Raw genomic sequence first — 111,941 nt, forward strand, 5'->3', positions numbered from 1 at the left:
GCCCAGGCGCGAGATCACTTCCAGCGCAAGCCGTTCCATTTGCTCTCGATCTTCGGCGACGTCCGCGCCGACGGGATTGAGCAGCAGCATCTGTGCGCCCGCGTACATCACCTCTGACAGACCTCGGGCCACCTGCGCCGGGGTGCCGGTGACCGCGACATCCTCCAACCCGGACCGGCTCCCGTAGATGCGTTGCAGACCGGTCTGCGCGCGCTCGCGGGCCCGGTCGGCGTCGTCGTCGACCATCACGTACACCCGCTTGGCGATGGTGAACCCGGCGGCGTCTCGGCGCTGCTCGGCGAGTTCGCCGCGCACGATGCGCACGGCCTCGGTGAAGGCGGCCGTGGTGGAGGACCCGGCCCCGATGAAGGCGTCGCCGAGGCGCGCCGCCCGCACCAGTGCCGCCGGTGCGCGCCCGCCGAACCAGATCGGGGGATGTGGGCGTTGCACGGGTTTGGGCTGGATCGGCAAATCGTCGACGTCACGGAACCGGCCGTGGAAGTTCACCCGTGGCTCATCGGACCAGGCGGCCCGCATCAGTTCCAGGCCTTCGGTGAAATACCTTACGTGCGTTGACTTCTCGACCCCGAACGCGCCGAACCGGCGCGAACCCCCGCCGGCCACCACACCGAGGTCCAGACGTCCCTGGCTGAGCCGGTCGACGGCGGTCACGGCCGACGCGAGCTGCAGCGGATCGTGCAGCGAGGTCACCAGCACGGCGACCCCCAGCCGCAGTCGTTGCGTGCACGCCGCGGCGTAGGCCAACAGTTCCAGCGGTGCCAGTAGGGGGGACTCGCCGACGGCCTGCTCGAGCGTCCACCCGCCTTCGAATCCGAGTTCCTCGGCACGCGCGAGATAGGCGCGTAACTGAGCAGTCTCCAAATCCGCTGAGCCGAGTTGGGGAATCGAGATGGAGAACCTCACCCGGTCCACCGTACGGGTGGCGCGTCGGTGCGGATCGGTAGGCTTCAAAGATGTTCGCCTTCATGCCAACCCTGCCAGGAATCGATGACGTGCGGGCCCTGGTCAACCGGGTAGACACCGCCCGTCACCACGGCGTACCCAACGGTTGCGTGCTGGAGTTCAACCTGAGCAGCATGCCGCCGGAGAGCACCGGGTTCGACCCGATCACGATCATCACCGGCGGCGGGCGGCAACTGTCGCTGCGCGAGGCGGTCGCGGCCATTCACCGTGCCACGGAGGACCCACGGGTGGCCGGGCTGATCGCGCGGGTGCAGCTGCCGCCGTCGCCGATCGGTGCGGTCCAGGAACTGCGGGACGCCATCGAGGCGTTCAGCGCCGTCAAGCCGTCGCTGGCCTGGGCGGAGACCTTTCCGGGCACGCTGTCCTACTACCTGGCCTCGGCGTTCCGTGAGGTCTGGATGCAGCCGTCGGGCGAGGTCGGGCTGATCGGCTTCGCGTCCCAGGCGTTGTTCCTGCGCGATGCACTGGACAAGGCCGGCATCGAAGCGCAGTTCATCGCGCGGGGCGAATACAAGTCGGCGGCAAACCTTTTCACCGAAGGGGGCTTCACCGAAGCGCACCGGGAGGCCGTGACCCGCATGCTGGAAAGCCTGCAGTCCCAGGTCTGGCAGGCCGTCGCCCACTCCCGCGACATCGACGCCGGCGCGCTGGACGAACTGGCCGACCGCGCCCCGCTGCTGCGGGACGACGCGCTTGCCTCCGGCCTGGTGGACCGGATCGGATTCCGTGACGAGGCCTACGGCCGAATGGCGGAACTGGCTCTCGGAGAACATGATTCGTCGGCTGCGGAAGAAATCGACCCGGACGAGAAGCCGCCCCGGATGTATCTGGCGCGTTACGCCGGTACGGCCCGGTCGCGGTTGGCGCCGCCGGTGCCGTCCATCCCGGGTCGCCGGCCCAAGCCGGTCATCGCCGTGGTCAACGTGGAGGGTGCCATCGTCAACGGACGCGGTGGGCCACAGGGTCTTCCGTTCGGCCCGTCGAACGCCGGCGGCGACACCATTGCGGCAGCGCTGCGGGAGGCGGCGGCCGACGACGCAATCTCGGCGATCGTCCTGCGGGTGGACAGCCCCGGTGGTTCGGTGACTGCATCGGAGACGATCTGGCGTGAGGTGAAGCGCGCCCGCGAGCGCGGTAAGCCGGTGGTCGCCTCGATGGGTTCGGTGGCCGCGTCCGGTGGTTACTACGTCTCGATGGGCGCCGACGCCATCGTGGCGAACCCGGGGACCATCACCGGTTCGATCGGTGTGATCACCGGCAAGCTGGTGGTCCGGGATCTCAAGGACCGGCTCGGCGTGGGCTCGGACACGGTGCGCACCAACGCCAACGCCGACGCCTGGTCGGTCGACGCGCCGTTCACCCCGGAGCAGCAGGCGCATCGGGAAGCCGAGGCGGATCTGTTCTACACCGACTTCGTCGAGCGGGCCGCGCACGGCCGTAACCTGACCACTCAGGACGTGGATGCCGTTGCGCGCGGCCGGGTTTGGACCGGATCCGATGCCCTCGAGCGCGGTCTGGTCGACGAGTTGGGTGGCCTGCGGACCGCGGTGCGCCGCGCCAAGGTGCTGGCCGGACTGGATCCCGACGTCGAGGCGCGGGTGGTCAGTTACCCGGGGTCGTCGCTGCTGGACATGCTGCGGCCACGAGCGTCGTCGCAGCCGGCCGCGGCGTCGCTGCCCGAAGCCGTCGGGGCGTTACTCACCCGCTCGGTCCTGGGGATCGTCGGCCAGGTCGAGCAGACGATGAGCGGTGCCAGCGTGCTGTGGTTGGGACAGTCGCGGTTTTAGAGGGCTAACCGGCCAGGCGGGCGCTGATGAAGATGATCTCGCCCAGCGGGTCGTCCTCGCTGGGGTCGGGGACACGCAACCCGTGGCGTCGGAACAGTTCGGTGCGGGTCACTCCGTCGGCCTCCCAGCCCTTGGCGCGCAGATAGTCGACCACGTGGTTGCGTTCACCGGCGTAGACCAGGGATGCCATGTCGATGTCCACGCCGTGGTCGCGTAACGACGGAGACATGTCCCGGACCTTGTCGGCGTCGAAATCCACGATGCCAGGCACGAATTCGGTGGCGATGGTGCTGCCCGGGACGCTGAGCGCGGCGATGTTGTCGAACAGCCGGTCCTGGGCGTCGGGCGGCAGATAGATCAGCAGACCCTCGGCCAGCCATGCCGTCGGCTGGCTCGGGTCCAGGCCGGCTTCGCGCAGCGCCGTCGGCCAGTCTCCGCGCAGATCGATGGCGACGGTGCGCCGGACAGCGGTGGGCTCGGCGCCGAGGTCGGCCAGCGTGGTCGTCTTGAACTCGATCACCTGCGGTTGGTCGATCTCGTAGACCACCGTCCCGTCCGGCCACGGCAACCGGTAGGCGCGGGCGTCCAACCCCGAGGCCAGGATCACCACCTGACGGACCCCGGCGCCGGTGGCTTCGGCGAAGTACTCGTCAAAGTACTTGGTGCGCACGCCCATTCCGTCGATCATCGCCTGTACCCGCTCCGGGGTGATGTTCTCGAACGCGTCGGGGTCGAGTTCACCGTCGAGCATCTTGGTGAAGAAATCCACCCCGACCGCGCGTACGAGTGGTTCGGCGAACGGGTCGTCGATCAGGCCGTCGGGGGACTTGGTCACCATCGCGCGCCCGGCCGCGACCATGGTCGCGGTGGCGCCGACGCTGGACGCCAGATCCCAGTTGTCGTCGTGAGCGCGTGGCATGCCTACAGGGTCCCACTGACGTAAAGCATCTCGACCACCGGTGCATCCTCCTCCACCACGGCCGGCGGAAGACCGTTGGCCGCCCGCAACTCGGGAAGCGGGATAGCGGTCATGCGCCAGCCGCGCTCGGACAGATACGCCGAAGCTTCGTTGCGCTCGCCGAGGTAGATGAGATTGCCCATGTCGATGTCGAAACCGTTTGATCGCCAACGCTCGGAAACCTTGTGCATGTGCTGTTCGAGTTGGCTGTCGTCGACGGGCTCGGTTCTGTTCATGCCCTCGGTGGCCAACCGGCTGCCCGGTGCGCTGAGTTCGGTGATCGTGTCCAGCAGCCGGTCCTGGGCTTCTGGCGGTAGGTAACCCAACAGCCCCTCCGCGCTCCACGCGGTGGCCTGGGTGGCGTCGAATCCGGCTTCGCGCAATGCCGTTGGCCAGTCGTCCCGCAGGTCGACGGCCACGGTGCGCCGGTCCGCACTGGGTGCGGCACCCAGCTCGGCCAGGGTGCGGGACTTGAACTCGATGACCTGCGGCTGGTCGATCTCGTAGACCACGGTCCCGTCCGGCCACGGCAGCCGGTAGGCCCGCGCATCCAGCCCGGAGGCCAGGATCACGGCCTGTTTGATGCCCGCCGCCGTCGCCTCCAGGAAGAACTCGTCGAAGAACTTGGTGCGGACCGCCATGTTCTCCGCGACGTTGGCGACGCCGCTGAACGGGCGCTGCGGATCGTTGTCGAGCTCGGCGACGGTGGTCTCCCCGGACGCCAGCCGAGTGAGGAGGTCCACGCCGACGGCGCGCACCAGCGGCTCGGCGAACGGGTCGTTGATCAGCGGGTTCTCGGCGCGCGTCGCCATCGCGCGGCCGGCGGCCACCATGGTCGCGGTCACCCCGACACTGGAGGCAAGATCCCAGGTGTCGCCGTCGTATCGTGCTCCGCTGGAAGTCATGGGATGCCTCATTCGCTCGTGACCAATTGATACTTAGCCAACATAACAAATCTTTCGCACCGAAACCGGTCCCCAAGCCTTCGCTGCACGGCAACCTGGAGCCATGACTGACCCGAGTTCGTTTCGGTTGGCAGGCAAACGGGTGCTCATCACGGGTGCCTCTTCGGGCGTGGGTGCGGCCCTGGCCAGGATGGCGGCTGGCCAAGGGGCGGTGGTGGGGCTGATCGCCCGCCGGAAGGACCGGCTGACCGAGGTACTGGCCGACTGCCGCGCCACCTCGCCGGATTCGGTGATGTGGACGGCCGACCTCGCCGACGCCATCACCGCCAGCCGGTTGGCGCTGCAGGCCTGGCATGCGATGGGTGGGATCGACGTGCTGGTCAACAACGCCGCCATCCCCAAACGGCGGGCCGTGACCGCACTCAAGCCCGACGAGGTCGAGGCCGTCCTGCAGGTCAACTTCGTCGCCGCGATGCGGCTGACGCTGGCCCTGCTGCCGCGGATGCTGGCGCGGCGGTCGGGGCTGATCGTCAATGTGGCCAGTATCGCCGGGCGCCTCGGCATCAAAGGTGAATCCGCTTACTGCGCAAGCAAGTTCGCGTTGTGCGGCTGGAGCGAAGCGATGGCGATCGATTTGGTGAACACCGGCGTCGCGGTGAAGTTGATCCAGCTCGGCCCCGTCGACACCGAGATCTGGGACCAGCCCGACAACGACGAACCCTTCTACCGCGGGCCCAAGGTCGCGGCCGACGAAGCCGCCCGGGGCATCATCGCAGCCCTCGGGACCGATCGATTCGAGCATTACGTGCCCGACCTGAAAGCGGTGGTCGACGCCAAGAACGCCGACCTCGACGCATTCATCGCCGGTGCCGCGGCCATGGGACGGCAGTGAAAGCGCTCGTCTACGGTGTGGCGCCGGAGCCGGTCCAGGTTCCCGACGACGCCGGCCCACTGGTGCGCAACCTCGCCCATACCCCGACGGCTTTGCGGCAAGTGCCCGATCCGGCTCTGCTGCGCCCGGATTGGGTGATCACCCGGCCGCGGTTGACCGGCATCTGCGGATCGGATTCCAAGCAGATCCTGATGGACTTCGGCGAGGACGACGCGGACAACGCGATGGCGGCGTTCTGTTCCTTCCCGCAGGTCATGGGCCACGAGGTGGTTGCCGACGTGATCGAGTTGGGACCCGGCGCCCGGGGACTCGAGGTCGGCCAACGCGTGGTGCTCAATCCCTGGCTGTCCTGCGTGCCGCGCGGCATCGAAAAGCTCTGCCGCGCTTGTGAAAACGGCGACTACAGCCTGTGCTGGAGCTTCACCGACGGGGACATCAAGGCCGGCATCCACACCGGTGTCTCGGCTGAGGTCACCGGCGGCTACGCCGAGTTGATGCCCGCCCACGACAGCATGCTTTTTCCGGTGCCGGACTCGCTGCCCGACGACGCGGCCGTGTTCGCCGACCCGTTCTCGGTGTCCCTGCACGCGATCACCAGACATCCGCCACCTGCCTCGGGACGCGCGCTGGTCTACGGCGCCGGGTCGCTGGGGCTGTGCGCGGTCGCGATACTTCGGGCGCTCTATCCGGACGTGGCGGTGGCGGTGGTGGCTCGTTTCGACGCCCAGGCCGAGCTGGCCCGCGGGTTCGGGGCCGCCAAAGTTGTTGCGCACGAACCGCGTCTGGCCGTCATCGAGGAATTGGCGGCCTGGGGCGGGGGCCGGTTACGGCAGCCGCTGCTGGGGTTGCCGATGGCCCATCCCGGCGCGGTCGACGTCGTCTACGACACCGTCGGCAAGCCGGAGACCTTCGAAGTCGGGGTGCGGGTGCTGACCGCGCGGGGAACGCTGGTCAAGGCGGGGGTGCACGCGCCCGGGCGGTGGGAGTGGAGCCCGCTGTACTTCAAGGAGATCAGCTGGGTCGGGTCCAACGCGTTCGGCGTCGAGGAGGTCGACGGGCAGCGCAAGCACGCCATCGAGCACTACCTCGACCTCGTGACTGCCGGCCGAATCGACCTGCGCCCCATGCTCACTCACACCTTCCGTTTGGAGCAATGGCGCGAGGCCTTTCTGGCGATCGCCGATCAGGGCCGTAGCGGCGCGGTGAAGGTGGCGATCGATCAGCGCTGATCGTGAGCCATCGTCTGCGCGTTACGGCGATCACCGCATTCGAGCTGCCGTCGGCGCCGGCTACCTGCAGCGTCGAGACGATATTCTCCGACTATTGAGTTCCGGTACATTTCCCGCTCGATCGCGGAAGTGCGCTTCGGGCAGGCGAAGTGGCGGCCGCTGATGTCGCGACCGGCTAGGCCGGGCGGGTGGCGCGGTAATACACCAACTGTCCGAGTAGGCGATGCGGCTGCACGCCGACCTGCGTGCACTCGAATCCGGCCGCCCGCAACAGGTCCGGGATGGGGCAGGCGGCATGGTGGTGTTGGTGCCGCAGCAGTCGTGTCAACAATCCACTGTGGGTATGGGCTTCACCACCGATATCGACCAGGTGCAGGCTGCCGCCCGGACGCAGCACCCGCAGAACCTCGGCCGCTGCAGCCGGTTTCGCATCGTCGGGAAGATGATGCAGCATCATCGACGAGAGCACCCGGTCGAATTCGCCGTCGGCATAGGGCAATCGCTCGGCATACGCCTGGTCGAACCGAATCCCGCTCAAGCCGGTCGCCTTGCGTCGCGCCCGGTCCAAGATCTGCGGGTCGGGATCGGACCCGACGGCATCGATTCCGGGCCGGGAGCGCTTGGCCGCGATGATGACATTGCCGGTGCCGCAACCGATTTCCAGGACACGCTGGCCGTCGGCGAGTTCGGCCTGAGCGACGAGCCGGGGATAGACGCGGGTGAGTCCCATCAGCGGGGCGATCAGGTCATACGCGGGCAGCAGGGCAGGATGAGCCGTGGCCGGAAGATAGTCATGTGAATGATGTTTGGTCACGGCATCCATTCTGTCGCGCTGTAGCGCCGAACAATTGGGTGATTGTCGTCCAAATAGGGACTATCTTTGGTTTCATGTCCACCCGCCTCAGCCGGCACCGCGGTGGTGTGCCCGTCTATCGGTACCGAAGTGATCCGGACACGCCTCCCGTCTCGGTAGCCCGTCGCGACGAACTCGTCGAGCCGCACGCGCATATCCACGATTTTCCCGCCCTGTGGTACACCCCGGTTGCGGGCGTGGTTCGGGTGGTCGCGCCCGGCAAGGTGCTCGAGCCACAACAGATAGTTGCGGCTGAGGACGGGTTCGCGGTGTTCTTCGATCCGGCGGCTCTCGGCGGTGATGCGGGGTCGCCGTGGCCGGCCTGGCAGACACATCCGCTGCTGTTCCCGTTCCTGCACGGTGAGGCCGGCGGGGTGCTGTGTCTGGAGGTGCCCGCCGACCGGCGATCGGTGTGGGATGCCGCAATCCGCGCGATCGCCACCGAGTTGAGCGAGCGTCAGGAGGGTTACCGCCAGGCCGCCCTGGCGCACCTGACGCTGCTGCTGATCGAACTCGCCCGCCTGGCCCACGACGTGGTGGCCGATCTTCGTCGTAACGGCGAACCGCTGCTGGCCGAAGTGTTCGCGGTGATCGACGAGCGCCGCGGTGAGCCGCTGTCGCTGCGGGACGTGGCAGCCGAGGTCGGACTGACACCCGGGCACCTGACGACCGTGGTACGCCGTCGCACCGGGCGCACCGTGCAGGAGTGGATCATCGAGCGCCGGATGGCGGCGGCACGCGACCTGCTCGCCGAGACGGATCTCCCCGTCGGCGAGGTCGCCCGGCGGGTCGGCATATCCGATCCCGGGTACTTCAGCAGACTCTTCAGCCGTACACACGGCGGCACCCCTCGGCAGTGGCGCGCCGGCCAGGGCGCCCATCGAGTGTGAATCGCCCGACGCGCCCCCGGCGTGTCGGGTCGTAGAAGTCCCGCTCGGCGGCGGTATCCGTTGACAGCCCGACTCGAACACTGTTCTAATCAGAACGTTGTTCGGAAGAAACAACGCGGGAGGCGGCGTGGCGGCACCGGTGCTGCGATACGGAGCCCTGGACCGCGCGCATCTGACAAGGCATCTGTGGCAGTTGGCCAAACGAGTCGGCGTCAACCGGGTCACCATGCGCGCGTTGGCCGCTTGAAGCCGGAACCAGGCCGTCGTCGGTGTACTACCACGTGCGCGACAAGTCCGAACTGCTCGACCTGCTGATCGAATCGGTACTCGCGCAGATCGAGGTGCCGCCCCACGGCGATTGGGAGTCGCGTCTGGTCGCGCTCTACACCAGTGCCTGGACCGTGCTCATCGAGGTGCCGGGCATCGCGGCCCTGCTGTTGGACCATCCGCACACCGCCGCGGCGACCGAGATGGACCGGGCATCGCGGGCCATCCTGCACGAATCCGGTTTGCCTACTCCGCAATTCGAAGCGGCCCACACTGCGCTGTACATCCACCTGCTGGGGTCGGTGCAGCTCGCCCACCTGAATGCGGTGGACCAGCAGACCTTCACTTATGGGCTGCGGCTGATTATCAACGGGCTGCGCGAGGAGATCCGATGACCGACACCACAATCGACCTCGCCCATCCGGCGATCTGGGCGTCGCAGTTCCCCGAAGACTTGTTCGCCCAATTGCGCGCCCGCACCCCGGTGTTTCACCAGCAGCTCACCGAGGACGTCAAATCCGCTGTCGGACGCGAATTCTGGGTGTGCACCAGGCATACCGACGTGGCGCGAGTGCACCGCGATTACGAGTCGTTCACCGCAACTCGCGGCCCGCTGATCCAGGACATGCCGCTGTTCGACATCTATCCCGCGATCGTGAGCCTGGACCCCCCCGACCACACCGTCCGCCGCAGGGTGATCACCCGGGCGTTCACGCCACGCGCGGTGGCCAAGCTGGAAGACGGGATCCGGGCCCGGGCCAAGGCGATGGCGGGCGCGCTGCTGGACGCCGGCGGTGGCGAATTCGTCGATCTGGCAGCGGGATTGCCGATATCGGTGATCGGTGACATCGTCGGCATCCCCGAGCAGGACCGGTCCCATGTCTTCGGTCTGATCGATACGGTGCTCAAGACCGCGGGCGGGCAGCTGTCGATCCCGGGGGGCGACGACCTGATGCCCTTCATGGAACTGTTTCAATACGCCAGCGATCTGACCGCCCGCAAGCGCGCCGATCCCGTCGACGACATCTGGAGCGCACTGTGCACCACCGAGATCACCGCGGAGACGGGGGAGACGTTCTTACTGCCGGCCAACGAGTTGGAGATCTTCTTCTTCATCCTGGGGTTGGCGGGCGCCGACACCACACGAAATGCATTGTGCGACGGCATCAGAGCGTTCATCGCCAATCCCGAACAGATCGCGATCTACCGGTCGGATCCCGACGCGCGTCGCACCGCGGTCGAGGAAGTGATCCGATATTCCACACCCATCATGTTCTGGGTGCGTGGGGCGACCAAGGACGTCATCCTCGGTGACACGCCGGTCCCGGCGGGCGCACGCGTGGTGACCATGTTGCGCTCGGCCAACCGCGACGAAGACGTCTTCGTCGATCCCTATCGCTTCGACATCCGTCGTGATCCCAATCCACATCAATCCTTTGGCGGCGGCGGTGCCCATCACTGCCTGGGTGCCATGCTGGCCCGGGCTGAGGTCAGGGCCGCCCTCGACGAAATACTGTTGAACACCAACGAGATTGAGCTCGAGCAGCCGAGGCTGCTGCTGCCGAACATGGCCAACAACATGACCGTCTACGAGTCACTGCCGGTCAGCCTCAATTAGAGCGGTCCGATGTCCAGCCACTGGTCGACGTCGAACCGGTCCTCGACGGTGCGCAGGGTAGCCCCGCCACGACCCGGATAGTGCGCCGGCACGACAGCGGCGCCGGCCGCGATCGCCTCGGTGAAGATCCGGCGCCGGGTGACCGCGGCGGCGTCGGCGTCCACGTCGAACGCGCACGCATCATCGGGTCGACGTATTTGCAGCGGACTGTGCGTGAGGTCGCCGACGAAGACCGTCGGCCGGCCCGCATCCAGCCACAGCACCGACGAACCCGGCGTGTGCCCGGGGGCGGGGAGCAGTCGCAGCGACGGGCTGATCTGATAGTCGTCGGACCACTGGACGATCTGGTGGTCGACGGGCAGGACGCTGTCCTCGAAGACGAGGCGGTGACTCAACTGTTCTTCTTCGGTCAGTGCCGCGGTCGCGTCGGGGTGGAAGTAACGGTAGTCGGCTTGGGGTACCAGGTAGCGGGCGTTGGGAAACGTCGGCACCCAGGAATCGTTGTCGCGCATGGTGTTCCATCCGACATGGTCGGAATGGAGATGGGTGTTGACCACGACGTCGACGTCGTTGCGGTCGACCCCGGCCGACTCCAGTGCGGTCAGGAACGGAGTGTCCAGGTGATCCAGCGGCGGCAGCTGCGGGCGGGCGCGGTCGTTGCCGACGCCGGTGTCCACCACGACGGTCAAACCGTCGACCTCGACGATCCAGCTCTGGACCGCGATATGCCACCGATCGGTGCCAGGGTCGAAGAAGTGCGGCACCAGCAGGTCGGCGTTGTCGTCCCATCCCTGCGCCGGCGTGTGCGCGAAGGCACCGGTGGGCAGGTCGAACCGCAGTTCCACCACTCGCGTCAGGCGGGCGCGGCCGAGCTGTACCGGGATCATCTCCCTCCTCGCGGTGAGCGTGAATTACGCGACGCAAGTGCCGCGTGTCGCGTCGCAGAATTCACGGTGGGCGCGTAAAACAACGCGGTTCAGGAGTTCGCTCGCAGGTAGCTGTACACCCCGGCGAAATTGCGGTTGACTTCCTCCGGTACCGGCACCGGCCCGCCGAGCGCCCTTGCACCCCAGGCTATTTGCGCGGTGCGCTCGACCAGGGCGGTGATGTGCAGCACCTTGTCGGGCCGCGGGCCCACCGCCACCAGACCATGGTTGGCGATCAGCGCGGCCCCGCGGCCCTCCAAAGCCTTGACCGCATTGGCACCGACATCTGGCGTGCCCGACGCGGCGTACTCGGCGCAGCGGACATCGCCACCGCAGTAGACCGCGAATTCGTCGATGCAGGCCGGAATCGGCTGGTGCGCAACGGCGAACATGGTCGCCCACACCGGATGGCTGTGGATGACGCTGCCGATGTCGTCGAAGGCGTGGAAACACGCCAGGTGCAGCGCCATCTCGGTGGACGGCATGCGGCCTTCCTTCGCGTGCAGCACGGCGCCGTCGGGGTCGACCAGCACCAGGTCGTCGAGCGCCATGTCCGCGTAGTCGACCGACGACGGCGTGATCACCAGGTTGCCGTCGGGGCGGCGCGCCGAGATGTTGCCGGCCGTCCCTTCGACCAGGCCCCGGCGCAGCATGTCCTTGGCCGCGGCCAACACCGCGGCTTCGGTGTCCTCCACGAACTTCATGAGCCCAGCACCTCCGGGTTGACGATATGGGCGGGTCTCGCGCCGGACAGCAGTGCCTCCAGATCGTCGGCAACCATCTGCGCCTGCCGGGCCTCAGTGTTCCACGTGGCCCCACCGATGTGCGGGGTCAGCACGACGTTGGGCATGGCCGTCAGCGGGTGATCGGTGGGCAGCCATTCGCCGGCGAAATGATCCAGGCCGGCGGCGGCCACCTTGCCGCTGCGCAACGCCTCGACCAATGCGTCGGTGTCGTGCAGCTGGGCGCGCGCGGTGTTGAGGAAGACGACACCGTCGCGCATAGCGGCGAACTCGCGGGCGCCGATCATCCCGGCGGTGTCCTCGGTGACCGGCGCGTGCAGCGAGACGACGTCGGATTCGGCCAGCAGCTCGTCGAGGCTGTGCTGAGCCTCATCGCTGTACGGGTCGTAGGCGATGACCCGCAGGCCCAGCCCGGCCAGCCGCCAGCGGGTGGCCCGGCCGACGGCGCCCAAACCCACCAGTCCGGCGGTCAGTCCCGAGATCTCGGGGCCGCGGAACCGCTGATACGGGATAGTGCCGTCGCGAAACATGTTGCCGCTGCGCACATCCGCGTCCGCGGTCAGCAACCCGCGGGTGGCGGCCAGCAGCAACGCCACCGTCAGCTCGGCGACGGCGTCGGCGTTGCGCCCGGGGGTGTACAACACCGGGACGCCGGCGGCGGAGGCGGCGGGCACATCCACGTTGTTGGGGTCGCCGCGGGTGGACGCCACCGCCCGCAGACCCAGCTGCAGCACCGGTCCCTTGACCGAATCACCTTCCACCACAATGATATCGGCAGCTTCAGCAGTGATCCGCTCGGCCAGTTGTTCGGCGCTGTAGATGCGGAGCGGCTCGAGCTCACGTATCCATGGGTCGTACACCACGTCGACCAGCCGGCGCAGTTTGTCGAACCCCGGTCCGCGCAGCGGGGCGGTTACCAGGGCACGCGGTCGAGGGGTCACGTCTGCCAATGCTGGCGTACCGTGACGCCCGTGTCACGCGAAGACGTCACGATCGGCATCGACGTCGGCACCACGGCGGCCAAAGCGGTCGCGGCCGACGAGAACGGCCGCGTGCTGGCGCGGGTGCGGATCCCGCATCAGCTGAGGGTGCCCGAGCCCGACCAACTCGAACACGACGCCGACGAGGCGTGGCGCCAGGGTCCGGTGGTGGCGTTGCACCGACTGGCCGAACCCGCGACGCGCAGGGTGCAGGCGGTGGCGGTGTCGTCGATGGTGCCGTCGATGACGGCCGTCGACACCGCGGGCCGTCCCGTCACACCGGGCCTGCTGTACGGCGACAGCCGCGGCCGGGTGCTCGACGCGCCCGAGCAACCGGTCCCGGCGGTGGGCGAGGCGGCCGAGTTCCTGCGCTGGACGGCGGCGCAAGCGCCGGAAGCCGCCGGGTACTGGCCCGCGCCGGCGGTGGCCAACCACGCGCTGGCCGGCGAGGCGGTGGTCGACTTCGCCACCGCCATCACCACGCTTCCGTTGTTCGACGGAACGGGATGGAACCCCGCGGCGTGCGCCGACTGCGGCGCCCGCGTCGAGCAGATGCCGCGGGTCGAGACCTTCGGTGCGCCGGTGGGGCAGGTGCATGCCGCCTCGAAGGATTCGGCCGTGCTGGCCACCGGGGCGATCGACGCGTTGTGCGAGCAGATCGTCGCCGGCGCCGATCACGACGGCGACGTGCTGGTGCTGTGCGGCACCACGCTGATCGTCTGGATCACGGTTCCCGAAGCCAGGCAGGTGCCCGGGTTGTGGACCATCCCGCACACGGCGCCGGGCAAAAGCATGATCGGCGGGGCCAGCAATGCCGGCGGGTTGTTCCTTGGATGGGTGGATCGTGTTCTGGCGCAAGGTGATCCGACGACGGGCGACCCGCGGCGGGTTCCGGTCTGGCTGCCCTACATCCGCGGCGAACGCACCCCGTTCCATGACCCGGACCGGCGCGCGCTGCTGGACGGGGTGGATCTCACGCACGACTCCGCAGCGCTGCGGCGCGCGGCCTACGAGGCCTCGGGATTCGTCGTCCGGCAGATCCTGGAATTGAGCGGCGCTCGGGTGCGGCGCATCGTCGCTTCGGGCGGCGGCACCCGGGTGCAGCCTTGGATGCAAGCCCTCGCGGACGTGACCGGTCGCCCGGTCGAAATCTCCGCGGTCCCGGAGGGAGCCGCGCTGGGTGCGGCGTTCCTGGCCCGGCTGGCCGTCGGCCTGGAATCGGTGATCACCGACGCCGCCCGCTGGGCACGCGTCGGGCACGTCGTCGAACCCCGCCCGGAGTGGATCGGGCCGACCAAGGACCGGTATCGGCGGTTCCTGGAACTCAGTGGATCGCGATTGAGCCACAGCTAGTGGTCAGTGCGGATGAGTTCAATCGCTCCCGAGACCTGTTGAACGCCTTCATATATCACCATGGCACCGATGAGAAAGATATGGGATACTGCTATGCGTCTCGGGTTCTCGCTGGTGCGCTAACGTGTCACGCAGAGCAGTCGACCGCGACCTCGAGAGCCGTGCAAATGGCGCGCATCCGCGTGTCGGCGAGCCTGCCAAGCCGATTCACCAACACCCCGACCGACACACTTTCGACCGAGTCCAAATTCACCGCGGAACGGCGTGGGATCGGATCCAGACCCGGTTCAAGAACAACCTCGCTGGCCAGCCCACGGATGTTTGTGGTGCAGGGAGCGACGAGTGCCCGTCGAAGCCGCGGGATCGCCGCATCGCGCGACAGCACAACTACTGGACGTCGGCCGATTCCGGCCATTTCGCACCACCACACCTCTCCGCGCGCCGGAAGTGCGCTCACGAGTCCCCAGCCGCCCGGCGCCACGACGCTAGATCGCCCCACTCGTCGGGCTTATCAATGGGGTGCTTGTCGTAGGCCGCATAGCTCGCATCCACCTCAGCCGATCGATGACGAGCAAGTAATGCCCCAAGGGCCTCGTCGATCAGCGCTGCGTCAGTGATCCCGCTCCGCACGCTGCGTGCACTGCTCAACAGCAGGGAATCGACAGTAGTGCTCAGGCGTATGCGATTCATGCCATTATTATGCTACGACTGCGGTGCAAACTCCGCTGCAAGTTTGTTGGCGATCAACCTGGTGAAGCGCGCGGCGACCTCCGGGCTCAGGGCCTCCTCAGCGGCGGAAGGCACCGTGCCGTGGCCGGCCTTCGCGAAGCGCGAATTGAGGCCGAAGCCACGAAATGTCAAGAACCGGTACCGAAGGATCGGTGGCGCGCATCCGCGCGTGGCGTTCTAGGCTTATGCAATGACCGACCACGACCAGACCGCCGTTCGTCGAGAGATCGCAGACGCCTTGCTGGCCGCGCTGGAACGCCGGCATGAGGTCGCCGATGCCATCGTGGAAGCCAAGAACAAGTCCGCCGCGGTCGAGGCGATCGTTAAGTTGCTGGGCACCTCGCATCTCGCCGCCGAAGCCGTGATGAGTATGTCGTTCGACCAGCTCACCCAGGATGCGCGGGCGAAGATCCTGGCCGAGCTCGACGACCTGAACAAGCAGCTCAGCTTCGCTCTCCAGGAGCGGCCGGCCAGCTCGGGGGAGACTCTGGAGCTGCGGGCGTTCTCGGCCGCCGAAGACCGTGACATCTTCACCACCCGCACCGAAGAGATCAAGTTCGCCGGTGACGGATCCGGTGCGCCCGCCGGCAGCATCGACGACGAGATCAGCAAGGCGCTCAAACGGCTGCACGACGAAGAGGCCGTGTGGTTCGTGGCCGAGGATTCCGGGGAGAAAGTCGGGATGGTGTTCGGCGAACTCCTGCATGGCGAGGTGAACGTCCGGATCTGGATTCACCCCGAGCACCGCAAGAAGGGTTTCGGCACCGCGGCGCTGCGCAAGTCACGCTCGGAGATGGCCTGGGCCTTCCCGGCCGTCCCGATGGTGGTGCGCGCGCCCGCCGCTAACCCCGAGTAGCGCAACGCGTTTCGCGGTCAGCCCCGGGTCGCGGTGACCGTGACGATGTTGCGCAGTTGAGCCAACTCGGAGTCGTCGGGGAAGGTGCGACCGAATTCGGCGAACAGCTCCCGCCGGGGCCGGGTGTTGACCTGCCACCCGAGTCCGGTCAGGTAGTCGACCACGTTGCTGCGCTTACCGTCGTAGAACAGTCCCGCCAGGTCGATGTCGCAGCCGAAACTGGCCCACCGCCGGTTGAACTGCTGTGCGCGTTCGGCCATCGCCACGCCCGAGTCGGGGTGGTATTCGGTGGCCAGCCGGCTGCCCGGCCCGCTCAGCGCGGTGATGTTGTCGAACAGTTGGTCCTGCGCTTGCGGCGGGAGGTACATCAACAGACCCTCGGCAATCCAGGCCGTGGCCAGATTCGGGTCGAAACCGTTGCCGCGCAACGCCGTCGGCCAGTCGTCGCGTAGGTCCACGCCGACCCACTTGCGGTGCGCCGACGGGGTGGCGCCCAGCGCCGACATCGCGGTGTTCTTGAACTCGATGACCTCGGGCTGGTCGATTTCGTACACGACGACGCCCCGCGGCCATTTCAACCGGTAGCTGCGCGCGTCCAGACCGGCGGCCAGGATGACCACTTGCGCAACCCCGGCACGGGCGGCGTCGAGGAGGAATTCGTCGAAGAAGCGGGTGCGGACGGCAATGGAGTCGATCTCCAACGCGAAGTCGTGCTCGGGAGCGTCGTCCGCCAGGTTGCCGTCGAGCAGGCGGACGAAGAAGTCGACGCCGACGGCTCGCACCAGCGGCGCCGCGAACGGATCGGTGATGACGGGGTTGTCCTGCTCGCTGGCCACGGCTCGGGCGGCGGCGACCATTGTCGCGGTGGCTCCCACGCTGGAGGCCAGATCCCAGCTGTCGCCGCTGGCTCGCTGTGACTGGGTAGGCATCGTCACTGCCGCTCCGCGCTGAGGAAGACCACCTCGCCGAACGGGGCGTCGTCACCTTCGGCCGCTTGCAGCCCGTGCTCGGCGAACAGTTCGGCGTTGGCCGCCGTGGCCGTCTGCCAGCCGTGGGCCGTGAGGTAGGTGTCCGCGTCGGTGCGGTCGTCGAAATACACCAGCGCGGCCATGTCGAAGTCCAGCCCGTGCCGGCTCCAGCGCTCGTTCTGGCGACGCATCCGGCGCCGCAGTTCGTCCTCGTTGAGCTCGTTGATGTCGAGCAGTCCTTCGGTGGCGAAGCGGCTGCCCGGCACGCTCAGCGCCGTGATCTGATCGAGCAGCCGGTCCTGGGCTTCGCCCGGCAGATACCCCAGTAACCCCTCGGCTATCCAGGCCGTGCGCTGGGTGGCGTCGAAACCGGCTTCGCGCAGGGCGGCAGGCCAGTCTTCGCGTAGGTCGACGGCCACCGTCCGGCGGTCGGCGGTGGGTTGGGCGCCCAGGCCGGACAGCGTCGCGGTCTTGAACTCGATCACCGCGGGCTGGTCGACCTCGAACACCGTCGTGCCCGACGGCCATGGCAGCCGGTAGGCGCGCGAGTCCAGACCCGCGGCCAAGATGACGGCCTGCCGGATCCCGGCACCGGTGGCAGAGCTGAAGAAGTCGTCGAAGAACCTGGTCCGGACGGCCATTGCGTTGGCGAAATGCACCGTGCCGGTTGCCGTTTCCTCGTCGAGGTCGGTCAGATCGAGTTCACCGGTGGCGAGCCGGGTGAAGAAGTCGACACCGACGGCGCGCACCAGCGGCTCGGCGAACTGGTCGGTGGCCACCGCCCCCGCGCCCTCGGCGTCCCGTGCGGCCACGGCCCGAGCTGCGGCGACCATGGTTGCCGTCAACCCCACACTGGACGCCAGGTCCCACGTGTCACCTTCGAACCGCGCGCTGCCCATCTGGGTCATCGAACAAACTCCCCACATACATTTCTGTTATTTAGCAAATATAACGAGCAACCCAGACTGTACGCCGCGCTCGGGGCCGGCACGGTGCCGTTACAGGACCAGCGGTGAAAGGCTGTTAGTCTCGTACACGGTTTGACGCGCCTGTATCGTGGCAGGCCGTACGTCCTGGCCTGCTGGTATCGGGCACGTGCACGCGGAATAACCCAGGAATGATCAGGAACAGGACCCAGCCGGCCAATCCCGGTTGGCATGCCGCGACCACAGTTCGGCTGCGCAGGAGGAAGAGTGCTTTCGGCTTTCATCTCATCGCTGCGAACAGTCGACCTGAGACGGAAGATCCTCTTCACGCTGGCGATCGTCGTGCTGTACCGGGTCGGCGCCGCGTTGCCGTCGCCCGGGGTGAACTTCCCCAACGTCCAGCAGTGCATCAAAGAGGCCAGCGGCGGCCAGGCCGGACAGATCTACTCGCTGATCAACCTGTTCTCCGGCGGTGCGCTGCTGAAGCTGACGGTGTTCGCGGTCGGAGTGATGCCCTACATCACCGCCAGCATCATCGTGCAGCTGCTCACCGTGGTCATTCCGCGGTTCGAAGAGCTGCGTAAGGAAGGTCAGTCCGGTCAGGCGAAGATGACGCAGTACACGCGTTATCTGGCGATCGCGTTGGCCGTCCTGCAAGCCACCAGCATCGTGGCGCTGGCTGCCAACGGCGGCCTGCTGCAGGGTTGCTCGCTGGACATTCTCGCCGATCAGAGCATCTTCGCCGAGATCGTGATCGTGCTGGTGATGACCGCCGGCGCCGCCCTGGTGATGTGGATGGGCGAACTGATCACCGAACGCGGTATCGGCAACGGCATGTCGTTGCTGATCTTCGTCGGCATCGCCGCACGCATCCCGGCCGAGGGCAACCAGATCCTGCAGAGCCGCGGCGGCATGATCTTCGCCGCGGTGCTCGCGGCGGCGCTGCTCATCATCGTCGGTGTGGTGTTCGTCGAGCAGGGGCAGCGACGGATCCCGGTGCAGTACGCCAAGCGCATGGTGGGCCGCCGGATGTACGGCGGAACGTCGACATATCTGCCGCTGAAGGTCAACCAGGCCGGCGTCATCCCGGTCATCTTCGCGTCCTCGTTGATCTACATCCCCAACCTGATCACCCAGCTGGTGAACAGCGGCAGCGGCGGTGCCGGTCACGGTTGGTGGTCCAAATTCGTCTCGACCTACCTGTCGGACCCCAGCAACGCGGTATACATCGGCATCTACTTCGGCTTGATCATCTTCTTCACGTACTTCTACGTGTCGATCACGTTCAATCCCGACGAACGTGCCGACGAGATGAAGAAATTCGGCGGCTTCATTCCCGGTATCCGGCCCGGCCGTCCCACGGCGGATTATCTGCGTCATGTGCTGAGCCGAATCACCCTGCCGGGCTCTATCTACCTCGGCTTGATCTCCGTGCTACCCAACGTGTTCCTGCAGATGGGCAACAGCGGCGGGATACAGAATCTACCCTTCGGGGGTACCGCGGTTCTGATCATGATCGGCGTCGGGTTGGATACGGTCAAACAGATCGAGAGTCAGCTCATGCAGCGCAACTACGAAGGGTTCCTCAAGTGAGAGTGGTATTGCTTGGACCGCCCGGGGCGGGCAAGGGGACGCAAGCGCAGAAGCTGGCCGAAAAACTCGACATTCCGCACATCTCCACCGGTGACCTGTTTCGATCCAACATCAAAGAGGGCACCAAGCTGGGCCTGGAAGCCAAGGGATACCTGGACGCCGGCGATCTGGTGCCGTCCGAACTGACCAACCAACTCGTCGACGACCGGCTCGACAATTCCGATGCGGCGAACGGTTTCATCCTGGACGGGTATCCGCGCTCGGTCGAGCAGGCCAAGGCGTTGCACGACATGCTGCAACGACGCGGCACCGACATCGACGCGGTGGTGGAGTTCCGGGTGTCCGAAGACGAGCTGCTGGAACGCCTCAAGGGCCGAGGCCGGGACGACGACACCGAGGAAGTCATCCGCAACCGGATGAAGGTCTATCAGGGTGAGACCGCGCCGTTGCTGGACTACTACCGCGACGAGTTGAAGACGGTGGACGCCGTCGGCAGCATGGATGAGGTGTTTGCCCGCGCACTGCAAGCCCTCGGCAAATAGCTGATGGGTGCCCTGGCACGGCTGCGGGGCCGCAGGACCGTACCCCAGCGCACCGCCGCTGAACTCGATGCCATGGCCGCGGCCGGCGGCGTCGTCGCAGCCGCGTTACGCGCGGTGCAGGCGGCCGCAGTCGCCGGGGTGTCCACCCTGAGCCTGGACGAGGTCGCCGAATCGGTGATTCGCGAAGCCGGTGCCGTCCCGTCCTTCCTGGGCTATCACGGGTATCCGGCATCGATCTGCGCTTCGGTCAATGACCGTGTCGTGCACGGCATCCCGTCGGCCGCCGAGGTGTTGATGCCCGGAGATCTGGTGTCCATCGACTGCGGCGCGGTGCTGGACGGCTGGCACGGCGATGCGGCTGTCACTTTCGGGATCGGCGCTTTGATCCCCGCCGACGAGGCGTTGTCGCAGGCGACGAAGGAGTCGCTGGAGGCCGGCATCGCGGCGATGGTCGTCGGCAATCGGCTGACCGACGTCTCCCATGCCATCGAGACCGGTACGCACGCCGCCGCGGCTCGCTACGACCGGGCGTTCGGGATCGTCGAAGGTTACGGCGGCCACGGCATCGGCCGGCAGATGCACCTGGACCCGTTCCTGCCCAACGAGGGCAGTCCGGGCCGGGGACCCCTGCTGGCGACGGGTTCGGTGCTGGCTATCGAACCGATGCTGACGCTGGGCACCGGTAAGACCACCGTCCTGGACGACAAGTGGACGGTCACCACCGTCGACGGGTCGCGAGCGGCGCACTGGGAGCACACGGTCGCCGTGACCGAAGAAGGTCCGCGCATCCTGACCGTTTGAACCTGCGGGTCCTCCGCCTCGTGTCAGTAGGCGGGAGGTGATCGAGTGGCTCGTGTGGCCGGCGCTCGGAGTGCGTCCGTGGGTGCCGAAGCCGCTTTGATGAAAGCGCTCTACGATGAGCATGCCGCGGTGCTGTGGCGCTACGCGCTGCGGCTGACAGCCGACGCCAATCAGGCCGAGGACGTGGTGCAGGAGACGCTTTTGCGGGCGTGGCAGCATCCGGAAGTCGTCGGCGACAGCACGCGGTCCGCGCGGGCGTGGCTGTTCACCGTCGCCCGCAACATGGTCATCGACGATCGGCGCAGCGCACGTCACCGCAACGTCGTCGGCTCCACCGACGAGGCCGGTGCGCCGGAGCCGGCCGGGCCGGACGAGGTGAACGCCGCGCTGGACCGCTTGTTGATCGCCGACGCGATGGCCCAACTGTCCGCCGAACACCGGACCGTGATCGAACGGTCCTACTACCGCGGCTGGACCACCGCGCAGATAGCCACAGACCTGGGGATTGCGGAAGGAACCGTGAAGTCGCGACTGCACTACGCCGTGCGGGGGTTGCGGCTGGCGCTGCAGGAACTCGGAGTCACACGATGATGTTCGAGGAGGGGGACGAAATGGACGACCACGCCTACGCGATGTGGGATGCCGCGTACGTGTTGGGGGCGTTGTCGGCGGACGAACGACGTGAGTTCGAAGCGCATTTGGCTACGTGCTCGCCGTGCCGGGCCGCGGTCGCCGAGTTGTGCGGCGTTCCGGCGCTACTCGGGCAGCTCAGACGGGAGGATGTGACGGCGATCGACTCGGCGACGACGCAGCCGCCGGCCGGGTTGTTGCCGTCGTTGCTGGACTCCGTGCGCCGGCGGCGTCGACGTGCTCGGGTGGCGACCTGGGCGGCGGCTGCGGTCGCGGCAGCGGTGCTCGGTGTCGGTGTGCTGGTCGGTGTGCAGGGGTCCCTGTTCGGTGGCGCACCCCAGAACGCGGCCGTGTCGGTGCAGCCGATGGCGCAGATCGGCACCGAGCTGCTGACTTCGACTGTCTCGCTCAGCAGCCAACGCTGGGGGACCGCCATCAACCTGCAGTGCTACTGCCTGGCTCCGACCGACGCCCACCACGACACCTTGGCCATGGTGGTGGTCGGTCGCGACGGCAGCCAAACGCGGCTTGCGACCTGGGTGGCCGAGCCGGGCCACACCGCCACCCCGGCGGGCAGCACTTCCACGCCGATGGATCAAATCGCCTCGGTGCAGGTTGTTTCCGCCGACAACGGCCGGGTTCTGTTGGAGCGTGCCTTCTGAGCGGGTAAGAAAAGGTGCGTGGCCGACTCTGCGAAGCGTGATCCGATCGCGGCGGCGCGGACCAACTGGGAACGGGCCGGGTGGGGAGAGGTCTCCCAGGGCATGGTGGCGGTGACGTCGGTGATGCGGGCGCATCAGATCCTGCTGGCCCGGGTGGAGGCCGCGCTGCGCCCCTACGATCTGAGCTTCTCCCGCTACGAACTGTTGCGGTTGTTGGCGTTCAGTCGCACCGGAGCGTTGCCGATCACCAAAGCCTCCGACCGGCTGCAGGTGCATGTCACCAGCGTCACGCATGCCATCCGGCGGCTGGAAGCCGACGGGCTGGTGCGACGGGTGCCGCATCCCACTGACGGGCGCACCACGCTGGTGCAGATCACCGAACTCGGCCGCTCCACCGTCGAGGACGCCACGGTCACGCTGAACGAGCAGGTGTTCGCCGATATCGGCATGGCGGCCGAGGAATCGCAGGCGCTGGTGTCGTCGATCGAGACGTTGCGCCGCAACGCCGGTGACTTTTGAGCGCGAGCAGACGCAAAAGCCCCTCATTTCCGCTGGAAATGGGGGCTTTTGCGTCTGCTCGCGCGAATGTCAGGTGGCCCGCAGCAACTCGATGATGGCGCTGAAGTCCTTGTCGGAGTGCTCGGTCGCGAACTCGGCGTAGATCTTTGCCGCGTGGGTGCCCAGCGGAGCGGCCGCACCGGTCGAGGCCACCGCGTCCATCGCCAGGCCCAGGTCTTTGTTCATCAGCGCGGTGGCGAAGCCGGGCTTGAAGTCGTTGTTGGCCGGCGATGTCGGAACCGGGCCTGGTACAGGGCAATTCGTGCTCACGGCCCAGCAGTTACCGGTGGCGCCGGTGATGACGTCGAACAGCGACTGCGCCGCGAGGCCCAGTTTCTCGGCGAGCACGAACGCCTCGCCGATCGCGATCTGCTGCACCGCCAGCACCATGTTGTTGCACAACTTGGCCGCCTGCCCGGCGCCGGCCGCGCCGCAATGAATGATCTTGCCCGCCATGGGTTCCAGCACGGGGCGGGCCCGGTCCAGCACCGCCTCGTCGCCTCCGACCATGAATGCCAGCGTGCCGGCCACCGCTCCCTTGACGCCACCGGAAACCGGGGCGTCGAGCTGGGCCAGGCCGTGAGTTTCGGCGAGCGCGTGCACCGCGCGGGCGTCGTCGACCGAGATGGTGGAGCTGTCGATGAACAGCGCACCGGACTGTGCGGCGCGCAGCACTTCGTCGTAGCAGCTTTTCACCACATGGCCGTTGGGCAGCATGGTGATGACCACCTCGGCCTCGGCCACCGCCTCGGCGGCGGTAGCGCACAGGTTGGCTCCCGTTTCGGCCGCCGCGGCTCCCGCGACGGGGTCGAACCCGAATACGTTGTGCCCGGCCGCAACCAGGTTGGCCGCCATCGGCGCGCCCATGTGACCCAAACCGAGGACCGCGACGTCGAAAACCTCAGTCATGCGTGCCTTTCTAGGCTGTCGCTGCTTTGAAACGCGTGGCCTCAGCGCGGCCGATCACCACCCGCATGATCTCGTTGGTGCCTTCCAGGATGCGGTGCACCCGCAGGTCACGCACGATCTTCTCCAGCCCGTACTCGCGCAGGTAGCCGTAGCCGCCGTGCAGTTGTAACGCCTGGTCGGCGACGTCGAAGCAGGTGTCGGTGACGTAGCGCTTGGCCATCGCGCACAGCTCGACCTTGCCGGCGTCGTCGTCGTCCAGCGCAGTTGCCGCCCGCCACAACATCATTCGTGATGTCTCCAGTCCGGTGGCCATGTCGGCCAAGGCGAACCGGATGGTGGGTTCGTCGAGCAAGGATCCCCCGAATGCCTGCCGGTCGCGGACGTAGGCGCCGGCCTTGTCAAAGGCGGCCTGCGCACCGCCCAGCGAGCATGCGGCGATGTTGAGCCGGCCGCCGTTGAGGCCGTTCATCGCAATCCCGAACCCGGTGCCTTCGCCTTCGGCGCCGCCCAGCATGGCGTCGGCCGGCACCCGTACTCCGTTGAGTATCACTTGGGCGGTGGGTTGGGCGTGCCAGCCCATCTTCTGTTCCATCGCCCCGAAACTCAGCCCGGGCGTGTCCTTTTCGACGACGAACGCCGAAATTCCGCGCGGCCCTTCGCTTCCGGTGCGGGCCATGATGACGTACACGTCGGAGGTGCCGGCGCCGGAGATGAACTGTTTGACGCCGTCGAGCACGTAATCCGAACCCTGTTTGACCGCACGGGTGCTCAGCGCGCTGGCGTCGGAACCGGCGCCCGGCTCGGTCAGGCAATAGCTGGCGATGACGTCCATCGACGCCAGTCGCGGGACCCACGCCTTGCGCTGCTCTTCGGTGCCGTAGCGGTCGATCATCCAGGAGCACATGTTGTGGATCGACAGGAACGCGGCGGTGACCGGGTCGGCCATGGCGAGTTGTTCGAAGATGCGCACGCCGTCGAGGCGCCGCAGTCCGCTACCGCCCACGTCCTCCCGACAGTAGATCGCTGCCATGCCGAGTTCGGCGGCTTCGCGCAGCACGTCGGTCGGGAAGTGGTTGGTCGCATCCCATTCCAGGGCGTAGGGGGCCAGACGCTTGTCGGCGAAGGCTGCCGCCGTCTCGGTGATCACCCGTTCTTCGTCGTCGAGAGTGAACATTGGCGTTAATCCATGGTGGGGATGGAGAATTCGGCGCCGTCCTTGATGCCCGACGGCCACCGCGAGGTCACGGTCTTGACCTTGGTGTAGAACTGGATCGACGCCGGCCCGTGCTGGTTGAGGTCGCCGAAACCGGACCGCTTCCAACCGCCGAACGTGTGGTAGGCCACCGGAACCGGGATCGGCACGTTGACACCGACCATGCCCACCTCGACCCGCGAGGTGAAGTCACGGGCGGAATCCCCGTCACGGGTGAAGATGGCCACGCCGTTGCCGTACTCGTGTTCGGTGGGCAACCGCAACGCCTCTTCGTAGTCGTGAGCGCGCACGATGCACAACACCGGACCGAAGATCTCGTCGGTGTAGATCGACATGTCGGTGGTGACGTGGTCGAACAGTGTGGGTCCGATGAAGAAGCCGCCCTCGAGGTTCGCATCCCCGAAAGTCAGGTCGTCGCTGGCCCGTTCGCGGCCGTCGATGACGAGTTCGGCGCCGGCGTCGGCACCCTGGCCGATGTAGTCGCGCACCCGCTGCAGCGCGGCCTCGGTGACCAGCGGACCGTAGTCGGCCTTGGGGTCCAGGCTGTGCCCGACGCGCAGGTTGTTGATCCGCTCGATCAGCCTGGCGCGCAACCGGTCTGCGGTCTGGTCGCCGACCGGGACAGCGACGCTGATCGCCATGCAGCGCTCGCCGGCACTGCCGTAGCCGGCGCCGATCAGGGCGTCGACGGCCTGGTCGAGGTCGGCGTCGGGCATCACGATCATGTGGTTCTTGGCGCCGCCGAAGCACTGCGAACGCTTGCCGGTCGCCGCCGACTGGCTGTAGATGTACTGCGCGATGTCGGAACTGCCGACGAAACCCACGGCCTTGATGTCGGGGTGGTTCAGGATGGCGTCGACGGCTTCCTTGTCGCCGTGCACCACCTGAAACACCCCGGGCGGCAGGCCGGCCTCGGTGAACAGCTCGGCCAGTCGCAGCGGGACCGACGGGTCGCGCTCACTTGGCTTGAGCACGAATGCATTTCCGCACGCCAGGGCCGGACCGGCCTTCCACAGCGGGATCATGGCCGGGAAGTTGAACGGGGTGATGCCGGCGACGACGCCCAACGGTTGCCGCAGTGAATAGACGTCGATGCCGGGACCGGCACCCTCGGTGTAGTCGCCCTTGAGCAGGTGCGGGATGCCGATGCAGAACTCGATGACCTCGATGCCGCGCTGGATGTCACCCCTGGCGTCTTGCACCGTCTTGCCGTGCTCGAGCGAGAGCAACTCGGCCAGTTCGTCGATGTTCTGGTTCACCAGGTCGACGAAACGCATCAACACGCGAGCGCGGCGTTGCGGATTCCAAGCGGCCCAAGCCTTTTGGGCGGTTGCCGCGGAAGCCACGGCAGCGTCGATGTCGGCTTGGGAAGCCATCGGCACCGTGGCCTGGACCTCGCCGGTGCTCGGGTTGAGAACGTCGGCGGTGCGACCGGACTGGCCGGCGGTGCGCTGGCCGTCGATGAAATGCGGTATTTGCGTAGTCATGGTTGTCCCGTTAACGGTCGTGGGAAGTATGCGATACTTGCATATCCTAGTAAATACAGATCGGGGTAGGCAACCCGGGTAGCGGGTCCGGCTCGGTGGGGTTCACCAGTGTTTCCCTTTGGCCATCCGAATGTTGACGGCAGCATGTATGCCCTCGAACGCGACCATGCCGCTGGCCGCACACTCGAACGGAATCGGACCTACCGCGCGTCGCGCAGGCCGTTGACGAAGTCCTGCGTCTCCTCCCAGGTGGGCAGCAGACCGGACTCGCGGACCTCCTCGAAACTGGGAGCCACCGCGTCGCGCTCGGACAGGCTTGGCGGGTTGCCGTCGACCAGCGGCCAATCCACACCGAGCGTCGGATCCGTCGCGGCGATGGTGTGTTCGCGCTCCGGGTTGTACTCCGCCGAGCACAGATACATGACCGTTGAATTGTCCTGCAGGGCAAGGAAACCGTGCGCGAGGCCTTCGGAGATGTAGACGGTCCGGTGGTCCTGATCGTCGAGTAACACCGAATCCCACTTGCCGAATGTCGGTGAGCCCACCCGGATGTCGACGACGACGTCGAACACCGCACCCCGCACGCAGGTCACGTATTTGGCCTGGCTCGGCGGCAACTGGGCGAAGTGAAGGCCGCGCAGCACACCGGCCGAGGACACCGAGCAGTTCGCCTGCCGGACATCCAGGCGGTGGCCGGCGAACCCGGTGAAGCCGCGGTCGGTCAGCCACTCGAAGAACATCCCGCGCGAGTCGCCGTGGATGGCCGGTGTGATCTCCCAGGCGCCCGGGACTGCGAGTTCGCGTACTTTCATCTCATTGGCCGCGTTCTGTGTAGCGCGCCTCGGCGGCGTCTTTGAGTGGGCGCCACCACGATTCGTTGTCCCGGTACCAGTCGATGGTGGCCTGCAAGCCTTCCTCGAAGTCGGTGTGCTTTGGCGCCCAGCACAATTCGGTGTTGAGCAGGGTCGGGTCGATGGCGTATCGCAGGTCGTGGCCGACGCGGTCGGTGACGTGGTCGAAGTCGTCCGAGTCGCGGCCCATGAGCCGCAGGATCGTGCGCAGCACGCTCAAGTTGTCGCGCTCGCCCTCCGAACTGATCAGATAGGTCCGGCCGAGCTGTCCCTTCTCCAGGATGCGGCGCACCGCGCTGTTGTGGTCGTCGACGTGGATCCAGTCGCGGACGTTGGCACCCGCGCCGTAGAGCTTGCATCGCCGACCGGTGAGCACATTGGTGATCTGGCGCGGAATGAACTTCTCGATGTGCTGGTAGGGGCCGTAGTTGTTGGAACAGTTGGACAGGGTCGCGCGTACGCCGTACGACCGCACCCAGGCCCGCACCAGCATGTCGCTGCCGGCCTTGGTCGCCGAGTAGGGACTCGACGGGTTGTACGGCGTGAACTCGGTGAACCGTTGCGGATCACCGAGTTCCAAATCCCCGTAGACCTCGTCGGTCGAGATGTGATGCAGCCGAACCCCGTGCCGCCGCACCGCTTCCAGGATGGTGAACGTCCCGACCACGTTGGTGTGCAGGAAGGGTTCCGGGTTGTCCAGGGCGTTGTCCACATGGGATTCGGCGGCGAAATGCACCACCGCGTCCGACTCGGCCACCAACGCCGAGACCAGCTCGGTGTCACAGATGTCGCCTTCGACGAACCGGATGGCGTCCTCGACGTCGGCCAGCGACTCCCGCCGCCCGGCGTAGGTCAGCGAGTCGATGACGGTCACCGAGTCCTCGGGATGCTCGCGCACGGTGCTGTGCACGAAGTTCGCGCCGATGAAGCCCGCCCCTCCGGTGACCAGCAGTCGCATGGGGCCAACCCTAACCGGTGAGGCCCAGCGGTCCCGCCAGTTCACGAAGTACCGGTATCAGCTTTTCGGGTTTCGAGGCACCCAGAACCTGGATGGCCACGTGGTCGGCGCCGGCGTCGAGGTGCTCGTTGAGGCGGGCGGCGATCGCGTCGGCGGTGCCGTAGGCGACCAGCGCGTCGATCAGCCGGTCGCTACCGGGCTTGCGGACGTCGTCCTCGGTGAAACCCAGCCGCAGCCAGTTGTTCACGTAGTTGCTCAGACCCAGGTAGAAGTCGACGAACTTGCGGCCGACGGCACGGGCCTCTTCCGCGTCGGTGGTCAGCACGACCTTGTGTTCGGGAGCCAGAAACACGGTGTTGCCGAGCAGGTGTCGCGCCTTGCCGGTGTGTTCGGGCGTCGTCAGATAAGGGTGCGCGCCCGCGCTGCGCTGCGCCGAGAGCTGGAGCACCCGGGGACCCAGCGCCGCGAGCACCCGCCGGCTGGTCGGCACCAGCGCGTTGTCGAGCACGTCGAGGTAGGACACCAGCGCGTCGTAGGGCTTCTGGTACTGCTCGGTGTGTTCGGGATGCCCGACCCCGACACCGAGCAGGAACCGGCCCGGATAGGCATCTTCGATGCGCTGATACGAGGCGGCGACGTCGTCGGCCGGGGCCGTCCAGACGTTGACGATCCCGGTAGCCAACTGCAGGTGCTCAGTCTGCTCCAGGGCGGGTTCGACCCAAGCCAAGTCGGCGTCCGGCGACGCACCGATCCACGCGCCGCCGTAGCCGAGCGACTCGATCTGCGCGGCCAACTCCGGGTCGAGGGAGCGGGTGCCCAGCCAGACGCCGAACCGCCCCAGGTCAGGTTTGAGTGAAACCGAGCCAGTCATTTAGCCCCCTATACCCGTTCGAGCCCAAGAGCCCCGGCCAATTCGGCCAGCGCCGGGACAAGGTTCTCACTTCGCGTCAGGACCTGGACCGGGACGTGGTCGGCGCCGGCGTCGAGGTGCTCACGCAGGCGGGCCGCGATCGCGTCGATGGATCCGTAGGCGACGACGGCGTCGACCAACCGGTCGCTGCCCGGCTTGGCGACGTCGTCGTCGGTGAAGCCGAGTCGCTTCCAGCTGTTCAGGTAGTTCGCGAGGTTCAGATAGATCTCGAGGGCCTTGCGTCCCACGGCATGCGCCTTGTCGGCGTCGGTAGTGAGGACCACCTTGTGCTCGGGTGCCAGGAACGCCGACGGACCCATCAGTTCGCGCGCCCGGGCGGTGTGCTCGGGAGTGGTGAGGTAGGGGTGCGCGCCGGCGCTGCGGTCCGCGGACAGCTTGAGGACTCGCGGACCCAACGCGGCGACCACCCTGCGGTTGGCGGGCACGCCGTGTTCGTCGAGCTGGTCGAGGTACTCGACCAGAGCTTCGTAGGGCTTGCGGTATTCGGTGTGCGCCTCGGGATGACCGACGCCGATGCCGAGCAGGAAGCGGCCGGGGTACGCCTTGTCGATGCGATGGAACGACGCGGCGACGGGTTGGGCGGGCGCCGTCCAGATGTTGACGATGCCGGTGGCCACCTGCAACGTCGTCGTCGCTTCCAGGATGGGTTCCACCCAGGACAACTCGGCCGGCGGGGAGCCACCCACCCAGACCGCGCCGTAGCCGAGAGCTTCTATTTCCTTGGCTTGCTGCGGCGTGACGCCGCGTCCGAACGATCCGAACCGACCGAGGTCGGGTTTGCTCTCAGCTGAATGCGTCATGGTTGCTCTAACCTGCGCCCTGACCTTGCGTATTCCGGGTCCGCACGCTGATCTGCGGCGTTTTGCGTCGGGGACGGCCAAGCGGGTATCGTGGCCCGACGGTGCGGCGTTCGTGCCGGCTCTTGGCGTGCCCTGTCCTGAAATTCGCGGACTTTCGCGGAATTTCCATCACCGGCTCACGTTGTTGTAGTCGCCGACGCGTGCTGCGCCGAGCCAGGAGCATGAACGAAAAGTAGAGGATCGCTTAAAAGTAATGGCCAAGAAGGACGGCGCCATCGAGGTCGAGGGCCGCGTGGTCGAACCCCTGCCGAATGCGATGTTTCGCATCGAGTTGGAGAACGGTCACAAGGTGCTCGCCCACATCAGCGGCAAGATGCGGCAGCACTACATCCGCATCCTGCCCGAGGACCGCGTCGTGGTGGAGCTGTCTCCCTACGACCTGTCCCGCGGCCGCATTGTGTACCGGTACAAGTAGCGATTAACACCCAGAGAAGAACAGGACCGAGACTGCCGTGAAGGTGAACCCGAGCGTCAAGCCGATCTGTGACAAGTGCAGGGTGATCCGTCGGCATGGACGGGTCATGGTGATCTGCTCCGATCCCCGTCACAAACAGAGACAGGGTTAGTCGGGGCTTTCGCTTAACAACTGAATGCAGACCTCCCAGCACCACTAGGCGGATAGGCCGCCTACCACGCCCGGACGGAGGCCGGGCCCCGCAACTGAGCGGGAACGGACTGGGAAAAGACCTCCGCTGAGAAAGAGGAAACGCCACCTATGGCTCGACTAGTAGGCGTCGATCTGCCGCGCGACAAGCGGATGGAGATCGCGCTGACCTATATCTTCGGCGTCGGCCGCACCCGCTCGAACGAGATTCTGGCGGCCACCGGCATCGACAAGGACCTGCGCACCAAAGACCTGAGCGACGATCAGCTGACCCAGCTGCGTGACTACATCGAAGCGAACCTGAAGGTCGAGGGTGACCTGCGCCGCGAGGTGCAGGCCGACATTCGTCGCAAGATCGAGATCGGCTGCTACCAGGGTCTGCGGCACCGCCGCGGCCTGCCGGTACGCGGCCAGCGGACCAAGACCAACGCGCGCACCCGCAAGGGACCCAAGCGCACCATCGCCGGCAAGAAGAAGGCCAGGTAACCCCGAATGCCACCAGCAAAGAAGGCAGCCGCAGGCCCGAAGAAGGGTCAGAAGACCCGTCGTCGGGAAAAGAAGAACGTCCCGCACGGTGCCGCGCACATCAAGAGCACCTTCAACAACACGATCGTGACCATCACCGACCCGCAGGGCAACGTCATCGCCTGGGCGTCGTCGGGGCACGTCGGCTTCAAGGGCTCCCGCAAGTCGACGCCGTTCGCCGCGCAGTTGGCCGCGGAGAACGCCGCGCGCAAGGCCCAGGAGCACGGGGTGCGCAAGGTCGACGTGTTCGTCAAGGGCCCGGGCTCGGGCCGCGAGACCGCGATCCGCTCGTTGCAGGCCGCCGGCCTCGAGGTCGGCGCGATCTCCGACGTCACGCCGCAGCCGCACAACGGTGTCCGCCCGCCGAAGCGTCGGCGCGTCTAGGTCTAGGAGGACATACCCATGGCTCGTTACACCGGACCCGTCACCCGCAAGTCCCGCCGGCTGGGCACCGACCTCGTCGGTGGCGACCAGTCGTATGAGAAGCGCCCTTACCCGCCCGGCCAGCACGGCCGCGCCCGGGTCAAGGAAAGTGAGTACCGCCTGCAGCTGCAGGAGAAGCAGAAGGCGCGTTTCACCTACGGCGTGATGGAAAAGCAGTTCCGTCGCTACTACGAAGAGGCTGTGCGCCACTCGGGCAAGACCGGTGAGGAATTGCTGCGCATCCTGGAGAGCCGGCTCGACAACGTCGTGTACCGGGCTGGACTGGCCCGGACCCGCCGGATGGCCCGTCAGTTGGTCACCCACGGGCACTTCACCGTCAACGGCGTTCGCGTCGACGTCCCCAGCTACCGGGTGTCGCAGTACGACATCATCGACGTACGGGACCAGTCGGTGAACACCGTGCCGTTCCAGATCGCTCGGGAGACCGCGGGCGACCGTCCGATCCCGAGCTGGCTGCAGGTGGTGGGTGAGCGGCAGCGCATCCTGGTTCACCAGTTGCCTGAGCGCGCGCAGATTGACGTCCCGCTCGCCGAGCAGCTGATCGTCGAGTTCTACTCGAAGTAATAGACGTTCTGCATCAACCGGTGCAGACAACCTGAGCGGCATCAAATAGCGGGTGCCGAGAAGGAGAAGAAGAAACACCATGCTGATTTCTCAGCGCCCCACCCTGTCCGAGGACATCCTCACCGACAACCGGTCCCAGTTCGTCATCGAACCGCTGGAGCCGGGATTCGGTTACACCCTTGGCAATTCGCTGCGTCGCACGCTGCTGTCGTCGATTCCCGGCGCGGCGGTGACCAGTATCCGCATCGACGGCGTCCTGCACGAGTTCACCACCGTGCCCGGGGTCAAGGAAGACGTCACCGACATCATCCTGAACCTCAAGAGCCTGGTCGTGTCCTCCGAGGAGGACGAGCCGGTCACCATGTACCTGCGCAAGCAGGGTCCCGGTGAGGTCACCGCGGGCGACATCGTGCCGCCGGCCGGGGTCACCGTGCACAACCCGTCCATGCACATCGCCACCCTGAACGACAAGGGCAAGCTCGAGGTCGAGCTCGTCGTCGAGCGGGGGCGCGGCTACGTCCCGGCCGTGCAGAACCGGGCTTCCGGTGCCGAGATCGGCCGTATCCCAGTCGATTCCATCTACTCGCCGGTGCTCAAGGTCACCTACAAGGTGGACGCCACCCGGGTCGAGCAGCGCACCGACTTCGACAAGCTGATCCTGGACGTGGAGACCAAGAGCTCGATCACCCCGCGCGACGCGCTGGCCTCCGCCGGTAAGACGCTGGTCGAATTGTTCGGTCTGGCACGCGAACTCAACGTCGAAGCCGAGGGCATCGAGATCGGGCCGTCGCCGGCCGAGGCCGACCACATCGCGTCGTTCGCGCTGCCGATCGACGACTTGGACCTGACCGTGCGCTCCTACAACTGCCTCAAGCGTGAGGGCGTGCACACCGTCGGCGAGTTGGTCTCGCGCACCGAGTCCGACCTGCTCGACATCCGCAACTTCGGTCAGAAGTCCATCGACGAGGTGAAGGTCAAGCTGCACCAGCTGGGTCTGTCGCTCAAGGACAGCCCGCCCAGCTTCGACCCGTCCGAGGTCGCCGGCTACGACGTCGCCACCGGCACCTGGTCCACCGAGGGCGCCTACGACGACCAGGACTACGCCGAAACCGAACAGCTCTAACAGCTGTAACAGCTTCAACAGAATTCCGTCCCGGTCCTACCTGATACGGGGACCGGCCCCGAATAGGAGATAGTCGCAATGCCCAAGCCCACCAAGGGACCTCGTCTCGGCGGGTCGTCTTCGCACCAGAAGGCGATCCTGGCCAACCTGGCCACGTCGTTGTTCGAGCACGGCCGGATCAAGACCACCGAGGCCAAGGCGCGGGCATTGCGACCCTACGCGGAGAAGCTGGTCACCCACGCCAAGAAGGGCACGCTGCACAACCGGCGTGAGGTGCTCAAGAAGATCCGCGACAAGGATGTGGTGCACACCTTGTTCGCCGAGATCGGGCCGTTCTTCGCCGACCGCGACGGCGGCTACACCCGCATCATCAAGGTCGAGCCGCGCAAGGGTGACAACGCCCCGATGGCGGTGATCGAGCTGGTGCGGGAGAAGACGGTGACGTCGGAGGCCGACCGGGCGCGCCGGGTGAAGGCGTCCAAGAAATCGGAGAAGCCTGAGGCCGCCGCGGCCGCACCGCAGGCATCCGTCGAACCGGATGCGGTCGACGACTCCGCGGCTGACGACGGAGCCGACACCGAAGATGCGCCTGAGACCGCGGCCGTAGCGCCGCAGGGCGGGCTCGACGAGTCCGCAGAGGCCGCCAGCGACGACGCACCTGACGAGGCCCCCGAGAATTAGTGGGGACGTCCGTCTGCGGCTCGACATCGCCTACGACGGAACCGATTTCGCGGGCTGGGCGGCACAGGTTGGTCAGCGCACGGTAGCCGGTGTTCTCGACGAGGCGCTGACGACCGTGTTTCGCACGCCGGTGCGGCTGCGCGCTGCCGGGCGCACCGACACCGGAGTGCACGCGACCGGGCAGGTTGCGCATGTGGATGTGCCGGTCGAGGCGGTGGTGAACGCCTATTCGCGCTCGGCCGGGGTCGAGGGGCCGGAGTTCCTGCCATTGGTGCGGCGGCTGGGCAGGTTCCTGCCCGCCGACGTCCGGGTGCTCGATATCACCCGCGCGCCAACGGGTTTCGACGCCCGGTTTTCGGCTCTGCGGCGCCACTATGTCTACCGGCTCTCGACGGCCCCCTACGGCGTGGTGCCGCAGCAGGCTCGTTTCGTCACTGCGTGGCCGCGCGTGCTGGACGTCGAGGCGATGACGGCGGCGTCACGAGAACTGTTGGGGTTGCACGACTTCGCCGCGTTCTGCCGACACCGCGAGGGCGCCACGACCATCCGGGAACTGCAGCAGCTGGACTGGTCGCGGGAGGGGGATCTGGTGACGGCGCGCGTCAGCGCCGACGCTTTCTGCTGGTCGATGGTCCGGTCTCTGGTGGGTGCACTGCTGGCAGTGGGCGAACGTCGTCGCAGTGCGCAATGGTGCGCTGAATTGCTGCACGCGACAAGCCGATCCAGTGATTTCGCGGCCGCGCCGCCACAGGGGTTGACGCTGGTCCGGGTGGACTATCCGCCCGACGACGAACTCGCGGCGCGGACGCTGATCACCCGGGATATGCGAACGCGGGATCGCAGCTAGAGTTTGCCCGCGACGAAGTCGGCGGCCTGCTCGATCAGTCCCGATCCGAGATACGACGGCTGCAGGTGCGACGGCCAGTTCGTGCCTCTGCCACAGATCGGATCACCCGGTGCGCACTGGTCGATCGTCCTGCGGGCGTAGGCGGGTGCGATTCCGCGGGTGCCGTTGCCGAACAACGCGATGGCCGCCACGTGTTGGTCCATGCCGGGAGCCAGCCGGCAGCAGGCCGCGAGGTCGGCCACCTCGGCACCCAGCGAATAGCCGCCGAGCACCTCGCGGGTGTTCGGGCAACTCTTCGCCATGGACCCGACGTGGCCGGCCATGTCTTTGGCGCCGCTGTCGACGCTGATGTTGGCGGGATAGTTGACCCCGTAGACCCCGATCGACTTACTCGTCTTCGAGCGCAGCGCACTGACGAGCGCGTCGCCGATCTGACCGACCCCGGGTGGCTCCTCGCGGCCCCGGGCGAATACGACCTCGGCATCCGGGCACTCCGCCGCGACTGCCGGTGACGCGGCGATCACCGACCCGGACGCGAGCAACACGGTAGCCAGCAAAACGGCCAATCGGCCGACGGACACAAGCCTCATGGTCCGATGCTACGGACTGATTTCGACTGGGGTCAGCGGCCGCACATTCTCGTGTTCGTTGCCGGTGGTGATGTCGTTATGGCGTGGCCGTAGGGCTCAATCGTTTCTTGGATCGGCTCATATGCGAGGATCCGATGAATTCGCGAGCCGTTTGAGCGGGAGGCATCAGTCGATATGACACGCACATCATCGAAGCTTTCCGCGCACATCTGGCGCCGAGCCCGGCTCGTGTCGCTGTCTGCTGTGTGCGCGGGTGTCGTTGGGCTCGGATGCGCAGCTATCGCCTTCCCCGCTGCTGCCGTCGCTGCACCGCCGGGTACCACCTGCGGAACGGTTCTCGATGTTCCCGGCCGTACCCAGCCGGTGGTTGTCATGAGTGGGGATGTCGACTGTGCGACTGCGCTACGCATCGCGAACCGTTATTTCCACGACTTCGGCCCGTCGATACCGAGGGGCGATGGGTCCAGCGCGGAAGCATCCGTTGAAGGGTGGCATTGTCTGGTTCCGGTGCTGCCCGGCCGCGTGCACGCCGACTCGTATGCGACGTGCGACCTCGGCAGCAATGGATTCAGGATGGGGAACTGAGGTTTTGGCGCGTGCTGGATGGCGAAGCGGTGCAATCTCGAACCGGGTATGAGGTCGACGGCGTGCAGTCGCGCACGGTGCTTGCGCTGGTCGCTGTGATGCTGACCGTCGCCGCGTGTGGCACCGACTCAACGCCGAGGTCGCAAACTGACCCGAGTAGGCCAGCCGGCCACGAAGCAAACCATTCCACGACGTCGGTCGCGCCATCTGCACCCGTCGCGACATTCGAAGGTTACGGTCAACTGCGCATCGGGATGACGCAGGCCGAGGCAGCAGCTGCAATGGGACCTGCCCCGGTCAACCACTTCTACCACTGCACCGTGTTGGGCGAGAACGCGGTCAACGTGCTCAAGGTATGGGTTGCGGACAGCAGCGGTCGGGTGACGGGCATTGAGACGCCCCCAGGTGTGATGACCGACCGAGGTGTCGGTGACGGATCAAGTGCCGCTGACATCCGGGCGGCGTACTCCGGTGCGCAGTACACCATCGACGAGGGTAATGTCGGCGGACAGGGAATGCTCGCGATCAACGTGTTCGAGGGTCCGAAGGACTACACCACGAACCATCGCCTGCTGAGCTTTCCGATCGCTGACAGTGGTCGATCCGGTTCTCCGGCCGTTGGCCGGCCCGAGGCTTTGGAGGGCTGTTGAGTTGCGCACGTGGACGGCCAGGCGACGGCATCATGATCGATAGTCTCAGGCGACTAGCCGCATCAGTGGTTGTGCTGTCTGCCGCTGTTCAAATCCCGTCGGCTAATGCGGCTCCGGGTTCCTGCGGTTTCTACACCACCACCCAGGGGGACTTCGCGCTCGTTGTTCAGTCCGGCAGTGCTACCTGCCAGGAGGCGCGCAGCGTATTCGATCACAACTTCGCCGGCGCCGGCACGCCGATCGCACGCAATGCGGTGCTGGTCGATGGATACGAGTGTGTCGGAAACCCCGCCGGAGCCTTCAGCGAGACGGGCATCCTCAGCTACTGCGAGGGCAACGGCAACCGCATCGAGCTACGCAAACCCTGATCCGCTACTCAACGGACCTGCACGACAGGCAGGTTGGACGCGGGTAGCGGCGTCGTGCTGGGTGTCCCGGGTACCAACGGTGCCGGCGACGCGGGCAGCAGCGGAGTGCCGCCGGGCAGCTGTCCCGGCAGGTGCGGCGTCATTCCCGCCATCAATTTGCCGGCCGCGAAGGTCGCGCCCAGCGTCGTGTAGGTCGGGACGTAGCCCTCGGTGTGGCCAGTCCACTCGTTGCCGGCACCGGCATGGCAGATCGGGTCCATCGGGTTGCAGTAATCGACTGCCTTGGCGCCCAGCAGCGGGCTCTTGGTCGGCAGGTCCCCGCCGGCGCGGTCGGCGATGTCGCCAAATGTGACGACGGCCGCGATGTTGCCGGCGTATTCCGGCGGCAGCGAACTGCCCCAGCTGATGCCGCCGATCGGCACGCCGGCGACGATGTCCATCACCGATGCGCCCTGCGAGTAACCACCCAGCACGATCTTGGTGCTGGGGCACGACGACACCGTCGACTTGACGCGCGAAATCACGTCGTTGGCACCGTCGCCGCCGTGCAGCTGCAGCTTGCTGGCGGCGTAGTTCACGCCGTAGGTCCGGATGGTCAACCCGCTGGTCTGCTGACGCAGCGACTCCACGAAGGCGTCGCCGACTCTGCCCATGCCTACCGGCTCGTTGGTCCCCCGGGCGAAGATCACCTCGGCGTCCGGGCACTCCGTCGCCGATGCCAGCGGCACCGCCGCACCCGGGCTGAGGACCGTCGCGGCCAGCACAGCCAGTGAGCCGATCCCGGCCCGGCCGGTCAGGCGCATGAATTGCTGAAACACGCCGAAATTTTACCCGGCGCGCCACGCAGCAAAACCTCCGCGGCTGTGGATGAACGCGGCGGGCGGACCGGCGGGCGGCTTACCGTTGAAGCCGATCTGACCCACTTCTCGGGAGATTCCGTGCCGCTTCAGACGCCGACCTGGCTGCATGCCAGCGGCTACCGCTTCCTGCTGCGGCGTCTGGAATGCGCATTGCTGGGCGGGGACCTGCGGTCGGTTGGCGGGTCGCTGCGCGCCCCCGCGGCGTCGTTGGCCGGTGGATGTGCGCTGACCCTGGTCGCGGTGCTCGGTTGTGCCTTCTTGGCTTTGCTGCGGCCGCAACCCGGGCTTGCGGACTTCCAGATCGTGATGGGCAAGGCGTCCGGAGCGCTGTATGTGCGGGTCGGGGAAACCTGGCATCCGGTGCTGAACCTGGCCTCCGCGCGGTTGATCGCGGCGCGGGATGACAACCCGACGCCGATACCGGAGTCCGCTCTCGCTCGGGCCAAACACGGTGCGCTGCTGGGTATTCCGGGTGCGCCGCAGGCTCTGGCCCAGCCGCTGCCGGTGGCCGAGTCGACCTGGACGATATGTGACGGCCCGCGCGGCGAGGCGACTACGGTGCTCGTCGGGTCCAGCGGGGAACCGTCCGTCCGCCGGGTAGAACCCGACCGCGCCATCCTGGTGGCATCGGGTTCGGGTTCGCCGGCGTATCTGTTGTACCGCGGCCGGCGGGCGGTGGTGGATGTCGCCGACACCGCCGTGCTGCGTGCCCTCGGGCTGACGGGGCAGACCCCACGGCGCGTTGCGCAGTCTTTGCTCAACGGGATTCCGGAAGCACCGCCCATCGCGACCCCCCACATCCGCGCGGCGGGCGCACCGGTCGGGGCGTGGCTACCGGGGTTCACGGTCGGCAGCGTGCTGCGCATCCAGCGAACGCCGAGTGACGAGTATTACGTCGTGCTCGACGCCGGAGTGCAGCGAGTCGGCCGGTTCACCGCCGATCTGCTGCGGTTCAGTGACTCGCAGGGCGCCGCGGCTGTGGTCGCGGTGGCTCCCGACGCGATCCGCGCGGCTCCGCTGCTGGACACCCTGCCGGTTGCCGGTTTCCCCGACGAACCGCCCAACCCCGTCTCCGGTGCCGCGACCGTGTGCGCGACGTGGGCACCCAGACAACCAGGTCCGGCCGACATCGCCCTGCTGGCCGGGGAGGGCGTGCCGTCGGGGACGATCCTGGCGCAAGCTGACGGTCCCGGTCCGGCGCTGGACGCCGTCGCGCTCCGGCCGGGACGCAGCGTCTACGTGGTGGCGCAGAGCCTCAGCGGGAGCGGGCCCCCGACCGGCGCCCGCTATCTGGTGACCGAGACCGGGGTGCGGTTCCCGATCCACGACGACGCCGCAGCGCACGCCCTGGGTCTGCCGTCGACGGCCGCGCCGGCGCCGTGGCCGGTGCTGGCTGCGTTGCCGTGCGGACCGGAACTGAGCCGGGAGCAGGCATCAGTCGCGCGCGACACCATTCCCGCGAGTTCGCCGTAGCCGGCCGGTCACCACTGCCGTCAGCAGCGTCACCAGGCAGATCGCCGCACCGCCGAACGCGGTGTGCCGCGGGCGGCTGTCCGAGGGTGCGCGGTAATTCGCCGGCGGCAGGTACAAGCGGGCCGGGTTGCCGGGGGTTGCCGGGGTAGTGGCATCAGTGCTGAGGGCGGCCTGCGCGTCGATGGTGCCGTGTCCGACCAGCGGATCCCATCCGGCGGCGGGATGGTGTGCGGTCGACTCGATCCGTTGCATCACCTGACGCGCGGTCAGAGCGGGAAACCGGGCCCGGATCAGTGCGGCCAACCCGCTGACGACGGGCGCTGCGTAGCTGGTTCCGGAAATCGGCGCTTCGCCGGTGCTGTCGACAGTCCCGTCGGTGACCGGGCTGAGCGAGGTGACGTTCTCGCCCGTCGCCGCGACATCCACCCACGGCCCGGCCAAGGTGAACGGCGACGGGGTCCCCTGCGAACTGACCGAGCCGACCGTCAAGACGTAGTCGTCGTACCAGGCCGGGCTGACCACGACCGCCACGGTGTCGTGGGTGACGCCGGACGGCTGCGGTGGGCACCGGGCCGAACCGCCGGTGTTTCCGGCCGCAGTGACCACGACCGCGTTCTTGACGTCGACCGCGTAGGCGAGTGCGGCGCCTAACGCCCGGTCGTCCAGTTGGTCGGTGGCGGCGACGCACGCGACCGACGAAATGTTGATGACCGAGGCACCGAGGTCGGCGGCGGTGCGGACGGCCTTGGCCAGAGTCTGGACGTCACCCACGCCCGTAGTGGACCGGTCGCCGGCCGGACCGAACTTGACGCTGGATTGGCGGATGCTGATCAGCGTGACGTCGGGAGCGATACCGCTGAAATCGTCCGCCTTGGGATCCGCGGTAGCGGCGATGATTCCGGCTACCAGCGTGCCGTGAGCGTCGCAGTCTCGAGTGCCGTCGCCGGTGGCCACGTAGTCGCCGCCGCCCACCAGATCCTTCAGGCGTGGGTGTCGCCGGACCCCGGTGTCGATCACCGCGACCCGCTGCCCGGCGCCGCGGGTGAGTTGCCAGAGTTGCGGGAGGTCGAGGCCGGACAGCTGCGTGGGCCCGGGGGCGCGTGCCACGGCCACCGCGCACACCTCCCGCTGGACGGTGCGCTGCGGAGGAGCCGGCACCGCGGCGGCGGGAAGCCACTTTTCGTCGACCGGCGGCGGTGACACCGCGTGGGCCGGCGCCGTCGCACACTGACCGGCCAGGGCGGCCGCGACCAACAGACGCACCCCGCGCAAGGGAGTCACATCTGCAGGTTCGCGCCGCGGACGGCGCTGAAGGCACCGCAGGTCCAGCAGGCCAGCGGCACCACAGCGGTCAGCGCCACACAACTTAGCGCGTCGATCCCGCGACGCGCGACGGGTGACAGGGATATCTCGGGTGCGACAAAACCGAGGTAGATCGCTGCGGCCACCAACGCCACTGTCAGGGCCGCAATCCACCGGTTGTGCGCCGCGGCGGCGGTACCGGCGAGAGCGAATGTGGTTGCGACGGTGGCGATCCCGGTTGCGGCGAAGACGAGCGCTCTTCTCCTGTCCGCCCGCGCGTGCAGCAGCAGGACGACGCCGGTGACAACGGCCAGCGCGACGGCGCGGGCGGTGGTGAGCACGGCGACGAGGGCGCCGACGGCAGCGGCCACGGCGAAGGCGGCACGGAGGCTGGTCAGCCACGCGTCCGCCCGGCGCGTCCCGGCGGCCACCTCGTCTGCGCTTCGTACCCGCGTGGGGGACAGGCCACCCAACCAGATCGACAACCGCGGCGCGACCTCGATGAGTCCGAGGCAGACCGGCGTGGCCAGCGATCCAACGGTGCGCGCCGGTGCCCCGGTGACCACAGCGGTCAGAGCGGCCAGCGCGGCGATGACCGCGACGCAGGTAGCGGCGGTCAATGTGGTTGAACCGCAGTCAGTTACGCGCGCTGCCAGCACCGCCGCGACGGCTGCCGTCATCGCCGCCAGCAGCACGTGCGGGGCACCCAGTGTGCCCGGCACCGCAAGTAGGCCGGCAACCGTGGCGAATATGGTGGCCACGACGGACAGCGCGAGTCCGGCAGTCGGGTCGCCGAACATGCGATGCGCGACGGCGGCCGCTGTCAGTGCGCCGAGGGCGGCCGCCGCGGCCAGGGCGGCAGTCGCGGCCGTATCCGCCGGGAACCGAATGGCGTTTCGGACCAGCACAATCGCGCCGACGACGGTGAATAACACCGCTGCCAGTGCGGCGGTGATCCGGCGTGTTCGACCGGACCAGATCGCGCTGTCCAGCGTGCTCGCCACCAGTTCGGCGTCGTCGTCGCAGCGGCGCACCGGCGGCTGCGGGTCATGACTACTCAGGACCAGCACGGAGCCGTCCCGAATTCCGTTCTGCGCCAACGTCGTCGAACTCGGGATCGCCGCGCGCCCGACCGGGGAGAGCCGGTGTGGCGCCTGACGCGTGCAGCCGGCCAGGTCGACGATCGACGGGATGAGTTCTCCCACCGGCACGGCGGCAGGCAACGTCAGATCGGTACTGACACCCGCGGAATGAACGGTGACACGGCACATCGAGACAGCCATCGTCGGCACGTTAGTCGCATTCCGTGCACCCGGTCTTCGGCCATCCACAACTGAGTTGCCGGGACTTCCGGTGCCGCTTAACGTCGCTGACCGTGACCGCCGTCATCGAAGTCGCCGGCCCGCCGGAGGTGCCGCGCCCGGCGTCGTCGAGCATGCTGGCGGTGCTGCTTCCGGTCGTCATGTCGGTCGGGATGCTGGCCGTCACAGCGACGGCCTTCTTTCGCGGAGCACCCGCGGCGCACAACCCCAGCTTCGTCGCGCTTCCGGCGATGATGTCCGTCTCGTTGCTGGTGACGGCGGTCACCGGCCGTGGCCGCAGGCGATCCGCCGCGGTCAACGCCGACCGGACCCACTACTTCGGATACTTGAGCGGGCTGCGCGCCGAGGTCACCGAAGTTGCCGCCGCGCAGCACAATTCACTCGCCGCGTTCCCCGATCCGCAGATGCTGTGGACTCTGGTCGGGGGCCCGCGCATGTGGGCGCGGCAGCGTGGCGATCCGGACTTCTGCCGGGCGCGGGTCGGGATCGGGCCCGTGCCGCTGGCCGCCCGACTGATAGCCGGGCAGAACCCGCAAGGGTGCGATCCGCTCAGCGTCGCTGCGCAGCAACGGTTTCTGCACAGTCATTCGACCATCGAGGCGCCCATCGTGATCCGAGTGGACGGCGTAGTGACGGTCGACGGTGAGCCGGCCCTCGTACGCGGTCTGCTCCGCGCGCTCATCTGCCAGCTGGCCGTGGCGCATTCGCCTGAGCAACTGTCGATCACCGCGGTTGCCGGCGACCAGCGGCACTGGGAATGGTTGAAGTGGTTGCCGCACAACCGGCATGTCGCCGACGGCGTGTCCACGCGCCGGGTGCTCGTCGTCGATTCCCGCCGTCCCGCCGAAGCCGCGCCTGCCGGCGTCACCGTCCTGGAAGTGGGCAGTGACGCACCGTCGGTGCGGGTGCGTCATTGTGACGGGGTCGACGTGCCCGAGTCGCCGGATCATCTGGAAGAGGCTGACGCGTCGGCGTGTGCGCGTCTTCTGGCGGCGTACGGGGGATCGGCACCGAAGGGCGACGAGGGTTGGGCCGGCATGCTGGGGATCGGTGACGTCCGCAGCCTGGATCCGAACCTGTTGTGGTGCAACGTCAGTCGAGGAGCCATGTTGAGGGTCCCGATTGGCACCACCGCTTCCGGTCAACCCGTGCAGCTGGACATCAAAGAGGCCGCGGAACAGGGCATGGGTCCACACGGCCTGTGTGTGGGAGCCACTGGTTCGGGAAAGTCGGAACTGCTGCGCACCGTGGCGTTGGGCATGATGGCGCGCAACTCGCCCGAGGCGCTCAACCTGCTGCTGATCGACTTCAAAGGGGGCGCAACGTTTCTCGACTTCGCCCGCGCGCCGCACGTGGCGGCGGTGGTCACCAATCTGGCCGACGAAGCACCGCTGGTGGCCAGGATGCACGACGCGCTGGCAGGCGAGATCAACCGTCGTCAACAACTGCTGCGGCAGGCTCGCGCGGTCAGTGTGGCGACTTACAACCAAGCGCGGGGCCCCGGATCGGCTGCGTTGCCCGCTTTGTTCGTCATCGTCGACGAGTTCTCCGAACTGCTCAGTCAACATCCGGACTTTGTGGACACTTTCGTCGCGATCGGGCGACTCGGCCGCTCGCTGGGAATGCACCTGTTGCTGGCCAGTCAACGACTCGACGAGGGAAGGTTGCGAGGTCTGGAAGCGCACCTGTCCTACCGCATCTGCCTGAAGACGTTGTCCGCCAGTGAATCACGCACCGTGCTCGGTACTCTCGACGCCTACGAGCTGCCGGGCACACCCGGCGCCGGTTTCCTGCGGACCTCCAGCGGGGAACCGATCCGCTTCCAGGCTGCATACGTTTCTGGTCCGCTTCGAATCGAGCCACCTGCGCCGCCGCCACGGGTGCGCCGCTTCACCTCCGCCACCGACCAGGCGTTGCGCCCCGCCGGGTCCATCGGTGTGTCGGTCATGCACACCGTATTGGACCGGTTGGCCGGCCACGGGCCACCGGCACATCGGGTGTGGCTGCCGCCGATGGACGAAGCACCGAACCTCGGGGCGCTGTTATCCGACCATCCCCCAACACGATTAGCCGTCCCGATCGGGATTGTGGACCGTCCGTACGAGCAGTCCCGCAGCCCGCTCGTCGTCGATCTGTCCGGCGCCGCAGGCAATGTCGCCGTCGTCGGAGCACCACGATCGGGTAAGTCGACCGCGCTGTGCACGTTGGTCACCGCGCTGGCCGCGACCCACGATCCGGGGCAGGTGCAGTTCTACTGCCTGGATTTCGGTGGCGGCGTGCTTTCGTCCCTGCGCGACCTGGCACACGTTGGGGACGTGGCCGACCGCAGCACCCCGGATCTGTTCTGGCGGATGGTCGCCGAGATGAAATCGACGTCCAGGAGCCGCGAGGCCGACCACGGTTGTCGCGAATCGACCGTCGAACCGTCCGCCGATGTCTTCCTCGTCATCGACGGATGGGCCGCCCTGTGCCATGAGTTCGCGGGGATCGAAGAGACGATCACCGCGATTGCCAACCAAGGACTTTCCTCCGGTGTCCACGTCGTGTTGTCGGCGTCGCGCTGGCCGGAGATCCGGCCGGCGCTCAAGGACCAGATCGGCACCCGGATCGAGCTTCGGCTCGGCGACCCCGCGGACTCCGAACTGGATCGGGCGCGGGCCCGGCACGTGCCCACCGACCGACCCGGCCGTGGCCTGTCCCGGGACGGTCTGCAGATGATGATCGCGAAGCCCGAGCTGGACGGCATCGCGTTGCGAGCCGGGGCATTCGGGGCGCCTCCGATTCCGCTGCTGCCCGACGAGGTGGATCATCTGGTGCTCGTGGCGGATTGTCCCAGTGGCGCCGTGCTGGGTATCGGGGAAGATGGATTATCGCCGGTCACAGCCGAATTCGAGTCCCGCGGGCATTTGCTGATCCTGGGGGACAACGGCTGTGGAAAGACCGCGGCACTGCGGGTGTTGTGCCGGGAGATCGTCCGGACCAACACTGTCGAGCAGGCCAGGCTGTTCGTGGTCGACTTCCGGCGTACCCTGCTCGGCGTCGTCGAGTCCGAACACCTTGGCGGCTATGCCATGTCACCCGCCTCGCTGAGTGCGGCGCTGCCGGCTTTGATCGGGATACTGCGTGCGCGGATGCCGGGCGCGGACGTCAGCCAGGCGCAACTGCGCACCAGGTCCTGGTGGACCGGACCGGACCTCTACCTCGTCGTCGACGACTACGACCTGGTCGCGAGCATCGGCAGCGGAAACCCGTTGCTGGAGTTGCTCGAATATCTGCCATTCGCAACGGATCTCGGGCTGCACGTCATCGTGGCGCGGCGCAGCGGCGGCGCCGCCCGCGCCCTGTTCGAGCCGCTGCTGGCCGGACTGCGCGACCTGGGCGGTATGGAGTTGATGATGAGTGGGCGTCCCGACGACGGCCCGTTGCTCGGGACGAGTCCGCCGATTCCGTTGCCGCCGGGTCGCGGGACGCTCGTCACCCGTCCCGGCGTCGAGCAGCTGATTCAGGTTGCGTGGAGTCCACCCGGATGAGAGCCCACCGTGTCGTCATCGCCGCGGGCCCGTGCGTTGCTCGTCGATTGTGTTGTGCCGCAGTCGGTATAGGTGATGCGGCCGTGGTTGCGTGCGAAGCGATCGACGACCCAGTGGCATTGTTGGACGAGGAGCCGGTACCCGTCGACGTGTTGTGGTCCACCGTATTGCGGAGGCTTACCGACGGACACGACGACGGTGCGATCGTCGTGCATCCGTCGTGGTGGTCGGTGGCGCGAGTAGCCGTGGTGACCGCCGCGGCGACGTCGGTTGGCAGCGTCGAGGTCCGACCGCGGTCGTGGCTGCTCGCGACCGCGGTCGGAGACCAGACCGGGGCGGTCGCGGTGGAGATCGCCGACGGGTTGGTGGCGGTGGCGGGCCCCGAGACCGTCGCGGTGCCGCGCCTGGGGGAACCCGGTGCCGTCGCCGACGACGTCGCCCGCGCCGTCGCGTCGCTGGCCGGCACCGAGCCGGTGCTGATCGATGCCGCCGGCCCGGTCCCGGGGTTAGCGCAGCTCGCCGGGGCGATCGCCGAGGCAGTCCGGCGCAGGTGCCCCGAGCAGTCGGTGACGGTGATCGGCGACGCGCGGTTGGCGCGACTGGCCGCGGTGGCCGGCGCGTTAGACGTTGCGCCGGCGACGGCGGTCGTCCGGGGGCCGCGGGTCCGGACGACCGCGCGGGTCGCGCTCGCGGTCGCGGCGGTGACGGGGTTGGGTTTCGCGGTGCCGCCGTTGGTGGCCGAGAAGCCGCGTCCGGTGCCCGTCGCCCGCTCGGAGCCGACGAGAGTGCTGGTCGAGGGGAGGGTGGCGGTCACGATCCCCGCGGATTGGGTCGCGCAGCGGGTGGTCTCCGGACCCGGTTCGGCGCGCGTCCAGGTCACCTCGCCGACAGATCCCGAGGTGGCACTGCACGTCACGCAGACGCCGACACCCGGCGAGACCCTGAGCGGTGCTGCCGAGCGATTGAGACGAGCGATCGACGCCGAGCCGGTGGGCGTATTCGTCGACTTCGATCCCGCCGGCAGCACCGCCGGGCGGGCGGCGGTGACCTATCGCGAGGTCCGAGCCGGTCACGACGTGCGGTGGACGGTGCTGGTCGACGGGCCGGTGCGGATCAGCATCGGATGTCAGAGCCACACCGCCACCCCGGAGACGGTCCGCGATGCCTGCGAGCAAGCGGTGCGGTCGGCGCACGCCGTTGACTGATTGGAACCGAACCGGTCCGGCCGGGGTCGAACCTCATAGCGAAAGGAGAAGCGAGTGACGGATGCCAACACACTCAACACCGACTTCGAGCTGATGCGCTCGGTCGCGGCCACCACCGATGCCCGCAATGAGGAAATCCGGTCCATGCTGCACGCCTTCATCGGGCGGGTAGGCAGTGTGCCCGCGTCGACCTGGGGAGGGTTTGCCGCCGCGCGGTTCAAAGACGTGGTGGAGCGCTGGAACGCCGAGTCGACCCGGCTTTACCGCGTGTTGCACGAGATCGCCGAAACCATCCGGTACAGCGAGGCCGCACTGCGGGAAGCGGGTCAGCACCATGCCGAGCGCATCGCTGCGACGGGGGGCAATCTGTGATGGCCGGGGAGTCGGTGCTGGCCTACAATTTCCCGGCGATCGAACACGCGGTCCGACAGGAGATCCACACCACCTCGACGCGTCTCAACGCCGCGCTGGAGGAGCTCAGGTCGCAGATCGCGCCGCTGCAGCAGCTGTGGACCCGGGAGGCGGCGGCCGCCTACCAGGTCGAACAACTCAAGTGGCACCAGGCCGCCACCGCGCTCAACCAGATCCTGGTCGAGTTGGGAAACGCGGTCCGGGACGGCGCCGATGAGGTGGCAACCGCGGACCGCCGGACAGCCGGCCGCTGGGGGCGCTTTTGACCTGCGGGGATACGCATCGGTAAGCTGCACCGTTGGCGTGCGGGTATGCAGGGTCCTCGGGTCAATGTCGGTCGCCGAGACCAAACCCACCGCACACGCCTGACCGGCCCCCGGTCGCACCGGGATCCCTAGCCGAGAAATCGGCTCGAAGAGAAAGAGTGGTAAGCGCTGTGCCCACATACGCGCCCAAGGCGGGTGACACCACGAGGTCGTGGTACGTCATCGACGCCACGGACGTGGTGCTTGGCCGCCTTGCCGTCGCAGCTGCCAATCTGCTGCGCGGCAAGCACAAGCCGACGTTCGCGCCCAACGTCGACGGCGGTGACTTCGTCATCGTCATCAACGCCGAGAAGGTCGCCCTCAGCGGCGACAAACTGCAGAGCAAGATGGCCTACCGCCACTCGGGGTATCCCGGCGGTCTACGCAAGCGGAGCATCGGTGAGCTGCTGCAGAAGCACCCCGACCGCGTGGTGGAGAAGGCGATCGTCGGCATGCTGCCCAAGAACAAGCTGAGCCGCCAGGTCCAGAGGAAGCTGCGCGTTTACGCCGGCCCGGAGCATCCGCACACCGCCCAGCAGCCCCTTCCGTACGAGATCAAGCAGGTGGCGCAATGACCGAGACTGTGGAGACCACCGAGGTCACCGAGACCGCGGCCGACATCGCGCCGGTCGCCGATTCGTTCGTGTTCGAACGTCCCATCCAGACCGTCGGCCGCCGCAAGGAGGCCGTGGTGCGGGTGCGCCTGGTGCCCGGGACCGGGAAGTTCGACCTCAACGGCCGCAGCCTGGAGGACTACTTCCCCAACAAGGTGCACCAGCAGCTCATCAAGGCGCCGCTGGTCACCGTGGAGCGGGTGGACAGCTACGACATCTACGCGCTGCTGCACGGCGGGGGCCCGTCGGGTCAGGCCGGCGCGCTGCGGTTGGGCATTGCCCGCGCGCTGATCCTGGCCACGCCCGAGGACCGGCCGGCGCTGAAGAAGGCCGGCTTCCTCACCCGTGACCCGCGTGCCACCGAGCGCAAGAAGTACGGACTGAAGAAGGCCCGCAAGGCGCCGCAGTACAGCAAGCGCTGATCGGAAATCACTTTTTGGGCTGCGAGCGGGTGCCGCTCGGCGTGTCGCTGATGGCGGACGCCCGCTCGCAGCCAACAGTGGTTCCGTGCACATTCGCTATCTGTGAGCCAACTGTGAGAGGTTTGACCGCATGGGTCGACTATTCGGCACTGACGGCGTCCGCGGGGTGGCCAATCGCGAGCTCACCGCCGAACTGGCGCTGGCACTGGGCGCCGCCGCGGCGCGGCACCTGACCAGTTCGTCGGGTTCGGGCCGGCGCGTCGCCGTGATCGGACGCGATCCGCGGGCCAGCGGCGAGATGCTCGAAGCCGCCGTCATCGCCGGGGTGACCAGCGAGGGCGTCGATGCGCTACGGGTCGGGGTACTCCCGACTCCCGCGGTGGCCTACCTGACCGGCGCTTACGACGCCGACTTCGGCGTGATGATCTCCGCCTCGCACAACCCGATGCCCGACAACGGCATCAAGATCTTCGGCCCCGGCGGCCACAAGCTCGACGACGACACCGAGGACCAGATCGAGGACCTGGTCGCCGCTGGACCCGGGCTGCGGCCGGTCGGCGCCGGGATCGGCCGGGTCATCGACGCCGAGGACGCCGCCGACCGCTACCTGCGCCACGTGGGCAAGGCCAGCACCAGCCGGCTCGACGGTCTGACCGTCGTGGTCGACTGCGCGCACGGCGCCGCCGCCGCGGCCGCGCCCAGCGCCTACCGGTCGGCCGGCGCGCGCGTCATCGCGATCAACGCCGACCCCGACGGCCTGAACATCAACGACCGCTGCGGGTCCACCCACTTGGAAGCGCTGCGGGCGGCCGTCACCGCACACGGCGCCGACCTCGGATTGGCGCACGACGGCGACGCCGACCGCTGCCTGGCCGTGGACGCCAGCGGTGAACTCGTCGACGGCGACACCATCATGGTGGTGCTGGCCCTGGCCATGAAGGACGCCGGCGAACTGGCCTCCGACACGTTGGTGGCGACGGTGATGAGCAACCTCGGACTGCATCTGGCGATGCGGGAGGCCGGCGTGACGGTGCGCACCACCGGCGTCGGTGACCGCTACGTGCTGGAAGAACTGCGGGCCGGCGACTACAGCCTGGGCGGCGAGCAGTCCGGCCACATCGTGATGCCCGCACTGGGCTCCACCGGCGACGGCATCGTCACCGGGCTGCGACTGATGACCCGCATGGTGCAGACCGGCTCGTCACTGGCCGCCCTGGCCTCGGCGATGCAGACGCTGCCGCAGGTGCTGGTCAACGTCGAGGTCGCCGACAAGGCCACGGCCGCGGTGGCGCCGTCGGTGCAGACCGCGGTGCGGCAAGCCGAGGCCGAACTCGGCGACACCGGCCGAATCCTGTTGCGCCCCTCGGGAACCGAGCCCATGATCCGCGTGATGGTGGAGGCGGCCGACGAGGAAATCGCCCAGCGGCTGGCCACCAGTGTGGCCGAGGCGGTCAGCTCCGCACGCTGAAATCCGGGCGGAACCGCGGCGCCGGTGACGGCGTCGAATCAGGTATGAGACTTGATAGTGCCGAGGTTCGTGGCGTCGCGGACCGATTCACCGACGCGGTCGAACTCCTCGACGACGCGGTGCGAAACCATTTGTCGCGGTTGGCATTCGACGGTATGCACGCCGGCCGGGACCATGCGGCGCGTGGTGACGCGTTGCGGGCCGGGCTGGACCGGCTGGCCACGCAGCTGTCGCAGTGGTCGCGGGCAGCTTCGGAGATCGCCGTCGCCCTGCGTCGCGGGGCCGAGCGGTACGCCGATGCCGACCGGTACGCCGCGGCGCAGATCGGGTGACCATGGCCGACCGGCTCGACGTCGCCGGGCGCCTCGCCGAAGGTCTGCCCGCGGTCCAACACACGCAAAGCTATGTGCGCGCCAGCCAATTGGTCGGTTACCAGCATCCGGACTTGACCGCGCACACCACCCAGGTCCGCGACTGGTACGACGGCGAGGACGGGCTCGACCTGCACGCGCTGGACGCCGACTGCGCACAGCTACGTGCCGCGGAGAACCTGCTCACCGAGGCGCTGCGGCTGCAACGCGCCCAGTTGGCGGCGCTGCCGACGGTATGGGCGGGCCCGGGTGCCGACGCGGCGGTCGACTTCGTGCAACGTCACTGCGACACTGCCACCGCGGTCGTCGCCGAAGTCCGCGCCGCGGCCCAGCGGTGCGAGTCGCTGCGGGACCACCTGTGGCAGCTGGTGGACGCCAAGGTCGCCACGGCCATCGGGATCGACGACCGCGCGCTGGCGCAGCGGCCCGCGTGGCTGGCCGCGGCCACGGCGCTCACGGCCGGCGAGCCGACGGCCCGGGAGGTGGTCGAACAACAGGTGGCGCCCTACGTGGCCGACGTGATCGGCACTGACTGGTTGGCGGCAATGCGGGCGACGCGCGCCGCTGTGGCCGCGTCCTACGACACGACCACCGACCGGTTGGCCGCCGCGGCGCCGACCCAGTTCGAGGTTCCCGAGGATCTCGGCCCGGCAGTCCCATCGCGGGGCGCGGTCCCGCCGAGCGCGCCGCTGGCCGCTGCCTCGATGGCCCCGTTCCGGGCCGCGACGGCCGGTGGGAACGCGCCGGCGGCGGCCGCGCCCTTGTTGTCGAATCCTCCTGTCGGGCAACCTGATTGGGGACCGGCGCCGGGAAATGCGGCCGGGCTCTCCAGCGGCACCACCGGTCTGGGGAGCGGCGGCGCCGGTCTGGGCGGCGGTCTCCCGGGCGGCGGCGCGTTCGGTGGCGGTGGCGGTCTGGGCACGCTCGGTGCCCTCGCCAGCCGGATCATTCAGGAGATGGGCGGCCTGCTGGGATCGGCAGGCGAGCAACTCGGCGACTCCCCGACGCACGCCGGCTCGGCTGATCTCGAGGACCGGTTCGACGAGGCGCACCGCAAGCACGATCGAGACGAGATGGCAGATCCGAAGATGCCGCGATCCGCCGACGGTGCCGCGCCGGCCGGCAACTCACCGGCGGCCGGCAACCCGCCGCTCGCTGATGCCGCGACGACCGCCCCGCCGGTCGCCGCGCCGTCGGGTGCGCCGCCGGTCGCAGCGCCGTCGGGTGGTGCGCCGTCGAGTGGTGCGCCGCCGGTCGCCGCGCCCCCGGCGAACCCGCCGGCGTCACCACCGCCAGGTTCGACTCCCTGCGAAATCGCCGCGAACGAACTTCCGCAGGCCGGCCAGTGACGGTCAGGATGGACGCAACTGCAACAGTTCCCCGACGAAACGCAATGCTTCGTCCGCGTCGGCGGTCACCGGGCGCACCAGCAAGGTGGTCACCCCGGCATCGGCGAAGACAGCCAGTCGCTCGGCGATGAAACCACGTGGGCCGATCAGCGAAATCCCGCGGACGAGTTCGTCGGGCACCGCGTCGATGGCCTCCCGCTTGCGGCCGGCCAGGTACAGCTCTTGGATCCGGTCCGCGACGTCGCCGAACCCGTATCGCGTGGCCAGGTTGTGGTAGAAGTTGCGGCCTTTGGCTCCCATGCCGCCGATGTAGAGGGCCAGCTGCGGTTTGGTCCACGCGAGTCGGTCGTCGACGTCGTCGCCGATCGCCAGTGAGGTACTGACCATCACGTCCAGCGGACCCAAGCCCGGATCACGCTTAGCGGCCCCCGCCGACAGCGCCTCACCCCAGACCGTCCCGGCTTTGTCCGGATAGAAGAACACCGGCTGCCAGCCGTCGGCGATCTCGGCGGTGAGTTCGACGTTCTTGGGACCCAGAGCTGCGATGGATATCGGAATACGTTCGCGCACAGGATGATTGATCAGATGTAGCGCCTTGCCCAACCCCGTCCCGCGGTCGGCCGGCAGCGGGATCTGGTAGTGCTTGCCGTCATGCTGCACTCGTTCGCGGCGCCACACCTGTCGGCAGATCTCCACAACCTCGCGGGTCCGGCCCAACGGTGCGTCGAACTCCACCCCGTGGAATCCCTCGATCACCTGGGGTCCGGAGGTGCCGATGCCGAGGTGGAACCGGCCGTCGGAAACGTAGTCCAGGCCCGCCGCCGTCATCGCCAGCAGCGTGGGGGTACGGATGAAAATGGGCAACACCCCCGACGCCAGTTCGACGGTGTTCGTCTTGGCGGCCAGATACCCAAGCTGGCTGATGGCGTCGAAGGAATACGCCTCGGCGACCATCGCGATGTCGATGCCGGCTTTCTCGAGTTCGACGACCCGGTCGACGCTGTCGTGAAATCCGCCCGTGTAGTCCAGCGCGACTCCGATTCGCATCCTCGATGCTTACCACTGCCCGGCTCAGCCCGACGACGTACCCGTCCAGTATTCGGCGAAGCGCTGCCCGTCTGCGGCGAGCCGCAGGATGTCATTACCGGTGAACTCGACCGGCCCGTCCGGGCCGCGCCCGGAGCCCACCCAGCGGCCCGCAACCAGATCCCCGTCCTGAAAGGGACCCAGCACCACGGAAAAGGTCAGATCCTGCAACATGTTTCGGGTTTCTTCGATGATCTGCTGCAACTCGGCCGGTCCGTGGACGTCGCGGTCGGGCCAGTGGCCGACGAAGTCGTCGGTGACGATCTCGCCGGCGATCGGCCGGCCGGCCCACAGCTCGGTGATCCACCGCCGGTAAAGCGCGTTGGGCACGGAGCTCATTTCAGCAGCGCCGCGATCTTCTCTTCGGCCGTCACCGGTTCGGCGTCGGGGTCCGGCGAATCGGTCTTGGGCAGCGCCACGTCGGGGTCGGCGAAGTCGCGGTAGGTCTTGTCCCCGGCCAGGGTGTAGAGCAGATAGCCGGTCAACAGCGCGCGCACCGTGCGCTGCGTCTTGCGGTCCGACCCGGCCAGGCCGACCGCCTTCGCCAGGCGCCGGCCCTCCACCACACCGCCGGGGTCGGCTTTGCTGACGATGCGCAATGTCGCCTTGTCCCACGTCCGGGACAACCCCAGCGCATTGGAGTTCAGCGTCGTGGAGTCGCCCGGCGCGGTCAGAATCAGACCCGGCACGTCGAGCGTCGCCGCCGGCTGCTCGGCGGGGGGCGCTGTCACCGAGGGGAAGAGCGCCGCCACCGCGGCGGGTTTGTCCGGCATTCCGGCCGCGGCGAACACCGCCGCCGACCCACCGAACCCGTGGCCGACCACGCCGAGCTTGGTGGGGTGCACGCTGATCTTGCCGGGCCCGAGCCGCACGCCCGCCACGATGTCGAGGGCGACGCCCAGATCGAACGCGAGGTTCAGCACCGACGGCGCCACCCCGCGCTGGGTGTCCGGCGCGCCGGCCACGATGCCCCACGACGCCAGATGCTCCAGCAGACCCGCGTAGTTGGCACTGCCGGTGATCCAGTCATGGCCGAAGGCGATGGCGGGCAGGTTCAGCCCGGACTCCGGGGTGTACACCACCCCCGGCAGTCCGGCAAAGGCCAGGTCACCCCGCAAAACGTGGTGCGGACCTCGGCGACGGAGGGCGGCGAAGAGCTTGCGGGTGCGGGCCACCCGTCGACGTTAGCGGTGCGCCGGCGGATGGGTCCAGTGGGTCCAGGCTGCGCCGTCCCAATAACGCTGTCCGGCCTGTCCGGACGGGTCGGGATACCAGCCCGGCGGTGTGGCTGCCGGAACGACGGGCTGAGAGTGGGCAATCTCACCTCGCGCCATGGCTCGCACCCGGCGCATCGCGCTCAGGTTGGAAAACAGCGCGATCCAGTTGAACAGCAGCAGCGAAGCGATGCTCCACCAACCCGCCAGCAGGTTCTGGGTCTGGGCGCGGCGATAGGCGGCCTCACACTGCTCGAGCGTCCCGGTGAACACGTAGCTGCGCTGCTGCCAGAAGATCAGCGCACCGATGTGCTCGACCAGCCGTAGCTGGAAAAGATCTCCCGATTGGTAAGCAGGATTCGGCGTCAGTTGCTGAGACGGGTGGGACAACACGAACCTTTCGCGCAGTACGGGGTTCAAACGATACCGTCGCCCCGGGCCATAAATCCCCGGCGAAATCGGCCCTGGTCAGCTGCGTGCGGGCGGCCGTGCGGCAACCCCTGCACTACCCTGTTCAGAATGTGCGGAATCGTCGGCTACGTCGGGCAGCGTCCTGCCTGCGATGTCGTGATGAACGCACTGCGCCGGATGGAGTACCGCGGCTACGACTCGTCGGGTGTCGCGCTCGTGGACGGGACGGGCAGGCTTACCGTTCGTCGCCGGGCTGGTCAGCTGGCCAATCTGGAAGCCGCGATCGCCGAGATGACGCCGGCCGACCTGGCCGGCACCGCTGGCCTGGGGCACACCCGATGGGCCACCCATGGCCGTCCCACCGACCGCAACGCGCACCCGCACCGCGACGCCGCGGGCCGCATCGCCGTCGTCCACAACGGCATCATCGAGAACTTCGCCTCGCTGCGCCACGAACTGGAGGCGCAAGGTGTCGAGTTCGCCAGCGACACCGACTCCGAGGTGGCGGTGCACCTGGTGGCGCACGCCTTCCACCACGGTGCGACGGCGGGTGATTTCGTCGCCTCGGTGCTGTCGGTGCTGCAACGCCTTGAGGGCCACTTCACCCTGGTGTTCGCCAACGCCGACGACCCCGGGACCATCGTCGCCGCGCGCCGCTCCACCCCGCTGGTAGTGGGCATCGGCGACGGCGAGATGTTCGTCGGGTCGGACGTGGCGGCGTTCATCGAACACACCCGCCAAGCCGTCGAACTGGGCCAGGACCAGGCCGTGGTCATCACCGCCGACGGTTACCAGATCACCGATTTTCACGGCAATAAGGACGTGGAGTACCGGGAATTCCATATCGACTGGGACCTGGCCGCCGCCGAAAAGGGTGGCTACGAGTACTTCATGCTCAAAGAGATCGCCGAGCAGCCCACCGCGGTCGCCGACACGCTGCTGGGGCATTTCGTGGACAACCGGATCGTGCTCGACGAACAGCGGCTTTCCGACCAGGAGCTGCGCGAGATCGACAAGGTGTTCGTGGTCGCCTGCGGCACCGCGTACCACTCCGGGCTGCTGGCCAAATACGCGATCGAGCACTGGACGAGGTTGCCGGTCGAGGTGGAGTTGGCCAGCGAATTCCGTTACCGGGACCCGGTTTTGGACCGCAGCACGCTGGTGGTCGCGATCTCGCAGTCCGGCGAGACCGCCGACACGCTCGAAGCCGTCCGGCACGCCAAGGAGCAGAAAGCCAAGGTGCTGGCGGTCTGCAACACCAACGGCTCGCAGATCCCGCGTGAATGCGACGCGGTGCTCTACACCCGCGCCGGCCCGGAGATCGGGGTCGCGTCGACCAAGACCTTCCTGGCGCAGGTGGCCGCCAACTACCTGGTCGGCCTGGCGCTGGCGCAGGCCCGCGGCACGAAATACCCCGACGAGGTCGAGCGCGAGTACCGCGAGCTGGAGGCGATGCCCGATCTGGTGGAGCGGGTGATTGCCGACACCGAGCCGGTGGCCCAGTTGGCCTACCGGTTCGCCCGATCCTCGACGGTGCTGTTCCTGGGCCGCCACGTCGGCTACCCGGTCGCGCTGGAAGGTGCGCTCAAACTCAAGGAACTGGCCTACATGCACGCCGAGGGGTTCGCCGCCGGCGAGCTCAAGCACGGCCCGATCGCGCTGATCGAAGACGACCTGCCGGTCATCGTGGTGATGCCGTCGCCGAAGGGCTCGGCCATGCTGCACGCCAAGCTATTGTCGAACATCCGCGAGATCCAGGCCCGCGGGGCGGTGACCATCGTGATCGCCGAGGAAGGCGACGAGACGGTGCGTCCCTACGCCGACCACCTGATCGAAATCCCCTCCGTCTCAACGCTTTTGCAGCCATTATTGTCGACGATCCCGCTGCAGGTGTTCGCCGCCTCGGTGGCGCAGGCGCGTGGCTATGACGTAGACAAGCCCCGAAACCTGGCAAAATCGGTGACCGTCGAATAGTCGTCGGGGAGGCGCCATGAGGCTGGCCATCGGTGGAGTCGTCGTCTTCGTTGCCGCCTACGTCGGGTTGATCGTGCTCTACGCCCTCACCGGGATGGGTCCACCGCACACGGTCTCCCAAGGTCAGCCGGCGCGCGGGGGGACCACGGTGACCATCGACATCGAGGCCGTGCAGCCCTACAAGAGCGCGCTGGTGGTCAACGTCACCGTTTCGCCCGACCCCGGCTTGCTGGATCCGGCGACGGGCAATCTCACCGAAGACCTCAGTGTCGCAGTCACATCCGCGACCACGCCCACCAAGCACACGTGGCCGAAAGGCACCCTGCCCGGTGTCTTCCCGGCGTCGCTGAACATCAACGGCGACGTGTCGGACTGGCCGTTCGACGGTTACCGCTCGGGGCCGGTCTCGGTCGAACTCTTCCACGGCGGCGCGCAGACACCGGAGCGGACGACGGCGACGTTCGTCGACCGGCTTCCGGGCTGGCAGGTATCGGTGGCTCAACCCGGCAACGGTCCGACCCCGGCGCCGTATCGCGTGGAGGTGCAGCGGTCACCGAGCACCATCGCGGTCGCGGTCGGACTGCTCGGTGTGTTGATCGCGATCGCCGGCGTGGGCTTGTTCGTCGCCGTCCAGACCATGCGGGACCGGCGCAGATTCCAGCCGCCGATGACCACCTGGTTCGCGGCGATGCTGTTCGCGGTGATACCGCTGCGCAACGCGCTGCCCGATGCGCCGCCGTTCGGCGCCTGGATCGACGCCACCGTGACCCTCTGGGTGATCGTCGTGTTGGTGGTCTCGATGGTGCTGTACATCTCGTGCTGGTGGCGTCACCTGGCGCCGGACTTCGAATTGCCTGCGGAGCGGTCGAACAGCTGAGGCGTGGAAAGATTGAACCGTGGCGGAACGATCGGTGACGGTGCGGCTGCGGGCATTGGTGCGCGCGGTCTGGCACTACGTGATCAGCGCACCGCTGACCTACGGCTGGCTGGTGGCGCTGTCTGTGACGACCATCGTGCAACACCTGGTCACCGGCCATCAGCTGCATTCGATACTGCTGCACCGCTACACCAACATCCACGCCCTGGCCACCGATCCGCTGGGCGTGCTGTTCTCCAGCCTGTTCTGGATCGACGGCAAGAGCCTGGAACCCTATCTGATCTTGTTCAGCATCTTCCTCGCGCCCGCCGAGCGTTGGCTGGGCCAATTCCGTTGGCTGACGGTGGGATTGACCTCACACATCGTGGCCACCTATTTCAGCGAAGGTCTGCTGTATCTGGCGATCCGATTGAACGAAGCCTCGCAGCGCTCGGTGCGCGCCCACGACATCGGGGTGAGCTACTTTCTGGTCGGTGTGATGGGCATCCTGACCTATCGCATCGCCCGACCCTGGCGGTGGGGCTATCTCGGCGTGCTGCTGCTCATCTTCGGTTTTCCGGTGCTGCTGATGGACCGCATCGAACTCAGCTTCACCGCCATCGGCCACTTCGCGGCGCTGCTGGTCGGCCTCGCGTTCTATCCGATGGCCCGGGAACGCAAACGCGCCCCGTGGAATCCGGCGCAACTCAGGGAGCGATTCCGCCGGCCCCGGTCGCCGGAGGCCTCGACCTGAATACGGCGACCGAAGGAGTGGGCGGGTAGATGCGGCACTACTACTCAGCGGACGCGATCCGCGACGCCGAAGCGCCGCTGCTGGCCAGCCTGCCCGACGGTGTGCTGATGCGACGGGCCGCCTACGGTCTGGCCGCCGCGATCCTCGGCGAACTGCGCACCCGCACCGGCGGGGTGGCCGGGCGCCGGGTGTGCGCGGTCGTCGGCTCCGGTGACAACGGCGGGGATGCCCTCTGGGCGGCGACCTTTCTGCGCCGTCGCGGCGCCGCCGCCGACGCGATACTGCTCAACCCCGAACGCACCCACCGCAAGGGGCTGGCGGCCTTCCGCAAGGCCGGTGGCCGCGTCGTCGCAACCGTCTCCGCGGAGACCGATCTCGTCATCGACGGGGTGGTGGGCATCTCCGGCTCGGGTCCGTTGCGGCCGAACGCGGCACACGTGTTCGACGCGGCCGAGGGCATCCCGGTGGTCGCCGTCGACATTCCCAGCGGCATCGACGGATCCACCGGGGCCATCACCGGACCGGCCGTGCAGGCCGCGCTGACCGTGACCTTCGGCGGCCTCAAACCCGTACATGCGCTGGCCGACTGCGGCCGCGTCGAGCTCGTCGACATCGGGCTCGACCTGCCCGAGACCGATGTCCTGGGATTGGAGGCCGACGACGTCCTGGCGCGCTGGCCGGTACCGGGTGCCCGCGACGACAAGTACACCCAGGGCGTCACCGGCGTGCTGGCCGGATCCTCGACCTATCCCGGCGCCGCGGTGCTGTGCACCGGCGCCGCGGTCGCCGCGACGTCGGGCATGGTCCGCTATGCCGGCAGCGCACATCGCGAGGTGCTCGCGCAGTGGCCGGAAGTCATCGCTTCACCCACCGCGGCGGCGGCCGGGCGGGTGCAGGCATGGGTGGTCGGGCCGGGTCTGGGTACCGACGAAAGTGGTGCCGCCGCACTGTGGTTCGCGCTGGAGACCGACCTGCCGGTGTTGGTGGACGCCGACGGCCTGACGATATTGGCCGCCCACCCCGACCTGCTGGCCGACCGCAAGGCCCCGACCGTGCTGACGCCGCACGCCGGCGAATTCGCCCGGCTGGCCGGGTCGCCGCCGGGTGAGGACCGGGTGGGCGCGGTGCGCAGATTGGCCGATGCGTTCGGCGCCACCGTGCTGCTCAAGGGCAACGTCACCGTCATCGCCGAACCCGGTGGACCGGTCTACCTCAATCCGGCCGGGGAGTCCTGGGCGGCCACCGCCGGATCGGGTGACGTGCTGTCGGGCATGATCGGCGCGCTGCTGGCGTCGGGGCTGCCGCCCGGCGAGGCCGCCGCGACGGCGGCGTTCGTGCACGTGCGGGCGGCGGCGTTGTCGGCGGCTGACCCCGGCCCGGGCGACACACCGACGTCGGCCTCAAGGATTCTGCGTCACATCCGGGCGGCCCTGGCCGCCCTCTAGCAACGAAAGGCCCGTCATGTCCAAGAGCCACCCGTCCATGGCCACGCATTCGATCGCTCCCGCCTACACCGGCCGCTTGTTCACCGCGCCGGTGCCCGCGCTGCGGATGCCGGAGGAGTCCATGGACCCCGACGCCGCCTACCGCTTCATCCACGACGAGCTGATGCTCGACGGCAGTTCGCGGCTGAACCTGGCCACCTTCGTCACCACCTGGATGGACCCCGAGGCCGGCAAGCTGATGGCCGAGACCTTCGACAAGAACATGATCGACAAGGACGAATACCCGGCCACCGCCGCGATCGAGCAGCGCTGCGTCTGTATGGTCGCCGACCTGTTCCACGCCGAGCACCTCAGCGACAACGACCCGGCCAGCGCCACCGGCGTGTCCACCATCGGCTCCAGCGAGGCGGTGATGCTGGGCGGGCTGGCGATGAAGTGGCGGTGGCGCGAGAAGGTCGGGAAGGACTGGAAGAAACGCACCCCGAACCTGGTGATGGGTTCCAACGTGCAGGTGGTCTGGGAGAAGTTCTGCCGCTACTTCGACGTCGAGCCGCGCTACCTGCCGATGGAGCCGGGCCGCTACGTCATCACCCCCGAACAGGTCGTCGACGCCGTCGACGAGGACACCATCGGGGTGGTGGCGATCCTGGGCACCACCTACACCGGTGAGCTGGAGCCCATCGCCGAGATCTGCGCGGCGCTGGACAAACTCGCCTCAGACGGGGGCGTGGACGTCCCGGTGCACGTCGACGCGGCCAGCGGCGGTTTCGTGGTGCCGTTTCTGCATCCGGAGTTGCAGTGGGATTTCCGGCTGCCCCGGGTGGTGTCGATCAACGTCAGCGGCCACAAGTACGGGCTGACCTATCCCGGTGTCGGGTTCGTGGTGTGGCGCGGCAAGGAGTACCTGCCCGAGGACCTGGTGTTTCACGTGAACTACCTGGGCGGCGACATGCCGACCTTCACGCTGAACTTCTCCCGTCCGGGCAACCAGGTGGTCGGCCAGTACTACAACTTCCTGCGACTGGGCCGCGACGGCTACACCAGGGTGATGCAGGCGCTGTCGTCGACCGCGCGCTGGCTCGGCGAGCAGTTGCGCACCGGCGAGCACTGCGAACTGATCTCCGACGGTTCGGCGATCCCGGTGGTCAGCTTCCGGCTGTCCCGGGACCGCGGCTACACCGAGTTCGACGTCTCCCACGAGCTGCGGACCTACGGCTGGCAGGTGCCGGCCTACACGATGCCCGACAACGCCACCGACATTTCGGTGCTGCGCATCGTGGTGCGCGAAGGCCTGTCCGCCGATCTGGCCCGGGCGCTGCACGACGACGCCGTCAAGTCGCTGGCCACGTTGGACAAGCTCAAGCCGGGCGGGCACTTCGACGCCGCGCACTTCGCGCACTGAGACCGGGCGCACGCGCGAAACCCCGGCGCGCGGCTCTGGGACAATGGTCGGCGTGTCCGTCACGCCGATCTCCCTGACCCCCGGTGTGCTCGCCGAGGCCGTCGTCGACCTCGGCGCCATCGCCCACAACGTGCGGGTGCTGCGCGAACACGCGGGCAAGGCGCACGTGATGGCCGTGGTCAAGGCCGACGGCTACGGTCACGGCGCCACCCGGGTCGCCTACGCCGCATTGGCCGCCGGCGCCACCGAACTCGGTGTGGCCACCGTCGACGAGGCGCTGGCCCTGCGCGCCGACGGCATCGCCGACCCGATCCTGGCCTGGCTGCACCCACCCGGTTTCGACTTCGCGCCGGCGCTCGCTGCCGACGTCGAGATCGCGGTCTCCTCGCTGCGCCAACTCTCCGAGCTGCTGGACGCGGTGCGCCGGACCGGTACGCAGGCCACCGTCACGGTGAAAGTGGACACCGGGCTGAACCGCAACGGGGTGGCCCCGGCTCAGTATCCGGACATGCTGGCCGCGCTGCGCCGCGCCGTGGCCGACGAGGAGATCCGGCTGCGGGGTCTGATGTCGCACCTGGTGTATGCCGACGCCCCCGACGAGGAGATCAACGACGTTCAGGCGCAACGGTTTCGCGACATGTTGAGCTACGCCCGTGAGCAGCAGGTGGATTTCGAGGTGGCGCACCTGTCGAACTCGTCGGCCACCATGGTCCGTCCCGACCTGACGTTCGACCTGGTTCGCCCGGGCATCGCCGTGTACGGCCTGAGCCCGGTGCCGACGCTGGGTGACATGGGTCTGGTCCCGGCGATGACGGTGAAAAGCTGTGTGGCGCTTGTCAAGTCGGTCAAGGCGGGGGAAGGGGTGTCCTACGGGCACACCTGGAAGGCACCGTGCGACACGTATGTGGCGCTGCTGCCGATCGGCTACGCCGACGGGGTGATCCGCGCGCTGGGCAACCGGCTGGAAGTGTGGATCAACGGGCGGCGACGGCCCGGGGTGGGCCGGATCTGCATGGACCAGTTCGTCGTCGACCTCGGGCCGGGACAGCCCGACGTGACTGCGGGCGACGAGGCGATCCTGTTCGGACCAGGCGCCCAGGGTGAGCCCACCGCGCAGGACTGGGCCGATCTCGTCGGCACCATCCACTACGAGGTGGTCACCGGCATCCGGGGACGTATCACCAGGAGCTACCGCGAGGCCACAGCTTGAGTTCTGAAGAGACCCGGAAGCAGAAGACCTGGCTTGCGGGCGGGGCCGGGCTGACCGCCGTCGCCACGCTCGTCGGCGCCTCGGCCCGCAAGACGATCGTCGGACGTGCTCTGACGGCCGACGACCCTTGGGCGGACGAGGATTTCGAGCGGCTGGACAGCGACCGCGCCGAGGTCGTCACCACCGACGACGGGGTGCCGCTCGCGGTGCGCGAAGCCGGGCCGAAGGACGCCCCGCTGACCGTCGTCTTCGCACACGGATTCTGTCTTCGCATGGGCGCCTTCCACTTTCAACGCATGCGACTCGGCGAGCTGTACGGTCCGCAGGTGCGGATGGTCTTCTACGACCAGCGCGGGCACGGCCAGTCCGGCGAAGGCGAACCCGACTCCTACACACTGACCCAGCTAGGCCGGGACCTGGAGACCGTGCTGCGGGTGATGGCGCCGGAGGGGTTGATTGTGTTGGTCGGCCACTCGATGGGCGGCATGACCGTGCTGTCGCATGCCCGGCAATTCCCCGACGAATACGGCCGCCGGATCGTGGGTGCGGCGCTGCTCTCCTCGGCGGCCGAGGGTGTCACCCGTTCCCCGCTTGGCGAGTTCCTGAAAAACCCTGCGCTGGAAGCGGTCCGGTTCGCCGCCAAGTCCGCGCCCAACTTGGTGCACCGAGGGCGCAACGTGTCGCGCTCGCTGATCGGGCCGATTCTGCGGGCAGCGTCCTACAGCGACCTGCAAGTCAGCCGCAGCCTGGACGCGTTCTCGCAGCGGATGATGAACGGCACCCCGATCGCCACCCTGGTCGGTTTCCTGCGCGCGCTGGAGACCCATGACGAGACCGCCGGATTGTGGACCCTGTTGAAGGTCCCCACCCTGATCGCGTGCGGCGACCACGACCTGCTCACCCCGGACGAATACTCGAGGCTGATGGCCGCCTCGCTGCCGCGATCCGAGCTGGTGATCGTGGAAGGTGCCAGTCATCTGGCGTTGCTGGACAAACCCGACGCCATCAACGACGGGCTGGTCCGGCTGATCGAGCGGTCGCTGCCGGGCAAGCACGCACTGCGTTACCGGCGGTGGCAGCAACGTTTGCGGAAGCGGTTGCGGCGTGGTTGATTCCGGGACGGCGACGTGCGAACGCGTCGAGGACACCATCGCGCTGGGATCCCGGCTCGGCGAGCTGCTGCGCGCCGGGGACGTGGTGGTGCTGACGGGTCCGCTCGGGGCCGGAAAAACGGTGCTGGCCAAGGGAATCGCTGCGGCCATGGACGTCGACGGCCCGGTCACCTCTCCGACGTTCGTGCTGGCCCGGGTGCACCCGGCGCGGGTGACCGGTCGGCCGGCGATGATCCACGTCGACGTCTACCGCCTGCTGGACACCCCCGGCGCCGACCTGCTCGGCGAGCTGGACTCGCTGGACCTCGACACCGACCTCGAAGACGCCGTCGTCGTCGTGGAGTGGGGTGAGGGATTGGTGGAACGGCTGGCAGAACGCCATCTCGACATCCGGCTCGAGCGCGTCACCCACTCCGACGTTCGGATCGCCACCTGGGAATGGGTCGGCAAGTGAGCATCGTCTTGGCGTTGGACACCGCCACCCCGGCCGTCACCGCGGGCGTGGTGCGCGTCGAGCGCGGCGACTTCCTCACCCTGAGCGAGCGCATCACCGTCGATCCCCGCGCGCACGCTGAGCGGCTGACACCGAATGTCGTTGCCGCACTAGCGGATGCGGACCTGTCGATGACCGACCTGGACGCGGTGGTGGTGGGCTGCGGCCCCGGGCCGTTCACCGGGTTGCGGGCCGGCATAGCTACCGCCGCCGCCTTCGGCCACGCGTTGGATATCCCCGTGCACGGCGTGTGCAGCCTGGACGCGGTCGGCCGGCTGACCACCGGCGAGACACTGGTCGTCACCGACGCCCGCCGCCGCGAAATCTATTGGGCCCGTTACCGCGACGGGTCGCGCACCGAGGGTCCGGCCGTCAGCGCCCCGGCCGACGTCGACGCCGGTCCGGCTCGTTCCGTCGCCGGCTCGCCCGAGCATGCGGCGCTGTTCGGGCTACCGGTCTGCGGACCGGTCCACCCGACCCCCGAAGGTCTGGCGCGCGCAGTACCGGATTGGTCGGCCGAGCCGGCACCGCTGGTCGCGCTGTACCTGCGCCGCCCGGACGCCAAGCCGTTGGCGGCCCGGCCGTGACCGTCGACATCGCGCTGGGCGGGCTTACCCGCGCCGACGTCCGCCGGTGCGCCGAGTTGGAGGCGCAGTTGTTCGACGGTGACGACCCTTGGCCGGCCGTGGCGTTCGAACGCGAATTGGCCAGTAAGACAAATCATTACGTGGCCGCGCGCTGCGGCGACACGCTGGTGGGCTATGCGGGCATCTCCCGGCTGGGCCGGGTGGCGCCGTTCGAGTACGAGGTGCACACCATCGGGGTGGACCCTTCGTTTCAGGGCCGGGGGATCGGGCGCCAATTGCTGGAAGCCTTACTGGATTTCGCCGACGGCGGCGCCGTCTATCTGGAGGTGCGCACCGACAACGAAGCGGCGCTCGGGTTGTATCGCAGTGTGGGATTCGAACAGATCGGCCTGCGCAAGCGGTACTACCGGGTCAGCGGCGCCGATGCCTACACGATGCGAAGGGACGCCCGATGACGACCATCCTGGCCATCGAAACCTCTTGTGACGAAACGGGAGTCGGGATCGCTCGGTTGGCGGGTGACGGCACCGTGGACCTGCTGGCGGACGAGGTCGCGTCCAGCGTCGACGAGCATGTGCGCTTCGGCGGGGTGGTCCCCGAGATCGCCTCGCGCGCGCATTTGGAGGCGCTCGGTCCCGCGATGCGCCGGGCGCTGGTGACGGCGGGGTTGGACAAGCCCGACGTCGTCGCCGCGACGATCGGACCGGGACTGGCCGGCGCTCTGCTGGTGGGAGTGGCTGCGGCCAAAGCGTATTCGGCCGCGTGGGGGGTTCCGTTCTACGCCGTCAATCACCTCGGCGGGCACCTGGCCGCCGACGTGTACCAGCACGGGCCGTTGCCCGAGTGCGTGGCGTTGCTGGTGTCGGGCGGACACACGCACCTGTTGCACGTCCGCTCGCTCGGCGAGCCGATCGTCGAGCTGGGCAGCACCGTCGACGACGCCGCGGGCGAGGCCTATGACAAAGTCGCCCGCCTGCTGGGGTTGGGCTACCCGGGCGGGCGGGTGCTCGACGAGTTGGCGCGCACCGGCGACCCACAGGCGGTGGTGTTCCCGCGCGGCATGACCGGTCCCCGCGACGACCCGTACGCGTTCAGCTTCTCCGGGCTCAAGACCGCCGTTGCGCGGTATGTCGAAAGCCATCCCGACTTCCGCGACGCCGATGTCGCGGCCGGATTCCAGGAATCGGTCGCCGACGTGCTGACCCGCAAGGCGGTGCGGGCCGCCACCGAGCTGGGGGTGTCGACGCTGCTGATCGCCGGGGGAGTGGCGGCCAACTCGCGGCTGCGCGAGCTTGCCACCGAGCGTTGCGCCGAGGCCGGCCTGACGTTGCGGATCCCGCGGCCGCGGCTGTGCACCGACAACGGGGCGATGATCGCCTCGTTCGCCGCGCATCTGGTGGCCGCGGGCGCGCCGCCGTCGCCGCTGGATGCGGCCAGCGACCCGGGCCTGCCGGTGGTGAAGGGACAGGTCAGCTGACGAAGCACCGGGGCGCCCTTGAGTGCTAGCACTCTCATGTATAGAGTGCTAGGTGGCAGTCGGACGACCCCCTGTTCCGGCACCCGCGACGACGGCGCGAGGGCACCCGAAGACTGCCGAAACACCTGGTAATCCGGCCGGTTCGAGGGCACGCCTGCGACCGGCTGTCAACTCCGGTCCGGGAACCCCGGACCCGATCCAAATAGTGGAGGGCTCCAATCGTGGCGAAGGTGAACATCAAGCCACTCGAGGACAAGATTCTCGTGCAGGCCAACGAGGCCGAGACCACGACCGCTTCCGGTCTGGTCATTCCTGACACCGCCAAAGAGAAGCCCCAAGAGGGCACCGTCGTCGCAGTCGGCCCCGGTCGTTGGGACGAGGACGGCGAAAAGCGGATTCCGCTCGACGTCGCCGAGGGTGACACCGTCATCTACAGCAAGTACGGCGGCACCGAAATCAAGTACGGCGGCGAGGAGTACCTGATCCTGTCGGCACGCGACGTGCTGGCTGTCGTTTCCAAGTAAGACACCGTGTTCCGCCCCGGCGATCCCCGTGCTCTGCGCACGGGCGGTTTCCGGGGCGGGATGCGTTAGAAGCTGGGGTTAAGGACCTGATGAGCAAAATTATCGAGTACGATGCGACCGCGCGTCGCGCCATGGAAGCGGGCGTGAACAAGCTCGCCGACGCGGTCAAGGTGACGTTGGGGCCCGGCGGCCGACACGTGGTGCTGGCCAAGGCCTTCGGCGGACCGCAGGTCACCAACGACGGGGTGACCGTCGCACGTGAGATCGACCTGGAAGACCCGTTCGAGAACCTGGGCGCCCAACTGGTGAAGTCGGTGGCCACCAAGACCAACGACGTCGCCGGTGACGGCACCACCACGGCCACCGTGCTGGCCCAGGCGCTGGTCAAGGGTGGCCTGCGCCTCGTGGCAGCCGGGGCCAACCCGATCGCGCTGGGTTCGGGCATCTCCAAGGCCGCCGATGCGGTGTCGGAGGCGCTGCTGGCCGCGGCCACCCCGGTGTCCGGCAAGGACGCCATCGCCCAGGTGGCGACCGTGTCCTCGCGGGACGAGCTGATCGGCGGGTTGGTCGGCGAGGCGATGACCAAGGTCGGCGCCGACGGCGTGGTCAGCGTCGAGGAATCCTCCACGCTGAACACCGAACTGGAGTTCACCGAGGGCGTCGGCTTCGACAAAGGGTTCCTGTCGGCCTACTTCGTCACCGACTTCGACTCCCAGGAAGCCGTGCTCGACGACCCGCTGATCCTGCTGCACCAGGACAAGATCAGCTCGTTGCCCGACCTGCTTCCGCTTTTGGAGAAGGTCGCCGAGGCCGGCAAGCCGCTGGTGATCGTCGCTGAGGACGTCGAGGGTGAGGCGCTGGCCACGCTGGTGGTCAACTCGATCCGCAAGACGCTCAAGGCCGTTGCGGTCAAGGCGCCGTACTTCGGCGACCGGCGCAAGGCGTTCCTGCAGGACCTGGCGATCGTGACCGGCGGCGAGGTGGTCAACCCCGACACCGGTCTGCTGCTGCGCGAGGTCGGCCTCGACGTGCTGGGCACCGCCCGGCGGGTGGTGGTCAACAAGGACGACACGATCATCGTCGACGGCGGCGGCTCCAAGGATGCGGTCGCCAACCGCATCAAGCACCTGCGCGCCGAGATCGAAGCCAGCGATTCCGACTGGGATCGGGAGAAGCTGCAGGAACGGCTGGCCAAGCTGGCCGGCGGGGTGGCCGTGATCAAGGTCGGCGCCGCCACCGAGACGGCGTTGAAGGAGCGCAAAGAGAGCGTGGAGGACGCGGTCGCGGCGGCCAAGGCCGCGGTCGAGGAAGGCATCGTCGCCGGCGGCGGTTCGGCGCTGATCCAGGCCCGCCACGTTCTGGAGTCGCTGCGCAACGAGCTCAGCGGTGACGAGCGGGTCGGCGTCGACGTGTTCGCCGATGCGCTGGCCGCGCCGCTGTACTGGATCGCCACCAACGCCGGGCTCGACGGCGCGGTCGCGGTCAACAAGGTCGGCGAGCTGCCCAACGGGCAGGGCCTGAACGCCGCGAGCCGGACCTACGGGGACCTGGCGGCCGACGGCATCGTCGACCCGGTCAAGGTGACCCGTTCGGCGGTGCTCAACGCGTCGTCGGTGGCGCGGATGGTGCTGACCACGGAGACGGCGGTCGTCGAGAAGCCCGCCGAGGCCGCCGACGATGGCCACGGCCACGGCCATCACCACCACTGAGAAACATTTCCGACGAAGCGCCCCGGTCCCTGCGGCCGGGGCGCTTCGTCGCCTCGGAGTGTCGCGTGCATTAGTTCAGCCTCGGCGAAGCACAACGGCTTCAAGTTTCACGACCGTCCCTGAACGGTCGCTGCGCGGATCAAGCATCATTGCGCCGGGCAGCATGCCTTCAAATCGATCAGTTCTGAGGTAACGATCATGGGTTTACGCCAGCGAATGTTGGCGACGATCGCCGGGCAACTCGGCCGGCCGCACGGTCTGGTGGGCCGTGGCGTCGCGCTGCTGCTCAACCGCGGCAATCGACGGGCGATGGTCGGCGCTGTCGATGCGACGGGAGCGGCGGCCGGAAACACGGTGGCCGACATCGGTTTTGGTGGTGGACTAGGGCTCGATCTGTTTCTGCAGCGGGTTGGTCCGCAGGGCACCGTCTTCGGTGTGGAGGTCGCCGAGGACATGCTCGCGCGCGCCCGGGCGCGCTTCGGGACCCAGGTCGCTGCCGGCCGGATCAGTCTGCTCACGGGGTCGCTGACCGCATTGCCGCTCGACGAGCGCTCGCTGGATGCGGCGATCTCCGTCAACACCATGTACTTCGTGCCAGACCTCGACGTCGCGTGTGCTGAACTCGCCCGGGTGGTACGTCCCGGCGGCCGAGCAGTGTTGGGTATCGGTGACCCTGACGCGATGGCCCGTTTGCCTTTCACTGCTTATGGTTTCGAGCTACGCCCGATCGACGAGATCGTCGTTGCCTTGAAAAAGGCGGGATTTGGCGACGTCACGCAGCGCCGCCTCGACGAGGCCGCGATCACTCATCACCTCGTTGTCGCGATCAGGTCCTAGACGGCGGCAACGTGCGGCATCACCCTTGTCGAGGCCGTCGAGCGCGCTGAGGTCCTTTCGGAGGTGCCGCGGCGCGTCAGCGGATGCTCATCGGCGTTCGTCCCCGAGTCGACCAGGGCGCCGCCCTGCCAGCAGACCGGTGGAGGCGAACTTCAGCCCGGTGCGTAGTTCCTCCAGCCGAATCGGGTCGTCGGATTCGATGTAACGCAGGGTCGTCGCCACGGCCATATTGAAGAACAGCCAAGCCAACGCCTTCGGGCTCAACTCGTCGCGATACTCGCTGCGGTAATGGTTTATGTGCAGCGTGGTCATCGCCAGCAGGGTGGCGTTGAGTCCGGAGATCTTCTCGAAGGTGCGGACGTGGTCGGGGCGTTCGGCGAGGTAGCGGATCAACCGGCGGTTGGCGATGGTGAACTCGATCAGGATGTCGATTGACGACTCCATGGCCGATTCCGGGCGGTCCAGCGTGATCGCCCGCAGCATCTCCTCGATGGCGGGCGCCTGTTCGGCGGCCAGTCGCTCGATGGCGGCGTTGATCATCTGCTCCTTGTTGGCGAAGTACTGATAGATCGATCCCTTGCTGATGCCGGCCTGCTCGGCGATCAGATTGGTGGTGATCTGCTCCGGCGCGTGTCGGTGCAGCAACGACACCGTCGTCGACACGATTTTTGCGACCATCTCCCGGGAACGCGCCTGCTGTGGCGCCTTCCGACGCTCTGACCTGGACTTTGCTGTGCTCATCAGAACCCCTGACGCGACTTGAATGCGACCTGACGGTCATATTAGCCTCGAAGCATCAGATCGACCGGAGGGGGACACCGGTGACCGCCAGCAGAAGGCTCGATATCCGACAGGACCATGCGGACTCCGAAGCGATCGAACTCGTTCCGCCGGATTCCCTGACCGCCGAGCACACCGGACGTTGGACGTTCCTCATCCTCGAAGGTGCGGCGTTCATGATGCAGGCCATGCATCCGGTCATCGCCGAGATCACCGGTAAATACTCCGCAGCCTTCCACGGCGACGCGGGCGGCCGCGCGATACGTTCCGTCGACTCGGTGCTTCGCTGGACCTACGGCGGCACCGAAGCCAAGGCCGAGGGTGACCGAGTGCGCGCGATGCACCAGCCGATCACCATGAAAAGCGCCGAAACCGGTAAGCAGATCAGCGCTTTGAACCCCGAGGCCTACCAGTGGGTGATCGCCACCGGCTACATCGTCAACGCACAGGCCGGCAAATTACTGATCGGGCGGGAGTTCACCGACGTCGAAAAGCAGGAACTGCTGCGCGACAACCGCCGACTGGCTCGACTGCTGCATGTGCCGATGCGCGGTTACCCCGAGTCACAGCAGGAGATGGCCGAGTATTTCGAGTCGATGCTGGACAAGCTGCAGGGCACGCCACAGGCGCTGCAATTGATCCACGATCTGCAGATCGGCAAGGTCGATCTGCCGCCCTCATTCCCGAAGCCGCTGGCCCCGCTGGCGAGAGCGTTGGTGCTACCCGCACTGCGACTGAACTATCTGTCGATCGTCGGGTTGCTGGATCCACGTCTTCGCGAAAAGCTCGGTGTCACATGGAGCGCCAAAGAGGAACGGCAGCTCACCAGGCGCTACTTCGTGATCCGCACCGCCTACCGCGTGCTGCCCGACCGGCTCACCTATTTCCCGTTGGCCTATCACGCCCGCAAACATCACCAGTGCCTGGCGAAGATGAAAGAGCGCCAACAGAAGTCGTTCGCCTACAACCTGCCTCGCCCTTAACCGCCGCCGGGCTGGCTGGAAGTCGTCAGCGTGGTGGTCGGCGAGATGCTGCTGCTCGGGGTGCTGCTGACCGTCACGGTGCTGGTACTCGTGCTGGTCAATGGTGGTGGCACGACGACGGTGGTCGTGACCGTGCTGACGCTGGTTGTCGTCGTCGTTGTCGTCGTGGTGGTTGTGGTGGACGAGGTTGCAGCTGGCGCCGCAATCACACCGCAGGCGATCCGCTTGCCGGACTCCTCGCCCTCGCCGCTGAAGGCCCCCGGATTCTGGTGGACGACCAGAGCAGTACCCGAGCCATTCCTCAGGTCCGCCGCCGTGAATGCGCTGGTGGTCGTGACAAGCTTCGCCGAGCCGTCGGGGCGCACTTGCAGAGACGTGAGATCGCCGCTGGCGGGATTACCCGTGTGATTCGGCGCCTGGTAGACCTCGCCGGCGGAGCTGAAGCTTCCGGACGCATCGCAGGTGCCCACCGAGTGGACCTGCAGGCCGTGGAAGCCGGGGCTGAGGACCTGGTTGGGGCCGGTCTCCACCGTCACGGTCGCGTAGCCGTTCGCGAATTCAAAAGTGGCGTTACCGACCTGACTGCCGTCGGTGCCCTTCAACTGAGTGGTCATCCTCTCCGCACCAGGCGAAGAGCTAGACGACGTTGCGGATTGCCCGCCCCGGTCGTTGGCGCACGCTGCTAACGGTGCGGCCGCGGTCAGCGCCGCGACCGCGAATAACACGCCCATTTTCATGGACGGTGCCTACCCTCCGCGGCCGCCACCGAAACTCGTGGGAATGGCGGTTGAGCACCCCTAACGTGGCGTCCGGCCAAAAGCTTGCTCAGCGGGAACAGGTCCCACATCGGAGTGGCGGCCCGGCAATCGCGCCGCGTGCCGCTGCCCCGGGCCCGGGCCACGCCGGGCGGCGAGGGCGTCGGCGACGGCGCCGGTGGCGAATGCATACACCGCCTTGTGCAGCACGTCGAGAATCAGCTCGTGGCGCGGCCAGGTCTGCGGCGGTGCCCCGACACCCGTCGCGTTCTCGAGAATTTGGTCATTGGTCAGCCGCACCACCGTGAACTTGGCCGAGGCTCCCGGTCCGCGAAGCCCGACCTCAGCCATCGCCGAGCGCAGCACCCCTAACAGCGCGGCCTGCCCGTAGTGCATCGCCCAGTTGGCGACCAATCTACTTCCGGGAGAGGCGAATTGGCGACCGGTGAGTCGCTCCAGCACCGCTGCGGGCACGTAGGAGTTCGGCCGATCGGTGAGACGTTGCTCGACCTTTTCGCCGAGCGTCATGACGACCGCCCCAGCGGCGCCGGCAATCAGGCCTTCACGCAGAGAATCTCGCAGCATCTTCGCGCGATACCCTCGCAGCCCTCCCGGAAACATCCGCGCTGTCGCGGCCTCAGTTCGCTGATCAGGGTTAGGCTCCGCGGGTGACGCGACTTGCACTGATCGCCGCCTTGGGCATGGCCGCTCTGGCGGCGCGACGGTATGCGGCCATGCGCGAGGCCATGGCCGCGGTGGCGCCCGATTTCCGCAGTCCGGTACTGCCGTTTCTGCCTGCCACCACGCGCGCCTGGTTGCTTCCCGTCTTTCGCTTCAACTCGCGGATACGCACGCCGTCCGGGCCCGGCGTGACGGTGACCGAGCGCCGCATCGGGGAATCTTCCCTGCGGGTGCTGATCACCACTCCGACGGACGGCTCGACACCACGGCCGGGCGTCTTGTACATCCACGGCGGCGGATACGTGGTGGGCTCGCCGCAAATGGAAGCGTTCGGAACCGGGCAACTGGCAAGGGAACTCGGCGTCGTCGCCGCCTCACCCGACTACCGGCTGGCCCCCGAACATCCCTTCCCGGCCGCGCTCGACGACTGTATGGCCACGCTGCGGTGGATGCGGGCTAACGCCGACGAGCTGGGCATCGATCCGCAGCGGATCGCCGTCATGGGGGGCAGTGCCGGTGGCGGCCTGGCCGCCGCCGTCGCGCAACGCAGCCACGACGAAGGGATTCCGCTGCGGGCACAGGTGCTGCTGTATCCGATGCTCGACGACCGCACCGTCCTGCGAGCCGACCATGCCGGGCGGGGCCGATTCCTGTGGACGCCGGAATCCAACCGGTTCGGCTGGACCAGCTACCTCGGTCACGAGCCCCGGCTCTCGGATGCGCCTCAGTACGCGGCGCCGGCACGGCGCGAGGACTTGGCCGGTCTGCCGCCGGCCTGGATCGGCGTCGGCGAACTGGATCTGTTCCACGACGAGAATGTCGACTACGCAAGAAGACTCGAGGCGGCCGGGGTTCCGTGCACGCTGGTCACCGTCCCGCAGATGTATCACGGCGCGGACCTATTTGCCTCGAAGACGTTGGTATTGAAGGACTTTCACGCCAGCGCGCGTCAGCACCTGCGCACGTACCTCTAAGCTGATCAGCGGAGTCCGTGCAAGCAAAACGCAGGCCCGGGGGCATCAAGCACCCCGGGCCTGCGTCGTCCAACAGCAATCAGGCCGAGCGGCGGATACCGCGACCCCGCCCGATGGATCCTTTGAGCAGCATGTCCCGCTCGGATTCCGAGAGGCCGCCCCACACGCCGTAGGGTTCACCGACGTCCAGAGCGTGCGTGCGGCACTCGTCGATCACCGGGCAACGCCGGCACATCTCTTTTGCGCGCTGCTCGCGCTGCATCCGGGCGCGGCCACGCTCCCCGTCGGGATGGAAGAACATCGATGAGTCGACACCGCGGCACAACCCCTGCAACTGCCAGTTCCAGATGTCGGCGTTGGGCCCAGGTAGCTGTTCCGGCTGTGGCATTGCTGATTCCCTTCCTCTGCACCGGCCCACCTGTTCGAGGGCCAAAAACTCTTGAATAAGACGAGTTGTGCAACTGAATTGGCAGTGGCGTCACCGATGACTACACCGAACACGGTAGACGCTAGGTGTGCTATCGAATTTCCGTCAATAGGTACGGGATGTGGCGAAAAACCGACTCTTTGTAGCAGAATTAACTCCCCGTTCATCTGTAGCGCTATAGCTGAAGGCTAGATGTGCTAACCGGACGCCCTGGATTTACGGTTTGCCCAGTTCAGAGGCCTGCTGTAAGCAACCCGTAATTGGCGTATGGCGCACTCTGAGTAATCTTCCGGTAACCCCTAGAGCACAAACTTTTTACGACTTACGCGCAGCCATCACGGTGATTGAAACCGGTTGCAGTTGTCCGCCGGTGCGCGACCCGACGGCTGGGCGCTTGCCCGCTCGGCCCGTCACGCTGGCGTGACGCTCGGCGCCGAATGCCACGCTGGCGTGACGCTGGGCGAGCCTGCAGTACCCGACGGGCTGGGCGCTTGCTTGCTCGGCCCGTCACGCTGGCGTGACGCTCGGCGCCGAATGCCACGCTGGCGTGACGTTCGGCGAGCCTGCAGTCCGAGGGTTGGGCGCTTGCATGCTCGGCCCGTCACGCTGGCGTGACGCTCGGCGTCGAATGCCACGCTGGCGTGACGTTCGGCGAGCCTGCAGTCCGAGAGCTGGGCGCTTGCTTGCTCGGCCCGTCACGCTGGCGTGACGCTCGGCGCCGAATGCCACGCTGGCGTGACGCTCGGCGAGCTTGCAGTCCAAGAGCCGGGCGGCCGCGGTCCGCCGCGCAGCGCTGGTGACAATAGCCCCGTGGATGCAGCGCAGGACACGACGCTGGCCGAGGCCGCGTTCGGGAACAGCCCTGCGACCTGGCCGCTGCCGACGGCTACCACCCCGCGACAACTTTGGCTGCGCGCCGTCGCCGCCGGTGGACAGGGCAGGTACAGCAGCGCCTATGCCGATCTCGCACTGCTGCGCCGTCAGGTCAAGGCCGGTCCCCTGGCCTCGCTGGCGCACAGCACGCACGGCTCGTTTCTGCGCCAGCTCGGCTGGCACGCCCTGGCCCGGGGTTGGGATGGTCGAGCCTTCGCATTGGCGGGTGCGGATCCCGAAGCCCGCGCCGATGCGCTGGTCGGCCTGGCCGCCGACGCGTTGGGTATCGGACGCTTCGCGGCAGCAGCGGGATTTCTCAGCCGCGCGGACGCGGCCATGGATAACGCCGAACTGCCGATCCCGGTGGCCGACCGGCTGGCGGTGCGGCGCGGATGGGTGGGTGCCGAGCTGGCGATGGCCTCGGGCGACGGTGACACCGCTGTCCGGCGCGCAGAGGACGCCGTCGCCAAGGCCCGGGCCGGCGTCTCGGCGCGCCACCGGGTCAAAAGCGACGTGGTCCTGGCGGCCGCGCTGTGCAGCGCGGGGAACGTCGAGCGGGCGCGCGCCGTCGCGCACGCGGCACTTCAGGCCACCGAACCGCTGGGTTTGATACCGCTGCGGTGGGCGCTGGCCAGCTTGCTGGTCGATACCGGAAGCGTCACGGTTGGAGCACAAGGGCTGCCGGAATGGGCCGAAATTCGGGATATTTGCGCAGGTGAAGTACAACGCGCCGGTGGGATCTGGCGTACCGCTCGATAGCCCGTCCGCCCGATAGCTTCGATCAGCGAGTTAGCCCGGTATGTGTCCGGTTCGTGACTTTGGAGAAACCACCGTCGATGACAATGCAGGGAGAACGTCTCGACGTCGTGGTTGCGGAAGCCGCGGCAGGGGACCGGAATGCATTGCGGGAGGTGCTGGAGACCATCCGTCCGATCGTCGTCCGATATTGCCGAGCGCGGGTCGGCACGGTCGAACGGGGTGGCCTGTCAGCAGATGACGTGGCGCAGGAGGTGTGCTTGGCGACCATCACGGCGCTGCCGCGCTACCGAGACCGAGGACGCCCGTTCCTGGCCTTTCTGTACGGCATCGCAGCACACAAAGTCGCGGACGCCCATCGTGCCGCCGGCCGCGACCTCGCCTATCCGGCCGAAGAGGTCCCCGAGCGGCGGTCCCACGACGCCGGTCCGGAACAGATGGCCATCGAAGCCGATTCGGTGACCCGGATGAACGAATTGCTCGAGATCCTTCCGGCCAAGCAACGCGAGATCCTGATTCTGCGCGTCGTGGTCGGGCTGAGCGCCGAGGAGACCGCTGCGGCGGTCGGAAGCACCACGGGAGCGGTCCGGGTAGCCCAGCACCGCGCCCTTCAACGGTTGAGAGACGAAATCGTCGCGGCAGGTGAATATGCGTAACTCCGATTCCGATGCCCGCCGGGGCCGACCCGCCCTGGACGAGGTGACCCACACCGACTTGCTGCTCGATGCGCTGGCGGCGCGTACCGAAGACCACTTCGTCCATCCGGCAAACTTCGAAGACGAAGCGCTTGCCCTGTTGCTGGGTAATTGGCGCGATGACCTGCGCTGGCCGCCGGCGAGCGCGCTGGTGTCCCAGGACGAAGCCGAAGACGCGCTGCGGGAGGGGATGCTGCGGCCGCGCCGGCGACGCAGCGGCCTGGCCGCGGTGGGTTCGGTGGCCGCGACCCTGCTGGCGCTCAGCGGGTTCGGTGCGGTGGTCGCCGACGCCAAACCGGGCGACTTCCTCTACGGGCTGCACGCCATGATGTTCAACGAACCCAGGGTCAGTGACGACCAGATCGAGTTGTCCGCCAAGGCCGATCTGGCCAAAGTCGAGCAGATGATCGCCCAGGGTCAATGGGATCAGGCGCAGACGCAGTTGGCGGAGGTCAGCACCACTGTGCAAGGGGTCAACGACGGCAGCCGCCGGAAGGGTCTGCTGGCGGAGGTGAACCAGCTCAACACCAAGGTGGAAAAGCGCGACCCGACGGCGAGCGCGGAGCTGGCCGTGCCGCGCGCCCCGGCCGAGTCGTTGGCGCCGCCCTCGGCTCCGGTCCCGCAGTCGCCGCCGTCGGCTCCGGTCCCGCAGTCGCCGCCGTCGGCGATCCAGCCTCCCTCGGAGCTACCGGAGTCCACCGGCCCGGTCGGGTCACCAACGGCGACCCCGTCGACCGCCACGACCTCGCCCAGTCCCGTCCCGACCACCACGACCACCAAACCCACCACCACCACGACGACCACCACGACACCCAGCACACCCGCGGCAGCGCCCGGCGTACCCGCGTCGCCGACGCAGCAGACACCGTCAGGCGAATCGTGGGACAGGACAACGGGACAGCCCAGGCCGAGAACATCGTTCCCGACGGGCGAAGCGCCGTAGGTCTAGAGGTGGCGGCGGAATCCGTCGGCGTCTGACGTCGCTTCGTTGAGCGAGGCGTCGGCGTATCCGCGGCAGTAATCCCACGTGACGTAGGCGTCCGGTTCGGGGTCGTAAGCCGGCTCGTGCGGGCGGACGGTGCCGTCGATCAGCAGCTGCAGCAAGTTGGCGCGCAGCATGTCCCAGTCGTGATAGTGATCCTGCTGGCATTCGTCGCAGCACACCACGAGTCCGCGGATTCCCTTGTGGGCCAGCAGTGCTTCGTAGACGGCCAAGTCGGCCAGGTCGGCTTCGACGGCCATCCGCTCCTGTTGGTCGAGCGGCTGACCGGGCTCGACGGCATCCAGAGCAGCCGACGGGTCCAATGGGTCGTCGGCGAAGGGATCGGGCGGCAAACCCGGCGGGAGGTGGTCGCGCACCCCCATAGCCTACGCAGCACGGCAGTGATAACGCCAGAAATTGCCGACGCGCGCCGCCGGTGGCGCGCCGCGCAGAAGCCGTGAGCCGGACAGCGTCTGGGAGCCGATAGGATTATGTTTTCCAACCCAGCATGCATATGGAGGGCCTCGCCGATGTCCCGTGGCATGTCCGGCCTCGAAGACAGCTCCGACCTGGTCGGCAGCTCCTACGTGCGGGTCGGCGGGCTGTCCGAGGAGTCGGTACCGACCGGCGGCGACGACCCGCACAAGATCGCGATGCTGGGACTGACGTTCGACGACGTCCTGCTGCTGCCGGCCGCCTCGGATGTGGTGCCCGCCACCGCCGACACCGCCAGCCAGCTCACCAAGCGGATCCGGCTCAAGGTGCCGCTGGTCAGCTCCGCGATGGACACCGTCACCGAGTCGCGCATGGCGATCGCCATGGCCCGCGCCGGCGGCATGGGTGTGCTGCACCGCAACCTGCCGGTCGCCGAGCAGGCCGGGCAGGTCGAGATGGTCAAACGCTCCGAGGCCGGCATGGTCACCGACCCGGTCACCTGCCGCCCCGACAACACGCTGGCCCAGGTAGACGCGCTGTGCGCGAGGTTCCGGATCTCGGGTCTGCCGGTCGTCGACGACGACGGCGCCCTCGTCGGGATCATCACCAACCGCGACATGCGCTTCGAGGTCGACCAGAACAAGCAGGTCGCCGAAGTGATGACCAAGTCGCCGCTGATCACCGCCCAGGAGGGTGTCAGCGCGTCGGCGGCGCTGGGCCTGTTGCGCCGCAACAAGATCGAGAAGCTGCCGATCGTCGACGGCCGCGGCCGGCTGACCGGGCTGATCACCGTCAAGGACTTCGTCAAAACCGAGCAACACCCGCTGGCCACCAAGGACAGCGACGGCCGATTGCTGGTCGGGGCGGCCGTCGGGGTCGGCGGCGACGCCTGGGTACGGGCGATGATGCTGGTCGACGCCGGAGTGGACGTGCTGGTGGTGGACACCGCGCACGCGCACAACCGCCTGGTGCTGGACATGGTGAACAAGCTCAAACTCGAGGTCGGTGAACGGGTCGAGGTGGTCGGCGGCAACGTCGCGACCCGCTCGGCGGCCGCGGCGCTGGTCGACGCCGGTGCCGACGCGGTGAAGGTCGGCGTGGGCCCGGGTTCGATCTGCACCACCCGGGTGGTCGCCGGGGTCGGGGCCCCACAAATCACGGCGATTCTGGAGGCGGTCGCGGTGTGCGCCCCGGCGGGTGTGCCGGTGATCGCCGACGGCGGGCTGCAGTATTCCGGCGACATCGCCAAGGCGCTGGCCGCCGGCGCGTCGACCGCCATGCTGGGCTCACTGTTGGCCGGCACAGCAGAGGCGCCCGGCGAGCTGATCTTCGTCAACGGCAAGCAGTACAAGAGCTACCGCGGCATGGGGTCGTTGGGCGCCATGCAGGGTCGCGGCGGTGGCAAGTCGTACTCCAAGGACCGCTACTTCGCCGACGACGCGCTCTCCGAGGACAAGCTGGTGCCCGAGGGCATCGAGGGACGGGTACCGTTCCGAGGTCCGCTGGCGTCGGTGATCCACCAGCTGACCGGCGGGTTGCGCGCGGCGATGGGTTACACCGGCTCGCCGTCCATCGAGGTGCTGCAGCAGGCGCAGTTCGTCCGGATCACACCGGCGGGCCTGAAGGAAAGCCACCCGCACGACGTCGCGATGACGGTCGAAGCGCCCAATTACTACGCGCGGTGAACAGCGAATTGGCCATGGTCGAAATCGGCATGGGCCGCAACGCCCGTCGCACCTATGAACTCAGTGAGATCAACATCGTGCCGTCGCGGCGCACCCGATCGTCGCAGGACGTCTCCACCGCCTGGCAACTGGACGCCTACCGCTTCGAGATCCCGGTGCTGGCCCACCCCACCGACGCCCTGGTATCTCCGGAGTTCGCCATCGAGCTGGGCCGGCTGGGCGGTCTGGGGGTGCTCAACGGCGAGGGGCTGATCGGCCGGCATGCCGACGTGCAGGCCAAGGTCGCTCAGCTGGTCGAGGCCGCCAGCAAGGAACCCGAACCGTCGGCGGCGATCCGGTTGCTGCAGGAGCTGCACGCGGCCCCGCTGAATCCCGAACTGCTCGGCGCCGCGGTGGCCCGCATCCGGGAGGCCGGGGTGACGACTGCGGTGCGGGTCAGCCCGCAGAACGCGCAGGCGCTGACGCCGGTGCTGGTGCAGGCCGGGGTGGACCTGCTGGTCATCCAGGGCACCATCGTCTCGGCCGAGCGGGTGGCGCGCGACGGTGAGCCGCTGAACCTGAAGAGCTTCATCTCCGAACTCGACATCCCGGTGGTCGCCGGCGGGGTGCAGGACCACCGCACCGCGCTGCACCTGATGCGCACCGGTGCGGCCGGGGTGATCGTCGGCTACGGCGCCACCCGCGGCGTGACCACCACCGACGAGGTGCTGGGCATCAGCGTGTCGATGGCCACCGCGATCGCCGACGCCGCGGCCGCGCGGCGCGAATACCTCGACGAGACCGGCGGGCGCTACGTGCACGTGCTGGCCGACGGCGACATCCACAATTCCGGCGAGCTGGCCAAGGCGATCGCGTGCGGCGCCGACGCGGTGGTGCTGGGCACCCCGCTGGCCGAGGCCGCCGAGGCGCTGGGAGAGGGCTGGTTCTGGCCGTCGGCCGCGGCGCACCCGTCGTTGCCGCGCGGGGCGCTGCTGCAGATCGCGCTGGGCGAACGGCCGCCGCTGGAGCGGGTCCTCAACGGCCCGTCGGATGACCCGTTCGGCACCCTGAATCTGGTCGGCGGGCTGCGTCGGGCGATGGCAAAAGCCGGGTACTGCGATCTCAAAGAGTTTCAGAAAGTCGGCCTGACCGTCGCCAGCTAGTTTGGCGCGGGCCGCGAGCAGACGCAGAATCGCGCTCCTGCCATGGGATTTGTGCGATTCTGCGTCTGCTCGCCGTAGGCTATGCAGCCATGAAACCGGATTACGACGTCCTGATCATCGGTTCGGGTTTTGGCGGCAGCGTCAGCGCGCTGCGCCTGACAGAGAAGGGCTACCGGGTAGGTGTGCTCGAAGCCGGCCGCCGCTACGAAGACGACCAGTTCGCGAAAACCTCGTGGGACCTGCGTAAATTCCTTTGGGCGCCGAGGCTCGGCTGCTACGGCATCCAGCGCATCCACCCGCTGAAGAACGTGCTGATCCTGGCGGGCGCCGGCGTCGGTGGCGGCTCGCTGAACTACGCCAACACCCTCTACATCCCGCCTGAGCCGTTCTTCAACGACCAGCAGTGGAAGCACATCACCGACTGGCGCGACGAACTGATGCCGCACTACGAGCAAGCCCAGCGGATGCTGGGCGTCGTCTACAACCCGACGTTCACCGACGCCGACCGCATCGTCAAAGAGGTTGCCGAGGAGATGGGTTGCGGCGACACCTGGGTGCCCACCCCGGTCGGGGTGTTCTTCGGCGCCGACGGGCAGAAGACGCCGGGCGTGACGGTGCCCGACCCGTACTTCGGCGGTGCCGGACCGGCGCGCACCGGATGCCTGGAGTGCGGGTGCTGCATGACCGGCTGCCGATACGGCGCCAAGAACACGCTGTTGAAGAACTATCTCGCGTTGGCGGAATCGGCTGGGGCCGAAGTGATTCCGATGACGACGGTGAAAGGGTTCGAACAGCGCGCCGACGGGCTGTGGGAGGTCAAGACGGTGCGCACCGGCAGTTGGCTGCGCCGCGACCGCCGCACCTACACCGCGGCGAACCTGATCCTGGCCGCCGGCACCTGGGGAACCCAGCATCTGTTGTTCAACATGCGCGACAAGGGCAAGCTACCGCGGCTCTCCGAAAAGCTGGGCGTGCTGACCCGGACCAACTCCGAGTCGATCGTCGGCGCGGCGACACTGAGCGTGAACCCGGAGCTGGATTTGACGCACGGGGTGGCGATCACCTCGTCGATCCATCCGACGTCGGACACCCACGTCGAGCCGGTCCGGTACGGCAAGGGCTCCAACGCGATGGGGTTGCTGCAGACGTTGATGACCGACGGGACCGGGCCGGAGGGGACCGACGTGCCGCGCTGGCGGCAGTTGCTGGACCAAGCCGGCGAGGATCCGCGGAAGATGCTGCGGCTGCTCTACCCCAAACAGTGGAGTGAACGCACCATGATCGCGTTGGTGATGCAACACCTGGACAACTCGATCACCACGTTCACCAAGCGGGGCAAGCTGGGCATCCGCTGGTTCTCCAGCAAGCAGGGCCACGGCGAGCCCAACCCCAGCTGGATCCCGGTCGGCAACCAGGTGACGCGCCGTATCGCCGAGAAGATCGACGGCGTGGCCGGCGGCACCTGGGGCGAGCTGTTCAACATCCCGCTGACCGCCCACTTCCTGGGCGGCGCGGCCATCGGCGACAGCCCCGCCAACGGAGTCATCGACCCGTATCACCGCGTCTACGGCTACCCGACGATGTTCGTCGTCGACGGCGCAGCGATCTCGGCGAACCTGGGCGTCAACCCGTCGCTGTCGATCACCGCCCAAGCCGAGCGGGCCGCGTCGCTGTGGCCGAACAAGGGCCAGGACGACCTGCGGCCGCTGCAGGGCGACGACTACCGCCGGCTCGACCCGATCGAGCCCGAGCACCCGGTGGTGCCGGCCGACGCGCCGGGCGCGCTGCGCTGGCTGCCGATCGAGCCGGTTACCAAGACCGGCTGACTCAGCCGGCCAGCGCCAGCGGCGCCCCGCTGACCACCCGGCTGCGCTGCCCGTGCACGTCGACGGGCACATCGCCCATCAGGGTGACCCGGTGCATCAACCGGTGTTGGTTGTCGTAGTCGTCGACGGCCCGGTGCTGGCTGGCCCGGTTGTCCCAGATGGCGACGTCACCGGGCGCCCAGTTCCACCGAATGGTGTTCTCCGGCACGGTGATTCGGCGCTGTAATAGGTCGAACAGCGCGCTGGATTCCTGGCTGTCCAGGCCGACGAAGTTGCGGACGAAGTCACCGGCGACCAGGGTGCGTTCACCGGTTTCGGGGTGCACACGCACCACCGGGTGCTCGGTGCGGTAGTCCGGCTTCTCGAACACCTCCCGGAACGCCCGCTGCGCGTCGGTCGTCGGTTCGGTGTTGACTGCCTTATCCAGATAGTCGTAGCGGTTGGTGTGCAACGCCCACAGGTTGTCGACCAGACACTTCAGCGGCTCGGGCAGTGCGGCGTAGGCGGTTGCGGTGTTGGCCCACAACGTCGAGCCGCCGTAGCTGGGCAGCGTGACCGCGCGCAGGATCGAGGCCGCGGGGTAGTTGGCGGCGAAGGTGACATCGGTGTGCCAGCGGTTGGCCTTGCCGAACTCGGAGTTGATCGGGGTGATGACCGGCGCGTCCGGCGCGAACGCGACGGCCGCCGGGTGGCCGATCGGGGTGCCGAGCAGTGCGGCGAAGGCGAGTTGCCGGGCGTCGTCGAGGTGGTGCTGGTTGCGGAAGAAGATGACCTTGTGGGTCAGCAGCGCGTCGCGGATCTCTTCGACCGCGGCGTCGGGCAGATCGCCGTCCAGGCGCACGCCGGCGATTTCGGCGCCGATGCGGCTGCCCAGTTTCTGCACTGTCATCTGGTTGGTCATGGTGGCCGTCCTCTACAAGGAAGTGTAGTCATCTGACTACACAAGGCAGAGTGTAGTCGGCTGACTATGCGACGGCAAGGGCTAATGTAGACGCGTGACTACACGGTCGGCCGGCACTTCGCGCGGCCCGATTCCCACCGGAAAGGAAGAGGTGGCCGCGGCGGTCTTGCGGGCCGCCGCCGACCTGTTCGCCGAGCGCGGCCCGGCGGCAACGTCGATCCGCGACATTGCTGCCCGGTCAAAAGTCAACCACGGCTTGGTGTTTCGTCACTTCGGCGCCAAGGAACGGTTGGTCGGGGCCGTGCTGGACTATCTGGGCGCCAACCTGACCGAACTGCTCGCGTCCGACGCCTCCCCCGAGGTGGTGGAGAAGGCGATGGACCGCCAGATGCGGGTGTGGGCACGGGCGCTGCTCGACGGCTACCCGGCACAGCAGTTGCAGACCCGTTTCCCCAACATCGCCCCGCTGCTCGAAGATGTGCTGACCCGCTTCGAAGATCACCCGACAGCCCGGCTGGCAGTCGCCAATGCCCTTGCGCTGCAGATGGGTTGGCGGTTGTTCGAACCGATGCTGCGTACCGCGACGGGTCTCGAGGAGTTGCCCGAGGCCGATCTGCGTCAGGCGGTGCTCGCCGAGGCCGCCCGGATGATGGAACCCGACTGAGGCTGATTGGGATTGTTGCGGCGGCTCAATCCGACGCCCGCGCCAGGGACCGCCGGCGCAACGGGTCGCGCCCCGGCGGTTGCGGCGGCGGCGGCAGCAACGCCTTGCGCTCCCGCGCCGGGAAGGTCGCTGATTCTTCGGTGTTGAGGGTGACCTCCTCACCGGCGTGCTTAATGATCAACTCGGTGCGTGGTCCGTCGCGCAACGTGTAGCACACGTTTTCATGATCGGTGTCGACGGTCAGCCGGAAACCCTTCCAGCGCAACCGGAATCGCAATCGTGAGATGCCGTCGGGCAATTGCGGGTCCAGCGACAGTACATTCTCGTCGTCGCGCAACCCACCGAAACCCACGACCAGCGCCATCCACGCCCCGGCCAGCGAAGCCATGTGCAGGCCGTCGCGGGTGTTCTCGTGCAGGTCGCGCAGATCGATCAGCGCGGCCTCGTAGGCGTAGTCGTGGGCCAGCTCCAAGTGCCCGACCTCGGCGCACATCACCGCCTGGGAGCAGGCCGACAGCGACGAGTCGCGCACCGTGCGGCGCTCGTAGTAGTCGACGTTGCGAGCCTTCTGCTCCGGGGTGAAGGCGCTGCTCTGCCACTGCATGGCCAGCACCAGGTCGGCCTGCTTGATCACCTGTGCGGGATAGAGCTTCACGTACGGTTCGTGCAGCAGCAGCGGGTAGGTGGTGTTCGTCTCGAAGTCCCATTCGGCGAAGGTGGTAAACCCTTCGCACTGCTGATGGACGCCCAGTTCCTCGTCGTAAGGGATGTTCACCGAGTCGGCCGCGTCGCGCCAGGCGGCCATCTCCTCGGTGGTGACCCCCATCCCGCCCGCCTTGTCGGGGTGGCGCTTGGCGGCGTCGGCGGCGATGCGCAGATTGTTGGCTGCCATCAAGTTGGTGAAGACGTTGTCGCGCACGATCGCGGTGTACTCGTCGGGACCGGTGACCCCGTCGAGGTGCCAGACGCCGTTACGGTCGTGGTGTCCCAGCGACATCCACAGTCGGGCGGTTTCGATCAGCACCGGCAGACCGCATTCCTCTTCCAGCGAGTCGTCGCCGGTGATGACCCGGTAGCGGTCGAAGGCGATCGCGATGTCGGCGTTGATGTGCCAGGCCGCCGTGCCGGCCGGCCAGTACGCCGAGCATTCCTGACCGCGAATGGTGCGCCACGGGAAAGCCGCGCCGTCCAGGCCGAGTTCGGCGGCGCGCTCCTTGGCCAGGTCCAGCGTGGAGGCTCGCCACCGTAAGGCGTCGGCGACCGCGTGCGGGGCGGTGTAGGTGAGTACCGGTAGCACGAAAGCCTCGGTGTCCCAGAAGGCGTGGCCGTCGTAACCGGTTCCGGTGAGCCCCTTGCTGGGGATGGCCCGCCGCTCGGCGCGGGCGCTGGCTTGCAACAGATGAAACATCCCGAACCGCACCGCCTGCTGACTCTCCGGGTCGCCTTCGACTTCCACGTCGGCGGCGTCCCAGAACAGGTCCAGGTAGGCACGTTGCCCGTCTACCAGACCCTGCCAACCGCTGTAGCGCGCGCTGGTCAACGCCGCGGCGGCCTGGTCGCGCAGCGCCGGCCGCGACCGCAGGCTCGACCAACCGTAGGCCAGGTACTTGACGATGCGCAGCTTCTGCCCGGGGCGCAGACCACAGATGAACGTGATGCGGGCCAGGTCCGGTCGGGCGTCGGTGGTGACCTCGTAGCGTCCCTCGACCTCGATCTCATGGTCCATGGCGGCCGCCATCATCAGCGCGCTGCTGCGCGTCCGGTGCATGAGAATTGCTCGGCAGTCCTTGCTTTCGTGGTCGACGGCCTCCAGCGGATTCTCCAGGATGGCCGCCACCCGCGGGTCGTCGGAGGTCTGCGGCTGATCCTCGTTGGTGACCAGTTCGGACTGCACCGTCACGCGGGAGAAGTCGTCGATGGCCTCGACCACGTACTCGATGGCTGCCACACTGCGGTGCACCAGCGAGACCAGCCGGGTGGAGGTCACCTCGACCTGCTTGCCGGTGGGGGAGCGCCAGCGCGCGCAGCGGGTCATCGTGCCGGCACGCAAGTCGAGAATCCGTTCGTGGTCCAGTAATTCGCCGTAGCGGACGTCGAAGGGCTCGTCGTCGACCATCAGCCGGATGATCTTGCCGTTCGTGACGTCGACGACGGTCTGCCCGCCCTCGGGGTATCCGTATCCCGCCTCGGCGTACGGCAGCGGCCGGATCTCGTAGAAGGAATTCAGATAGGTGCCCGGCAGACCGTAGGGCTCCCCCTCGTCGAGGTTGCCGCGCAATCCGATGTGCCCGTTGGACAAGGCGAACACCGACTCCGACTGGGCCAGCACGTTCAGGTTGAGTTGGGTCTCACGAATCTGCCACGGCTCGACGGGGAAGGATTCCTGGGAAATCACGACTGTTCCCCGTCGTCGTCGAGAAGCTCGGCCAGATCGGTCACCACCACGTCGGCGCCGTTGCGACGCAGGTCTTCGGCCTGGCCCACCCGGTCGACACCGACCACGATGCCGAAGTTACCGGCCCGCCCGGCCTGCACACCGGAAATCGCGTCCTCGAACACCGCCGCCGCTTCGGGTTCGACCTCGAGCAACTCCGCCCCGCGCAGGTAGGGATCCGGGGCGGGTTTGCCGGTGATGTTCTCCTCCCGCAACGTGACACCGTCCACCCGTTTTTCGACGAACCGGTCCAGTCCGGTGATCTCCAGAACATCGCGGGTGTTGGCACTCGACGACACCACCGCGATGGCCAGGCCGGCTTCGGCTGCCGCCTCCAGGTAGCGCCGCGATCCTTCGAAGACCTTGACGCCGTCCTCGTGCAGCACCTTCTGGAACATGTCGTTCTTGCGGGTGCCCAGCCCGTGCACCGTGTCCTTGTCGCCCGGATCATCGGGATCACCGTCGGGTAAGTCGATGTCGCGGCTCTCCAGGAACGAGCGCACCCCGTCCTCGCGCTTCTTGCCGTCCACGTACTGGCGGTAGTCGGACTCCGGATCGAAGGGCACGAACTCCTCGCCCTCGCGTTCGGCCCGTTCGGAGAGGAAAGCATCGAACATCTGCTTCCACGCCTTGGTGTGCACACCCGCGGTATCGGTGAGCACCCCGTCGAGGTCGAACAAACACGCACGCACCTTGTCGGGCAGACCCAGCACGGGAACCTCACTTTCGCAGGAATCGGCGCCAGCAGTTCGCATCCTGTCGCGCAGTTCCGACAGTGCTTGCCGTCGTTGCCTCGCAGGGTGCCTACCCAAGCTCGGCCAACCACTAAACTCGGTGCCCGTGGAATCAGCCTCGCCGCGGCCCGTGTTGGTGGTCGACTTCGGTGCACAGTACGCCCAGTTGATCGCCCGCAGGGTCCGCGAAGCACGGGTATTTTCCGAGGTCGTCCCTCATACCGCCACGATCGAGGAGATCCGGGACCGGGATCCGCTGGCGGTGGTGCTTTCCGGCGGGCCGTCCAGCGTTTACGTCGAGGGCGCCCCGCAACTGGATCCGGCGCTGTTCGACATCGGGGTGCCGGTATTCGGGATCTGCTACGGGTTTCAGGCCATGGCGGCCGCGCTCGGCGGCACCGTCGCCCGCACCGGCACCAGCGAGTTCGGCCGCACCGAACTGAAAGTCCTTGGTGGTCAACTACATTCGGATCTGCCTGCGGTGCAGCCGGTATGGATGAGCCACGGTGACGCGGTCACCGCGGCGCCGGAGGGATTCGACGTGGTGGCCAGCAGCGCCGGCGCGGCGGTGGCGGCGTTCGAGTCCCGGGAGCGTCGTCTGGCCGGCGTGCAGTACCACCCGGAGGTCATGCACACGCCGCACGGCCAGCAGGTGCTCAGCCGGTTCCTGCACGAGTTCGCCGGGATCGGCTCGGAATGGACGCCCGCCAACATCGCCATTGCATTGGTCGAGCAGGTGCGCGCGCAGATTGGCGAGGGTCACGCGATCTGCGGCCTGTCCGGTGGGGTGGATTCCGCGGTGGCCGCCGCGCTGGTGCAGCGTGCCATCGGTGACCGCCTGACTTGTGTGTTCGTCGACCACGGGTTGCTGCGGGCCGGCGAGCGCGCGCAGGTGGAGCGCGATTTCGTCGCGGCCACCGGCGCCCATCTGGTCACCGTGGACGCCGCGCAAACCTTCCTGGATGCGTTGTCGGGGGTGCGCAACCCGGAGGGCAAACGCAAGATCATCGGCCGCCAGTTCATCCGGGCGTTCGAGGGCGCGGTGCTCGATGTCGTGAAAGAAGAGGACGCCGAGGTCGAGTTCCTGGTGCAGGGCACGCTGTATCCGGACGTGGTGGAATCCGGCGGCGGCAGTGGCACCGCGAACATCAAGAGCCACCACAACGTCGGTGGCCTGCCCGACGACCTGAAATTCAAGCTCGTCGAGCCGTTGCGGCTGCTGTTCAAAGACGAGGTGCGCGCGGTCGGACGGGAACTCGGCCTGCCCGAGGAAATCGTTGCGCGCCAACCGTTTCCGGGTCCGGGACTGGGCATCCGGATCGTCGGTGAGGTGACCGCCGAGCGGTTGGAGACGCTGCGGCGCGCCGACTCGATCGTGCGCGAGGAACTGACCGCGGCCGGCCTGGACCACCAGATCTGGCAGTGCCCGGTGGTGTTATTGTCCGACGTGCGCTCGGTGGGTGTGCAAGGCGACGGACGTACCTACGGGCATCCGATCGTGCTGCGTCCGGTGTCCAGCGAGGACGCCATGACCGCCGACTGGACCCGGGTGCCCTACGAGGTGCTCGAGCGGATCTCGACCCGGATCACCAACGAGGTTCGCGAAGTCAATCGGGTGGTACTGGACGTCACCAGCAAACCGCCCGGCACCATCGAGTGGGAGTAATCCGGCCGCTGCCGCCCGCGATGCGGGTTACGATGTCGCGATGATCGCTGCCCTTTCAGCTGCTCAGGCGGAGCGTCGCGAATTCTGGGGCGAGCTGTGCCCTGGGTTGTCGATCGAGTCGGGCAGACCCGGCGCACCGGCGACGGTCGGTCGGGTCGAGCCCCTGCTGGCCGATCTGAAGCGCGAGGGTTATGTGCAGGTACCCGGAGTGCTGTCGGAAGCGACCGTCGCACCCATCCGCGCGGCCGTGTCGACGCTGTCCCGGCACGGGATCCCGTTGGCGTTCGCGTTCGTCTACGACGAGTTGTGGCTGGCGTTTCAGGGACTGTCCGAGTTCCTGACCGGCGTGCTCGGCGCGGACTACTGGGCGCTGCCCGACTTCTGGGTCTGGCACGTCAACCCCAGCGAGAACTCCGTGGGTTGGGGTCCGCACCGCGACCGGTTGATGACCACGCTGGATCCCGACAACTCGCCGCACACCCTGACCGTGTGGTTGCCGTTCACCGACGCCACGCCGCTCAACGGATGCATGTACATGCTGCCCGCCCACCTCGACGACCGGTTCCGGCAACGTCGCTGGGACGGGGAGAACAACACCACCGTCTACAACCCGCAGGACATCCGGGCACTGCCGGCGACGGCGGGTTCGATGTTGGCCTGGAACCAGGCGGTGCTGCACTGGGGCGGGCGCGGCTGCCGGCTGGGAACCGAGGCGCGGATCAGCGCCGCCTTCGAGTTCCAGCGCGCCGACCGTGCGCCATTCAACAGCCCGTTGCTGGATCCGGCCCGGGTGCCGAGCTTCCAGGAGCGGCTCGGGCTGGTCGGCAAACAGGTCTTGCAGTATCGGCACATGTATCCGCTGTCCGACGACGTCGCGGCCATCGCCACCTCGCTTTTCCAGCGCTATATGCCGGGCGTCGCGTTGCCTTCCGGGTTTCCGGTGCCGACGGGCGTCGCAGCCATCTGATCGGGCGACCCTGCGCCGCGTTGCTCGTCCTGGACAGGGCGCCTAACCGCTGGCCGGGCCGAGCGCGTAGCCGCCGGTCTCGGGGTGGTGATACCAGCCGCTTGCCGCGTGCGTGCCGCCGTCGACGTGGATTGTCTGCCCGGTGATGTAGCTGGCCATGTCCGAGGCGAGAAACACTGCGGCGCCGGCCATCTCGTCGACATGACCGGCGCGTCCCAGCGGCACGGTCAGGCCGAACCGCTCCTCGGAGCCCGGGGGTGCCATCGCCGCGATGCCTTCGGTGAGAGTGATGTCGGGCGCCAGCGCATTGACCCGGATGCCGTGCGGTGCGAGTTCGAGCGCTGCGGTCTTGGTGTAGTTGATGACCCCGGCCTTGGCCGCGGCGTAGGTGGCGTAGCCCGGTGCGGCGCGCACCCCTTCGATCGACGTGACGCTGATGATGCTGCCGGTCAACTTCTGCTCCACCATGCCGCGCGCCACCCGTTGGGTGCACAGGTAGACATGACGCAAGTTGGACCGGTACAGCGCGTCCCAGCCGTTCTCGCTGGTGTCGAGAATGCCCGACCAGAAGACGCCGCCCGCGTTGTTGACCAGGATGGTGACCGGTCCGAGTTCGGCTACGGTCCGGGCAAGTGCGGCGTCGACGGCGGCGCTGTCGCGCACGTCGGTCGGAATGCCCAGCGCGCCGATCGCCTCGGCGGCCGATGCGCACGATTCGGGGTTGCGTTCCCAGATCGCCACCTTGGCGCCGAACGCGGTCAGACCCGCGGCGATGCCGCGGCCGATACCGGCGCCACCGCCGGTCACGACTGCGACCCGGTCGGTCAGGAGAATGCTTGCTGGATCCAGGGGCATGGCTGAAAGTATTGCTGCTGCCGCCGATTCGGGTGCCTGCTGGTCGGGGTGAGCTCACGGCGGGAAAACGGCCGGCGAAAATCCCGCCGAGATTTCACGCTGAAGGCCCAGGGTTCACATTCAAACTCCGCGTGTGTCCAGTGGGGCTGGTGTGACCACCGGCAGATCCCCATTACATGCCAGCAGCCACACCAGCATCGGGCGCATAAAGCAGCCTCTCGCGTTTCTTGACGGTTGTCGGAGGGTCGGTGTTTACTCACCTTTATCGAACATATTTTCGAATGAATGGGTGTCGGGAGGCTGGTCATGACCGCGGCTTTGGCGTCCGACCAGCGTGCTGAACAGCTGAAACAGCTCCGGCAGAAGATGGCTGCGCTGTCCGGAAAGGATCCCGCCCAGGCGGACGCCCTGTTGCCGACGGAGCGCGCGCTGGTGCCGCGGGGAACGGTGGCGGTGTTGTCCGGGGCGCGGTCCCTGCTGCTGCGCATGGTGGCCACGGTGACGGCCGACGGCGGTAACGCGGTGATCGTCGGTCAGCCCGATATCGGGTTGCTGGCTGCGGTGGAGATGGGGGCGGATCTGAGTCGGCTGGCCGTGATTCCCGATCCCGGCAACGATCCGGTGGAGGTGGCCGCGGTGCTGATCGACGGCATGGATCTGGTGGTTCTCGGCCTGGGTGGGCGCCGGGTGACGCGGACCCGGGCGCGGGCGGTGGTGGCCCGTGCCCGCAGCAAAGGATGCACGGTGCTGGTCACCGACGGAGATTGGGAAGGAGCATCGACACGACTGGAGGCCCGGATCTGCGGCTACGACATCACCACGCCTTTCGGGACGGGCAAGCCCGTGCCTGGGTTCGGGCGCATCAACGGGGTGCGGCTGCAGGTGTGCGCCGGGGGGCGGACGATCGGCCGCTGGCGAACCGGGTGAATTGCGGTGCCTGATTCTCGGGTGCTGGCGATCTGGTGCATGGATTGGCCCGCGGTCGCAGCGGCGGCGGCCGCCGGCCAGCCCGCGACGGCACCGGTCGCGGTCACGTTGGCCAACCGGGTTATCGCCTGCTCGGCGACGGCCCGCGCGTTCGGAGTGCGGCGCGGGCTGCGGCGCCGGGAGGCGGCGGCCCGGTGCCCGCAACTGCACCTCGCGCCCGCCGACGCCGACCGCGACGCCCGGTTCTTCGAAGGGGTGATCGCCGCGGTGGACGACCTGGTGCCCCGGGCCGAGGTGCTGCGACCCGGGCTGCTGGTGCTGCCGGTGCGCGGAGCGGCCAGGTTCTTCGGGTCCGAGAAGCTGGCCGCCGAGAAGATGATCGACGCGGTGTCCGCCGCCGGTGCCGAGTGTCAGGTCGGGATCGCCGACGGTCTGTCCACCGCGGTCTTCGCCGCGCGGGCCGGCCGCGTCGTGCAACCGGGAGGCGACGCGCGGTTCTTGGCGGCGCTGTCGATCCGCCAACTGGCCACCGAGCCCAGCCTGTCCGGTGCGGGCCGGGAGGAACTCGTGGACCTGTTGTGGCGCATGGGGATTCGCACTATCGGTCAGTTCGCGGCGCTGTCTCGTACCGACGTCGCCTCCCGGTTCGGGGCCGACGCGGTGACCGCGCACCGGTTCGCCCGCGGCGAGCCGGAACGGGCGCCGTCCGGGCGGGAGCCACCGCCGGAACTCGAGGCCGTGCTGGACTGCGACCCGCCGATCGACCGGGTCGACGCCGCGGCTTTCGCCGGACGGTCACTGGCCGCCTCGCTGCATCAGGTGCTGCTGGCCTCCGGGGTGGGATGCACCCGGCTGGCCATTCACGCCGTCACCGCCACCGGGGAAGAACTGAGCCGGGTATGGCGGTGCGCCGAACCGTTGACCGAGGACGCCACCGCCGACCGGGTGCGCTGGCAGCTGGACGGGTGGTTGAGTCATCGGCTCGCGCGCGGCCGGCCCCTGGACGCGCCGGTGACGCTGCTGCGGCTGCAGGCGGTCGAGGTGGTTTCGGCCGAGGCGCTGCAACTGCCGCTGTGGGGCGGTCTCGGGGAGGAAGACCGGCTCCGGGCCCGACGGGCGCTGGTGCGGGTCCAGGGTCTGCTCGGTCCGGAGGCGGTGCAGGTGCCGGTGCTGGCCGGCGGCCGTGGGCCGGCCGAGCGCATCACCCTGACCCCGCTGGGGGACGAGCCGGTGCTCGCCGCCGACCCAGCTCAGCCCTGGCCGGGACAATTGCCCGCTCCGTCGCCGGCGGTGCTGCTCGACGACCCGGTGGAACTGGTAGACGGGCAAGGCAACCCGATCCGGGTGACCAACCGGGGGTTGTTCTCCGCCGACCCTTCCCGACTGAACGTGGGGGGCCGCGACGACCGGCTGCGTTGGTGGGCCGGCCCCTGGCCGGTCGACGAGCGGTGGTGGGATGACCGGCCCGGTCCTGGGCGGGTGGCGCGCGCCCAGGTGCTGTTGGAAAGTGAGCGTGCGCTGCTGCTCTGCTACCGGCAGCGGAGGTGGTACGTGGAGGGAATCTACGAGTGATTCCCGCAGCTACCGGCCAACGGGGACATGCTCAGATGCGGCCCAGGTGTCTTGTTTTAACCCCGTATTTGACGGCGATCTAACCGCAAAAGCCTGATAATGCCGCTGACCTGCGGAAATGCAATTGCTGTAACAGAAAAGTAATGATGAAGCGCGCGGCTTCAGGGCTGCGGGGCTATCCGACGGAGCGCTTCTTGCGCTTGTCCAGGAAGGCCGACCACGACACCACCTCGGGGTGCTCCTTGAGCAATGCCCTGCGCTGCCGTTCGGTCATGCCACCCCAGACGCCGAACTCGACGCGGTTGTCCAGGGCGTCGGCACCGCACTGCTGCAGGACGGGGCAGTGCCGGCACATGGCGGCGGCCTGGCGCTGCGCGGCACCGGTGACGAACAGCTCATCAGGGTCTTTGGTCCGGCACAAAGCCTGCGACACCCAGGCCCGATCGCCGTCATCCTGCGCACTGCTCACCGCGACAAGGTTCAGCCGCCGCGCGGCCGGACGTGTTCCTGACACGAATGGTCCCCTTTTTAACTCCCAGCCGCGATGCGCGGCCGCCTCCCGTGGTGCTGGTCGAGTGGTCTGTGTTTCGTAGCCCGTCTCGTCACACGTGACCTGAATCTCACCGTGCTTAATAAATTAAGGGTCGAGGGGGCAATTGCGCAACAGTTCAACACGGTATTTTTGGGACTGATGTACCATCTTTTCGGTATGGTCTCGGCTGGGCTGTCTTAACCCTCGGTTTGTCCGTTCGTGCAGCGTAGGGCGGTGATGCGCGCCGGCTCAGGGGCACCAGGGCGGGATCGGGCAGAAGTTGAGACCCGGCGGCCACGGCGGGGGAGCCGGCGGATTCTCCCCGTCCCAGATGTTCTGCGCCACGTTCCCCTGGCCCGAGTAGACGTAGTAGTAGGTATGACAGACGGTCTCGTCCCACACCACCGGGTTCACCCGGAGGTTGCCGGTCTGGACCGGAGGGTCGCCCGGGCACCAGCGGCACGGGCCTTCCGGGTGGTCTTCGGGACAGCCGGGCCAGGAGCCCAGCGGCACCGGGGCCACGGGTGCGGCCCCAGCGGCGCCCGCGCCGGTCACCGCGGCGACGTCACCCGCCATCAGCACGATCACTGCCAAACCCACGATCAGTCTTCTCATGAGGACTCGCCGATCTGTTGCCGTTACCCGACGAGCGCGACGTTAGTGCGCGGGACTTGCGAAAATCTTGCGCCGGAGCCCCCGGTCAACCCACTCGGTGCGCCAATGCCGTCACCCGTCCCACCAGCCGATCCAGAAACGTCATGGGATCGACGTGAACTCCGATATGCGCGTTGGGGTTTCGAGTCCCGGTCCAATCGGTCGTGATCGCGCCGTCGGGTTCGACCTGCACCGTCGCGGCCCGGGTCGAGATCAGCTCCGGGTCCAACGCCACCGCCGCGGCCAGCGGGTCGTGCATGTACGCCAGATAGCCGTCGCCGCGTTCGCGGTGCACCTCGAAGTAGAACCGCAACGCGTCCTGGACGAATCGGAAGATCCGGGACGGCCCGGACAGCCTGGCCAGGATCTCCGGGGTCATCGCGACCTGGCGGGTCAAGTTCAGCCCGCACACCACGGGAGGGCGGTCTGCAAACGCGGCGAAGACGTCGACGGCTGCTTTCGGGTCCACCCTGATGTTCCATTCGGGCTGCGGCTGCTCGTCGTATGAGCCGCCCATCATCACCAGGCGCCGCAGCAGCATCGGCAGCTGCGGCTCCAGACGCAGTGCCAGCGCCAGATTGGTCAGCGGCGCGGTCACCAGTCCGACCAACTCGCCGGGGTGGGCGCGAGCGGCGCGCACCCATGCCGTCGCGGCGTCGTACTCGGTGACCGGATGGCCGGGGGCCGACAGCTCGGCATACCCTAAACCCTTGAGGCCGTGACCATCTCGCCGAAACGGAACCGGGCCGGTCAGTGGTTGGTCGACACCCCGGGACACCGGTATCCCGGCGGCGCCGCACAGTTGGAGCAGACCGAGGTTGTTCGCGCACACCTGGTCGACCGGAATGTTGCCGCAGGTCGAGCCGATCCCGATCAAGTCGGCCTCTGGACTGGCCAGCAGATAGATCAAGGCGATCGCGTCGTCGATGCCGGTGTCCACGTCGGCAAAGACCGCGTTCACCGACGTAACGATACGCTGGCCTGATGTCCGAACCGCCCGAAGACGCCCTGGCGCCGCACTTCGACGACGTCCAAGCCCATTACGACCTGTCCGACGACTTCTTCCGGCTCTTTCTCGACCCCACCCAGACCTACAGTTGCGCGTACTTCGAGCGCGAGGACATGACGCTGGAACAGGCGCAGATCGCCAAGATCGACCTGGCGTTGGGCAAGCTCGGGCTGCAGCCCGGGATGACGCTGCTCGACGTCGGCTGCGGGTGGGGCGCCACCATGATGCGTGCGGTGCAGAAGTACGACGTCGACGTCGTCGGCCTCACCTTGAGCAAGAATCAGGCCGATCACGTCGAGCGCCTGTTCGCGGCTTCGGACAGTCCGCGCGCCAAGCGGGTTCTGTTGCAGGGCTGGGAGCAGTTCGACGAACCCGTCGACCGCATCGTCAGCATCGGGGCCTTCGAGCACTTCGGGCACGAGCGCTACGACGCGTTCTTCACCCTCGCCCACCGCATCCTGCCCGACGACGGAATCATGCTGCTGCACACCATCACCGGGCTGCATCCGTTGGAAATGAAGGAACGCGGGTTGCCGTTGACCTTCGAGTTCGCCCGGTTCGTGAAATTCATTGTCACCGAGATCTTTCCGGGTGGACGGCTGCCCTCCATCCCGATGGTGCAGGAGCGCGCCACCGCCAACGGCTTCGACGTGACCCGGGTGCAGTCCCTGCAGCCGCACTACGCCAGGACTCTCGACATCTGGTCGGCGGCGCTGCAAGCCCACCGGGATCAGGCGATCGCGCTGCAGTCCGAAGAAGTCTACGAGCGCTACGTCAAATACCTGACCGGCTGCGCCGAGATGTTCCGGATCGGCTACATCGACGTCAACCAATTCACCTGCGAGAAGTAAGCTCACCGCGAATCGAAGGTGACCCCCAGGATGGCGCTGGGCCGCGGCGTACCGCGGTGGCGTGCGGCTAAACGTGCGCCGGCGACATGGGTCTACCAGTGCACCCCGGGCACCAACCGCACCAGTCGCCTGACCGGGCGGGGCACTCCCACCGCTCGGACCACGGACCGGGACGGGCGCTGCGGGCGTCGCGAAATGGATTGCGCCGCAATCGGTTCAGCCACGCCGCGAGCGGCACGCGAATCGGGATAACCCAGATACAGCTGATGCAGAATGCGCCGCGCGGTTCTCGGCGCGAAGTAGTTGCCGGCTTCGGCCAGAGTGCCCAACGGGGTGTCGATGCGCACCGGCTTGTCGACCAGCCCTCGGACCACCATCGCCGCGGCGCGCTCGGCGCTGATGGCCGGCACCGGGTTGAGCCGCTTCGACGGCACGATCATCGGGGTGGACACCAGCGGCATGTGGATGTTGGTGAAGGTGATGTGGTCGGACAGCGTCTCGGAGGAGACCACGTCGGAGAACGCGTCCAACGCCGCCTTGGTGGGCAGGTAGGAACTGTATTTCGGGTTGCGGGCCAGCACGCCGGCGCTGGACACGTTGACGACGTGACCGAACCGCCGCTCCCGCCAGTGCGGCAGCAACGCCAACACCATCCGCACCGCACCGAAGTAGTTGACCGACATCACCCGTTCGTAGTCGTGGAGGCGATCGGTGGAGTTGACCACCGACCGGCGGATCGACCGGCCTGCGTTGTTGACCAGATAGTCGACGTGGTCGAAGCGGCCCAGGATGTCCTTGACGGTGTGCTCCACCGACGCGGAATCGGTGACGTCGCAGGTGAAAGCGTGAGCCTTGCCCCCGTTGGCGCGGATGTCGGCGACCAGTTGGTCGAGGGCGTCTCCGTTGCGGGCTAGCGCGAAAACCGTTGCGCCGCGGTCTGCGACGGCGATCGCCGAGGCCCGGCCGATCCCGCTGGACGCGCCGGTGATGATGACGTGCCGGCCCACCAGCGGACCTCGCGGATCGTCGCGCCGGGCCCGGTCGGGATCCAGGTGCTCGGCCCAGTACCGCCACAACCCGGGTGCGTAGGAGGCGAACGGAGGGACTTCGATCCCGCTGTCGTGCAACACTTTCCGTGTCTCGTCGCTGACGAAGGTGGGCGCCAGGTCGACGACGTCGAGCACCTCGGCGGGAATTCCCAGCTGGGTGGCCGCCATGTTGCGCAGCACCTTGGCACGGCCGCTGGCCCTGAGTACCGAGGTGGCCGTCGAGCGGGGCAGCGACCCCCGCAGTGGCGGCAATCCGGCCTCCCGCGCGATCCCCCGGTAGATGCCACGCAGGCCGATCGTGGTGGGTGCGGTCAGGTGGAACGTCTGTTGATCCCGTCCCTCGGCGTGGATGAGTGCGACCAGCGCGTCGGCCACGTAGTCGACCGGGACGATGTTGGTGCGCCCGGTGTCGGGCAGCATCAACGGGGTGAACCGCGGCAACACGGCCAGCTTGCGCAACACGCCGAAGAAGTAGTACGGCCCGTCGACCTTGTCCATCTCACCGGTGCGCGAATCGCCCACCACCACCGCGGGCCGGTACACCCGGTACCGCAAACCGGGGGCGGCCCGCACCAGCGCCTCGGCCTCGAACTTCGTCTGGTGATACGGGGTCGGCAACTGCTGTCCGACGTCGAAGTCGTCCTCGGTGTACTCGCCACGGAAGTCGCCCGCCACCGCGATCGACGACACGTGATGCAGGGTGGCGTCGAGTCGCTGCGCCAGCGCGATCACCGCGCGGGTGCCTTCGACGTTGGTGGCGCGCTGCTCGGCATCGCCGGCGGTGATGTCGTAGATCGCCGCGCAGTGCACGACATGGTCGACCGTGCCGAGTTCGGCGATGATCTGGTCGGTCAGCTGCAATTCGGGCAGCTCGCCGACCAGCGGCCGCACCCGCTCATCCCACTGCAGGGCGAGGCGCTCGAAGCGCCCCAGCGACTGCCGGCGGACCAGCACCCAGACCTGCGCATCGGGTTGTCGGTCCAACAGCCGGGACACGACTCGGCGCCCGATAAACCCGGTACCGCCGGTAACGACATACCGCATGCAGCCCATCGTGGCGGCACGCGCTGCCCGCGTCAACAGTGGGTCAGGTGAAGCTGCGCACGCCGTCCCAGTCCACCAGCTTCCAGCCGGTGACCGGGTTGCCCGATATGACCACCCGCCCGACATTGGGCAGAGGGTGGCTGTTCAGCAGCGACGTCTTGGGGTTTTTGACGTTCATCAGGGTCCACACCATGATCGCCGTCCCCTGGGAGAACACGACGGGCTTGTTGTGGCCACTGTCGTAGATCTTGCGAATCGCACCGGTGAACTGGGAATTGAAATCGGTGCCGCTCAGCGAGCCCGGGATGCTGGTGTCGATATCGCCGTCGAGCCAGCGGACCGGCGCCAGCAGGTAGGTCGAACTGGCCATCGCCTCCGGCTTGCCGTTGAACCAGCCGGCGTTGATGGCCTGCAGGCCCTTCACGATCTCGGCGTGCTTACCCAGTTCGCTGGCCAACGGCGCCGCGGTCTGCTGGTCGGCGGCCATGGGCGAGGTGTAAATCCAGTCGAAGTCGCTGCGTCCCACCTGACGGGCCAGCTGTTGTGCCTGTGTCTGGCCTTCGGTGGTGAGGCTGGGACCCGGCTCCACGGTGTCGATGACACCGTCGGCGTTGGCCTGCGATTGCGCGTTCCGGATGAAGGTCAACGTGATGCTGCGTGCCTGCGGGGTGCTGCCGCCGCATGCCCCGACGAGGACCGCCGCGACGAGCACTACTGAGACAGTGAGGGCCTTCCCGATCCTGGTGCGCTTCGCCATGGCGATAGCCTGCCCTGCCGACACCGTCGGTGGGAAGGGTTTGCGATGGTTACTTCGGAGAAAGTGCCGATTTTGGAATCTGGAGGAGACTCGTATGCCGATTGACCCCAGTGCCGTAGGCGCAGTGACCGAGCCGCAGCTGTTCGAATGGACAGACCGGGACACTCTGCTCTACGCGCTCGGTGTCGGCGCCGGCATCGACGACCTGCCGTTCACCACCGAGAACAGTCACGACGTTCCGCAGCAGGTGCTGCCGACCTACGCGGTGATCTGCTGCCCGGCCTTCGGTGCGGCCGGCAAGGTGGGCAGCTTCAACTGGGCGATGCTGCTGCACGGCTCGCAGTCCGTCCGGTTGCACGCGCCGCTGCCGCCGGCCGGGAAGCTGTCCGTGGTCAGCGAGGTGGTCGACATCCAGGACAAGGGCGAGGGCAAGAACGCCGTGCTGATGCTGCGCGGCCAAGGCAAGGATCCCGACAGCGGGACGCTGATCGCCGAGACACTGACCAACCTGGTCATCCGCGGTGAGGGCGGCTTCGGCGGCGAGAAGGGGGAGCGCCCGGCAGCCCCGGAGTTTCCCGACCGCGAGCCCGACGCGCGGGTCGACCTACCGACGCGCGAGGACCAGGCGCTGATCTACCGGCTGTCCGGGGACCGCAACCCGCTGCACAGCGATCCCTGGTTCGCCACCAATCTGGCCGGGTTCCCCCGCCCGATCCTGCACGGGCTGTGCACCTACGGGGTGTCGGGTCGCGCCCTGGTCGCCGAACTCGGCGGTGGTGTGGCCGCCAACATCACCTCGATCGCCGCGCGGTTCACCAAGCCGGTGTTCCCCGGCGAGACGTTGTCGACGTTGATCTGGAAAACCGAACCGGGCAAAGCGCTGTTCCGCACCGAAGCATCCGGCGCCGAGGGACTCGGGCCCCGGCTGGTGCTCGACGACGGTGAGGTCGACTACGTCGAGCCCTGACGGTCGAGGGTCCGGTAGTAGTGCGCATAGGCGGCCGCGGGCACCACGACGAACGTGAGCACGATCAACACGATCGAGAAGTAATTCGCGCCGCCCTGCCGGGTGAGCAGCAGCGGCCGGTAGTCGAACGACACCGCCAGCGCCACCGAGATCACCACGGCCGCAACCGGTAACACCTTGTCGGTGAACCGGTTTCGTTTCACCTTCGGATGTCTGGTGGTGTCGCGCGCCAACGCGATCAGCGCGATCGGGACGATGATGAACTGGACGAACCGGGCGATCACCGCGAGACCGGTCAGGTTCTCGATGTCGAAGCGCAGCGCCAGTGGGAACGCCAGGGCCAGTGCCGCCGTGATGGCGAACGCGAGCATCGGGACGCCGAAGCGGTTCTTCCGCGACAGTCGTGCCGGCAGAGTTCTGGTGGCAGACAACGCAGTCCACAGGCGCGGCGCGCCGAACGATGCCGCGACGTTGATGCCGAACATCGACACCAGGGCGCCGAAGACCACGACGGTGCGGAAGGCGTCGTTGCCGATGGCCGCGGCGAGTTTGACCGTGTCGGTGGAATGCACGACCCGGTCGGCACCCAGCAGCATCGCCACGGTGACCGCGAGCACGTAGACGGTGGCGACGGCCAGAATCGATATCGGTATGGCGCGCGGCAGATTTCGTTCCGGCGCGTGCATCTCCTCGGCGGCGTTGGCGATCGATTCGAAACCGGTGAATGCGTACAACGCGGCCACCGTGGCCAGTACCAATCCCGATGCGCTGCTCTGGCCGAGGTGGACGAACCCGAATAACGCGTAGGGCGCGGGCGAGAAGACCTCGGGCGAACTCGCGGCGGCGTAGTCGTTGACGTGTCGCGCGACGATGATCCACAACCCGCCCAGGATGAACAGCGAAAGCGCGAATATCTTTCCCACGGTGGAGATTCCGTTGGCCCACTCGATCACCCGGTTGCCGAACAGGTTGATCACCAGCAACACCGCGACGAAGAGCAGGAACGTCAACGTCTTCACACTGATCAACTGGGTGTCATTGGCCCAATTCTCATGCGGGAAGACGACTTTGAGAAAAGTCGCCACGAAGATCGAGGCCAGCACCCCCCAGGCGATGGATGCCACGACGGCGTGGGTGACGCCGACGTAGATACCGATCCGTTGGCCGAACGCCGCCGTCGTGTAGGCGTAGGACGCGCCGTTGGTCTTGACGTAGCGGGCGGCGGTGGCGAAGACGGTTCCGACGATGCCCGCGAAGGCGGCGGCCAGCACGTAGGCCAACGGCGCCAGTGGCCCGGCGAGCCTGATCACCGCGCCCGGGGTCAGGAAGATGCCCGCCCCGATGATCGCGTTGATCCCGAGCATGACGATGCTCCAGAAGCCGAGCTTGCTGATCGCACGCCCTCCTAGCCGCATCCGGCCCAGGATCAGGGCTGGTTAGTACACGTTCGTACCACGGGCGCTGAACAGCCAAACTTGGGTGCGGGCTATGCTCCGTCGGCGCCGTTGGCGCCCGGTGTTCCGAACCAGGATCCTCCGGCGCCACCGAGGGCGCCGGCCCCGCCGGCTCCAGGTGCGGCGCCAGTTCCGCCGTCACCGCCCCCGCCGCCGTCGCCGCCGTTTCCGATGATCTGGGCGTTCCCGCCGGCTCCGCCCGGCCCGCCGTTGCCCCCGTTGCCGATGCTGCCGTTGCCGGAGGGAGCCACACCGAGGCCGGCGTTGCCGCCGTCGCCTCCGGTTCCGCCGCCGCCCCCGGCACCGGCGTTGCCGAATAGCAGCCCACCCTTGGCGCCAGTACCGCCGCTGCCGCCGCTGCCACCGTCCCCGCCATTGCCGCCGATGCCGCCGCCGGCACCGGACGTGCTACCGCCTCGGCCACCCTTGCCGCCGTTGCCGGCGTCACCGCCGGCGCCGGCGTTGCCGCCGTTGCCGGTCAGCTGTCCGCCGTGGCCGCCGCTGCCGCCGTTGCCGCCGTTACCTCCGCCGCCCCCGGTGCCTCCGGTGCCCCCCAGAACGGTGGCGGTGCCGTCGGTCCCGATCTGGGCGACGCCGCCGTTTCCGCCGGTGCCGCCGCCGCCGGCGTCGCCACCGTTGCCGAACAACCCGGCGGTGCCGCCGTTTCCGCCGTCCCCGCCCCGGCCGCCGGCGCCGCCGGCGACGCCATTGTGCGCGCTGCCGCTGGAAGTCTGGGTGTTGCTGCCGCCGGTGCCGCCGCTGCCGCCGGCCCCGGCGTCGCCGAACAGCAATCCGCCGTTCCCGCCGACGCCACCGTTGCCACCGGCGCCTCCGACCGCCCCGCTTTCCCTACCGACGGTGCCGCCACCGGCACCGCCGTCGCCGCCGTGGCCGCCGGCGCCGATCAGCCCGGCGCTGCCGCCGGCACCACCGTGACCGGCCACCCCTCCGGCGGAGTTGGTGCCGCCGGCTTTGTTGGACCCGCCGGCGCCGCCGCCACCACCGTCTCCGCCGTTGCCGTACAGCCACCCCCCGGTGCCACCGGCGCCGCCGCTCCCGGCAGCCGCTCCGGAACCCTGGCCGCCGGTCTGGTCCCCGCCGCCCCCGCCGGCCCCCCCGTGGCCGCCGTTGCCGAACATGCCGGCGCTACCCCCGACGCCGCCGCCGGCACCGGTACCGCCCATCCCGGCCGAGGTGTTCTGCCCACCATGCCCACCGGCGCCACCGGCGCCGCCACTGCCGAACATGCGTGCCCCGGCCCCGCCGGAGCCGCCGAACCCGCCGAGGCCGCCGGTAGCCCCACCACCCTTATTCGTTCCACCGCCTCCGCCCGCGCCTCCGGTGCCACCGTCGCCGTACAGCAACCCGGCTGCGCCGCCGACTCCGCCGACTCCGCCCGCGCCGCTGGTCATGCCGCTCGGGGGCGATCCGGCTGAGTTGTCACCGCCGGCCCCGCCGGCCCCGCCCGCGCCGCCGTTACCGGTGAGGTAGCCTCCGCCGCCGCCGGCCCCGCCCGCGCCGCCGGCGCCGCCGGAGGCGTTTGTCAGAGCAACGTTGTTAGTACCGCCGTCTCCGCCGGTCCCTCCGCCCCCTCCGGCACCGAACAGACCCGCGTGACCACCGGCGCCGCCGGCCCCGCCAGCTGAAGTGGCCGCGGAATTCTGGCCGCTGCCGCCGTCGGCGCCGTTACCGCCGGCACCGGCGCCACCCCAGAGCAGTCCGGCATCGCCGCCGGCACCGCCTGCCCCACCTGCCCCACCTGCGGTACCCGCATTGCCGTTGGCGCCATTCGCCCCTGCACCGCCGGCCCCACCCGTACCCAGCAGCCATGCGTTGCCGCCCGCCCCGCCGGCCCCGCCCGCCGCTCCCAGCGCGGTGGCCGCACCGCCGGCGCCGCCCCGTCCGCCATCGCCGTAGAGCCAGCCGCCGGAGCCGCCGGCACCGCCGGCCGCTCCGGCGCCACCACTGCCGCCGAGTCCGCCGTTGCCGATCAGTCCGGCGGCACCCCCGGCCCCACCGGGGCTGCCGGCCGACGTCTGCGAGAAACCGTTGCCGCCGTTGCCGTACAACAACCCGCCGGCTCCGCCGTTCGGGGCGGCGGCGGTCCCGTCTGCACCGTTGCCGATCAACGGGCGCCCCAGCAGTGTCTGGGTGGGCGCATTGATCGCGTTGAGCAGAAGTTGCTCGGCACTGGCCGTTTCCGCCGCGCCATAAGCGCTGCCGGCATTGGCCAACGCTTGGACGAACCGTTGGTGAAACGCTGTCGCCTGCGTGCTGAGCGCTTGATACGCCTGACCGTGCGCGCCGAATATCACTGACAGGGCAGTGGATATCTCGTCGGCGGCGGCGGCCTGCAGTTGTGTTGTCGGGATCGATGCCGCGGCACCCGCGGCGCTGATCGCCGCTCTGATGGCGGCCAAGTCCGTTGCCGTCGAGGTGATGTATTCCGGATTCGCGAGCACAAACGACATGACAGTCCTCCCGATAGACTGCCGCGCAGCTTACGCCGATCGCGCAGGGGTGGGCACAATTTTGCGCGATTGGTTGCGTTGTGCCGGATTGTGAAGCGGCAAGCGTTAATTCACGTCAGCGTCAGCTAATTCACGGGCCAGCCGGGCGGTGAAGTCGGCGACGTGGACCGGACTGTCCAGCGCGAACAGCGCGGCGGTGGCCCTGTCGCCGTCGTCGTTGTGCCGCACCACAATTGGGATCCCATCGTGGTGCACCGCATCGAAGGCGTCCTCGTCGGTGATGTCATCGCCGAGATAGATCGGCACCAGCGGTACCGACCCGCCGTCGGTCAAGTGCTCGATCACCCATCGCAGTGTCTTGCCCTTGTCCCAGTCGAGATCCGGACGCAGCTCGATGACTTCGCGCCCGGTCGTCACCCGCAACGCGTCGCGCCGGCCGGCCGTGCGCACCGCCGCAGCCACCTCCCCGACCCGGTCGCGGGCCGCGTTGCGATAGTGCACTGCCACGCCAAAACGCTTGTGTTCCACCACGACACCATCGATGGAGCCGAGTCGCTCGCGCAGCTGCCCCGCGGCTTCTTCGAGCACCGGGATGGCCGCCGCGGCGTCTTCGTTCTGATGATGAGTGCCGTCGGGTGCGGTCAGTTCGAATCCATGGCTGCCGGCGTACCAGATTCCGGGCAGACCCACTCGCTCGACGACGTCGGTCAGGTCGCGCCCGCTGAGCACCGCGACCGGGCACCGCGTCGCCAGTTCCCGCAGCGCCTCTGTCGTACCGGGCGCCGGCCGGGCCGCGTCGGGATCGTTGACGATGTCCGAGAGGGTCCCGTCGAAGTCGAAGAACACCGCGGGCCGCCGGACCGAGAAGTCGTCGGCCAGGCTGACGGACTGCAATGCATCCGGCAACTCCGACATCCGCCGGTCGCCGGTGCGCGCGTCGATCTCGTCGACGCCGGAGATGACCGCGTCTGCATCGTCGGACGCGGCGCCGACGGCGATCACCAGCGCGAAACCGGCGGCGCGGGCGGCCGTGACGCCGGACTCGCCCGCTGCGACGACGGCACAACGGCCCGAGCGCACCCCCAACCGTTGGGCGGCTTCGATCGCGGCGTCACCATTGGATGTGAAGACGCCGGTGCGCACGTGGATGTCGTGCAGACGGTCCGACACGGTGTCGGTGCCGGGCAGTGTGGCGTCGAACAAGACGGCATCGATGCGTCGCGGGTCGATGGTGACCGACATGCACCCACCTTCTCACGGTGGACCGCCGAGGGGTCAGCGGCGGCGCGCTCGCACCGGCACCGCCGAGGGCCGCGGCACCCGGCGCGCCGGCACCCGGCCCGGACGCTTGCGCCGACGGTCGAAAGGCAGCACCGAGTCCTGACCGAGCGCAAGCAGCCGCGCCATGCCCAGTTCGATCCCGCCGGCAAGCCGCGCGAGGTCGGCTGCGGTGTGGTAGTCGGCGATGAGACCGAACACCAGCTCGTCGGCGTAGCCGATCACCGAGATCCTGGTGCTGAACTCGGGTGCGGTCGGCGGGATCGGCAACAATCGCTCCAGTTGTCGGCCCATCAACCGCAGCCGTTCCCGCGGTCCGAAGGCATGGATGGCCAGCGTGACGGTGTGTTGTCCGGGCGGCCGTATCAAGGACTGAACAGCCTTGGCGCACAACTTGAATGGCGAGGGGAACGGCTGGCTGGCCCGGTTCGGTTCCGGGCGCACTGCCCGCAGTTGCCGCAACGGGTCCTCGTGGTCGACCGGCAGGAAGGGCAAGACTGCACCGACCGTGCGCACCGAGTCCGAGCGGGGCTGGTGGCCGTGCTGGACCAGCACGCCGCGAAAGCCCTCGGTGATGGCCGCGACCGCGACCTCGTCGGCGCTCACCCCGAACTTGCGGGCCATCCGGTCCACGGCGGCGCGAGGAACCCGCACCGCGCGGTAATGCCGAAGGGTGTTCACCGGGCCGGCCGGTTCGGGCCACGTCATCACCGTGGCCGCGGCGCTGACGGCGGCTTTCGCGATGTCCAGTGGGGTCTGCATCAGGGTGTGCACCCAGCTTGGCCTATCGGCGCCAGGGTCCGAATCCCGTTGTCCGGCAACGGTATCGGCGAATGCTTCGCTGTCAGCCTCGTCACAGAGCCGCGCCAGCAGGTGGGCCGGCGGGATGGCGTGGGCGATGCTGTGGTCGACCTTCATCAAGATCGCCCATCGATTGCCCTCGAGGCGTTCGATGACCCAGCACTCCCAGCGCGGTCCGTTCACGTCGAGGGGACGCTCGAGCGCGTGGGCGATGGCCCGGAACAGTGCTGCGTCGTCACCGGGCTGCGGCAGGGCTACCCGGTGGACCTGCCCGGGCCCGTCGAAGCCCAGCTGGATCCGTTCGGCCAGCAAATTCCTGATCAACTCGTGGCCGGGTTTGGATCCGGCGATGACGGCAACCGCACCGGTTGCCATGCCTGCGTGTCGGTCGCGTTCTGGAGTCCTGAAGGACCCCGCCTCCGAAGTCGTCGTTCCTGCCATGCCCAGTCCCCACCGTGTTTGTTCAAGTTGTACCAGTATCCGGGTGGGTCATGCGCATCGACAGAACGGTCAGGTTAAGAGTGTGTTGTCCAGTTGAAGATGCGTTTAACTGCGACGATGTGCCGCTGAGGCTATTGGCCGCAAATTGTTTCAATAGCGTTCCGAAGCTGTTCCGATGACGAACACAGACCGGTGGGTGCGCGTTCGCACATCGAACAGACGTTCGATACACTGGCGTCATGGGGTGGCACAACGGCCCGCCGAGTTGGGCCGAAATGGAGCGGGTTCTCGATAGCAAGCCGCGTCATGCCGGGATGCCCGCTCCGTTCGGTCCTCCCGAAGATGGTCCGCTGTCGCTCAAACGGGAAGCGTATTCAGCAAAAACACACGGACAACGACACCGTTCCTCCGTGGCGTACGCCGAGTTGCATGCGCATTCTGCATACAGCTTTCTGGACGGGGCCAGCACCCCGGAGGAACTGGCCGAGGAGGCCGCCCGGCTGGACCTGCGCGCGCTGGCGCTGACCGACCACGACGGGCTGTACGGGGCGGTGCGGTTCGCCGAAGCCGCGGGTGAACTCGGTGTGCGCACGGTATTCGGCGCCGAGCTGTCGCTGTCGTCGGTGGCGCGCACCGAGCGACCGGACCCGGCCGGCCCGCATCTGTTGGTGCTGGCACGGGGACCCGAAGGGTACCGGCGGTTGTCCCGGCAACTTGCCGTCGCGCATCTGGCCGGTGGTGAGAAAGGCAAACTGCGCTACGATTTCGACGCACTGACCGAGGCGGCCGGCGGGCACTGGCATATTCTGACCGGCTGCCGCAAAGGGCATGTGCGACAGGCGCTTTCCGAAGGTGGCCCGGAATCGGCGCGGCGGGCGCTGGCCGATCTGGTGGATCGGTTCGGCGCCGGCCGGGTCAGCATCGAGCTGACCCATCACGGTCAACCGCTCGACGACGAACGCAACGCGATGCTGGCCGGACTGGCGCCGCATTTCGGCGTCGGCGTCGTCGCCACCACCGGGGCGCACTTCGCCCATCCATCCCGTCGGCGATTGGCCATGGCCATGGGTGCGATCCGGGCCCGGCAGTCTCTGGACGCGGCCGCCGGCTGGCTGGCTCCGCTCGGTGGTTCGCATCTGCGCTCGGGTGAGGAGATGGCGCGGCTTTTCGCGCAGTGCCCCGAGGCGGTGACCGCGGCCGCCGAACTCGGCGAGCAGTGTGCGTTCGGCCTCGCGCTGATCGCACCGCAGCTGCCGCCGTTCGACGTCCCCGACGGGCACACCGAGGACAGCTGGTTGCGTGCGTTGACCATGGTGGGCGCGACCGACCGCTACGGGCCGGCCGGGCGGGCGGCGAAAGCCTACGACCAGATCGAGCACGAACTCAAAGTCATTGCCCAGCTGCGGTTCCCGGGCTACTTCCTGGTGGTCGACGACATCACCCGGTTCTGCCGGCGCAACGACATCCTGTGCCAGGGCAGGGGATCGGCGGCCAATTCCGCGGTGTGCTACGCCCTCGGAGTGACCGCCGTCGACCCGATAGCCAACGACTTGTTGTTCGAACGCTTTCTGTCGCCCGCCCGCGACGGCCCCCCCGACATCGACATCGACATCGAGTCCGACCAGCGCGAGAAAGTCATCCAGTACGTCTACGACAAGTACGGCCGGGACTATGCCGCCCAGGTCGCCAATGTCATCACCTACCGGCCGCGCAGCGCGGTGCGCGACATGGCCCGCGCCCTGGGTTTCTCGCAGGGCCAACAGGACGCGTGGAGTAAGCAGATCAGCCATTGGTCCGGGCAGCCCGTCGACATCGAAGGCATCCCGGAAGGAGTGGTCGACCTGGCCAACCAGATCCGGAACCTGCCTCGGCACATGGGCATTCATTCCGGTGGCATGGTGATCTGTGACCGTCCGATCGCCGACGTGTGCCCGGTGGAGTGGGCGCGCATGGAAAACCGAAGTGTCCTGCAGTGGGACAAAGACGACTGTGCGGCAATAGGTTTGGTCAAGTTCGACCTGCTGGGGCTGGGCATGCTGTCGGCGCTGCACTATGCGCGGGATCTGGTGGCCGAGCACAAAGGCATCGAGGTGGACTTCGCCCGGCTCGACCTCTCCGAGCCGGCGGTCTACGAGATGTTGTCGCGGGCCGATTCGGTGGGGGTGTTCCAGGTGGAGTCTCGGGCACAGATGGCCACGCTGCCGCGGCTGCGGCCCCGGATCTTCTACGACCTGGTGGTGGAGGTGGCGCTGATCCGTCCCGGTCCCATCCAGGGCAATTCGGTGCATCCGTACATCAAGCGCCGCAACGGCATCGAGCCGGTGGTCTACGACCATCCGTCCATGGAGTCGGCATTACGAAAGACGCTGGGAGTGCCGCTCTTTCAAGAACAACTGATGCAGCTGGCGGTCGACTGCGCCGGCTTCACCGCCGCCGAGGCCGACCAGTTGCGGCGCGCCATGGGGTCCAAGCGCTCCACCGAACGCATGCGCCGGCTCCGCGGCCGGTTCTACGACGGCATGCGCACCCTGCACGGCGCCGACGACGAGCTGATCGACCGGATCTACGAGAAACTGGAGGCGTTCGCCAACTTCGGCTTCCCGGAAAGCCACGCGCTGTCGTTTGCGTCGCTGGTGTTCTACTCGTCCTGGTTCAAGCTGCATCACCCGGCGGCGTTCTGCGCGGCGTTGCTGCGTGCCCAGCCGATGGGTTTCTACTCGCCGCAGTCGCTGGTGGCTGATGCGCGACGGCACGGGGTGCTGGTGCACGGCCCGTGTGTCAACGCCAGCCTGGCATTCGCCACGCTGGAGAACGCGGGCATGGAAGTGCGTCTCGGGCTGGGGGCGGTCCGCCATATCGGTGACGAACTGGCCGAAAAGCTGGCCGAGGAGCGAAAGACCAACGGCCCGTTCGCCTCTCTGCTGGACCTGACGTCCCGGTTGCAGTTGAGCGTGCCGCAGACCGAGGCGTTGGCGACGGCGGGGGCGCTGGGTTGCTTCGGGATGTCCCGGCGCGAGGCGCTGTGGGCGGCCGGTGCTGCGGCCACCCAACGGCCGGACCGGCTGCCGGGGGTGGGGTCGTCGTCGCACGTTCCGGCGCTGCCCGGGATGAGCGAGCTGGAACTGGCCGCCGCCGACGTGTGGGCCACCGGGGTCTCCCCGGACAGTTATCCGACGCAGTTCCTGCGGGCCGACCTGGACGCAATGGGGGTGGTGCCGGCGGTGGAGTTGGGATTGGTGCCCGACGGTGACCGGGTGCTGATCGCCGGTGCGGTGACCCACCGGCAGCGCCCCGGGACCGCTCAGGGGGTGACGTTCGTCAACCTCGAAGACGAGACCGGCATGGTCAACGTGTTGTGCACGCCGGGAGTGTGGGCCCGGCACCGCAAACTGGCGCAGACGGCACCGGCGTTGGTGATCCGCGGCCAGGTCCAAAACGCCAGCGGCGCAATCACCGTGGTCGCCGAGCGGATGGGTCGCATCACGCTGGCGGTGGCCTCGAAGTCCCGCGACTTCCGTTGATGCGCTCGCGGGTCAGTGAGCGGGCACGGCGCGGACCACTCTCCGCGCCGAACGTGTAACCACTGCGAAAAATCGCCGAATTTTTCGCAGCCACAACACGTTCGGCGTAGGGTCCGGCCGGCAGGTAGCCTCCAGAGCATGGCCTTGAACCTGACCGTCGATGAAGTCCTCAGCACCACCCGCTCGGTCCGCAAACGCCTCGACTTCGAAAAACCAGTGCCGCCCGAGGTGCTGATGCAATGCCTCGAACTAGCGTTGCAGGCCCCGACCGGTTCCAATTCGCAAGGCTGGCAATGGGTTTTCGTCGAGGACCCGGACAAGAAGAAGGCAATCGCCGACGTCTACCTGGCCAGGGCCCGCGACTACCTCAGCTCCCCGGCCCCCGAATACGACGACACCCGCGGCGAGCGGATGGGGCGGGTGCGCGATTCGGCGCGGTACCTCGCCGAGCACATGCACGAGGCGCCGGTGCTGCTCATCCCGTGCATCGAGGGCCGCGAAGCCAAGTCGCAGCTGGGCGGGGTGTCGTTCTGGGCGTCACTGTTCCCGGCGGTGTGGAGCTTCTGCCTGGCGTTGCGTTCGCGCGGGCTGGGCTCGTGCTGGACCACCCTGCACCTGTTCGACGGCGGCGAACGCGAGGTGGCCGACGTTCTCGGCATCCCCTACGACCAATACAGCCAGGGCGGTTTGTTCCCGATCGCCTACACCAAAGGCACCGACTTCCGGCCGGCCAAGCGTCTTCCTGCCGAGAGCCTGACGCACTGGAACAGCTGGTAGCCCGAACCTAGATCGCCCCGGGGTAACCCTGCTGGCGCCACGCCTCGTAGACGGCGACGGCCGCAGCGTTCGACAGGTTCAGCGAACGCCGTCCGGCCAGCATCGGGATGCGCACCTGCTGGGTGATGTGCGGATCGGCGAGGGTCGCCGCGTCCAGGCCGGTGGGTTCGGGTCCGAACATCAGCACGTCGCCGGGCCGGTAGTCGACGCCGGCGAACGGCGACGTCGCTTGCGCGGTGAAGGCGAACACCCGCTCCGGTGCCAACGCCTCCCACGCCCACTCGAGCGAAGCGTGGACCGTGACCGAGGCCAGGTCGTGGTAGTCCAGCCCGGCGCGCCGCAGTTTGGGTTCGGACAGGTCGAAACCCAGCGGCTCGACCAGATGCAGTTCGCAGCCTGTCGCGGCCGCCGTCCGGATGGCATTGCCCGTATTCGGGGCAATACGAGGCGAATAGAACAGCAGCCGGAACATGGGGTCGATCATGGCAAAGTCCGCGAGCGGCCCGGCCGAAAATCCTGTCGTTTCCGCATTCCCTCCAATTGGGTAAACAACGCCTGTCAATCGGGTTCTAGGTGAAAGGGCGGCAAATGGCTCATGAGGGCGGGCGTTGGGACGTAGGTGCCAAAAAGGGCGAGGTGTACATCGCTCGCATCTCCGAAGAAGACGAGGCGCTGTTCGAAGATCTGATAGCACCCGACGAGGCTCGCAATCTGGTCGACCTGCTGACGAAGTACGCCGACAAGGCCGATGAGTATGACGAAGACGATGACGACGACGACGATGACGATGACGACGATGACGATGATGACGAAGACGATGACAAGGACTCCAAGGACGACTGATCGCGACGACCAGTCACACCGGCGACAGTTCTGCCCGCAGCCCGGCGACGCGTTCCTGCGCGCGCCGGGCAACCGCGGGACGTAATAAGGCACGAGCGGTCAGAATGACCGCCTTCGGCAGCTGGGCCACCACCAGCAGCGATCAGGAACAAAGCCGGTCCGCCGACCCTGGTGCGCGGAGGCGGAACGATGCCGTCTCGAGCGGCTGAACGCGCGTCCGGTTCGGTCACCTGAGAGGTTTCCAAGAAGTCTTTTAGAACTCTTCAAGCCCCCTGCAGAAATCTCGGTACCAGCAAGTGGAATGCCGAACCCGGGGGAGCCGAAGATGAGCGTCGAATCCGTGCAAGTGACCAACACCTACCCGCACGCCGACAGCCGCTACGAGAACGTCGAAGCGACCGTCACCTTCGCCGTCGACCCGACCCACCTGGCCAACCAGCGCATCGTCGACCTCGAGCTGGCTCCCCGCGACGCCGACGGCCTGGTCCGCTACGAAGCCGACCTGCGCCTGATCCGCCCGGTGAACGGCGGCAACGGCAAGTTGCTGTTCGTCGTCCCCAACCGTGGTCTGCCGACCAACGCCCCCTGGTTGAAGGGCGGCTTCCTGCTCGACCGCGGCTGGACCATCGCCTCGTGCGGCTGGCAGTGGGACGTGCAGCGCGGGCCGGCCGTCCTGGGCCTGACCGCCCCCCAAGCCGAAGTCGAGCCCGGCTTCATGCGCCTGGAATGGCGCTCGGACACTACGAAAGACGACCACGTGCTGAGCTTCACCGCACCCGAGATCGAGTCGATCCCCGGCGCCGACGTGCTGTTCAAGTTCACCGACTACCCGACCGTCGACGTCGACGACCCCGAGGCCGTGCTGACCGTGCGCACCGCACCCGACGCCGAGCCGACCGTCGTCCCCCGGGACACCTGGCGCTTCACCGACCAGACCCACGTCGCCGTGGACGGCGGCTTCCAGCCCTTCCACTGGTACGAGCTGACCTACCGGACCGCGCTGGCTCCGGTCGCCGGCACCGGTCTGCTGGCCATTCGGGATATCGTCTCCCACCTGCGCGCCGACGGCATCGAGCACACCTTCGCCTACGGCGTCTCCCAGGCCGGCCGGCTGCTGCGCCAGTTCGTCTCCGACGGCCTCAACGTCGACGAGGCCGGACTGCCGGTCTTCGACGGCATCTTCAGCGACTTCGCCAGCGCCGCCCGCGGCCAGTT

General features: G+C 67.9%; 112 protein-coding genes and 1 pseudogene (1 of these 113 running past the window's edge). 67 read left to right on the forward strand and 46 right to left on the reverse strand.

Annotated features, from left to right (window positions below; genetic code table 11):
- Positions 1 to 924, reverse strand: a 924-nt coding sequence (locus AC5Y47_RS01765) for an LLM class flavin-dependent oxidoreductase (protein ID WP_499941434.1), incomplete at its 3' end; no start/stop codon positions are given.
- A 50-nt stretch (positions 925 to 974) separates the two neighbouring features.
- On the opposite strand from AC5Y47_RS01765, the gene sppA reads away from it, so the two are divergent.
- Positions 975 to 2,771, forward strand: a complete 1,797-nt coding sequence (gene sppA, locus AC5Y47_RS01770) for a signal peptide peptidase SppA (RefSeq protein WP_499941435.1) — start codon at positions 975 to 977, stop codon at positions 2,769 to 2,771.
- 4 nt (positions 2,772 to 2,775) lie between these two features.
- On the opposite strand, the gene AC5Y47_RS01775 is transcribed toward sppA, so the two are convergent.
- Positions 2,776 to 3,690 (reverse strand): class I SAM-dependent methyltransferase, encoded by a 915-nt coding sequence (locus AC5Y47_RS01775; protein ID WP_499941437.1) that lies wholly within the window; start codon positions 3,688 to 3,690, stop codon positions 2,776 to 2,778.
- Between the two features lie 2 nt (positions 3,691 to 3,692).
- On the reverse strand, positions 3,693 to 4,634 hold the full coding sequence (locus AC5Y47_RS01780) for a class I SAM-dependent methyltransferase (RefSeq protein ID WP_499941438.1): 942 nt from the start codon (positions 4,632 to 4,634) through the stop codon (positions 3,693 to 3,695).
- Positions 4,635 to 4,761: 127 nt separating this feature from the next.
- Here AC5Y47_RS01780 and AC5Y47_RS01785 point away from each other — a divergent pair, with 127 nt between their 5' ends.
- Together AC5Y47_RS01785 and AC5Y47_RS01790 are read left to right on the forward strand one after the other, a co-directional pair.
- Complete coding sequence (locus AC5Y47_RS01785; RefSeq protein ID WP_499941865.1) at positions 4,762 to 5,526, forward strand: SDR family NAD(P)-dependent oxidoreductase; 765 nt, start codon at positions 4,762 to 4,764, stop codon at positions 5,524 to 5,526.
- Entirely contained in the window at positions 5,523 to 6,755 is a 1,233-nt protein-coding gene (locus AC5Y47_RS01790) for a zinc-dependent alcohol dehydrogenase (protein WP_499941440.1), read from the forward strand. Before AC5Y47_RS01785 ends, AC5Y47_RS01790 begins: the two co-directional genes overlap by 4 nt.
- Positions 6,756 to 6,930: 175 nt before the next feature.
- Here the strand turns inward: AC5Y47_RS01790 and AC5Y47_RS01795 are convergent, their stop codons facing one another.
- Positions 6,931 to 7,569: a class I SAM-dependent methyltransferase gene (locus AC5Y47_RS01795; RefSeq protein WP_499941442.1), complete on the reverse strand. Its 639-nt coding sequence runs from the start codon at positions 7,567 to 7,569 to the stop codon at positions 6,931 to 6,933.
- A 74-nt stretch (positions 7,570 to 7,643) separates the two neighbouring features.
- Between AC5Y47_RS01795 and AC5Y47_RS01800 the strand changes: the two genes are divergently transcribed.
- From AC5Y47_RS01800 to AC5Y47_RS01810, 3 genes are all read left to right on the forward strand, one after another.
- Entirely contained in the window at positions 7,644 to 8,498 is an 855-nt protein-coding gene (locus AC5Y47_RS01800; protein WP_499941444.1) for a helix-turn-helix transcriptional regulator, read from the forward strand.
- Between the two features lie 269 nt (positions 8,499 to 8,767).
- Positions 8,768 to 9,160 carry a TetR/AcrR family transcriptional regulator gene (locus AC5Y47_RS01805; RefSeq protein ID WP_499941446.1) on the forward strand — a complete coding sequence of 131 codons (393 nt, stop codon included), beginning with the start codon at positions 8,768 to 8,770 and terminating at the stop codon, positions 9,158 to 9,160.
- Positions 9,157 to 10,383 (forward strand): cytochrome P450, encoded by a 1,227-nt coding sequence (locus AC5Y47_RS01810; RefSeq protein ID WP_499941447.1) that lies wholly within the window; start codon positions 9,157 to 9,159, stop codon positions 10,381 to 10,383. Before AC5Y47_RS01805 ends, AC5Y47_RS01810 begins: the two co-directional genes overlap by 4 nt.
- Here the strand turns inward: AC5Y47_RS01810 and AC5Y47_RS01815 are convergent.
- From AC5Y47_RS01815 to AC5Y47_RS01825, 3 genes are all read right to left on the reverse strand, one after another.
- The gene (locus AC5Y47_RS01815; RefSeq protein WP_499941448.1) at positions 10,380 to 11,270 is read right to left on the reverse strand and encodes an MBL fold metallo-hydrolase; all 891 of its coding nucleotides are present in this window, start codon (positions 11,268 to 11,270) and stop codon (positions 10,380 to 10,382) included. The two genes, AC5Y47_RS01810 and AC5Y47_RS01815, sit on opposite strands and share 4 nt — an antisense overlap.
- Before the next feature lie 89 nt (positions 11,271 to 11,359).
- Positions 11,360 to 12,013 carry an L-fuculose-phosphate aldolase gene (locus AC5Y47_RS01820; protein ID WP_499941450.1) on the reverse strand — a complete coding sequence of 218 codons (654 nt, stop codon included), beginning with the start codon at positions 12,011 to 12,013 and terminating at the stop codon, positions 11,360 to 11,362.
- Positions 12,010 to 12,993: an NAD(P)-dependent oxidoreductase gene (locus AC5Y47_RS01825; RefSeq protein WP_499941452.1), complete on the reverse strand. Its 984-nt coding sequence runs from the start codon at positions 12,991 to 12,993 to the stop codon at positions 12,010 to 12,012. The genes AC5Y47_RS01820 and AC5Y47_RS01825 overlap by 4 nt, the downstream gene beginning before the upstream one ends.
- 30 nt (positions 12,994 to 13,023) lie before the next feature.
- Here AC5Y47_RS01825 and AC5Y47_RS01830 point away from each other — a divergent pair, with 30 nt between their 5' ends.
- A complete protein-coding gene (locus AC5Y47_RS01830; RefSeq protein ID WP_499941453.1) occupies positions 13,024 to 14,385 on the forward strand; it encodes a xylulokinase in 1,362 nt (453 codons plus the stop codon).
- A gap of 127 nt (positions 14,386 to 14,512) precedes the next feature.
- Here the strand turns inward: AC5Y47_RS01830 and AC5Y47_RS01835 are convergent, their stop codons facing one another.
- The 3 genes and pseudogenes from AC5Y47_RS01835 to AC5Y47_RS01845 form a co-directional block, all read right to left on the reverse strand.
- Positions 14,513 to 14,842, reverse strand: a complete 330-nt coding sequence (locus AC5Y47_RS01835) for a type II toxin-antitoxin system PemK/MazF family toxin (RefSeq protein ID WP_499941867.1) — start codon at positions 14,840 to 14,842, stop codon at positions 14,513 to 14,515.
- A pseudogene (locus AC5Y47_RS01840) lies at positions 14,839 to 15,087 on the reverse strand (type II toxin-antitoxin system antitoxin MazE5); the annotation flags it as partial. The gene AC5Y47_RS01835 and the pseudogene AC5Y47_RS01840, both read right to left, overlap by 4 nt.
- Positions 15,088 to 15,246, reverse strand: a complete 159-nt coding sequence (locus AC5Y47_RS01845; RefSeq protein ID WP_499941455.1) for a hypothetical protein — start codon at positions 15,244 to 15,246, stop codon at positions 15,088 to 15,090.
- Between the two features lie 58 nt (positions 15,247 to 15,304).
- Here AC5Y47_RS01845 and AC5Y47_RS01850 point away from each other — a divergent pair, with 58 nt between their 5' ends.
- Entirely contained in the window at positions 15,305 to 15,970 is a 666-nt protein-coding gene (locus tag AC5Y47_RS01850; protein ID WP_499941456.1) for a GNAT family N-acetyltransferase, read from the forward strand.
- A 17-nt stretch (positions 15,971 to 15,987) separates the two neighbouring features.
- On the opposite strand, the gene AC5Y47_RS01855 is transcribed toward AC5Y47_RS01850, so the two are convergent.
- Together AC5Y47_RS01855 and AC5Y47_RS01860 are read right to left on the reverse strand one after the other, a co-directional pair.
- Entirely contained in the window at positions 15,988 to 16,899 is a 912-nt protein-coding gene (locus tag AC5Y47_RS01855) for a class I SAM-dependent methyltransferase (protein WP_499941457.1), read from the reverse strand.
- Between the two features lie 2 nt (positions 16,900 to 16,901).
- Complete coding sequence (locus AC5Y47_RS01860; protein ID WP_499941869.1) at positions 16,902 to 17,837, reverse strand: SAM-dependent methyltransferase; 936 nt, start codon at positions 17,835 to 17,837, stop codon at positions 16,902 to 16,904.
- 294 nt (positions 17,838 to 18,131) lie between these two features.
- Here AC5Y47_RS01860 and secY point away from each other — a divergent pair, with 294 nt between their 5' ends.
- The 6 genes from secY to AC5Y47_RS01890 are packed head-to-tail and all read left to right on the forward strand — an operon-like array spanning position 18,132 to position 22,611.
- Complete coding sequence (gene secY, locus AC5Y47_RS01865) at positions 18,132 to 19,457, forward strand: preprotein translocase subunit SecY (RefSeq protein ID WP_499941459.1); 1,326 nt, start codon at positions 18,132 to 18,134, stop codon at positions 19,455 to 19,457.
- Positions 19,454 to 19,999 carry an adenylate kinase gene (locus tag AC5Y47_RS01870; RefSeq protein WP_499941461.1) on the forward strand — a complete coding sequence of 182 codons (546 nt, stop codon included), beginning with the start codon at positions 19,454 to 19,456 and terminating at the stop codon, positions 19,997 to 19,999. Before secY ends, AC5Y47_RS01870 begins: the two co-directional genes overlap by 4 nt.
- A gap of 3 nt (positions 20,000 to 20,002) precedes the next feature.
- A complete protein-coding gene (gene map / locus AC5Y47_RS01875; RefSeq protein ID WP_499941463.1) occupies positions 20,003 to 20,800 on the forward strand; it encodes a type I methionyl aminopeptidase in 798 nt (265 codons plus the stop codon).
- Between the two features lie 45 nt (positions 20,801 to 20,845).
- Positions 20,846 to 21,391 (forward strand): sigma-70 family RNA polymerase sigma factor, encoded by a 546-nt coding sequence (locus AC5Y47_RS01880; RefSeq protein WP_499941465.1) that lies wholly within the window; start codon positions 20,846 to 20,848, stop codon positions 21,389 to 21,391.
- Positions 21,388 to 22,092 carry an anti-sigma factor family protein gene (locus AC5Y47_RS01885; RefSeq protein WP_499941467.1) on the forward strand — a complete coding sequence of 235 codons (705 nt, stop codon included), beginning with the start codon at positions 21,388 to 21,390 and terminating at the stop codon, positions 22,090 to 22,092. The genes AC5Y47_RS01880 and AC5Y47_RS01885 overlap by 4 nt, the downstream gene beginning before the upstream one ends.
- An 18-nt stretch (positions 22,093 to 22,110) precedes the next feature.
- Positions 22,111 to 22,611 (forward strand): MarR family transcriptional regulator, encoded by a 501-nt coding sequence (locus AC5Y47_RS01890; RefSeq protein ID WP_499941469.1) that lies wholly within the window; start codon positions 22,111 to 22,113, stop codon positions 22,609 to 22,611.
- Between the two features lie 69 nt (positions 22,612 to 22,680).
- On the opposite strand, the gene mmsB is transcribed toward AC5Y47_RS01890, so the two are convergent.
- The 7 genes from mmsB to AC5Y47_RS01925 form a co-directional block, all read right to left on the reverse strand.
- Entirely contained in the window at positions 22,681 to 23,559 is an 879-nt protein-coding gene (gene mmsB / locus AC5Y47_RS01895; RefSeq protein ID WP_499941471.1) for a 3-hydroxyisobutyrate dehydrogenase, read from the reverse strand.
- Between the two features lie 10 nt (positions 23,560 to 23,569).
- Positions 23,570 to 24,733: an acyl-CoA dehydrogenase family protein gene (locus AC5Y47_RS01900; RefSeq protein ID WP_499941473.1), complete on the reverse strand. Its 1,164-nt coding sequence runs from the start codon at positions 24,731 to 24,733 to the stop codon at positions 23,570 to 23,572.
- Positions 24,734 to 24,738: 5 nt separating this feature from the next.
- Positions 24,739 to 26,259 carry a CoA-acylating methylmalonate-semialdehyde dehydrogenase gene (locus AC5Y47_RS01905; protein ID WP_499941475.1) on the reverse strand — a complete coding sequence of 507 codons (1,521 nt, stop codon included), beginning with the start codon at positions 26,257 to 26,259 and terminating at the stop codon, positions 24,739 to 24,741.
- A gap of 200 nt (positions 26,260 to 26,459) precedes the next feature.
- A complete protein-coding gene (gene rfbC / locus AC5Y47_RS01910; protein WP_499941477.1) occupies positions 26,460 to 27,071 on the reverse strand; it encodes a dTDP-4-dehydrorhamnose 3,5-epimerase in 612 nt (203 codons plus the stop codon).
- Position 27,072: 1 nt separating this feature from the next.
- Complete coding sequence (gene rfbB, locus AC5Y47_RS01915; RefSeq protein ID WP_499941478.1) at positions 27,073 to 28,068, reverse strand: dTDP-glucose 4,6-dehydratase; 996 nt, start codon at positions 28,066 to 28,068, stop codon at positions 27,073 to 27,075.
- Between the two features lie 10 nt (positions 28,069 to 28,078).
- A complete protein-coding gene (locus tag AC5Y47_RS01920) occupies positions 28,079 to 28,939 on the reverse strand; it encodes an LLM class F420-dependent oxidoreductase (RefSeq protein ID WP_499941480.1) in 861 nt (286 codons plus the stop codon).
- Between the two features lie 8 nt (positions 28,940 to 28,947).
- Entirely contained in the window at positions 28,948 to 29,799 is an 852-nt protein-coding gene (locus tag AC5Y47_RS01925; RefSeq protein WP_499941481.1) for an LLM class F420-dependent oxidoreductase, read from the reverse strand.
- Between the two features lie 253 nt (positions 29,800 to 30,052).
- On the opposite strand from AC5Y47_RS01925, the gene infA reads away from it, so the two are divergent.
- From infA to truA, 8 genes are all read left to right on the forward strand, one after another.
- Positions 30,053 to 30,274, forward strand: a complete 222-nt coding sequence (infA, locus tag AC5Y47_RS01930; protein ID WP_003418601.1) for a translation initiation factor IF-1 — start codon at positions 30,053 to 30,055, stop codon at positions 30,272 to 30,274.
- 37 nt (positions 30,275 to 30,311) lie between these two features.
- Positions 30,312 to 30,425, forward strand: coding sequence for a 50S ribosomal protein L36 (rpmJ, locus tag AC5Y47_RS01935; protein ID WP_003879483.1), 114 nt, complete (start codon positions 30,312 to 30,314; stop codon positions 30,423 to 30,425).
- Positions 30,426 to 30,574: 149 nt separating this feature from the next.
- Positions 30,575 to 30,949 (forward strand): 30S ribosomal protein S13, encoded by a 375-nt coding sequence (rpsM, locus tag AC5Y47_RS01940; RefSeq protein WP_499941483.1) that lies wholly within the window; start codon positions 30,575 to 30,577, stop codon positions 30,947 to 30,949.
- A 6-nt stretch (positions 30,950 to 30,955) separates the two neighbouring features.
- Positions 30,956 to 31,372: a 30S ribosomal protein S11 gene (gene rpsK, locus AC5Y47_RS01945; RefSeq protein ID WP_499941484.1), complete on the forward strand. Its 417-nt coding sequence runs from the start codon at positions 30,956 to 30,958 to the stop codon at positions 31,370 to 31,372.
- A gap of 18 nt (positions 31,373 to 31,390) precedes the next feature.
- Positions 31,391 to 31,996, forward strand: a complete 606-nt coding sequence (gene rpsD / locus AC5Y47_RS01950) for a 30S ribosomal protein S4 (RefSeq protein WP_065143523.1) — start codon at positions 31,391 to 31,393, stop codon at positions 31,994 to 31,996.
- A gap of 79 nt (positions 31,997 to 32,075) precedes the next feature.
- Positions 32,076 to 33,119 carry a DNA-directed RNA polymerase subunit alpha gene (locus AC5Y47_RS01955; protein ID WP_065143522.1) on the forward strand — a complete coding sequence of 348 codons (1,044 nt, stop codon included), beginning with the start codon at positions 32,076 to 32,078 and terminating at the stop codon, positions 33,117 to 33,119.
- A 78-nt stretch (positions 33,120 to 33,197) separates the two neighbouring features.
- A complete protein-coding gene (gene rplQ, locus AC5Y47_RS01960; protein ID WP_499941486.1) occupies positions 33,198 to 33,800 on the forward strand; it encodes a 50S ribosomal protein L17 in 603 nt (200 codons plus the stop codon).
- Positions 33,778 to 34,647, forward strand: a complete 870-nt coding sequence (gene truA, locus AC5Y47_RS01965) for a tRNA pseudouridine(38-40) synthase TruA (protein ID WP_499941871.1) — start codon at positions 33,778 to 33,780, stop codon at positions 34,645 to 34,647. Before rplQ ends, truA begins: the two co-directional genes overlap by 23 nt.
- On the opposite strand, the gene AC5Y47_RS01970 is transcribed toward truA, so the two are convergent.
- The gene (locus AC5Y47_RS01970; RefSeq protein WP_499941488.1) at positions 34,644 to 35,237 is read right to left on the reverse strand and encodes a cutinase family protein; all 594 of its coding nucleotides are present in this window, start codon (positions 35,235 to 35,237) and stop codon (positions 34,644 to 34,646) included. The two genes, truA and AC5Y47_RS01970, sit on opposite strands and share 4 nt — an antisense overlap.
- A gap of 866 nt (positions 35,238 to 36,103) precedes the next feature.
- Between AC5Y47_RS01970 and AC5Y47_RS01975 the strand changes: the two genes are divergently transcribed.
- Together AC5Y47_RS01975 and AC5Y47_RS01980 are read left to right on the forward strand one after the other, a co-directional pair.
- Positions 36,104 to 36,472, forward strand: coding sequence for a hypothetical protein (locus tag AC5Y47_RS01975; protein WP_499941489.1), 369 nt, complete (start codon positions 36,104 to 36,106; stop codon positions 36,470 to 36,472).
- 65 nt (positions 36,473 to 36,537) lie between these two features.
- On the forward strand, positions 36,538 to 36,840 hold the full coding sequence (locus tag AC5Y47_RS01980) for a hypothetical protein (protein ID WP_499941490.1): 303 nt from the start codon (positions 36,538 to 36,540) through the stop codon (positions 36,838 to 36,840).
- 8 nt (positions 36,841 to 36,848) lie between these two features.
- Here AC5Y47_RS01980 and AC5Y47_RS01985 read toward each other — a convergent pair whose 3' ends face one another.
- Positions 36,849 to 37,643, reverse strand: a complete 795-nt coding sequence (locus tag AC5Y47_RS01985; protein WP_499941873.1) for a cutinase family protein — start codon at positions 37,641 to 37,643, stop codon at positions 36,849 to 36,851.
- A 135-nt stretch (positions 37,644 to 37,778) separates the two neighbouring features.
- On the opposite strand from AC5Y47_RS01985, the gene eccB reads away from it, so the two are divergent.
- Positions 37,779 to 39,173 carry a type VII secretion protein EccB gene (gene eccB / locus AC5Y47_RS01990; RefSeq protein WP_499941492.1) on the forward strand — a complete coding sequence of 465 codons (1,395 nt, stop codon included), beginning with the start codon at positions 37,779 to 37,781 and terminating at the stop codon, positions 39,171 to 39,173.
- On the opposite strand, the gene mycP is transcribed toward eccB, so the two are convergent.
- Both mycP and eccD read right to left on the reverse strand, forming a co-directional pair.
- Positions 39,135 to 40,454, reverse strand: coding sequence for a type VII secretion-associated serine protease mycosin (gene mycP, locus AC5Y47_RS01995; protein ID WP_499941494.1), 1,320 nt, complete (start codon positions 40,452 to 40,454; stop codon positions 39,135 to 39,137). The genes eccB and mycP overlap by 39 nt on opposite strands.
- Positions 40,451 to 41,758, reverse strand: a complete 1,308-nt coding sequence (eccD, locus tag AC5Y47_RS02000; protein ID WP_499941496.1) for a type VII secretion integral membrane protein EccD — start codon at positions 41,756 to 41,758, stop codon at positions 40,451 to 40,453. The genes mycP and eccD overlap by 4 nt, the downstream gene beginning before the upstream one ends.
- 152 nt (positions 41,759 to 41,910) lie before the next feature.
- On the opposite strand from eccD, the gene eccCb reads away from it, so the two are divergent.
- From eccCb to AC5Y47_RS02045, 9 genes are all read left to right on the forward strand, one after another.
- Positions 41,911 to 45,327: a type VII secretion protein EccCb gene (gene eccCb / locus AC5Y47_RS02005; protein WP_499941874.1), complete on the forward strand. Its 3,417-nt coding sequence runs from the start codon at positions 41,911 to 41,913 to the stop codon at positions 45,325 to 45,327.
- Positions 45,324 to 46,532: a type VII secretion-associated protein gene (locus AC5Y47_RS02010; RefSeq protein WP_499941498.1), complete on the forward strand. Its 1,209-nt coding sequence runs from the start codon at positions 45,324 to 45,326 to the stop codon at positions 46,530 to 46,532. Before eccCb ends, AC5Y47_RS02010 begins: the two co-directional genes overlap by 4 nt.
- A gap of 54 nt (positions 46,533 to 46,586) precedes the next feature.
- On the forward strand, positions 46,587 to 46,904 hold the full coding sequence (locus tag AC5Y47_RS02015; RefSeq protein ID WP_499941500.1) for a WXG100 family type VII secretion target: 318 nt from the start codon (positions 46,587 to 46,589) through the stop codon (positions 46,902 to 46,904).
- Complete coding sequence (locus tag AC5Y47_RS02020; protein ID WP_499941502.1) at positions 46,904 to 47,209, forward strand: WXG100 family type VII secretion target; 306 nt, start codon at positions 46,904 to 46,906, stop codon at positions 47,207 to 47,209. Before AC5Y47_RS02015 ends, AC5Y47_RS02020 begins: the two co-directional genes overlap by 1 nt.
- 170 nt (positions 47,210 to 47,379) lie before the next feature.
- On the forward strand, positions 47,380 to 47,823 hold the full coding sequence (gene rplM, locus AC5Y47_RS02025) for a 50S ribosomal protein L13 (protein WP_499941504.1): 444 nt from the start codon (positions 47,380 to 47,382) through the stop codon (positions 47,821 to 47,823).
- Entirely contained in the window at positions 47,820 to 48,284 is a 465-nt protein-coding gene (rpsI, locus tag AC5Y47_RS02030) for a 30S ribosomal protein S9 (RefSeq protein WP_499941506.1), read from the forward strand. The genes rplM and rpsI overlap by 4 nt, the downstream gene beginning before the upstream one ends.
- A 130-nt stretch (positions 48,285 to 48,414) precedes the next feature.
- Entirely contained in the window at positions 48,415 to 49,752 is a 1,338-nt protein-coding gene (glmM, locus tag AC5Y47_RS02035) for a phosphoglucosamine mutase (protein ID WP_499941508.1), read from the forward strand.
- Positions 49,753 to 49,796: 44 nt separating this feature from the next.
- A complete protein-coding gene (locus AC5Y47_RS02040) occupies positions 49,797 to 50,084 on the forward strand; it encodes a type VII secretion target (protein WP_499941510.1) in 288 nt (95 codons plus the stop codon).
- Between the two features lie 2 nt (positions 50,085 to 50,086).
- On the forward strand, positions 50,087 to 51,472 hold the full coding sequence (locus tag AC5Y47_RS02045; protein WP_499941876.1) for a hypothetical protein: 1,386 nt from the start codon (positions 50,087 to 50,089) through the stop codon (positions 51,470 to 51,472).
- Between the two features lie 3 nt (positions 51,473 to 51,475).
- On the opposite strand, the gene AC5Y47_RS02050 is transcribed toward AC5Y47_RS02045, so the two are convergent.
- From AC5Y47_RS02050 to AC5Y47_RS02065, 4 genes are read right to left on the reverse strand one after another with little or no spacing between them, the layout of a single operon-like run.
- Positions 51,476 to 52,519, reverse strand: a complete 1,044-nt coding sequence (locus AC5Y47_RS02050; protein WP_499941512.1) for an LLM class F420-dependent oxidoreductase — start codon at positions 52,517 to 52,519, stop codon at positions 51,476 to 51,478.
- Between the two features lie 24 nt (positions 52,520 to 52,543).
- Complete coding sequence (locus tag AC5Y47_RS02055) at positions 52,544 to 52,897, reverse strand: nuclear transport factor 2 family protein (protein WP_499941514.1); 354 nt, start codon at positions 52,895 to 52,897, stop codon at positions 52,544 to 52,546.
- A complete protein-coding gene (locus tag AC5Y47_RS02060; RefSeq protein ID WP_499941516.1) occupies positions 52,894 to 53,733 on the reverse strand; it encodes a dienelactone hydrolase family protein in 840 nt (279 codons plus the stop codon). Before AC5Y47_RS02060 ends, AC5Y47_RS02055 begins: the two co-directional genes overlap by 4 nt.
- Positions 53,734 to 53,742: 9 nt before the next feature.
- Entirely contained in the window at positions 53,743 to 54,219 is a 477-nt protein-coding gene (locus AC5Y47_RS02065; protein WP_499941878.1) for a DUF2510 domain-containing protein, read from the reverse strand.
- Positions 54,220 to 54,291: 72 nt separating this feature from the next.
- Between AC5Y47_RS02065 and glmS the strand changes: the two genes are divergently transcribed.
- The 14 genes from glmS (at position 54,292) to AC5Y47_RS02135 (ending at position 68,563) form a co-directional block, all read left to right on the forward strand.
- Complete coding sequence (glmS, locus tag AC5Y47_RS02070) at positions 54,292 to 56,157, forward strand: glutamine--fructose-6-phosphate transaminase (isomerizing) (RefSeq protein ID WP_499941518.1); 1,866 nt, start codon at positions 54,292 to 54,294, stop codon at positions 56,155 to 56,157.
- Between the two features lie 16 nt (positions 56,158 to 56,173).
- Complete coding sequence (locus tag AC5Y47_RS02075; RefSeq protein ID WP_499941520.1) at positions 56,174 to 57,034, forward strand: DUF4436 domain-containing protein; 861 nt, start codon at positions 56,174 to 56,176, stop codon at positions 57,032 to 57,034.
- A 19-nt stretch (positions 57,035 to 57,053) separates the two neighbouring features.
- Positions 57,054 to 57,767 carry a rhomboid-like protein gene (locus AC5Y47_RS02080; RefSeq protein WP_499941522.1) on the forward strand — a complete coding sequence of 238 codons (714 nt, stop codon included), beginning with the start codon at positions 57,054 to 57,056 and terminating at the stop codon, positions 57,765 to 57,767.
- 29 nt (positions 57,768 to 57,796) lie between these two features.
- A complete protein-coding gene (locus AC5Y47_RS02085) occupies positions 57,797 to 59,212 on the forward strand; it encodes an NAD(P)H-hydrate dehydratase (protein ID WP_499941524.1) in 1,416 nt (471 codons plus the stop codon).
- A 16-nt stretch (positions 59,213 to 59,228) separates the two neighbouring features.
- The gene (gene gad, locus AC5Y47_RS02090) at positions 59,229 to 60,614 is read left to right on the forward strand and encodes a glutamate decarboxylase (RefSeq protein WP_499941526.1); all 1,386 of its coding nucleotides are present in this window, start codon (positions 59,229 to 59,231) and stop codon (positions 60,612 to 60,614) included.
- Between the two features lie 52 nt (positions 60,615 to 60,666).
- Positions 60,667 to 61,824: an alanine racemase gene (alr, locus tag AC5Y47_RS02095; RefSeq protein WP_499941528.1), complete on the forward strand. Its 1,158-nt coding sequence runs from the start codon at positions 60,667 to 60,669 to the stop codon at positions 61,822 to 61,824.
- Between the two features lie 50 nt (positions 61,825 to 61,874).
- Positions 61,875 to 62,936 (forward strand): alpha/beta fold hydrolase, encoded by a 1,062-nt coding sequence (locus AC5Y47_RS02100; protein WP_499941879.1) that lies wholly within the window; start codon positions 61,875 to 61,877, stop codon positions 62,934 to 62,936.
- Positions 62,929 to 63,390, forward strand: a complete 462-nt coding sequence (gene tsaE / locus AC5Y47_RS02105) for a tRNA (adenosine(37)-N6)-threonylcarbamoyltransferase complex ATPase subunit type 1 TsaE (RefSeq protein ID WP_499941530.1) — start codon at positions 62,929 to 62,931, stop codon at positions 63,388 to 63,390. Before AC5Y47_RS02100 ends, tsaE begins: the two co-directional genes overlap by 8 nt.
- Entirely contained in the window at positions 63,375 to 64,016 is a 642-nt protein-coding gene (gene tsaB / locus AC5Y47_RS02110) for a tRNA (adenosine(37)-N6)-threonylcarbamoyltransferase complex dimerization subunit type 1 TsaB (protein WP_499941532.1), read from the forward strand. The genes tsaE and tsaB overlap by 16 nt, the downstream gene beginning before the upstream one ends.
- Complete coding sequence (rimI, locus tag AC5Y47_RS02115) at positions 64,013 to 64,471, forward strand: ribosomal protein S18-alanine N-acetyltransferase (protein WP_499941534.1); 459 nt, start codon at positions 64,013 to 64,015, stop codon at positions 64,469 to 64,471. The genes tsaB and rimI overlap by 4 nt, the downstream gene beginning before the upstream one ends.
- Entirely contained in the window at positions 64,468 to 65,493 is a 1,026-nt protein-coding gene (gene tsaD, locus AC5Y47_RS02120; protein ID WP_499941536.1) for a tRNA (adenosine(37)-N6)-threonylcarbamoyltransferase complex transferase subunit TsaD, read from the forward strand. Before rimI ends, tsaD begins: the two co-directional genes overlap by 4 nt.
- 221 nt (positions 65,494 to 65,714) lie before the next feature.
- Positions 65,715 to 66,017, forward strand: coding sequence for a co-chaperone GroES (groES, locus tag AC5Y47_RS02125; protein ID WP_011739140.1), 303 nt, complete (start codon positions 65,715 to 65,717; stop codon positions 66,015 to 66,017).
- 89 nt (positions 66,018 to 66,106) lie between these two features.
- Positions 66,107 to 67,726 (forward strand): chaperonin GroEL, encoded by a 1,620-nt coding sequence (gene groL, locus AC5Y47_RS02130; protein ID WP_499941537.1) that lies wholly within the window; start codon positions 66,107 to 66,109, stop codon positions 67,724 to 67,726.
- Positions 67,727 to 67,924: 198 nt separating this feature from the next.
- The gene (locus AC5Y47_RS02135) at positions 67,925 to 68,563 is read left to right on the forward strand and encodes a class I SAM-dependent methyltransferase (RefSeq protein ID WP_499941539.1); all 639 of its coding nucleotides are present in this window, start codon (positions 67,925 to 67,927) and stop codon (positions 68,561 to 68,563) included.
- Between the two features lie 87 nt (positions 68,564 to 68,650).
- Here the strand turns inward: AC5Y47_RS02135 and AC5Y47_RS02140 are convergent, their stop codons facing one another.
- Positions 68,651 to 69,241, reverse strand: a complete 591-nt coding sequence (locus AC5Y47_RS02140) for a TetR/AcrR family transcriptional regulator (protein ID WP_499941881.1) — start codon at positions 69,239 to 69,241, stop codon at positions 68,651 to 68,653.
- Positions 69,242 to 69,384: 143 nt separating this feature from the next.
- Here AC5Y47_RS02140 and AC5Y47_RS02145 point away from each other — a divergent pair, with 143 nt between their 5' ends.
- Positions 69,385 to 70,326: an oxygenase MpaB family protein gene (locus AC5Y47_RS02145; protein WP_499941541.1), complete on the forward strand. Its 942-nt coding sequence runs from the start codon at positions 69,385 to 69,387 to the stop codon at positions 70,324 to 70,326.
- Here AC5Y47_RS02145 and AC5Y47_RS02150 read toward each other — a convergent pair.
- Both AC5Y47_RS02150 and AC5Y47_RS02155 read right to left on the reverse strand, forming a co-directional pair.
- A complete protein-coding gene (locus tag AC5Y47_RS02150; protein WP_499941543.1) occupies positions 70,323 to 71,063 on the reverse strand; it encodes a superoxide dismutase family protein in 741 nt (246 codons plus the stop codon). The genes AC5Y47_RS02145 and AC5Y47_RS02150 overlap by 4 nt on opposite strands.
- A gap of 60 nt (positions 71,064 to 71,123) precedes the next feature.
- Positions 71,124 to 71,666, reverse strand: a complete 543-nt coding sequence (locus AC5Y47_RS02155; protein ID WP_499941544.1) for a hypothetical protein — start codon at positions 71,664 to 71,666, stop codon at positions 71,124 to 71,126.
- Positions 71,667 to 71,749: 83 nt separating this feature from the next.
- Here AC5Y47_RS02155 and AC5Y47_RS02160 point away from each other — a divergent pair, with 83 nt between their 5' ends.
- Positions 71,750 to 72,736, forward strand: a complete 987-nt coding sequence (locus AC5Y47_RS02160; RefSeq protein WP_499941546.1) for an alpha/beta hydrolase — start codon at positions 71,750 to 71,752, stop codon at positions 72,734 to 72,736.
- A 79-nt stretch (positions 72,737 to 72,815) separates the two neighbouring features.
- Here AC5Y47_RS02160 and AC5Y47_RS02165 read toward each other — a convergent pair whose 3' ends face one another.
- A complete protein-coding gene (locus AC5Y47_RS02165; RefSeq protein ID WP_036352919.1) occupies positions 72,816 to 73,124 on the reverse strand; it encodes a WhiB family transcriptional regulator in 309 nt (102 codons plus the stop codon).
- Between the two features lie 849 nt (positions 73,125 to 73,973).
- Here AC5Y47_RS02165 and AC5Y47_RS02170 point away from each other — a divergent pair.
- From AC5Y47_RS02170 to AC5Y47_RS02180, 3 genes are all read left to right on the forward strand, one after another.
- The gene (locus tag AC5Y47_RS02170) at positions 73,974 to 74,795 is read left to right on the forward strand and encodes a hypothetical protein (RefSeq protein WP_499941549.1); all 822 of its coding nucleotides are present in this window, start codon (positions 73,974 to 73,976) and stop codon (positions 74,793 to 74,795) included.
- 77 nt (positions 74,796 to 74,872) lie between these two features.
- Positions 74,873 to 75,448: an ECF RNA polymerase sigma factor SigD gene (gene sigD / locus AC5Y47_RS02175; RefSeq protein WP_499941551.1), complete on the forward strand. Its 576-nt coding sequence runs from the start codon at positions 74,873 to 74,875 to the stop codon at positions 75,446 to 75,448.
- On the forward strand, positions 75,441 to 76,430 hold the full coding sequence (locus AC5Y47_RS02180) for an anti-sigma-D factor RsdA (RefSeq protein WP_499941553.1): 990 nt from the start codon (positions 75,441 to 75,443) through the stop codon (positions 76,428 to 76,430). Before sigD ends, AC5Y47_RS02180 begins: the two co-directional genes overlap by 8 nt.
- Positions 76,431 to 76,432: 2 nt before the next feature.
- Here the strand turns inward: AC5Y47_RS02180 and AC5Y47_RS02185 are convergent, their stop codons facing one another.
- On the reverse strand, positions 76,433 to 76,846 hold the full coding sequence (locus AC5Y47_RS02185) for a DUF5319 domain-containing protein (RefSeq protein ID WP_499941554.1): 414 nt from the start codon (positions 76,844 to 76,846) through the stop codon (positions 76,433 to 76,435).
- Between the two features lie 153 nt (positions 76,847 to 76,999).
- Between AC5Y47_RS02185 and guaB the strand changes: the two genes are divergently transcribed.
- From guaB to AC5Y47_RS02200, 3 genes are all read left to right on the forward strand, one after another.
- Positions 77,000 to 78,589, forward strand: a complete 1,590-nt coding sequence (gene guaB / locus AC5Y47_RS02190) for an IMP dehydrogenase (protein WP_499941556.1) — start codon at positions 77,000 to 77,002, stop codon at positions 78,587 to 78,589.
- A 14-nt stretch (positions 78,590 to 78,603) separates the two neighbouring features.
- Positions 78,604 to 79,731 carry a GuaB3 family IMP dehydrogenase-related protein gene (locus AC5Y47_RS02195; protein WP_499941882.1) on the forward strand — a complete coding sequence of 376 codons (1,128 nt, stop codon included), beginning with the start codon at positions 78,604 to 78,606 and terminating at the stop codon, positions 79,729 to 79,731.
- A gap of 89 nt (positions 79,732 to 79,820) precedes the next feature.
- A complete protein-coding gene (locus AC5Y47_RS02200) occupies positions 79,821 to 81,557 on the forward strand; it encodes a GMC oxidoreductase (RefSeq protein ID WP_499941557.1) in 1,737 nt (578 codons plus the stop codon).
- Between the two features lies 1 nt (position 81,558).
- Here the strand turns inward: AC5Y47_RS02200 and AC5Y47_RS02205 are convergent, their stop codons facing one another.
- Complete coding sequence (locus AC5Y47_RS02205; RefSeq protein WP_499941559.1) at positions 81,559 to 82,458, reverse strand: TauD/TfdA dioxygenase family protein; 900 nt, start codon at positions 82,456 to 82,458, stop codon at positions 81,559 to 81,561.
- A gap of 94 nt (positions 82,459 to 82,552) precedes the next feature.
- On the opposite strand from AC5Y47_RS02205, the gene AC5Y47_RS02210 reads away from it, so the two are divergent.
- Complete coding sequence (locus AC5Y47_RS02210) at positions 82,553 to 83,122, forward strand: TetR/AcrR family transcriptional regulator (RefSeq protein ID WP_499941561.1); 570 nt, start codon at positions 82,553 to 82,555, stop codon at positions 83,120 to 83,122.
- 25 nt (positions 83,123 to 83,147) lie between these two features.
- On the opposite strand, the gene AC5Y47_RS02215 is transcribed toward AC5Y47_RS02210, so the two are convergent.
- Both AC5Y47_RS02215 and AC5Y47_RS02220 read right to left on the reverse strand, forming a co-directional pair.
- Complete coding sequence (locus AC5Y47_RS02215; protein ID WP_499941563.1) at positions 83,148 to 85,517, reverse strand: glycoside hydrolase family 65 protein; 2,370 nt, start codon at positions 85,515 to 85,517, stop codon at positions 83,148 to 83,150.
- A complete protein-coding gene (locus AC5Y47_RS02220; protein WP_499941565.1) occupies positions 85,514 to 86,311 on the reverse strand; it encodes a beta-phosphoglucomutase family hydrolase in 798 nt (265 codons plus the stop codon). The genes AC5Y47_RS02215 and AC5Y47_RS02220 overlap by 4 nt, the downstream gene beginning before the upstream one ends.
- A gap of 79 nt (positions 86,312 to 86,390) precedes the next feature.
- Between AC5Y47_RS02220 and guaA the strand changes: the two genes are divergently transcribed.
- Together guaA and AC5Y47_RS02230 are read left to right on the forward strand one after the other, a co-directional pair.
- Positions 86,391 to 87,956, forward strand: coding sequence for a glutamine-hydrolyzing GMP synthase (gene guaA, locus AC5Y47_RS02225; RefSeq protein WP_499941567.1), 1,566 nt, complete (start codon positions 86,391 to 86,393; stop codon positions 87,954 to 87,956).
- A 40-nt stretch (positions 87,957 to 87,996) separates the two neighbouring features.
- Positions 87,997 to 88,923 carry a phytanoyl-CoA dioxygenase family protein gene (locus tag AC5Y47_RS02230; protein ID WP_499941568.1) on the forward strand — a complete coding sequence of 309 codons (927 nt, stop codon included), beginning with the start codon at positions 87,997 to 87,999 and terminating at the stop codon, positions 88,921 to 88,923.
- A gap of 42 nt (positions 88,924 to 88,965) precedes the next feature.
- Here the strand turns inward: AC5Y47_RS02230 and AC5Y47_RS02235 are convergent, their stop codons facing one another.
- The gene (locus tag AC5Y47_RS02235; RefSeq protein ID WP_499941570.1) at positions 88,966 to 89,778 is read right to left on the reverse strand and encodes an SDR family NAD(P)-dependent oxidoreductase; all 813 of its coding nucleotides are present in this window, start codon (positions 89,776 to 89,778) and stop codon (positions 88,966 to 88,968) included.
- Positions 89,779 to 90,084: 306 nt separating this feature from the next.
- Between AC5Y47_RS02235 and imuA' the strand changes: the two genes are divergently transcribed.
- The gene (gene imuA' / locus AC5Y47_RS02240; protein ID WP_499941884.1) at positions 90,085 to 90,705 is read left to right on the forward strand and encodes a DnaE2-dependent mutagenesis accessory factor ImuA'; all 621 of its coding nucleotides are present in this window, start codon (positions 90,085 to 90,087) and stop codon (positions 90,703 to 90,705) included.
- A gap of 39 nt (positions 90,706 to 90,744) precedes the next feature.
- Positions 90,745 to 92,277 carry a DNA polymerase Y family protein gene (locus AC5Y47_RS02245; RefSeq protein ID WP_499941885.1) on the forward strand — a complete coding sequence of 511 codons (1,533 nt, stop codon included), beginning with the start codon at positions 90,745 to 90,747 and terminating at the stop codon, positions 92,275 to 92,277.
- 175 nt (positions 92,278 to 92,452) lie between these two features.
- Here the strand turns inward: AC5Y47_RS02245 and AC5Y47_RS02250 are convergent, their stop codons facing one another.
- From AC5Y47_RS02250 to AC5Y47_RS02260, 3 genes are all read right to left on the reverse strand, one after another.
- Positions 92,453 to 92,791, reverse strand: a complete 339-nt coding sequence (locus AC5Y47_RS02250) for a WhiB family transcriptional regulator (RefSeq protein ID WP_499941572.1) — start codon at positions 92,789 to 92,791, stop codon at positions 92,453 to 92,455.
- A gap of 267 nt (positions 92,792 to 93,058) precedes the next feature.
- Positions 93,059 to 93,424 carry a hypothetical protein gene (locus tag AC5Y47_RS02255; protein ID WP_499941574.1) on the reverse strand — a complete coding sequence of 122 codons (366 nt, stop codon included), beginning with the start codon at positions 93,422 to 93,424 and terminating at the stop codon, positions 93,059 to 93,061.
- Positions 93,425 to 93,509: 85 nt separating this feature from the next.
- Entirely contained in the window at positions 93,510 to 94,424 is a 915-nt protein-coding gene (locus AC5Y47_RS02260; RefSeq protein ID WP_499941576.1) for a nucleoside hydrolase, read from the reverse strand.
- A 23-nt stretch (positions 94,425 to 94,447) separates the two neighbouring features.
- On the opposite strand from AC5Y47_RS02260, the gene cmaA1 reads away from it, so the two are divergent.
- Positions 94,448 to 95,323, forward strand: coding sequence for a cyclopropane mycolic acid synthase CmaA1 (cmaA1, locus tag AC5Y47_RS02265; RefSeq protein WP_499941578.1), 876 nt, complete (start codon positions 94,448 to 94,450; stop codon positions 95,321 to 95,323).
- A gap of 92 nt (positions 95,324 to 95,415) precedes the next feature.
- On the opposite strand, the gene AC5Y47_RS02270 is transcribed toward cmaA1, so the two are convergent.
- Both AC5Y47_RS02270 and AC5Y47_RS02275 read right to left on the reverse strand, forming a co-directional pair.
- Entirely contained in the window at positions 95,416 to 97,416 is a 2,001-nt protein-coding gene (locus AC5Y47_RS02270; RefSeq protein ID WP_499941579.1) for an SDR family oxidoreductase, read from the reverse strand.
- 43 nt (positions 97,417 to 97,459) lie between these two features.
- Entirely contained in the window at positions 97,460 to 98,173 is a 714-nt protein-coding gene (locus AC5Y47_RS02275) for a histidine phosphatase family protein (protein ID WP_499941581.1), read from the reverse strand.
- 94 nt (positions 98,174 to 98,267) lie between these two features.
- Here AC5Y47_RS02275 and AC5Y47_RS02280 point away from each other — a divergent pair, with 94 nt between their 5' ends.
- Entirely contained in the window at positions 98,268 to 99,140 is an 873-nt protein-coding gene (locus AC5Y47_RS02280; RefSeq protein ID WP_499941583.1) for a MaoC family dehydratase, read from the forward strand.
- On the opposite strand, the gene AC5Y47_RS02285 is transcribed toward AC5Y47_RS02280, so the two are convergent.
- From AC5Y47_RS02285 to AC5Y47_RS02300, 4 genes are all read right to left on the reverse strand, one after another.
- The gene (locus tag AC5Y47_RS02285; protein ID WP_499941585.1) at positions 99,125 to 100,555 is read right to left on the reverse strand and encodes an APC family permease; all 1,431 of its coding nucleotides are present in this window, start codon (positions 100,553 to 100,555) and stop codon (positions 99,125 to 99,127) included. The genes AC5Y47_RS02280 and AC5Y47_RS02285 overlap by 16 nt on opposite strands.
- A 71-nt stretch (positions 100,556 to 100,626) precedes the next feature.
- The gene (locus tag AC5Y47_RS02290) at positions 100,627 to 103,065 is read right to left on the reverse strand and encodes a PE family protein (RefSeq protein ID WP_499941586.1); all 2,439 of its coding nucleotides are present in this window, start codon (positions 103,063 to 103,065) and stop codon (positions 100,627 to 100,629) included.
- Between the two features lie 105 nt (positions 103,066 to 103,170).
- On the reverse strand, positions 103,171 to 104,307 hold the full coding sequence (gene otsB, locus AC5Y47_RS02295; RefSeq protein WP_499941588.1) for a trehalose-phosphatase: 1,137 nt from the start codon (positions 104,305 to 104,307) through the stop codon (positions 103,171 to 103,173).
- 33 nt (positions 104,308 to 104,340) lie between these two features.
- On the reverse strand, positions 104,341 to 105,585 hold the full coding sequence (locus tag AC5Y47_RS02300; RefSeq protein WP_499941589.1) for a wax ester/triacylglycerol synthase domain-containing protein: 1,245 nt from the start codon (positions 105,583 to 105,585) through the stop codon (positions 104,341 to 104,343).
- 239 nt (positions 105,586 to 105,824) lie between these two features.
- Between AC5Y47_RS02300 and AC5Y47_RS02305 the strand changes: the two genes are divergently transcribed.
- A complete protein-coding gene (locus tag AC5Y47_RS02305; RefSeq protein WP_499941591.1) occupies positions 105,825 to 109,106 on the forward strand; it encodes an error-prone DNA polymerase in 3,282 nt (1,093 codons plus the stop codon).
- 138 nt (positions 109,107 to 109,244) lie between these two features.
- On the forward strand, positions 109,245 to 109,883 hold the full coding sequence (locus AC5Y47_RS02310) for a nitroreductase family protein (protein ID WP_499941593.1): 639 nt from the start codon (positions 109,245 to 109,247) through the stop codon (positions 109,881 to 109,883).
- Positions 109,884 to 109,890: 7 nt separating this feature from the next.
- Here the strand turns inward: AC5Y47_RS02310 and AC5Y47_RS02315 are convergent, their stop codons facing one another.
- On the reverse strand, positions 109,891 to 110,355 hold the full coding sequence (locus tag AC5Y47_RS02315) for a tRNA (cytidine(34)-2'-O)-methyltransferase (RefSeq protein ID WP_499941887.1): 465 nt from the start codon (positions 110,353 to 110,355) through the stop codon (positions 109,891 to 109,893).
- Positions 110,356 to 110,471: 116 nt separating this feature from the next.
- On the opposite strand from AC5Y47_RS02315, the gene AC5Y47_RS02320 reads away from it, so the two are divergent.
- Complete coding sequence (locus tag AC5Y47_RS02320) at positions 110,472 to 110,726, forward strand: hypothetical protein (RefSeq protein ID WP_499941594.1); 255 nt, start codon at positions 110,472 to 110,474, stop codon at positions 110,724 to 110,726.
- Positions 110,727 to 111,051: 325 nt separating this feature from the next.
- Positions 111,052 to 111,941 carry the 5' portion of an alpha/beta hydrolase domain-containing protein gene (locus AC5Y47_RS02325; protein WP_499941596.1) on the forward strand. It continues 829 nt past the right edge of the window, so 890 of the gene's 1,719 nt are visible here — the first part of the coding sequence; the start codon lies at positions 111,052 to 111,054; its stop codon lies beyond the right edge, outside the window.

It is taken from the genome of Mycobacterium sp. NGS22 (assembly GCF_059813095.1).

Bases quoted from the DNA above. Each gene is read 5' to 3' on its own strand.
- sppA (WP_499941435.1), top strand. From the start codon at position 975: ATGTTCGCCTTCATGCCAACCCTGCCAGGAATCGATGACGTGCGGGCC.
- AC5Y47_RS01775 (WP_499941437.1), bottom strand. From the start codon at position 3,690: ATGCCACGCGCTCACGACGACAACTGGGATCTGGCGTCCAGCGTCGGC.
- AC5Y47_RS01780 (WP_499941438.1), bottom strand. From the start codon at position 4,634: ATGACTTCCAGCGGAGCACGATACGACGGCGACACCTGGGATCTTGCC.
- AC5Y47_RS01800 (WP_499941444.1), top strand. From the start codon at position 7,644: ATGTCCACCCGCCTCAGCCGGCACCGCGGTGGTGTGCCCGTCTATCGG.
- AC5Y47_RS01810 (WP_499941447.1), top strand. From the start codon at position 9,157: ATGACCGACACCACAATCGACCTCGCCCATCCGGCGATCTGGGCGTCG.
- AC5Y47_RS01815 (WP_499941448.1), bottom strand. From the start codon at position 11,270: ATGATCCCGGTACAGCTCGGCCGCGCCCGCCTGACGCGAGTGGTGGAA.
- AC5Y47_RS01820 (WP_499941450.1), bottom strand. From the start codon at position 12,013: ATGAAGTTCGTGGAGGACACCGAAGCCGCGGTGTTGGCCGCGGCCAAG.
- AC5Y47_RS01850 (WP_499941456.1), top strand. From the start codon at position 15,305: ATGACCGACCACGACCAGACCGCCGTTCGTCGAGAGATCGCAGACGCC.
- AC5Y47_RS01855 (WP_499941457.1), bottom strand. From the start codon at position 16,899: ATGCCTACCCAGTCACAGCGAGCCAGCGGCGACAGCTGGGATCTGGCC.
- AC5Y47_RS01860 (WP_499941869.1), bottom strand. From the start codon at position 17,837: ATGGGCAGCGCGCGGTTCGAAGGTGACACGTGGGACCTGGCGTCCAGT.
- map (WP_499941463.1), top strand. From the start codon at position 20,003: ATGGGTGCCCTGGCACGGCTGCGGGGCCGCAGGACCGTACCCCAGCGC.
- AC5Y47_RS01885 (WP_499941467.1), top strand. From the start codon at position 21,388: ATGATGTTCGAGGAGGGGGACGAAATGGACGACCACGCCTACGCGATG.
- mmsB (WP_499941471.1), bottom strand. From the start codon at position 23,559: ATGACTGAGGTTTTCGACGTCGCGGTCCTCGGTTTGGGTCACATGGGC.
- AC5Y47_RS01900 (WP_499941473.1), bottom strand. From the start codon at position 24,733: ATGTTCACTCTCGACGACGAAGAACGGGTGATCACCGAGACGGCGGCA.
- AC5Y47_RS01905 (WP_499941475.1), bottom strand. From the start codon at position 26,259: ATGACTACGCAAATACCGCATTTCATCGACGGCCAGCGCACCGCCGGC.
- rfbC (WP_499941477.1), bottom strand. From the start codon at position 27,071: ATGAAAGTACGCGAACTCGCAGTCCCGGGCGCCTGGGAGATCACACCG.
- rfbB (WP_499941478.1), bottom strand. From the start codon at position 28,068: ATGCGACTGCTGGTCACCGGAGGGGCGGGCTTCATCGGCGCGAACTTC.
- AC5Y47_RS01920 (WP_499941480.1), bottom strand. From the start codon at position 28,939: ATGACTGGCTCGGTTTCACTCAAACCTGACCTGGGGCGGTTCGGCGTC.
- AC5Y47_RS01925 (WP_499941481.1), bottom strand. From the start codon at position 29,799: ATGACGCATTCAGCTGAGAGCAAACCCGACCTCGGTCGGTTCGGATCG.
- infA (WP_003418601.1), top strand. From the start codon at position 30,053: ATGGCCAAGAAGGACGGCGCCATCGAGGTCGAGGGCCGCGTGGTCGAA.
- rpsM (WP_499941483.1), top strand. From the start codon at position 30,575: ATGGCTCGACTAGTAGGCGTCGATCTGCCGCGCGACAAGCGGATGGAG.
- rpsK (WP_499941484.1), top strand. From the start codon at position 30,956: ATGCCACCAGCAAAGAAGGCAGCCGCAGGCCCGAAGAAGGGTCAGAAG.
- rpsD (WP_065143523.1), top strand. From the start codon at position 31,391: ATGGCTCGTTACACCGGACCCGTCACCCGCAAGTCCCGCCGGCTGGGC.
- AC5Y47_RS01955 (WP_065143522.1), top strand. From the start codon at position 32,076: ATGCTGATTTCTCAGCGCCCCACCCTGTCCGAGGACATCCTCACCGAC.
- rplQ (WP_499941486.1), top strand. From the start codon at position 33,198: ATGCCCAAGCCCACCAAGGGACCTCGTCTCGGCGGGTCGTCTTCGCAC.
- AC5Y47_RS01970 (WP_499941488.1), bottom strand. From the start codon at position 35,237: ATGAGGCTTGTGTCCGTCGGCCGATTGGCCGTTTTGCTGGCTACCGTG.
- AC5Y47_RS01975 (WP_499941489.1), top strand. From the start codon at position 36,104: ATGGGACCTGCCCCGGTCAACCACTTCTACCACTGCACCGTGTTGGGC.
- AC5Y47_RS01985 (WP_499941873.1), bottom strand. From the start codon at position 37,643: ATGCGCCTGACCGGCCGGGCCGGGATCGGCTCACTGGCTGTGCTGGCC.
- eccD (WP_499941496.1), bottom strand. From the start codon at position 41,758: ATGGCTGTCTCGATGTGCCGTGTCACCGTTCATTCCGCGGGTGTCAGT.
- eccCb (WP_499941874.1), top strand. From the start codon at position 41,911: ATGCTGGCGGTGCTGCTTCCGGTCGTCATGTCGGTCGGGATGCTGGCC.
- AC5Y47_RS02010 (WP_499941498.1), top strand. From the start codon at position 45,324: ATGAGAGCCCACCGTGTCGTCATCGCCGCGGGCCCGTGCGTTGCTCGT.
- AC5Y47_RS02020 (WP_499941502.1), top strand. From the start codon at position 46,904: ATGGCCGGGGAGTCGGTGCTGGCCTACAATTTCCCGGCGATCGAACAC.
- rpsI (WP_499941506.1), top strand. From the start codon at position 47,820: ATGACCGAGACTGTGGAGACCACCGAGGTCACCGAGACCGCGGCCGAC.
- glmM (WP_499941508.1), top strand. From the start codon at position 48,415: ATGGGTCGACTATTCGGCACTGACGGCGTCCGCGGGGTGGCCAATCGC.
- AC5Y47_RS02040 (WP_499941510.1), top strand. From the start codon at position 49,797: ATGAGACTTGATAGTGCCGAGGTTCGTGGCGTCGCGGACCGATTCACC.
- AC5Y47_RS02045 (WP_499941876.1), top strand. From the start codon at position 50,087: ATGGCCGACCGGCTCGACGTCGCCGGGCGCCTCGCCGAAGGTCTGCCC.
- AC5Y47_RS02050 (WP_499941512.1), bottom strand. From the start codon at position 52,519: ATGCGAATCGGAGTCGCGCTGGACTACACGGGCGGATTTCACGACAGC.
- AC5Y47_RS02055 (WP_499941514.1), bottom strand. From the start codon at position 52,897: ATGAGCTCCGTGCCCAACGCGCTTTACCGGCGGTGGATCACCGAGCTG.
- glmS (WP_499941518.1), top strand. From the start codon at position 54,292: ATGTGCGGAATCGTCGGCTACGTCGGGCAGCGTCCTGCCTGCGATGTC.
- AC5Y47_RS02075 (WP_499941520.1), top strand. From the start codon at position 56,174: ATGAGGCTGGCCATCGGTGGAGTCGTCGTCTTCGTTGCCGCCTACGTC.
- AC5Y47_RS02085 (WP_499941524.1), top strand. From the start codon at position 57,797: ATGCGGCACTACTACTCAGCGGACGCGATCCGCGACGCCGAAGCGCCG.
- gad (WP_499941526.1), top strand. From the start codon at position 59,229: ATGTCCAAGAGCCACCCGTCCATGGCCACGCATTCGATCGCTCCCGCC.
- tsaB (WP_499941532.1), top strand. From the start codon at position 63,375: ATGGGTCGGCAAGTGAGCATCGTCTTGGCGTTGGACACCGCCACCCCG.
- tsaD (WP_499941536.1), top strand. From the start codon at position 64,468: ATGACGACCATCCTGGCCATCGAAACCTCTTGTGACGAAACGGGAGTC.
- groL (WP_499941537.1), top strand. From the start codon at position 66,107: ATGAGCAAAATTATCGAGTACGATGCGACCGCGCGTCGCGCCATGGAA.
- AC5Y47_RS02135 (WP_499941539.1), top strand. From the start codon at position 67,925: ATGGGTTTACGCCAGCGAATGTTGGCGACGATCGCCGGGCAACTCGGC.
- AC5Y47_RS02140 (WP_499941881.1), bottom strand. From the start codon at position 69,241: ATGGTCGCAAAAATCGTGTCGACGACGGTGTCGTTGCTGCACCGACAC.
- AC5Y47_RS02150 (WP_499941543.1), bottom strand. From the start codon at position 71,063: ATGAAAATGGGCGTGTTATTCGCGGTCGCGGCGCTGACCGCGGCCGCA.
- AC5Y47_RS02155 (WP_499941544.1), bottom strand. From the start codon at position 71,666: ATGCTGCGAGATTCTCTGCGTGAAGGCCTGATTGCCGGCGCCGCTGGG.
- AC5Y47_RS02165 (WP_036352919.1), bottom strand. From the start codon at position 73,124: ATGCCACAGCCGGAACAGCTACCTGGGCCCAACGCCGACATCTGGAAC.
- sigD (WP_499941551.1), top strand. From the start codon at position 74,873: ATGACAATGCAGGGAGAACGTCTCGACGTCGTGGTTGCGGAAGCCGCG.
- AC5Y47_RS02180 (WP_499941553.1), top strand. From the start codon at position 75,441: ATGCGTAACTCCGATTCCGATGCCCGCCGGGGCCGACCCGCCCTGGAC.
- guaB (WP_499941556.1), top strand. From the start codon at position 77,000: ATGTCCCGTGGCATGTCCGGCCTCGAAGACAGCTCCGACCTGGTCGGC.
- AC5Y47_RS02195 (WP_499941882.1), top strand. From the start codon at position 78,604: ATGGTCGAAATCGGCATGGGCCGCAACGCCCGTCGCACCTATGAACTC.
- AC5Y47_RS02200 (WP_499941557.1), top strand. From the start codon at position 79,821: ATGAAACCGGATTACGACGTCCTGATCATCGGTTCGGGTTTTGGCGGC.
- AC5Y47_RS02205 (WP_499941559.1), bottom strand. From the start codon at position 82,458: ATGACCAACCAGATGACAGTGCAGAAACTGGGCAGCCGCATCGGCGCC.
- AC5Y47_RS02220 (WP_499941565.1), bottom strand. From the start codon at position 86,311: ATGCGAACTGCTGGCGCCGATTCCTGCGAAAGTGAGGTTCCCGTGCTG.
- AC5Y47_RS02230 (WP_499941568.1), top strand. From the start codon at position 87,997: ATGATCGCTGCCCTTTCAGCTGCTCAGGCGGAGCGTCGCGAATTCTGG.
- AC5Y47_RS02235 (WP_499941570.1), bottom strand. From the start codon at position 89,778: ATGCCCCTGGATCCAGCAAGCATTCTCCTGACCGACCGGGTCGCAGTC.
- imuA' (WP_499941884.1), top strand. From the start codon at position 90,085: ATGACCGCGGCTTTGGCGTCCGACCAGCGTGCTGAACAGCTGAAACAG.
- AC5Y47_RS02245 (WP_499941885.1), top strand. From the start codon at position 90,745: ATGGATTGGCCCGCGGTCGCAGCGGCGGCGGCCGCCGGCCAGCCCGCG.
- AC5Y47_RS02255 (WP_499941574.1), bottom strand. From the start codon at position 93,424: ATGAGAAGACTGATCGTGGGTTTGGCAGTGATCGTGCTGATGGCGGGT.
- cmaA1 (WP_499941578.1), top strand. From the start codon at position 94,448: ATGTCCGAACCGCCCGAAGACGCCCTGGCGCCGCACTTCGACGACGTC.
- AC5Y47_RS02270 (WP_499941579.1), bottom strand. From the start codon at position 97,416: ATGCGGTATGTCGTTACCGGCGGTACCGGGTTTATCGGGCGCCGAGTC.
- AC5Y47_RS02275 (WP_499941581.1), bottom strand. From the start codon at position 98,173: ATGGCGAAGCGCACCAGGATCGGGAAGGCCCTCACTGTCTCAGTAGTG.
- AC5Y47_RS02280 (WP_499941583.1), top strand. From the start codon at position 98,268: ATGCCGATTGACCCCAGTGCCGTAGGCGCAGTGACCGAGCCGCAGCTG.
- AC5Y47_RS02285 (WP_499941585.1), bottom strand. From the start codon at position 100,555: ATGCGGCTAGGAGGGCGTGCGATCAGCAAGCTCGGCTTCTGGAGCATC.
- AC5Y47_RS02290 (WP_499941586.1), bottom strand. From the start codon at position 103,065: ATGTCGTTTGTGCTCGCGAATCCGGAATACATCACCTCGACGGCAACG.
- otsB (WP_499941588.1), bottom strand. From the start codon at position 104,307: ATGTCGGTCACCATCGACCCGCGACGCATCGATGCCGTCTTGTTCGAC.
- AC5Y47_RS02300 (WP_499941589.1), bottom strand. From the start codon at position 105,585: ATGGCAGGAACGACGACTTCGGAGGCGGGGTCCTTCAGGACTCCAGAA.
- AC5Y47_RS02305 (WP_499941591.1), top strand. From the start codon at position 105,825: ATGGGGTGGCACAACGGCCCGCCGAGTTGGGCCGAAATGGAGCGGGTT.
- AC5Y47_RS02310 (WP_499941593.1), top strand. From the start codon at position 109,245: ATGGCCTTGAACCTGACCGTCGATGAAGTCCTCAGCACCACCCGCTCG.
- AC5Y47_RS02315 (WP_499941887.1), bottom strand. From the start codon at position 110,355: ATGTTCCGGCTGCTGTTCTATTCGCCTCGTATTGCCCCGAATACGGGC.
- AC5Y47_RS02320 (WP_499941594.1), top strand. From the start codon at position 110,472: ATGGCTCATGAGGGCGGGCGTTGGGACGTAGGTGCCAAAAAGGGCGAG.